The 115,343-nt window shown below is 45.2% G+C and carries 91 protein-coding genes, 2 pseudogenes and 1 riboswitch (2 of these 94 cut by a window edge); of the genes and pseudogenes, 34 read left to right on the top strand and 59 right to left on the bottom strand.

Annotated elements, in window-relative coordinates; genetic code table 11:
• The 3 genes in view from BACINT_RS23190 to BACINT_RS23180 are tightly spaced (at most 16 nt apart) and all read right to left on the bottom strand, a layout consistent with a single transcriptional unit that may run on beyond the window.
• Positions 1-453, bottom strand: partial view of an ABC transporter substrate-binding protein gene (locus tag BACINT_RS23190; protein ID WP_007667914.1) — the start only. 684 nt of this gene lie to the left of the window's left edge; 453 of the gene's 1,137 nt are visible here — the first part of the coding sequence; its start codon is at positions 451-453; its stop codon lies beyond the left edge, outside the window.
• Between the two features lie 4 nt (positions 454-457).
• Positions 458-1,528 carry a DUF5074 domain-containing protein gene (locus tag BACINT_RS23185; RefSeq protein WP_007667913.1) on the bottom strand — a complete coding sequence of 357 codons (1,071 nt, stop codon included), beginning with the start codon at positions 1,526-1,528 and terminating at the stop codon, positions 458-460.
• 16 nt (positions 1,529-1,544) lie between these two features.
• Positions 1,545-3,557, bottom strand: a complete 2,013-nt coding sequence (locus BACINT_RS23180) for a TonB-dependent receptor plug domain-containing protein (protein ID WP_007667912.1) — start codon at positions 3,555-3,557, stop codon at positions 1,545-1,547.
• 51 nt (positions 3,558-3,608) lie between these two features.
• A riboswitch (cobalamin riboswitch) is annotated at positions 3,609-3,811 on the bottom strand.
• A gap of 101 nt (positions 3,812-3,912) precedes the next feature.
• On the opposite strand from BACINT_RS23180, the pseudogene BACINT_RS23175 reads away from it, so the two are divergent.
• Positions 3,913-5,154, top strand: a pseudogene (locus tag BACINT_RS23175) (serpin family protein).
• A 96-nt stretch (positions 5,155-5,250) separates the two neighbouring features.
• On the opposite strand, the gene BACINT_RS23170 reads toward BACINT_RS23175, so the two are convergent.
• The 6 genes from BACINT_RS23170 to BACINT_RS23150 all read right to left on the bottom strand — a co-directional run bounded on the left by BACINT_RS23170 (position 5,251) and on the right by BACINT_RS23150 (position 14,573).
• A complete protein-coding gene (locus tag BACINT_RS23170; protein ID WP_007667909.1) occupies positions 5,251-6,456 on the bottom strand; it encodes a TolC family protein in 1,206 nt (401 codons plus the stop codon).
• 30 nt (positions 6,457-6,486) lie between these two features.
• The gene (locus tag BACINT_RS23165; RefSeq protein ID WP_007667907.1) at positions 6,487-9,591 is read right to left on the bottom strand and encodes an efflux RND transporter permease subunit; all 3,105 of its coding nucleotides are present in this window, start codon (positions 9,589-9,591) and stop codon (positions 6,487-6,489) included.
• 90 nt (positions 9,592-9,681) lie between these two features.
• Complete coding sequence (locus tag BACINT_RS23160; protein WP_007667905.1) at positions 9,682-10,923, bottom strand: efflux RND transporter periplasmic adaptor subunit; 1,242 nt, start codon at positions 10,921-10,923, stop codon at positions 9,682-9,684.
• Positions 10,924-10,997: 74 nt separating this feature from the next.
• A complete protein-coding gene (locus BACINT_RS23970) occupies positions 10,998-11,411 on the bottom strand; it encodes a DUF6769 family protein (protein ID WP_021967327.1) in 414 nt (137 codons plus the stop codon).
• Between the two features lie 61 nt (positions 11,412-11,472).
• Positions 11,473-12,861, bottom strand: coding sequence for an FAD-dependent oxidoreductase (locus tag BACINT_RS23155; RefSeq protein WP_007667902.1), 1,389 nt, complete (start codon positions 12,859-12,861; stop codon positions 11,473-11,475).
• A gap of 77 nt (positions 12,862-12,938) precedes the next feature.
• Complete coding sequence (locus BACINT_RS23150) at positions 12,939-14,573, bottom strand: ABC-F family ATP-binding cassette domain-containing protein (protein ID WP_007667901.1); 1,635 nt, start codon at positions 14,571-14,573, stop codon at positions 12,939-12,941.
• 161 nt (positions 14,574-14,734) lie between these two features.
• On the opposite strand from BACINT_RS23150, the gene BACINT_RS23145 reads away from it, so the two are divergent.
• The gene (locus tag BACINT_RS23145; RefSeq protein ID WP_007667900.1) at positions 14,735-15,136 is read left to right on the top strand and encodes a response regulator; all 402 of its coding nucleotides are present in this window, start codon (positions 14,735-14,737) and stop codon (positions 15,134-15,136) included.
• A gap of 160 nt (positions 15,137-15,296) precedes the next feature.
• On the opposite strand, the gene BACINT_RS23140 is transcribed toward BACINT_RS23145, so the two are convergent.
• A complete protein-coding gene (locus BACINT_RS23140; RefSeq protein ID WP_007667899.1) occupies positions 15,297-16,130 on the bottom strand; it encodes a hypothetical protein in 834 nt (277 codons plus the stop codon).
• A gap of 310 nt (positions 16,131-16,440) precedes the next feature.
• Between BACINT_RS23140 and BACINT_RS23135 the strand changes: the two genes are divergently transcribed.
• Positions 16,441-17,871 (top strand): CCA tRNA nucleotidyltransferase, encoded by a 1,431-nt coding sequence (locus tag BACINT_RS23135; protein ID WP_007667892.1) that lies wholly within the window; start codon positions 16,441-16,443, stop codon positions 17,869-17,871.
• Positions 17,872-17,954: 83 nt separating this feature from the next.
• Here BACINT_RS23135 and BACINT_RS23130 read toward each other — a convergent pair whose 3' ends face one another.
• On the bottom strand, positions 17,955-20,198 hold the full coding sequence (locus BACINT_RS23130) for an inorganic phosphate transporter (protein WP_007667889.1): 2,244 nt from the start codon (positions 20,196-20,198) through the stop codon (positions 17,955-17,957).
• A gap of 84 nt (positions 20,199-20,282) precedes the next feature.
• The gene (locus tag BACINT_RS23125; RefSeq protein ID WP_007667886.1) at positions 20,283-22,352 is read right to left on the bottom strand and encodes an RNA degradosome polyphosphate kinase; all 2,070 of its coding nucleotides are present in this window, start codon (positions 22,350-22,352) and stop codon (positions 20,283-20,285) included.
• Positions 22,353-22,409: 57 nt separating this feature from the next.
• Between BACINT_RS23125 and BACINT_RS23120 the strand changes: the two genes are divergently transcribed.
• The 3 genes from BACINT_RS23120 to rfbB all read left to right on the top strand — a co-directional run bounded on the left by BACINT_RS23120 (position 22,410) and on the right by rfbB (position 25,098).
• Complete coding sequence (locus tag BACINT_RS23120; protein ID WP_007667884.1) at positions 22,410-22,901, top strand: metallophosphoesterase family protein; 492 nt, start codon at positions 22,410-22,412, stop codon at positions 22,899-22,901.
• Positions 22,902-23,049: 148 nt separating this feature from the next.
• A complete protein-coding gene (gene rfbA / locus BACINT_RS23115; protein WP_007667881.1) occupies positions 23,050-23,922 on the top strand; it encodes a glucose-1-phosphate thymidylyltransferase RfbA in 873 nt (290 codons plus the stop codon).
• Positions 23,923-23,958: 36 nt separating this feature from the next.
• Complete coding sequence (gene rfbB, locus BACINT_RS23110) at positions 23,959-25,098, top strand: dTDP-glucose 4,6-dehydratase (RefSeq protein WP_007667877.1); 1,140 nt, start codon at positions 23,959-23,961, stop codon at positions 25,096-25,098.
• Positions 25,099-25,160: 62 nt separating this feature from the next.
• On the opposite strand, the gene menA is transcribed toward rfbB, so the two are convergent.
• Positions 25,161-26,072, bottom strand: coding sequence for a 1,4-dihydroxy-2-naphthoate octaprenyltransferase (menA, locus tag BACINT_RS23105; protein ID WP_007667874.1), 912 nt, complete (start codon positions 26,070-26,072; stop codon positions 25,161-25,163).
• A 107-nt stretch (positions 26,073-26,179) separates the two neighbouring features.
• Here menA and BACINT_RS23100 point away from each other — a divergent pair, with 107 nt between their 5' ends.
• The gene (locus BACINT_RS23100) at positions 26,180-27,088 is read left to right on the top strand and encodes a metallophosphoesterase (RefSeq protein WP_007667870.1); all 909 of its coding nucleotides are present in this window, start codon (positions 26,180-26,182) and stop codon (positions 27,086-27,088) included.
• A 28-nt stretch (positions 27,089-27,116) separates the two neighbouring features.
• Here BACINT_RS23100 and BACINT_RS23095 read toward each other — a convergent pair whose 3' ends face one another.
• Complete coding sequence (locus BACINT_RS23095; protein ID WP_007667868.1) at positions 27,117-30,086, bottom strand: PEP/pyruvate-binding domain-containing protein; 2,970 nt, start codon at positions 30,084-30,086, stop codon at positions 27,117-27,119.
• Between the two features lie 166 nt (positions 30,087-30,252).
• On the opposite strand from BACINT_RS23095, the gene BACINT_RS23090 reads away from it, so the two are divergent.
• From BACINT_RS23090 to BACINT_RS23070, 5 genes are all read left to right on the top strand, one after another.
• The gene (locus tag BACINT_RS23090; RefSeq protein ID WP_044155175.1) at positions 30,253-34,164 is read left to right on the top strand and encodes a hybrid sensor histidine kinase/response regulator transcription factor; all 3,912 of its coding nucleotides are present in this window, start codon (positions 30,253-30,255) and stop codon (positions 34,162-34,164) included.
• A gap of 129 nt (positions 34,165-34,293) precedes the next feature.
• Positions 34,294-35,235 (top strand): ROK family protein, encoded by a 942-nt coding sequence (locus tag BACINT_RS23085; RefSeq protein ID WP_007667866.1) that lies wholly within the window; start codon positions 34,294-34,296, stop codon positions 35,233-35,235.
• Positions 35,236-35,264: 29 nt separating this feature from the next.
• Positions 35,265-35,999, top strand: coding sequence for a 6-phosphogluconolactonase (locus BACINT_RS23080; RefSeq protein WP_007667864.1), 735 nt, complete (start codon positions 35,265-35,267; stop codon positions 35,997-35,999).
• A 20-nt stretch (positions 36,000-36,019) separates the two neighbouring features.
• Positions 36,020-37,279: an MFS transporter gene (locus tag BACINT_RS23075; RefSeq protein WP_044155444.1), complete on the top strand. Its 1,260-nt coding sequence runs from the start codon at positions 36,020-36,022 to the stop codon at positions 37,277-37,279.
• A 16-nt stretch (positions 37,280-37,295) separates the two neighbouring features.
• Positions 37,296-39,026 carry a glycosyl hydrolase family 18 protein gene (locus BACINT_RS23070; protein ID WP_044155443.1) on the top strand — a complete coding sequence of 577 codons (1,731 nt, stop codon included), beginning with the start codon at positions 37,296-37,298 and terminating at the stop codon, positions 39,024-39,026.
• Between the two features lie 449 nt (positions 39,027-39,475).
• On the opposite strand, the gene BACINT_RS23065 is transcribed toward BACINT_RS23070, so the two are convergent.
• The 9 genes from BACINT_RS23065 to BACINT_RS23025 all read right to left on the bottom strand — a co-directional run bounded on the left by BACINT_RS23065 (position 39,476) and on the right by BACINT_RS23025 (position 57,247).
• Entirely contained in the window at positions 39,476-40,480 is a 1,005-nt protein-coding gene (locus BACINT_RS23065) for an IPT/TIG domain-containing protein (RefSeq protein ID WP_007667856.1), read from the bottom strand.
• A 35-nt stretch (positions 40,481-40,515) separates the two neighbouring features.
• On the bottom strand, positions 40,516-42,210 hold the full coding sequence (locus tag BACINT_RS23060; protein WP_007667854.1) for a RagB/SusD family nutrient uptake outer membrane protein: 1,695 nt from the start codon (positions 42,208-42,210) through the stop codon (positions 40,516-40,518).
• Between the two features lie 14 nt (positions 42,211-42,224).
• Positions 42,225-45,002, bottom strand: coding sequence for a SusC/RagA family TonB-linked outer membrane protein (locus BACINT_RS23055; RefSeq protein WP_007667852.1), 2,778 nt, complete (start codon positions 45,000-45,002; stop codon positions 42,225-42,227).
• A gap of 34 nt (positions 45,003-45,036) precedes the next feature.
• Complete coding sequence (locus BACINT_RS23050) at positions 45,037-47,001, bottom strand: RagB/SusD family nutrient uptake outer membrane protein (RefSeq protein ID WP_007667850.1); 1,965 nt, start codon at positions 46,999-47,001, stop codon at positions 45,037-45,039.
• A gap of 11 nt (positions 47,002-47,012) precedes the next feature.
• Positions 47,013-50,144, bottom strand: coding sequence for a SusC/RagA family TonB-linked outer membrane protein (locus BACINT_RS23045; protein WP_232288784.1), 3,132 nt, complete (start codon positions 50,142-50,144; stop codon positions 47,013-47,015).
• Between the two features lie 516 nt (positions 50,145-50,660).
• On the bottom strand, positions 50,661-52,709 hold the full coding sequence (locus BACINT_RS23040; protein WP_007667848.1) for a hypothetical protein: 2,049 nt from the start codon (positions 52,707-52,709) through the stop codon (positions 50,661-50,663).
• An 18-nt stretch (positions 52,710-52,727) separates the two neighbouring features.
• On the bottom strand, positions 52,728-53,909 hold the full coding sequence (locus BACINT_RS23035) for a DUF5009 domain-containing protein (RefSeq protein ID WP_007667847.1): 1,182 nt from the start codon (positions 53,907-53,909) through the stop codon (positions 52,728-52,730).
• Positions 53,910-53,933: 24 nt separating this feature from the next.
• Positions 53,934-54,746 carry a ThuA domain-containing protein gene (locus BACINT_RS23030; protein ID WP_021968369.1) on the bottom strand — a complete coding sequence of 271 codons (813 nt, stop codon included), beginning with the start codon at positions 54,744-54,746 and terminating at the stop codon, positions 53,934-53,936.
• A 32-nt stretch (positions 54,747-54,778) separates the two neighbouring features.
• The gene (locus BACINT_RS23025) at positions 54,779-57,247 is read right to left on the bottom strand and encodes a glycoside hydrolase family 9 protein (RefSeq protein ID WP_007667842.1); all 2,469 of its coding nucleotides are present in this window, start codon (positions 57,245-57,247) and stop codon (positions 54,779-54,781) included.
• Between the two features lie 505 nt (positions 57,248-57,752).
• Between BACINT_RS23025 and BACINT_RS23020 the strand changes: the two genes are divergently transcribed.
• The 3 genes from BACINT_RS23020 (at position 57,753) to BACINT_RS23010 (ending at position 62,674) form a co-directional block, all read left to right on the top strand.
• Entirely contained in the window at positions 57,753-59,861 is a 2,109-nt protein-coding gene (locus tag BACINT_RS23020; protein WP_044155442.1) for a prolyl oligopeptidase family serine peptidase, read from the top strand.
• A 166-nt stretch (positions 59,862-60,027) separates the two neighbouring features.
• Positions 60,028-61,365, top strand: a complete 1,338-nt coding sequence (gene gdhA / locus BACINT_RS23015) for an NADP-specific glutamate dehydrogenase (RefSeq protein ID WP_007667837.1) — start codon at positions 60,028-60,030, stop codon at positions 61,363-61,365.
• 148 nt (positions 61,366-61,513) lie between these two features.
• The gene (locus BACINT_RS23010) at positions 61,514-62,674 is read left to right on the top strand and encodes a M24 family metallopeptidase (RefSeq protein ID WP_021968368.1); all 1,161 of its coding nucleotides are present in this window, start codon (positions 61,514-61,516) and stop codon (positions 62,672-62,674) included.
• Positions 62,675-62,755: 81 nt separating this feature from the next.
• On the opposite strand, the gene BACINT_RS23005 is transcribed toward BACINT_RS23010, so the two are convergent.
• The 3 genes from BACINT_RS23005 to ruvA form a co-directional block, all read right to left on the bottom strand.
• Positions 62,756-63,757: a DUF3843 family protein gene (locus BACINT_RS23005; protein WP_007667830.1), complete on the bottom strand. Its 1,002-nt coding sequence runs from the start codon at positions 63,755-63,757 to the stop codon at positions 62,756-62,758.
• Positions 63,758-63,826: 69 nt separating this feature from the next.
• Positions 63,827-71,281 carry a T9SS outer membrane translocon Sov/SprA gene (sov, locus tag BACINT_RS23000; RefSeq protein ID WP_007667826.1) on the bottom strand — a complete coding sequence of 2,485 codons (7,455 nt, stop codon included), beginning with the start codon at positions 71,279-71,281 and terminating at the stop codon, positions 63,827-63,829.
• Between the two features lie 157 nt (positions 71,282-71,438).
• On the bottom strand, positions 71,439-72,044 hold the full coding sequence (gene ruvA, locus BACINT_RS22995) for a Holliday junction branch migration protein RuvA (protein ID WP_007667825.1): 606 nt from the start codon (positions 72,042-72,044) through the stop codon (positions 71,439-71,441).
• Between the two features lie 251 nt (positions 72,045-72,295).
• On the opposite strand from ruvA, the gene BACINT_RS22990 reads away from it, so the two are divergent.
• Positions 72,296-73,195 carry a diaminopimelate dehydrogenase gene (locus BACINT_RS22990; protein ID WP_007214908.1) on the top strand — a complete coding sequence of 300 codons (900 nt, stop codon included), beginning with the start codon at positions 72,296-72,298 and terminating at the stop codon, positions 73,193-73,195.
• 78 nt (positions 73,196-73,273) lie between these two features.
• Here BACINT_RS22990 and rseP read toward each other — a convergent pair whose 3' ends face one another.
• The 7 genes from rseP to tsaB all read right to left on the bottom strand — a co-directional run bounded on the left by rseP (position 73,274) and on the right by tsaB (position 79,950).
• Positions 73,274-74,608, bottom strand: a complete 1,335-nt coding sequence (gene rseP, locus BACINT_RS22985; protein ID WP_007667824.1) for an RIP metalloprotease RseP — start codon at positions 74,606-74,608, stop codon at positions 73,274-73,276.
• Between the two features lie 68 nt (positions 74,609-74,676).
• Positions 74,677-75,828 carry a 1-deoxy-D-xylulose-5-phosphate reductoisomerase gene (locus BACINT_RS22980; RefSeq protein ID WP_007667823.1) on the bottom strand — a complete coding sequence of 384 codons (1,152 nt, stop codon included), beginning with the start codon at positions 75,826-75,828 and terminating at the stop codon, positions 74,677-74,679.
• Positions 75,829-75,839: 11 nt separating this feature from the next.
• Positions 75,840-76,700, bottom strand: a complete 861-nt coding sequence (locus BACINT_RS22975) for a M23 family metallopeptidase (protein ID WP_007667822.1) — start codon at positions 76,698-76,700, stop codon at positions 75,840-75,842.
• A 42-nt stretch (positions 76,701-76,742) separates the two neighbouring features.
• On the bottom strand, positions 76,743-77,279 hold the full coding sequence (rimM, locus tag BACINT_RS22970; RefSeq protein WP_007667821.1) for a ribosome maturation factor RimM: 537 nt from the start codon (positions 77,277-77,279) through the stop codon (positions 76,743-76,745).
• Positions 77,280-77,321: 42 nt separating this feature from the next.
• On the bottom strand, positions 77,322-78,626 hold the full coding sequence (gene murA, locus BACINT_RS22965; RefSeq protein ID WP_007667820.1) for a UDP-N-acetylglucosamine 1-carboxyvinyltransferase: 1,305 nt from the start codon (positions 78,624-78,626) through the stop codon (positions 77,322-77,324).
• Between the two features lie 7 nt (positions 78,627-78,633).
• On the bottom strand, positions 78,634-79,254 hold the full coding sequence (locus BACINT_RS22960; protein WP_007667819.1) for a DUF4290 domain-containing protein: 621 nt from the start codon (positions 79,252-79,254) through the stop codon (positions 78,634-78,636).
• Positions 79,255-79,257: 3 nt separating this feature from the next.
• On the bottom strand, positions 79,258-79,950 hold the full coding sequence (gene tsaB, locus BACINT_RS22955; RefSeq protein WP_044155173.1) for a tRNA (adenosine(37)-N6)-threonylcarbamoyltransferase complex dimerization subunit type 1 TsaB: 693 nt from the start codon (positions 79,948-79,950) through the stop codon (positions 79,258-79,260).
• A gap of 203 nt (positions 79,951-80,153) precedes the next feature.
• Here tsaB and BACINT_RS22950 point away from each other — a divergent pair, with 203 nt between their 5' ends.
• The 6 genes from BACINT_RS22950 to nadD all read left to right on the top strand — a co-directional run bounded on the left by BACINT_RS22950 (position 80,154) and on the right by nadD (position 83,963).
• On the top strand, positions 80,154-80,705 hold the full coding sequence (locus BACINT_RS22950; RefSeq protein WP_007667814.1) for a LemA family protein: 552 nt from the start codon (positions 80,154-80,156) through the stop codon (positions 80,703-80,705).
• Between the two features lie 11 nt (positions 80,706-80,716).
• On the top strand, positions 80,717-81,646 hold the full coding sequence (locus BACINT_RS22945; RefSeq protein WP_007667813.1) for a DUF3137 domain-containing protein: 930 nt from the start codon (positions 80,717-80,719) through the stop codon (positions 81,644-81,646).
• Positions 81,647-81,728: 82 nt separating this feature from the next.
• Complete coding sequence (locus BACINT_RS22940) at positions 81,729-82,607, top strand: YicC/YloC family endoribonuclease (protein ID WP_007667809.1); 879 nt, start codon at positions 81,729-81,731, stop codon at positions 82,605-82,607.
• Between the two features lie 13 nt (positions 82,608-82,620).
• Positions 82,621-83,184: a guanylate kinase gene (gene gmk / locus BACINT_RS22935; protein WP_007667807.1), complete on the top strand. Its 564-nt coding sequence runs from the start codon at positions 82,621-82,623 to the stop codon at positions 83,182-83,184.
• Positions 83,185-83,193: 9 nt separating this feature from the next.
• The gene (locus tag BACINT_RS22930) at positions 83,194-83,397 is read left to right on the top strand and encodes a hypothetical protein (RefSeq protein ID WP_021968362.1); all 204 of its coding nucleotides are present in this window, start codon (positions 83,194-83,196) and stop codon (positions 83,395-83,397) included.
• Positions 83,394-83,963 (top strand): nicotinate (nicotinamide) nucleotide adenylyltransferase, encoded by a 570-nt coding sequence (nadD, locus tag BACINT_RS22925; protein ID WP_021968361.1) that lies wholly within the window; start codon positions 83,394-83,396, stop codon positions 83,961-83,963. The genes BACINT_RS22930 and nadD overlap by 4 nt, the downstream gene beginning before the upstream one ends.
• Positions 83,964-83,975: 12 nt before the next feature.
• Here the strand turns inward: nadD and BACINT_RS22920 are convergent, their stop codons facing one another.
• The 4 genes from BACINT_RS22920 to BACINT_RS22905 form a co-directional block, all read right to left on the bottom strand.
• Positions 83,976-84,590: an HU family DNA-binding protein gene (locus tag BACINT_RS22920; protein ID WP_007667805.1), complete on the bottom strand. Its 615-nt coding sequence runs from the start codon at positions 84,588-84,590 to the stop codon at positions 83,976-83,978.
• A gap of 335 nt (positions 84,591-84,925) precedes the next feature.
• On the bottom strand, positions 84,926-85,114 hold the full coding sequence (locus tag BACINT_RS22915; protein ID WP_370807822.1) for a DUF3791 domain-containing protein: 189 nt from the start codon (positions 85,112-85,114) through the stop codon (positions 84,926-84,928).
• A 22-nt stretch (positions 85,115-85,136) separates the two neighbouring features.
• Complete coding sequence (locus BACINT_RS22910) at positions 85,137-85,628, bottom strand: DUF3990 domain-containing protein (protein ID WP_007667803.1); 492 nt, start codon at positions 85,626-85,628, stop codon at positions 85,137-85,139.
• A 16-nt stretch (positions 85,629-85,644) separates the two neighbouring features.
• On the bottom strand, positions 85,645-85,884 hold the full coding sequence (locus BACINT_RS22905) for a DUF3791 domain-containing protein (protein ID WP_007667800.1): 240 nt from the start codon (positions 85,882-85,884) through the stop codon (positions 85,645-85,647).
• Between the two features lie 314 nt (positions 85,885-86,198).
• Between BACINT_RS22905 and BACINT_RS22900 the strand changes: the two genes are divergently transcribed.
• Positions 86,199-87,404 (top strand): 6-bladed beta-propeller, encoded by a 1,206-nt coding sequence (locus BACINT_RS22900; RefSeq protein WP_007667798.1) that lies wholly within the window; start codon positions 86,199-86,201, stop codon positions 87,402-87,404.
• A 122-nt stretch (positions 87,405-87,526) separates the two neighbouring features.
• On the opposite strand, the gene BACINT_RS22895 is transcribed toward BACINT_RS22900, so the two are convergent.
• The 6 genes from BACINT_RS22895 to BACINT_RS22870 all read right to left on the bottom strand — a co-directional run bounded on the left by BACINT_RS22895 (position 87,527) and on the right by BACINT_RS22870 (position 95,741).
• On the bottom strand, positions 87,527-88,864 hold the full coding sequence (locus tag BACINT_RS22895) for an NADP-specific glutamate dehydrogenase (RefSeq protein WP_007667796.1): 1,338 nt from the start codon (positions 88,862-88,864) through the stop codon (positions 87,527-87,529).
• Positions 88,865-89,294: 430 nt separating this feature from the next.
• Complete coding sequence (locus BACINT_RS22890) at positions 89,295-91,583, bottom strand: NADP-dependent malic enzyme (RefSeq protein WP_007667792.1); 2,289 nt, start codon at positions 91,581-91,583, stop codon at positions 89,295-89,297.
• Between the two features lie 295 nt (positions 91,584-91,878).
• Positions 91,879-92,778 carry an OmpA/MotB family protein gene (locus BACINT_RS22885; protein ID WP_007667790.1) on the bottom strand — a complete coding sequence of 300 codons (900 nt, stop codon included), beginning with the start codon at positions 92,776-92,778 and terminating at the stop codon, positions 91,879-91,881.
• 89 nt (positions 92,779-92,867) lie between these two features.
• On the bottom strand, positions 92,868-94,967 hold the full coding sequence (locus BACINT_RS22880) for a tetratricopeptide repeat protein (RefSeq protein WP_007667788.1): 2,100 nt from the start codon (positions 94,965-94,967) through the stop codon (positions 92,868-92,870).
• 61 nt (positions 94,968-95,028) lie between these two features.
• Complete coding sequence (locus tag BACINT_RS22875; RefSeq protein WP_007667786.1) at positions 95,029-95,421, bottom strand: HEPN domain-containing protein; 393 nt, start codon at positions 95,419-95,421, stop codon at positions 95,029-95,031.
• Positions 95,418-95,741 (bottom strand): nucleotidyltransferase domain-containing protein, encoded by a 324-nt coding sequence (locus tag BACINT_RS22870; protein ID WP_021968358.1) that lies wholly within the window; start codon positions 95,739-95,741, stop codon positions 95,418-95,420. The genes BACINT_RS22875 and BACINT_RS22870 overlap by 4 nt, the downstream gene beginning before the upstream one ends.
• A 224-nt stretch (positions 95,742-95,965) precedes the next feature.
• Between BACINT_RS22870 and BACINT_RS22865 the strand changes: the two genes are divergently transcribed.
• The gene (locus BACINT_RS22865; RefSeq protein WP_007667781.1) at positions 95,966-96,259 is read left to right on the top strand and encodes a nucleotidyltransferase family protein; all 294 of its coding nucleotides are present in this window, start codon (positions 95,966-95,968) and stop codon (positions 96,257-96,259) included.
• A gap of 73 nt (positions 96,260-96,332) precedes the next feature.
• Here the strand turns inward: BACINT_RS22865 and BACINT_RS22860 are convergent, their stop codons facing one another.
• The 4 genes from BACINT_RS22860 to BACINT_RS22840 all read right to left on the bottom strand — a co-directional run bounded on the left by BACINT_RS22860 (position 96,333) and on the right by BACINT_RS22840 (position 98,239).
• A complete protein-coding gene (locus BACINT_RS22860) occupies positions 96,333-96,683 on the bottom strand; it encodes a type II toxin-antitoxin system RelE/ParE family toxin (protein ID WP_007667779.1) in 351 nt (116 codons plus the stop codon).
• Positions 96,677-96,871: a hypothetical protein gene (locus BACINT_RS22855; RefSeq protein ID WP_007667778.1), complete on the bottom strand. Its 195-nt coding sequence runs from the start codon at positions 96,869-96,871 to the stop codon at positions 96,677-96,679. The genes BACINT_RS22860 and BACINT_RS22855 overlap by 7 nt, the downstream gene beginning before the upstream one ends.
• A gap of 252 nt (positions 96,872-97,123) precedes the next feature.
• Positions 97,124-97,594 carry an HU family DNA-binding protein gene (locus tag BACINT_RS22845; RefSeq protein WP_007667775.1) on the bottom strand — a complete coding sequence of 157 codons (471 nt, stop codon included), beginning with the start codon at positions 97,592-97,594 and terminating at the stop codon, positions 97,124-97,126.
• A gap of 261 nt (positions 97,595-97,855) precedes the next feature.
• A complete protein-coding gene (locus tag BACINT_RS22840; protein ID WP_021968355.1) occupies positions 97,856-98,239 on the bottom strand; it encodes a hypothetical protein in 384 nt (127 codons plus the stop codon).
• A 1-nt stretch (position 98,240) separates the two neighbouring features.
• Here BACINT_RS22840 and BACINT_RS24290 point away from each other — a divergent pair, with 1 nt between their 5' ends.
• Positions 98,241-98,549, top strand: a complete 309-nt coding sequence (locus BACINT_RS24290) for a hypothetical protein (RefSeq protein ID WP_147400662.1) — start codon at positions 98,241-98,243, stop codon at positions 98,547-98,549.
• A gap of 21 nt (positions 98,550-98,570) precedes the next feature.
• Here the strand turns inward: BACINT_RS24290 and BACINT_RS22835 are convergent, their stop codons facing one another.
• The 5 genes from BACINT_RS22835 to BACINT_RS22815 form a co-directional block, all read right to left on the bottom strand.
• A complete protein-coding gene (locus BACINT_RS22835; RefSeq protein WP_007667761.1) occupies positions 98,571-99,557 on the bottom strand; it encodes a hypothetical protein in 987 nt (328 codons plus the stop codon).
• A gap of 45 nt (positions 99,558-99,602) precedes the next feature.
• Positions 99,603-99,767, bottom strand: coding sequence for a hypothetical protein (locus tag BACINT_RS22830; protein WP_370807823.1), 165 nt, complete (start codon positions 99,765-99,767; stop codon positions 99,603-99,605).
• A gap of 128 nt (positions 99,768-99,895) precedes the next feature.
• A complete protein-coding gene (locus tag BACINT_RS22825; RefSeq protein ID WP_007667756.1) occupies positions 99,896-100,477 on the bottom strand; it encodes a helix-turn-helix transcriptional regulator in 582 nt (193 codons plus the stop codon).
• Between the two features lie 274 nt (positions 100,478-100,751).
• Positions 100,752-102,350, bottom strand: coding sequence for an ATP-binding protein (locus BACINT_RS22820; RefSeq protein ID WP_007667753.1), 1,599 nt, complete (start codon positions 102,348-102,350; stop codon positions 100,752-100,754).
• Positions 102,351-102,482: 132 nt separating this feature from the next.
• The gene (locus BACINT_RS22815) at positions 102,483-103,763 is read right to left on the bottom strand and encodes an O-acetylhomoserine aminocarboxypropyltransferase/cysteine synthase family protein (protein ID WP_007667750.1); all 1,281 of its coding nucleotides are present in this window, start codon (positions 103,761-103,763) and stop codon (positions 102,483-102,485) included.
• 118 nt (positions 103,764-103,881) lie between these two features.
• Here BACINT_RS22815 and BACINT_RS22810 point away from each other — a divergent pair, with 118 nt between their 5' ends.
• Positions 103,882-104,922 carry an N-acetylmuramoyl-L-alanine amidase family protein gene (locus BACINT_RS22810; RefSeq protein ID WP_007667747.1) on the top strand — a complete coding sequence of 347 codons (1,041 nt, stop codon included), beginning with the start codon at positions 103,882-103,884 and terminating at the stop codon, positions 104,920-104,922.
• A gap of 9 nt (positions 104,923-104,931) precedes the next feature.
• Here BACINT_RS22810 and BACINT_RS22805 read toward each other — a convergent pair whose 3' ends face one another.
• A complete protein-coding gene (locus tag BACINT_RS22805) occupies positions 104,932-105,813 on the bottom strand; it encodes a DMT family transporter (RefSeq protein WP_007667742.1) in 882 nt (293 codons plus the stop codon).
• Between the two features lie 268 nt (positions 105,814-106,081).
• Between BACINT_RS22805 and BACINT_RS22800 the strand changes: the two genes are divergently transcribed.
• A complete protein-coding gene (locus BACINT_RS22800) occupies positions 106,082-106,936 on the top strand; it encodes a DUF6845 domain-containing protein (protein ID WP_021968351.1) in 855 nt (284 codons plus the stop codon).
• A 9-nt stretch (positions 106,937-106,945) separates the two neighbouring features.
• Here the strand turns inward: BACINT_RS22800 and BACINT_RS22795 are convergent, their stop codons facing one another.
• Positions 106,946-107,368: a DUF2867 domain-containing protein gene (locus BACINT_RS22795; protein ID WP_007667740.1), complete on the bottom strand. Its 423-nt coding sequence runs from the start codon at positions 107,366-107,368 to the stop codon at positions 106,946-106,948.
• Between the two features lie 135 nt (positions 107,369-107,503).
• Between BACINT_RS22795 and BACINT_RS22790 the strand changes: the two genes are divergently transcribed.
• A complete protein-coding gene (locus BACINT_RS22790; RefSeq protein ID WP_007667738.1) occupies positions 107,504-107,938 on the top strand; it encodes a GNAT family N-acetyltransferase in 435 nt (144 codons plus the stop codon).
• A 109-nt stretch (positions 107,939-108,047) separates the two neighbouring features.
• Here BACINT_RS22790 and BACINT_RS22785 read toward each other — a convergent pair whose 3' ends face one another.
• Positions 108,048-108,908 (bottom strand): AraC family transcriptional regulator, encoded by an 861-nt coding sequence (locus BACINT_RS22785; RefSeq protein ID WP_021968349.1) that lies wholly within the window; start codon positions 108,906-108,908, stop codon positions 108,048-108,050.
• Positions 108,909-109,094: 186 nt separating this feature from the next.
• Here BACINT_RS22785 and BACINT_RS22780 point away from each other — a divergent pair, with 186 nt between their 5' ends.
• Positions 109,095-109,799: a TIGR02757 family protein gene (locus tag BACINT_RS22780; RefSeq protein ID WP_007667735.1), complete on the top strand. Its 705-nt coding sequence runs from the start codon at positions 109,095-109,097 to the stop codon at positions 109,797-109,799.
• Between the two features lie 40 nt (positions 109,800-109,839).
• On the opposite strand, the gene BACINT_RS22775 is transcribed toward BACINT_RS22780, so the two are convergent.
• Entirely contained in the window at positions 109,840-110,919 is a 1,080-nt protein-coding gene (locus BACINT_RS22775) for a hypothetical protein (RefSeq protein WP_007667733.1), read from the bottom strand.
• A 165-nt stretch (positions 110,920-111,084) separates the two neighbouring features.
• Between BACINT_RS22775 and BACINT_RS22770 the strand changes: the two genes are divergently transcribed.
• From BACINT_RS22770 to BACINT_RS22755, 4 genes are all read left to right on the top strand, one after another.
• A complete protein-coding gene (locus BACINT_RS22770) occupies positions 111,085-112,593 on the top strand; it encodes a DUF1186 domain-containing protein (protein ID WP_007667730.1) in 1,509 nt (502 codons plus the stop codon).
• Positions 112,594-112,719: 126 nt separating this feature from the next.
• Complete coding sequence (locus BACINT_RS22765; protein WP_007667720.1) at positions 112,720-113,523, top strand: AraC family transcriptional regulator; 804 nt, start codon at positions 112,720-112,722, stop codon at positions 113,521-113,523.
• A 120-nt stretch (positions 113,524-113,643) separates the two neighbouring features.
• The gene (locus tag BACINT_RS22760) at positions 113,644-114,021 is read left to right on the top strand and encodes a VOC family protein (RefSeq protein ID WP_021968346.1); all 378 of its coding nucleotides are present in this window, start codon (positions 113,644-113,646) and stop codon (positions 114,019-114,021) included.
• A 57-nt stretch (positions 114,022-114,078) separates the two neighbouring features.
• Positions 114,079-114,354, top strand: coding sequence for a putative quinol monooxygenase (locus BACINT_RS22755; protein WP_007667714.1), 276 nt, complete (start codon positions 114,079-114,081; stop codon positions 114,352-114,354).
• Between the two features lie 85 nt (positions 114,355-114,439).
• Here the strand turns inward: BACINT_RS22755 and BACINT_RS24695 are convergent, their stop codons facing one another.
• The 3 genes and pseudogenes from BACINT_RS24695 to BACINT_RS22745 form a co-directional block, all read right to left on the bottom strand.
• The gene (locus BACINT_RS24695; protein WP_227073330.1) at positions 114,440-114,595 is read right to left on the bottom strand and encodes a hypothetical protein; all 156 of its coding nucleotides are present in this window, start codon (positions 114,593-114,595) and stop codon (positions 114,440-114,442) included.
• Positions 114,596-114,640: 45 nt separating this feature from the next.
• Positions 114,641-114,832 (bottom strand): annotated as a pseudogene (locus tag BACINT_RS24690) (DUF3795 domain-containing protein); the annotation flags it as partial.
• Entirely contained in the window at positions 114,832-115,200 is a 369-nt protein-coding gene (locus tag BACINT_RS22745; RefSeq protein ID WP_007667691.1) for an MmcQ/YjbR family DNA-binding protein, read from the bottom strand. The gene BACINT_RS22745 and the pseudogene BACINT_RS24690, both read right to left, overlap by 1 nt.
• An 87-nt stretch (positions 115,201-115,287) precedes the next feature.
• On the opposite strand from BACINT_RS22745, the gene BACINT_RS22740 reads away from it, so the two are divergent.
• Positions 115,288-115,343: the start of a hypothetical protein gene (locus tag BACINT_RS22740; protein WP_007667688.1), read on the top strand. The gene runs 124 nt beyond the window's last position; only the first 56 of its 180 coding nucleotides appear in the window; its start codon is at positions 115,288-115,290; its stop codon lies off the right edge, out of view.

The following is a 115,343-nucleotide window of genomic DNA, read 5'->3' as shown; positions in this document are numbered from 1 at the left end:
CTCAATATTGGGATTCATTCCATCACCTACATCGGCGATGGTTTCGTTTCGACATCCTTCCTCTATTTCCGGTAGTTTGATATACTTCAAGTCGCATACGCCACCAATGCTATTCAAATCACCAAAGTCTTTCAGTAAGCTGCAATGAACGGATGAGTAAATGACGGCTTTACTAAGTGGAGTGCGAACAAGGGTGCCTTGAGGCAGTTCATGGGGCAACGGCTGTTTTTTGTCTACTAATACATAGGTGTGTAGTATCTTTGCTGTATCCCAGGGATTGCGTAGCTGTGCAACGATGTAATCTTCGTAATCTATCAGAGAGAGATTAGCGGAGTAGTGCAGCGGGATGGTGTCTCCTTGTGCAGAGCCGGAAGCAGTGCTGTTCTTTCCGCTACAGGCGGAAAGAAGTAACACTGTCACCCAAAAGGTTAGAAAGAAAGAAATTTGTTTCATGCTGTTATTCAGTTACAAAACGCATATTAGTGGTATAGTATCCGGTTTCCAACTTCTTTTTAAGTACGCCGTCACTACCATAAACATATATGTCGTTGAGAGCAGAGAAGGGTTGATCGATGATAATTACATCTCCTGTAGCCGGGTCGACTACAATATTACCAGGATTGGAGAAATCGCTGTAGTTGGCAAACCGCGTAGTTTGCTTGGTATTCATGTCATATACAGAAATGCTTTTAGGAGCGGCATCTTCGTAATATTCTGCATAAATGAGATAGATCTTGTTGTTTTTTATTGCTATTTTGCTGGCTGGGCATATTTCCGTAACCTGATCTGTTTGCGGGTCGATGCATTGTAATGTCTGAACTGGATTTCCTCTGAAATCTCCACATGAAATGAAATATACTTTTCCGTCTTCTCCGGTTGTACAAACATCATAAGGATTGAGAAGTACTTCTATGTTTTTCGTTTTCTTGAAAGTAGCAATATCGACAACTGCCACGTATTTGCCGGTACCATCATTGTTATAATTTGACAGATTTACATAGAGTTTTCCATTTGCAGAAGTCAATGCTTCCGGATGATCTCCTATTTCTATCTTTCCGGTGATGGAGAGGTTCGTGGTGTCCAAGCGTGATACCGTGCCATCGTATGAGGTGAAATAAACATTTCCTCCGGTAGCTGTCATATATCGTGGTTGGATAGACTTCTCACTTTCGTCTTTTAAGTTCAACGTTTTTATACGAGCGAAATCTTTTCTGTCCACCACTTCAATCTTGGCTGAACTGGAACAAGTGATATATATTTTTGTACCATATATACACAAGTCCTGTGCATCACCGATACCTGCTCCGTTGGCAGCTGCAAACAAATCTGCACTAATTGTCTTCAGATCTCTGTCATACCATTGTATAGTACCATTATTCTCTCCCCAGTTTCCTGTATTAATAACATATGCTCCATTAACAGGTGCTATCGGTCCTTTCGGAATTGTCGGTTCGTCATCATCACTACATGCGGTAAATGCTCCTAATGCTATAACCAGCATGGCGGTTTTATACCAATACTTCTTCATAGTTTTTGTTTTTAGTTTATAATTTATAGTTGATTGTTACTTTGTAATTGCGTCCGGGCATCGGGTAGAAGCGGACTATTTCGTAGTTCTTATCACTCAAGTTCAAGGCATCCAGCTGTATGCGTAGTGACTGCTTCTTCCATTTAAAGGTATGCGAGAGTGATATACTGTGGTCAGTGTAAGATTTAATACGATTTTCCGGAATGTTCTGGGCAATTGAATAGCGTTCCGAAGCGTACATTATGTTATAAGTCAGGTTGACATACGGGTTCTCAAAAGTCAGACTTCCTGAACCTGAATGCTTCGGAGTATATATAATCTGATTCCGCCATATTTTAGAATTACGGTCAGTAATATCTTCCGCTTGCATGAAGTTGTAAGTTCCTGTGAGATATAACTTATAATGTTCTGCTAATTCTTTTTCAATTGCCAGGTTAATATCCGTACCAATGGTTTCGACTTTACCTAAATTCATCATCTTCCAGATAAACATAGTGGGTACTGCCACAATTTTATCTTTCACCCGATTATAATAAGCATCTACTGAAAGGCTTAGATAGTCGATAAATTCCAATGAAGTAGAACTCCACGTTGTACCTACATTGAATTGCCGGGTAACTTCAGGCTTTAAATTATGGTTGCCAATTACCAGATAATACAAATCATTGAATGTCGGTGTACGGAAGATATCTTTGTATGAAGCTCTGAAACGTAGACCAAAATCAAATGGTTTCCACGACAGACTGACAGCGGGGGAAAGGCGTTTACGGTCTGCAGCAGCTTTTCCTGTCCGTACATTCTCTGTAATATAAGTATTCAGCAGGGAAGCGGTAGCAGAAAATCGGTTGCTTTTATAGTGTGTGGCTATTGCTGTTAAATAGGTGAAACGTTCCGGATATTGATTGTTCTGTAAAGTCGTTGACAAATAGTTATAGGCGAAATCCTGTGCTAATGAGAAAGATAACCCTTTCACCGGTTCGTTCCATAGGGTAGCGGATAAGTAAGTCTCAGTCTGGCGGAAACGATTGTCTGTAATACCGGAAGATTCATTATTATAGTCCCGGTTCCAGCTGAAGTTAAATTTTCCACTTGCTTGTAGTTTCCATTTCTCAGAGAACCGATTCTCATACTTCAATTGGCCGAAGTAATTACGGTCATATAGTCTTTCGGCAGCATACGGATTGTCATAAATTACTCCGCCGGGTAACCCTCTTTCCGAATCAAAGAGATAAACTTTGGCTTTCAAATCCTGTTTCTCATTCAGAGTTACAAACAAATTTAATTCTGCCCGATAAGTCTCTATATCACTATTGTTTCGTTTGGAGTCAATCAGTTTGTTCCCATTCCACATTTTGAAAGGATAATTGCCGTCTGCTCGTAAATAATCAGCATGGGCAGAAAGACTGAAACGGTTACTTAATTTTTGAGCATAAAATAAAGAAGGATTAGCAAGCCCGTAAGAACCGGTTTTCATATTTGCAAGCAACCGTAAAGGTCTGTCACTAAAGTCCGGACGTGCGGTTTCGATACTTAAAGCACCGGCAGAGGCAAACATCTTTGCTGTCTGGTAAATATTATCACTCTGCCCAATGCTGAGTGCCAGTTCAGAAACATTGTCTAACGAAAAACGGGAGATATCTACCTGCCCTGACTGACAATCACTGACTGTCACTCCGTCATAGCTGACTGCTGTATGTTGCGCTCCCAAACTGCGTACAGAAACAGTCTTTAATCCACCAACTCCACCATAATCCTTAACGCTGACTCCCGAGAAATGGCGAACTGCATCGGCCACATCCGATACTCCCAAACGTTCCATATCAGTTTTCTTCATCTGTTGGAGCGGGGCGGTTGCTGAGAGAGCCGGTGGTACACGCCGACCTTTTATCCCCACTTCCGGAATTGCATGTACTTTTCCTGTAATGGAGTCTCCCACCTGTTGTGCTTGCAGGCTGGCGCAAAGCCAACATACAAAGCAAAACAAATAAAACCGTAGCCAGATGTACCGACATAGATTATCTTTTATCATATATAGAAAGCTATAAAAATAGATACACCTCATGCCCTTTCCTCGAAGGCATAAGAAATGATCGGTTTTGCAGGTCTTCTGACTTACTCCGGATTTACCGCCTTCCCACCATACGAATATTGGCAGTGGCACAGGTGATTGGCAAATCCTGCAATAGGAGATCACAGCAGCGGGACTGTTTGGGAGTCACACCCAATTCCCTTTTCATGGAGTATACCGAAAGGCATACTCCAACAAAACCGGGAGCAAAGATAAGAAAGATTTATGTTTAATTTGTAATGTGGTGCAGTATTTTATAAATTTATGCATTTATTCTAACAGAGTAACTTAATAGAAAACTAATACTATAATGCTTATGCTAAAGAAAACTATTGCTGCGCTAAGCCTACTCAGTATCCTTGCAGCTTGTCAGAATGATGAGAACCCTCCTCAACCGGAACCTAAACCACGTCAAGACATCAATCTCACCCGTGTGGAACAAGCTTTAATGGACAAAGGTACAGACTTTGCTTTCCGTTTCTTCGATCAGGTGTGCAGTACCGAAAAGGAAAAGCCGAATGTCTTTGTGTCTCCATTGAGTGCATCGCTTTGCTTATCAATGATTACTAACGGAGCTTCGGGCAATACGCTTACTGAAATGCAGAACGTATTGGGATTTCCTGCCGCTTCTTTCTCTCTTGATGATCTGAATAACTATAATCAAAAACTAACTTCAGCTTTATTGGATTTGGATAATACCACTCAATTAGGAATTGCCAATTCTATCTGGATAAAGGAAGGTTTTAAGGTTTACGACTCCTTTGTGGATGTGAATAAGAAAATGTACGATGCACAGGTGCAGGAGCTTGACTTTGCATCTCCCACAGCGAAAGATGTGATAAACCAATGGTGTGCCGAGCAGACGAATAATTGTATAAAAGAGGTTATACAGAGAATACCGGAAGATGCACGTATGTATTTGATTAATGCACTCTACTTCAAAGGTATCTGGAAGAGTCAATTCCAAAAATCGGATACTCGCCAGGAAAATTTTACTAATTCTGATGGTACTGAGCAGAAAGTGAATATGATGAATCAGACAGAAACGTTTAATTATGCTCAGAACTCAGCATTCTCCATCGCAGAATTGCCGTATGGTAACTAAGCTTTCAGTATGGTGCTCTTATTGCCTGCCGTGGATAAGACTTTGGATGAGAGTTTGTCCGAGTTGACTTATGAAAACTGGAAAGAGTGGAATGCAGCTTTGTCGGGCAGACAATTGCAGGTTAAACTTCCCCGTTTCAAAGTGGAGTATAACAAGATGCTCATAGAGGATATGGTTGCTATGGGGATGAAGGATGCCTTTGATGGTTATAAGGCTGATTTCTCTAAAATGTCGGCAGCCGAGTTATATATTGGTCTTTTGCAGCAATTTACTTATGTAAATGTAGATGAGGAAGGCACTGAAGCAGCAGCTGTTACAGTTGGTGGAATGTTTGAAACTTCCGTTGGACCATCTACTCCTATATCTTTCTATGTAGACCGTCCTTTTGCTTTTGTGATTAAGGAAAAGAGTACGGGAGCAATTCTCTTTATGGGGAAAATTACGAAACTGTGATTTGTTATGCTATTTATAAAGAAAGCGAAGAATCAACTCCTTCAATTGCCGGAGTTGGTTCTTCGCTTTCTTTATAAATATAATAAGAATATATTCTTATAGTTTACTCTTATATATCTGTGCCATTACCTTCTGATACTGATTTTCCAATTGAAGCAGATTCTGTTTACTTTGATAAATCACAGAAACTTCTACAAAATACTCTATCACGCTGATCTGTCCACCGGTAAGGGCTTGTTTCAGTAATGCAAGATCTTGTTGTGAACTGAATGCTTCCCTATATTCCTGTATGGAGGTTTGCAATGATTGCGCCTCACTATACAGTTTTGCTAAGGTCGCCTCAGCTTGAAAAGTAGCGTTCTCTTTCTGATAGTCGAGATTCAGAGATTGTGCTTTGGCTATCTTCACCTTATTGCGGTTTTCAAACAGTGGGAAAGAAAAGCCCACTACAACTCCATTGAACGGAGTACCGGACTCAGTATTACGGCGATATCCCAGTTCCAATTTTGGCAACCAGCCTTGCTTACTTGCAGAAATCTGTTTGCGGGCAGCAGCACTTTCACTGCTCAATGACAGCAAAGTCTGATCGGCTGCCAACACTTCCGAACGTAACTGTTCATAGTTGTTAGGAAGAAGCGGCAATGGATAATCATTGATGGAACGGAAACTGCTCAGTTCATTGTCTTGCAAAGACTGGTCTCCGTTGAGTGCAAGGAGAGATTTCCAGGCATTATCAAGCGCAGTCTGATTGGCGCGGAACTCTGTACGTACATTCAGTAATTCCAGATTGATTTTGTTTGTTTCCAATACATTGGCATCACCTGTTTCCAGACGTTTCTTGTAGTATGTGGAGAGTTCCTCAGCCTGTTTCATGCGTTCATCCAGAATCACTTGCTGATGCTGTAACATGATGATATCGAAACAAAGCTCCTTGGCTTGCAACAACAATTGTTGACGGAAAGCAGCAGACTGTGCATCAAGCGCACCGGTTTTGAGTCGATTTACTTTTCCGCGTGTAGCATATAAAGTAGGGAAATCAAAGCTTTGGGAAACAACAAGTTCACCTATCGTCTCGCTCTTATCTTCCGAACCCCACAAATGGGCATACGAGAGAGTGGGATCAGGCAAATTGTTTTCCGACTTGTTTTCCAATTTCTGTGAAGTGATAAGTTGCGCATTAGCCTGCAACTCCTTATTGTTCGCTTCAATGCGGTGCAGCACTTCGTCTATGCCAATCGATTGGGCACGCATCCCCGCATATAGGAAAAAAGTGATAAAACTAAATATAAGAATTCGTTTCATTATTTGATATTGTTAATAGTTATATGGATGTTAATTCGCCGGTTTCCGGTGCATCATCAGATAAACAATCGGAATGATGAAACCGTTCAGGAACGTGGAAGTTAAAAGACCTCCGAGAATAACCTTCGCCATCGGGCTTTGGATTTCATTACCCGGCAAATCACCTCCCAGTGCCAACGGAATAAGTGCAAGAGCAGAAGACAACGCGGTCATCAGAATTGGATTCAAACGGTCCATTGAACCGCGGATTACACTGTCATACACATTCAGTCCTTCTTCCCGTTGCAAGTGGTTGTAGTGGCTGATCAACAACATACCGTTTCGGGTAGCAATACCGAACAGTGAAATAAAACCGATAATAGCAGGAATACTCACTTCTCCCGTTGTCATCAACAAAGCAAATACACCACCGATCAATGCCAACGGCAGGTTGATAAGAATAATCGCACTTTCCTTCACACTGCGGAATTCATGATAAAGTAGTAAGAAGATCACTGCAATACTCATCAGCGATGTGAGTAATAAGGTGCGGCTTGCTGCCTGTTCGCTCTCAAACTGACCGCCGTATTCAAGGTGATATCCTTCCGGCAATTTGATGTCCTTGTCCACGCGAGCCTGAATATCATTCACCACACTGCGCAAGTCACGGTCGGCAACATTGGCAGAGATCACAATTTTACGTTTTACGTTCTCGCGGCTGATAGTATTCGGCCCCATTGCAGAACGCACTTCGGCGATGTAGTTCAACGGTATTTTCTTTCCGTCGCTGGTATCTATCATCAAGTTGCGTATCTTCTCCATTTCGTCGCGAAGATCATCACGTACACGTACAGTGAGGTCAAAACTTTTGCCCTTTTCGTAAACTTGTGATACGGTTTCTCCTGCAAGACAGACATTCACGAACTCAGAGAATTCCGGTAATGAGATACCAAACTTAGCCAACATTTCTCGCTTGGGCGAAATGATAAGCTGAGGACGTTCTATCTGTTGCTCCACATTCAAGTCGGCAATACCAGGAATATCTTGGATGGCACTTTTGATTTCATTACCCAAAGTAAACATACGGTTCAGGTCATCACCGAACAGTTTAATAGCAATGTTTGCTTTCGTACCGCTAAGCATAGCATCGATACGATGACTGATAGGTTGCCCGATTTCTATGTTCGCTCCTACGATGGTGCCCAATTTCTCGCGTACTTCAGCAACCATTTCGCTACGTGAACGATCTTTCAATTCGAACGGAGCCTCTATTTCGGAAACATTCACTCCAAGTGCATGTTCATCCAGTTCGGCACGTCCGGTCTTGCGGGCAACGGTTTGTATTTCAGGAATACTGAGTAGCAATTCCTCTGCACGATGCCCCATCTTGTCACTTTCTTCCAACGAGATACCCGGCAAAGAAGATATGTTGATCGTAAACGAACCTTCGTTGAAAGGTGGCAGGAACGAACGGCCCAATGTGAAGAAACATGCCAAGGCTACTACGAACAAACCAATAGTACTGCCCAATACGATCTTCTTATGTCCCAGTACGAAAGCCAGTGCAGCGCCATACCATTGTTTCATTTTACGTGCTACATACGAGTCACTGCTTTCTTTCTCTTCCTTCTTCTTGTCTTTTCCCAAAAGATAAGAGCAAAGTACCGGTGTAACCGTCAGTGCCACTACCGTAGAAGCAGCCAATGCTACAATGAACGCAATACCCAGAGGAACCAGCATGCGGCCTTCCATACCTGTGAGGAAGAATAAGGGCACGAAACTAACTACGATAATCAGCGTAGAGTTCAGGATAGGCATACGTACTTCTTTCGATGCGTTGAATACCACTTCCAATATGGAAAGTCGTTCTTCCACAGGTTTCAACTTGTTTTCGTGGAGTCGTTTATATACGTTTTCCACGTCCACAATGGCATCATCCACTAACGAACCGATAGCGATGGCAAGACCACCGAGACTCATTGTGTTGATTGTGAATCCCATATAATGCAGCGTCACCAGTGAAGTAATCAATGAAAGTGGTAGTGTAACCAATGAGATCACTGTTGTACGTACATTTGCAAGGAACAGGAATAGTACAATCACCACGAAGATACCTCCTTCGAACAAGGACTTCTGTACGTTTCCGATGGAGCTTTCGATAAAGCGACTTTGTCGGAAAATGTCTGTGCTGACCTTTACATCCGGTGGCAGATTTTTCTGTAAATCTTCTAAAGATGCTTCCAATTTATCCGTTAATTCCAGCGTGCTGGTGGCCGGTTGTTTGGTTACAGTCAACAATACGGCAGCTTTACCCCGTTCAGATGCTGTACCCAGTTTGGGTAATTTTGCTCCAATGTGTACGTCTGCAATGTCTTCCAACAGAATAGGAGCACTGCCCGAAGCGGTTCCACCACGTACCACGGCACGTGCCAGTTGATCTACCCGATCGGTAGAAAGTACTCCACGTACAATGTATTCATTGCCATATTCATATAGCACACCACCGTTTGCATTCAGATTCATTTCACGGGTTACGGTCATAATTTCATTCAGCGTAACGCCGTAATGCCGCATCCGTTCCGGATCTAATTGTATCTGATATTCCTTTATATCACCACCCAGTACTGCTACCTGTGCCACACCGCCTGTAGAGAGTAAGCGCGGACGGATGGTCCAGTCAGCTATTGTACGCAGGTCAAGCATAGAGGTAGAGTCGGCAGTCAGACCGATAATCAGCATCTCGCCCAGAATGGATGATTGTGGACCCAGTGTCGGTTTACCTACCCCGGTAGGTAAGCTTTCGCTTACAACAGCCAGCTTCTCGCTGACAATTTGCCGGGCCAGATAAATATCCGTATCCCAATCGAATTCTACCCATACTACTGAGAATCCATTGGTAGATGAAGAACGTACGCGGCGCACACCTGTTGCACCGTTCACTGCTGTTTCAACAGGAAATGTGACGAGTTGTTCCACTTCTTCTGCCGCCATACCGTTTGCCTCAGTCATGATGACAACCGTAGGTGCATTGAGATCTGGAAATACGTCCACTTCCGTGTGCATGGCGGTGTAAGTTCCGCCTATCAGTAACAACACCGAGGCCACAAGCACCAGGATGCGGTTATGAAGTGAGAAATGTATAATCTTGTTTAACATGTTGATTAAAGTGTTAGAGTGTTAATGTGATAATGTGATAGGGTGAAGTTGCTTTATCACTCTATAACTTCATCACTTACCACTGTTTTTTTAGTGTTCGTGACTGTGTGCCGGTATTGCATTTGTAGCGCTTGCCAGTTTCACTTGATAAGCTCCTTCGGTTACCACGCGGTCTCCTGCTTTTACACCTGAGAGAATCTGTACGCTTTCACCGTTATCGGCTCCAAGAGTCACGAGTTGTTTCTTATATCCTTCTTCATCCAGTTGCAGGTAGACAAAGAAACTGCCTTGTTCTTCAGTCAATGCTGAATGGGGTAGGGATATTACATTTTCTATAGGGGAAGACAATAAGAAGATTTCTACAAAGGAACCGGGGATGATATCACCTTTGTTGTCAAACTCAAAGGTTACAGGTACATAATATCCACCGTCTCCACCCGAGGCTTTGCCATAAGAGAGAAGACGTCCGTCTAAGTCTTTCAATGCGTATACCTTATTATTATAAGGAGTACAGAAGTTAGCAGAACCAATAGTACGAAGATATTGGTAATATTTCTCTGAAACGTCAGCACGCAAGAATAATTTGCGGTTTTGCGTAATGCTGACTAACGGTTGTCCCACCGCTACGTAATCGCCTTCTTTCACTAACAGGCTTTTTACATACCCACTGATGGGGGAAACCACGGCTTGCCCGCTTGCCGAACTGTTTTTGGCTACGGCTTCGTAGCTGATACGTGCATTCTCATACGCTTGTTCAGCCTGAGCGAAATCCTTTTCAGAAACAATCTTATTTCCTACGAGGGCTTTCATACGCTCGTATTCTTTCTTGGAAACTTCATAGGCGATGCGCGCCCGTTCTACCGGATCACCATCCGCCATATTTTTAGAAGACAATATAACCAGCGGTGCTCCTTTACTGACACTCATGCCTTCAATAATCTTTCCGCGGAAAGATACCACGCCTGCTACGGTTGCTACAGCAACACTCTCATCTCCCTGTGCTGCCATTACCTGGCCGCTGGTTTTTATAACTTGATGGAAAATTCCCGGTTCTACAACATTGGATTTTACTCCGGCAGCCTGCGCCTTTGCGGGGGGCAGAATGATTTCGTCGCTATGTCCGGCTGCTGCTACTTCACCGTGGTCATGTCCATCGTGGTCGTGGTCGTCACCTTCGTGATTGTGGTCTTCGCTCTCATGATCATGCTCGCAACCTTCGTGCTCATGCTTTTCTGTTTCATGATTATGACCTTCGTGTCCGTCGCCGGATTTACTATTGCAGGAACCCAATAGGAATAGACCCATGACTCCCATAAAAAGAATTTTTTTCATGATGATATTTTTATGTTCTTACTTTTATCAGTGTGCAAAATTAGAGATAAAAGCCTGCAATAAAGTTGCAGACTTTACGATAAAGTAAGAACACACGGAGGTGCGCGAAGTCCTGTGGCACGTGTAAGATACGTGCCATGAAGTGATTCCTGGTATATGCAGTCCTGTCTTTGCCCGCTTTCTTCGGGTAGGACTAATAATCGGAGGAGTGGTTCGGAAAACAATGTAATAACCAGCGGAAAGTCCGGATGTGCCCATCCATTGTCCGAGCTGGGAGTTTGCTGGAAGAAGTGAGTCGTTACACATCCCGTATCGCAACAGCAATGTTCGTTATCCGAGTTGTGTTGTTGTCCGCAACAATCGGGAGCTATATCATTCTTCATGCATATCAACCCGTTGTTGTGGTGGTGATGAGGAATAACCGGCACTACCAGCATGACCATGCTGATGAACATTAGGAAAAATGTTATATACCGTTTCTTCTGCATCTTAATTTTTTAATTGCGGACAAAGATAGAGGTTAACGGCTTAATTACCAAATGTTAGTTATTAAAAAGCCTTGAATAATCCATTTAAACCTTCACTCATACTGGGATGGGTGAATATAAAGCTACGTAAAGCTGAAGATTTCTGTCCGGTCTTTATGGCAAACGCTACCAGATTAATAAGTTCCGGTGCATTCACACAAAAGAGGGAACAGCCCAGAATTTTCTCTGTATCCGTATTTACGATAGCTTTCAACATGCCATCCATATTCTGCAAAGTACGCGCACGCGGAATAGCTGAGGCTGGCAAACGTGATATCTTGATAGGATAACCTCGTTTCACAGCATCTTCCTCTGTCAGACCGATATGTGCCATCGGAGGATCTGTGAAGATGGCGTAAGGCACAGGATTGCGGTCGTCGATAGATCGTTCCTTATTACCGAATAAATGATTCAGGATAATGCGGGAGTCATCGATGGAAAGGTAATCATACATTTCTCCGCCTCTCACATCCCCCAAAGCCCAGATATGTGGTACAGTAGTGCGTAATTGTTCATTTACAATTATTGCTCCCTGTGCGTTGACTTGTACTCTGGCTTTTTCCAGATGCAGATCATCTATCATCGGTTTACGGCCTGTTGCAATGAGCAGGGCATCTCCTTCCAGAAAATAAGGTGTATCGTCCGAGGCATCCGTATAGGCAGCTGTGATACCGTCTGCTGTATCATGCAATGACTGCACGCGGGCATTCAGGCGTATCTCTATATTTTTCCTTTTTAAACTTTCCTGCATGTATTCGGCAATCTCCCGGTCTGCTTTCGGCAGGAAACGTTTACCGGCTTCCAGAATAGTGACCTTACTGCCGAATCCGGCATACATGGTTGCGAATTCCAGTCCGATGGCACCACTGCCTATGATTAGTAAATGTTGGGGAAGAACATCTGCATGGAGTAATGTTTCACTGGTATATACATATTTATTATCTCTTAATCCGTCTATATCCGGCAGGATAGGTATAGAACCGGTATTGATAAATATTTCTTTTCCTTCCAGTTCGAAAGATTTTTCATCTTTTCCGGATGCAAGAGTTACTTTCACCGTATCTTCGCATACAAAAGAAGCGGTTCCGTCATACAATGTGATATTAGGGTTGCCTGTCAGACTCTCGACATTCTTTTCCCGTAGGTACATGACCAACTTGTCTTTGCGTTTCAGGGCAAGAGAATATAACTTGGACTGTTTTTCATAATCATTCTGGTAGATACGCTCAGCAAATTCAGCTTCGTGTATCATGGTTTTGGTAGGGATGCATCCTACGTTTATACAAGTCCCACCGTACATTTCAGGGGAACGTTCTATAACCGCCACTTTCCAGTTGCGGTTGGCTAATTCGGCTGCCAGTAATTTTCCACCTTTGCCAAATCCTATTATTATTGCGTCATATCGTTTCATTATTCTCGTAGTTAAAGGTTTATGGAAATAAAACACTATGACGCAAGAAAAGTTGCTGAAGCCCTGTTAAGGAACGTTTACCTTTCCAGTTCGCGGAGCGACTCCATTTTCTTCTTTTCCAGGAATTCGTAGATACCGCTCAGGTGTTCTTTCACTTGTTTATTACCGAATTCATAGACCTTGGTAACCAGCCCGTCCAAGAAGTCACGGTCGTGGCTTACAACAATCAGTGTACCATCAAAATCCAGCAGAGCTTGCTTCAGGATATCTTTAGTTTTCATGTCCAGGTGGTTTGTCGGCTCATCCAGAATCAGCAGGTTCACCGGTTCCAGCAGCAACTTAATCATAGCAAGCCGGGTGCGTTCTCCACCGGAAAGCACTTTCACCTTTTTCATGGATTGTTCAGGGCCGCCAAACATAAAAGCACCCAGTAAGTCGCGTATCTTGTTACGTATTTCACCTTTTGCCACATCGTCAATCGTTTGGAATACCGTAAGGTTCTCATCCAACATAGACGCTTGGTTCTGTGCGAAATAGCCGATCTGTACATTGTGCCCTAGTGTCAGTGTACCGTCGTGCTCAATCTCTTTCATGATACACTTCACCAGCGTAGACTTACCCTCACCGTTTTTACCGACAAAGGCTAATTTGTCTCCTCGTTCCACAGTCAGCGTAGCATTCTTGAATACTACATGGTCACCATAGGTTTTGCCCACGTTTTCCATGATTACAGGATAGTTACCTGAGCGTGGTGATGGCGGGAACTTCAGCCGCAATGCCGAAGTATCTTCCTCATCCACTTCCAGGATTTCCAGTTTCTCCAGCATCTTTACGCGGCTTTGCACTTGCAGAGTTTTGGAATAAGTGCCTTTGAAGCGTTCGATGAAGTCTTTGGTTTCGGCTATGAACTTCTGTTGTTCGTCATACGCCTTTTGCTGTTGTTCGCGACGTTCTTTGCGGAGTTCCAGATATTTGGAGTAATTTACTTTATAGTCATAAATCCGTCCCATTGTCACTTCAATAGTACGGGTAGTGATGTTATCCACAAATTTACGGTCGTGGCTGATGACGATGACAGCCTTACCATTATTGATGAGGAAATCTTCCAGCCACTGGATACTTTCAATATCGAGGTGATTGGTAGGCTCATCCAGCAACAACACATCTGGTTTCTGTAGCAGCAACTTGGCAAGTTCGATGCGCATACGCCATCCACCGCTGAAGTCACTGGTCTGACGGTCAAAGTCTTCGCGTGTGAAGCCGAGTCCTAACAAAGCTTTTTCCACATCTTCCTCATAGTTGGTGGAGTCGATGGAGTAAAATTTCTCACTCAGGGCAGAGACTGTTTCGATCAGTTCCATATAACTGTCACTTTCGTAATCGGTGCGAGTTTCCAACTCCTTGTTGAGGCGTTCTATTTCTGCTTCCATCTCATGCAGATGTGAGAAGGCTTGTGCTGTTTCCTGAAATACAGTTCGTCCGTCTTCCGTCATCAGGTGCTGCGGCAGATAAGCGATTACACTGTCTTTGGGTGCTGAAATTTTACCCCGGGTAGGTTGGCGTACTCCTGCCAGAATTTTCAGTAAGGTACTTTTCCCCGCTCCGTTCTTTCCCATCAGGGCGATGCGGTCTTTTTCATTAATAACGAAGGAGATATCACTGAATAAGGTGGTGCCGCCAAATTCTACGGCCAGTCCGTCTATTGAAATCATACTCTATTTTTAAATTGAGGCGCAAAGATAGTGCAAATTGAGCGTAGAACTTTCATGCTTGCATGAAAAAGTTATGCCGAGATGCAGCTTATCTTCTCTAAAGATAGTACATTTATATTATTTTTTATATCTTTGCCTCATTAAACAAAAATACATTGGTCATGGAAACAGGGAATTTGTCAGAAGATTACCGTCCGCTGATACTGGTAGCGGAAGACGATGATAGCAACTTTAAATTGATAAAAGCTATTATTGGCAAGAAATGCGAGATATTGTGGGCAAAGAACGGTGAAGAGATGGTTGGTCTGTTCAAAGAGAACCGTGGAAAGACAGCTGCTATCCTTATGGATATCAAAATGCCTATCATGAATGGTCTGGAAGCGACAAAGATCATTCGCGAAGAAGAAAAGGAACTTCCTATCATTATGCAGACTGCCTATGCTTTTACGGCTGACCGTGAAAATGCAATGGCTGCCGGTGCTTCGGAAGTATTGGTGAAACCCATTACGTTGAGTGCATTGCGTACTTGCCTGAGCAAGTTCCTGCCGCAATTACAGTGGTAACAGAATTTTCATAGCATAAATTATACTATAATGAGCGCGGGATGACTTCATAATGTAGTTGTCCCGCGCTCCTTATTTTATGCCTTCACCTTGTGCGATAAATATGTTTCAGCCAATATTCAAATTAATCACTATTGTTACTTTGTTATCGTCTACGTGTTTATTTTCCTTGTTCTGTTTCTTCTCTTTCCTGCATCTTTCGTTTCACGAATTCTATCTTCAAGTTCGCCTCTTCCATCTCTTTTTTTATCTGAGTGATGGATGAAAGTATCTGTGCCAGTTCATAAACCCCTGCCAATGCCTGGCGGTCTATCGGAGACATAGTAGTGGAGTAGGAGCGTTCGCCTTGATAGTTCACTTTGATATTCTTGTCCTTATTCAAGTAAAGGAATCCTATTACATTACCATCTTCTCCCATTTTGAAGTCTGCCTTTTCTATTTTTTCTCCCAAATCGGTGGTTTCATAACCATCTTTGGAAGCAGGTGTCTCAGCAAAACTGCCATCAGGGGCGACCACTTTTACGCCTACATGGTGAATATTGCTGGGACCGCAATAAATGGAAGTCATGCTCATTTGCCCGGTTTCATTCACTTGGAAACGTAGATAGGAACGATGCAGATTCTTCTCTATAACTTGTGAAGGGTGCAAATAGTTACCTATTTGTTGATATTCGGCATCTTTTTCGAGTGTGAATCTACCCTTCAGGGCATCCAGTTCTCCTTGTTTTTGTTGAAGCAGGCTATCCAGGTAAACAAGTGTTTTTTCTTGCTCCTTCAGTTCCACTTGTTGCATCAATCCGATGCCCTCCCGGCGGGTTTCAAAAGCTTTGGGATATAGTATTTTAATGCTATCTATCTGCATCTTTGCTTCGCTAAAGTCTCCCCGTTCGAAGGCTGCGCGGGCTGTTTGCAGTTTCTCACCTGCTTTCTTCTCTACATTTTCACAAGATAAGAGCGTGCAGCAGAGGCACGCAAGAAGCGTCACTTTCTTCATAATTACTGTTGTTCTGTTAGTGAGGACAAAATTAGAAATAATATCCGTATCTTTGCACTCTGAAAATAGATAAATAGTATTTTAGTTTTCCGGAGATATCGGAAATTTAGAACAATCTGATATCCGGGCCGTACCAACTCCGTATCAAGCCCGTACCAACTCCATACCAAGTCCAAGTGTATAGACATGGAGTAACTACGGAGATGATAGGGATCAGATAAGAATGGAGAGAGGAGAGGCCGGGAATATAGACCAAAAACAGTGCTACTTTCTCCAATGAAAACTAAATAATTATTTTAAAAAGTATAGTATGATAGAATTGACGGCAGAAGAACTGAAACAGCATTTCAGCGACGATATATTCAAACGGATATCCGAGACAGCAGATGAATTGGGATTGGAATGTTATGTAGTCGGCGGATATGTGCGCGATATTTTCCTGCAACGCCCTTCTAAGGATATTGATGTTGTAGTAGTAGGTAGTGGTATAGAGATGGCCGAAGCGCTGGGTAAACGCTTGGGACGTGGAGCACACGTAGCCCTGTTTAAGAATTTTGGTACCGCACAAGTAAAATACCGTGGTATAGAAGTGGAGTTTGTTGGTGCACGTAAGGAGTCTTATCAGCGCGACTCCCGTAAGCCCATCGTTGAAGACGGTACATTGGAAGACGATCAGAATCGGCGGGATTTTACTATCAATGCATTGGCTGTCTGCCTGAATCAGAGCCGGTTCGGAGAATTGGTAGACCCTTTCGGTGGTATAGAAGATCTGAAAGAAAAAACAATCCGTACTCCTCTTGACCCGGATATTACATTTAGTGACGACCCATTGCGCATGATGCGGTGCATCCGTTTTGCCACTCAGCTGAACTTTTATATTGATGATACTACATTTGAGTCTTTGTGCCGCAACTGTGGGCGTATATCCATTATCTCCAAGGAGCGTATTGCCGATGAACTTAATAAGATAATACTTTCTCCGATTCCCTCTAAAGGGTTTATAGATTTGGACCGTTCCGGTTTGTTGTCCCTGATTTTTCCGGAACTGGCTGCCCTTCAAGGTGTGGAAACACGTAATGGGCGGGCACATAAGGACAATTTCTATCACACATTGGAAGTACTCGATAACATCAGTCGTAAAACGGATAATCTTTGGTTACGGTGGGCTGCACTGCTGCATGATATAGCTAAACCCGCCACTAAACGTTGGGAGCCTCGTGCAGGTTGGACTTTCCATAATCATAATTTCATTGGTGAGAAGATGGTTCCTGATATTTTCCGGAAGATGAAGCTGCCGATGAATGAGAAGATGAAGTATGTACAGAAGTTGGTGAGTCTGCATATGCGCCCTATTGTGATAGCGGATGATGTGGTAACCGATTCTGCTGTCCGCCGTCTTCTTTTTGAAGCCGGAGATGATATTGATGATTTGATGACATTGTGTGAAGCTGATATCACTTCTAAAAATATGGAGCGTAAGCAGCGATTTCTGAATAACTTCCAGTTAGTACGCCAGAAGTTGAAAGACCTCGAAGAGCGTGACCGAGTCCGCAATTTCCAACCGCCTGTCAGTGGAGAAGAGATTATGGAAACTTTCAATCTGGAACCCTGCCGGGAAGTGGGAGCTTTGAAAAGCGCCATTAAAGATGCCATTCTAGATGGGGTGATTCCCAATGAATACGAAGCAGCGCGTGCTTTTATGATGGAACGGGCGGCAAAAATGGGATTGAAACGTCCTTGATTCTTTGGAGAGTAAAAATAAGATGAGCCCTGCAATATTTGTGTTGCAGGGCTCATTTCGTTATGTCTGAAACTGATATTTAATTATTCTGTCAATTGGAACTTACGGCTCACCTTCATCAGGTTAATAGTGTAAGTAACAACATTTTGTGCTTCCTGTATCATTGTCAGGTATACCATGCTGACTTTGATACTGCCGGACTGAGTCTGAATGCGTTGTAATTCTTCCCGTTTCAGGTGCGACAGTTGTCCGTTCAGATCATTCGCTTTCCGGAGTTCATTTTCAAAATCCTCATAATCATTGTTCTCCATCTTATGACGGCAAACCTGTAGTAAGTAAACGATATCTTCCGTTACATCAGAGAATTCACCTTTCTGGATGGTATCCAATGGCTTGAAATTATTGTCGATGTGCTCTAGGCAGGGTTCGCAGAGGCGTCCGATACTGTAAACCAGTTCGCTGGCAAAATCATTGCCCTGGTAATAGTAAAGGCCTTTTTCCAATACAGTATTGTTGTCTAAGCGACACATGGCAAGAGTACCTGTACGTTTCATCTGTTTAATGAGTTGTTTCTCGAATTTTACCGATCCCATGGCACGACGCAGACCGCGCAGGTTCTCATGCAAGAAAGCAGTAACCGTACGTTCGAAGTTCTCTTCTGTGAACTCCAATACCTTAACCAGTTCTTCGCGGGTATGCTTACGCAGCAAATCCAGAATTTCTGTATTGTTATTACTTTGCATCAGCTGTTTGAGGGTCTCATTACCCTTTTCTTTAGCTTTGCGTTTCTTGTACATTACCTGGCTGCGGATCAGTGTGAATATCGCCAGGCCGATCAGTGCTATGATAGCAAACGTGCCTCCGAAATGGATAACCATGGCCACAAAGAAACAGATGGTAAATGCCGCACCGGCAGTGATGAACCAGCCACCGATTACACTGAGTACGCCTGTTATACGGAATACGGCAGAGTCACGTCCCCAGGCCCGGTCGGCAAGTGAGGTACCCATGGCAACCATGAACGTTACGTAAGTGGTGGAAAGAGGAAGTTTCAATGAAGTACCTAAAGCAATGAGCAGACCGGCCAGTACCAGATTTACCGAAGCGCGAACCAGGTCGAAAGCTGCACCATCGGCAATGATGGCCTCGTCTTTACGGAAGCGGGTATCGAGCCAGCGTTTCGTGCCTTCGGGCATTACTTTGGATATTCCGTTGGATAATGTCATACTGAAGCGTACCAGTGTACGGGCGATAGGGGTGCTTCCGAAGTTTTCTTCTCCTTCATCCTGACGGGCAAGGTCGACGGAAGTTTTGATTACATTATGCGCTTTTTTAGAAGTACAAAGGGCATATACCATGATGACACCTGCTCCAAAGAGGAAATACCACGGTGTCTTGGCCGGGCCGAGGAGTGAAGTCATCAGGAAGCCGTCCGGCGAACTGCCTGCTCCGTTGGTTGTAAAGTCTATGAAAGAGGAATAACCAGCTAAGGGTACACCTATAAAGTTTACGAGGTCATTGCCGGCAAAGGCGAGTGCCAGTGCGAAAGTACCCAGCAGCACCACTACTTTGAATACATTTACTTTGAGCCAGTGCAACACCTGCATGAGTATCGTAAAGAAAATGAAACAGCTACCGATCAGCATTGCCGTGTTATCCTGTATCCACTGTTTGTTGTCAGCAGTCATGAATGAACTGTCTTTCAACCCCTTTATCAGCATAAAGTAGATGATGGATGTAACAGCAATACCTCCGAAGATACCAATGCTGTATTTCATCCTCTTCTTGTAGTTGAAAGTGAATATTACACGTGCCAGCCATTGTACCAGCATACCGAAGAAGAAAGCAATGGCGACGGAGACGAAGATGGCCATAATGACGGATAGGGCTTTGTCTGTATTGATAAGATCGCCGAGCCCCAGTGTGTCGCTGTTGTTTACTTTGATGAGTGCCAGGGCAAATGTACCTCCGAGTAGCTCGAATACCATAGACACGGTAGTGGAAGTAGGCATACCCATTGTGTTGAAGACATCCAGCAAGACTACGTCCGTTAGCATCACGGCAAGCAGGATGCACATGATTTCGGCAAAATAAAAGTGCTGTGGCTGATAGATACCGTGCCGTGCAATATCCATCATGCCGTTGGACAATGCTGCGCCGATGAATACGCCTATACCGGCGATAAACAACACGGTTTTGAAAGATGCAGCTTTTGCACCGACTGACGATTGGAGAAAATTGACTGCATCATTACTGACGCCCACGATGAGGTCGAACACCGCGAGGACGAACAGGAAGATGACAATGCATAGATAAATAGTTTCCATAATGATGTATTTTATTTCTGGCTGCAAAGGAACGGAAACCGTGTTGCAGCGAGGTGTCATACATATTACAGAAATGTTACAAAACTATTCAATTCTCTCTTTCAAGTATTCATAAAAGGTATACTGCGAACGTACTTTTTCTTTCAGCGGATGGGCCGATTTCCAGCAGTTATGCAAATTTTCATCCACGAAACAGGCCTTACGCTTGTCTGAAAGCTGGATGGAGAGCATGTCTATCAGTTCTTGCTTGGCATCGGGGTCCAGTATAGGGGTCACGGCTTCAATGCGGCGGTAAAGATTACGCCGCATCCAGTCCGGTGAACCGAGGAAGAGCTTCGGATTGCCACCATTACCGAAGTACCATATACGGGCATGTTCCAGAAATGTATCCACAATACGTGTTACACGAATGTTACGACTGTATTTCTGTCCCGGTATCAGGCAACAAATGCCGCGTATGATCAGGTCTATTTCCACACCGGCCTGTGAGGCTTCATACAGACGGTCTATCATGGTGGGGTCCTGCAGCGCATTCATTTTAAGGATGATCCGGCCTTTCTTACCCTTCCTTGCCAGTTTCATTTCATGATCGATGAGGCGGTTTAGTTCCGGTATCAGGTTGAAGCGTGCCACCAGTAACCGGTGGAATACAGGATTCTCTTTTCCCCGTAAGGTGCGGAACAGATTGTGAAGGTCATTGACGATGATGGGATTGCAGGTGAAGAGTCCGCTGTCGGCATACAGTGTGGCGGTCTTTTCATTGAAATTCCCGGTGCTGATATATGCATAGCTGGTCAGTTTCTTATCCTCTTTGTCACGGCGCAGGACGAGGGCAACTTTGGCATGTACTTTTAATTTGGGTATACTATATATAATATTGATACCCGATGCTTTCATCATTTCGGCGGTGGCAAGGTTATTCTCTTCATCGAAGCGGGCTTTCAGTTCCACGAAGACCGTGACTTTCTTTCCATTTTGGGCGGCAGCTATCAGGGTGTTGATAACAGCGGAGTTTTCCGCCACCCGGTATTGGGTTACCATGATTTCGCGTACGGTAGGTTCGTGCACCGCCTCGTACAGGAAGTGAGTGAAGTGCTCGAAAGAGTGGTAAGGGTAATGCAATAACAGATCCTTCTTCTCCACATATTGAAAAATGGACTCCCGTTCGTTGAGGCATGTCAGCTTCATCGGTTGCGGTTTCCGGATGGGATGGATATTCGGATTCGGATTGGGCAGATGTCGTAAGTCTTCCAGATTCAGGTGCTTATCCCCCGGAACCAGTTCACGGCGGTCGATATGGAAAGCATCTATTAGGTAGTCGAGGAAGTCCTGCGGCATGGCACGGTCGTACACAAAACGGCAGACATCTCCTATCTTGCGCTTTTTCACCTTGGTCTTCACCTGTTCTATGATTTCGGAAGTATTGGCGGCATCGTCTATCAGTATATCCGCATCGCGCGAAATCTTGATACAATAACTGCTGTCCACATCATAACCGGGAAAGATCACATCCAGATTGGCCTTGATGATATCTTCGATGAACATCAGGTAATAGTTGTTCCCCACTTTGGGTAGTTCGATGAAACGGGGTACTTTGCTGTAAGGTTGCTTCATCACGAAGTACTGCGTACGTCCGGGAGCACCGGGCGGCAATCCTTTCAGGTGAAGGCGGACGGCCAGATACAGGCGGTTGTCTCGCAGGAAGGAGATAACCTTATCTTTGGAAACAGGTACGGGCTGCAGGAAAGGGAAGATTTCTTCCCGGAAAAAACGTCGTACAAAGTCACGATGAAACGGTTCTACGTTGCGGCTCTGATAAAAGATGATATGGTTTTTCTTCAGGGCAGGAAGTATTTTCTGTTCATAGATGCGGATACGGTCCTCCATCTGGCGGTTTACTTCAAGATTGATTGCGTCTACCAGTTCGATGGTCGATTGTACTGTTTCCTCGTCACTTTGTGCGGCACCGGTAGCTATTGCCTTATGGTCGGCAACGCGTATTTTATAGAATTCTTCCAGGTTGGAAGAATAAATGGATATAAAGTTAATGCGTTCGTATAGTGGAAGAGTATCATCTTCCGCTTCCAGCAGGACACGGTAGTTGAATGACAGCCAACTGATGTCCCGTTTAAAATATTGATATTGGTTTTCCATGGTTTCATCAAGATTTGCCCAAATATAGTTACCTTTGCACAGATAAACAAAAGAAAGATGACAAAAGTTGGTTTATTATCCGATACACACGGCTATTGGGATGAAAAGTATCTGCAATATTTCGAGACGTGTGACGAAATCTGGCATGCCGGTGACATCGGTTCGCTGGAGGTGGCCCGGAAGCTGGAGGCATTCCGTCCTTTCCGTGCCGTGTATGGTAACATCGACGGGCAAGACATCCGTCAGGTCTATCCGCAAATCAACCGTTTCACGGTCGATGGTGCCGAGGTATTGATAAAGCATATTGGCGGTTATCCCGGCAATTATGATCCTTCCATACGGGGCAGTATCTTGGTGCGTCCGCCTAAGCTTTTCATCAGCGGACACTCCCATATACTAAAGGTAAAGTATGACAAAACGCTCGATATGCTGCACATCAATCCCGGTGCTGCAGGTATCTCCGGATTCCATAAAGTACGTACCATGGTGCGCTTTATTGTGGACAACGGAGTGTTCAAGGACCTTGAAGTGATAGAGCTCGCAGGGTGAGAAAGCTCCTAAAAATAATTTAAATTATTTTGTACTGCATTCCGTTTGCATTATCTTTGTAGCCTGAATAGATCACCGAGAGCCGTGGGGCGTTGTCCTCCTTCTTATTTTATTCTATATTTGTATCAACCGAAAAAAGAACTGAAATATGAAAGGAATTATTCTTGCCGGTGGTAGCGCCACCCGTCTTTACCCCTTATCTAAGGCTATTTCCAAGCAGATTATGCCGGTTTATGACAAGCCAATGATTTATTATCCGCTTTCCACGCTTATGTTGGCGGGGATACGCGAAGTGCTGATTATCTCCACTCCACGTGACTTGCCCATGTTTCGCGAATTGCTGGGTACGGGTGAAGAGCTTGGAATGTCCTTTGCTTATAAGATACAAGAGCAGCCTAACGGACTGGCTCAGGCTTTCGTGTTGGGGGCCGAGTTTCTGAACGGTGAGCCGGGATGTCTCATTCTGGGTGATAACATGTTCTACGGACAGGGCTTTTCTGCCATGCTGAAACGTGCTGCCTCCATTGAAAAAGGTGCATGCATCTTCGGTTATTATGTGAAGGACCCTCGTGCTTATGGTGTGGTGGAATTTGATGCCGACGGAAAAGCGATTTCCCTTGAAGAGAAACCTGCACAGCCCAAGAGCAACTATGCAGTGCCCGGTCTGTATTTCTACGACTCTACCGTTACTGCCAAGGCTGCCGCTCTGAAACCTTCCGCCCGTGGCGAATATGAAATTACGGATTTGAATCGTCTGTATCTGGACGAGGGCACGTTGAAAGTCGAAATCTTCGGTCGTGGTTTTGCATGGCTCGATACCGGAAACTGTGACAGCCTGCTGGAAGCAAGCAACTTTGTGGCTACCATACAGAACCGTCAGGGCTTCCGCGTCAGCTGCATCGAAGAGATAGCCTGGCGTAAGGGTTGGATAGATGCCGACCAGCTTTACCGTCTTGGTGAGCAACTTGGCAAAACAGAATATGGCACTTACCTAATGGAACTTGCCAATTCCCACCGCTAATAACTTTTAATATTCAATTTTTAATTTATAATTTAAATGAAGACTTATCTTGTAACCGGTGCTGCCGGATTTATCGGCGCGAACTATATCAAGTATATCCTGGCAAAGCATGATGACGTGCAGCTTGTGATACTTGATGCTTTAACCTATGCCGGAAACCTTGGAACCATCGCTAAAGACATTGATGACGAACGCTGTTTCTTTGTAAAAGGTGACATCTGCGACCGGATACTTGCCGACGAACTGTTTGCCAAATTTAAATTCGACTATGTGGTGAACTTTGCTGCCGAGAGTCACGTAGACCGTAGCATTGAGAATCCGCAGCTCTTCCTCGTTACTAATATTCTGGGTACGCAGAACCTGCTGGATGCAGCTCGCCGTGCCTGGGTGACGGGTAAGGATGAGAATGGCTATCCTACCTGGCGCAAGGGTGTGCGTTACCATCAGGTGTCTACGGACGAGGTGTACGGTTCGTTGGGTGCCGACGGCTACTTCACGGAGCAAACCCCGCTTTGTCCGCATAGCCCGTACAGTGCTTCCAAGACCAGTGCCGACATGGTGGTTATGGCTTACCATGATACCTATAAAATGCCGGTGACCATTACCCGTTGTTCCAATAACTACGGCCCGTATCACTTCCCCGAAAAGTTGATTCCGCTTATCATCAAGAATATTCTGGAAGGAAAGAAACTTCCTGTCTACGGTGACGGCAGCAATGTGCGCGACTGGCTCTATGTAGAAGACCATTGCAAAGCTATCGACCTGGTGGTTCGCGAAGGTGTGGAAGGTGAAGTGTACAACGTAGGTGGCCATAACGAAAAGACCAACCTTGAAATTGTGAAGCTGACCATTGCCACTATCCACCGCCTGATGACGGAGAAACCCGAATATCGCGAAGTCCTGAAGAAGAAGACGAAAGACGAAGATGGTCAGATTGACATCAGCTGGATTAATGAAGACCTGATTACTTTCGTGAAGGATCGTCTCGGTCATGACCAACGTTATGCCATCGACCCGGCAAAGATTACCGCTGCTCTGGGCTGGTATCCCGAAACGAAGTTCGAAGACGGTATCGTGAAGACCATTGAGTGGTATCTGAATAACCAGGCGTGGGTGGAAGAAGTAACCAGCGGCGACTACCAGCACTATTACGAGAAGATGTACGGCAAAAGGTAATAATTTATCTCATGAGACGACCTTAAATAGTCTCATGAGATGAATCCGAATGCCTGCTGCGTTTATGCAGCCAGTGCTACGGCCAGCAGTATGCCCAGGAATAGCATGTTGCGTGAAGTTTCGCCCAGGATACGGTTCAGCCCTTTGCCGCTGCGGATGTTCACCATCTTGCGCCACGTCAGGGCGTGCATGCAGAGGTAGACGCAGGGGGCCCAGATAAACTCGATCAGCGTCAGTCGGCCGGTATTTACAAACCAGAGGCAGAGCAGCGTGGCGGCAATACCCAGCCCTAAATACATATTTTCACCGAACTTCCGGCCATAGCGCACTACCAGTGTACACTTGCCACTCACGGCATCTTGCTCGCGGTCGCGGTAGTTGTTCACCATCAGCAGGGTGTCTATGGCCAGACCGCTGACGAGCGACAGTACCAACACGTCCATATTCAGCGTGTAGGCCTGTACGTAGTAGGTGCCGCAGACGGGCACGAAGCCGAAGAAGACCAGCACCAGCACATCGCCCCAGCCCAGATAGGAGAGCAGCGTGGTGTAGAGAAAGGCAAACAGGATACATACTACTCCCAGCACCACCAGTTCCCAGCCTCCGTGGGGCAGTTGTCCCCAGACGATGAAGAGCAGTGCCAGTCCTGCCAGGCACGACAGCAGCAATGCGCAGCCGATGCCAAGTTTCATGGCTCCCGGAGTAATCCAGCCTTCGGCGCAAGCACGTGGCGGACCCAGACGATCTTTACGGTCGGTGCCTTTCTGAAAGTCGAAAAGGTCATTGATGAAATTTGCGGCAATTTGCATGCCGCAGGCGAAGAGGGCGCACAGCAGGGCGGGCGGGGTCTTGAACTCCCCATCGCTGAAAGCCAGGGCACTACCCAGCAGTACGGGGATGATGGCTCCCGTCAAGGTCTTGGGACGGGCGGCGAGAAACCAGGCATAAGGTGAATTCAGTTTAATCTCTTTCATATTTCCGTTTTTAGTTTAGGGTGAATGCTTGTTTACCGATTCTTGCAACAAAGATACTGAAAATGCCTATCTTTGTGTCTGTGTAATGAAGAAAATACTGCTTGTATATGATGAAGAAATTCCTCTATGTGATTCTTGGAGTACTGTTTCTCTCTTCTTGTAGATCGAACCTGTACGTACTTCCTTCTCTGCCGCCGGAGACTTCGGTAGCGGACAGTATCCGACTCGTCGATACAGAAATAACCTCTTCAAAGGCAGGTTCCGGCTACCGGGGCATCAGCCGGGTACGGACGTACAAGTTCAGTCACCCCGATGTGCCTGCTGCTTTCGACGGTTTTCGCATTGCCTTTATTTCTGATTTGCACTACAAAAGTCTTTTCAAGGAGAAAGGTCTGGAGAACCTGGTCCGCTTGCTCAATGACCAGCGGGCAGACGTGCTGCTGGTGGGTGGCGACTTGCATGAGGGATGTGAGTATGTGGCACCTGTCGTCTCCGCCCTGGCGGCGGTGAAAGTGCCGATGGGCACCTACGTGGTGCTGGGCAACAACGATTATGAGGCCTGTTATGCCGACATTGTGCGCCAATTGGAGGCACACAACATTCATTTGCTGGAGCACCGCGTGGATACACTGAAGCGGGACGGGGCGGAGATTCTGATAGCCGGCGTGCGCAATCCTTTTGATCTGCAGAAGAATGGTGTATCTCCTACGCTCGCCCTTTCACCTGATGATTTCGTGATTCTGCTGATGCATACGCCCGACTATGCCGAGGATGTTGCCATAACGAATACCGACCTTGTCCTCGCCGGACATACACACGGTGGGCAGGTGACGCTGTTCGGGCTTTATGCTCCCATTCTTCCTTCGCACTACGGACAGCGGTTTCGTGGCGGATTGAAGCGCAATTCCCAAGGAATACCGATGATCATTACCAATGGTCTGGGGACTTCCAATAAGAATATCCGCATGTTTGCCCCCAGCGAGGTGGTGGTGATAGAACTGAACGTTCATCACTAATCATATCCTCTTTGAATGAGAACAGAAATTATTCTTCGGGCATCAGTACTACTCCCAGCTTCTTCTTGCCATCCATCTTTACTGTTACAGGTTGTTCGAAATGAACGTGCCGCAGGTATTTTGTCTCGTGTACGGCAGGTTGGGCATTCAGGAATTCTTGGTTGTATACACCGTCGTTCATAAATGCATTGATGGTGAAATACCCTACGCCGAAAGATGTCAGGTTCTGGAAGAAATGGGTTCCCTGACTGGGGTCTACACGGTAATTCGTCAGTCCGGCTTCCACAATGACGCGGGCGGCGCTGATGTGTGGCCACTTCACGGGGATGCCGAGCCAAGTGTCACTACTTCCCCAGCGTCCGGGACCGACGAGGACATAGTTTCGCCCTTCGTCCAGGAATTGCTGGTTCAGCTTCTCCATCTCCCAGGCAATTTCCTGATTGTGCGATGCAATATAGTCCTCCGTCTTCACGTAGACGACGTCATAGATATCATTCATAATGCCATGACCCAGCGAGTTGTTGGAGCGGAGCAAGGTTTTCTCATCCGGTATGGCGGTGAGGTCTTCATCCAGCATTTCTTTGGTGTCTACGATAGGACGTATCTGCAGCAGGTAGAAAGTACCCGATTTATCCTGTTCGCGGCTCATGGTGGCGGCAAACTCTATCTCGACGGGGCGGCGCATTTCCTGCTCACCGTACTTCAATACCAGTTGTAGGATACGTGCCAACGGGAAAACATCATGTTGCAGGATGTTGGCGAAAGTGATTACCTTGCGCCCACCGGGATAAAGACCATCGCGGATAATCTGGTCGTAAGGGTCGTAGGTGGAGGCTATGTAATTCAGTGCTCCATCCTTTTCCGCCTCTTTCACGTGCAGTTTCAGCAGGTTGAAGCCATCGTCCATAGAGAAATCGTGTCCGGCATTACGCAGGTCGAGGGCATAGAAGCGGGTTTGCGTCTCTTTCAGGGCTATCTCCATTTCGCTGGTTTGCAGAATCTGATGCGGATGATAGGGAGAGAAACGGAGCGTCATGCCACCGTCTACGATGTACTTGCCAAGACCGAGGGCGAGATTTACTGTACCTTCTTCGGCCTTTTCATCACCGATGGGGTAATAGTTGAGCGAACGTGCCACGCCGGACATACTGGGGTAATAACGGTCGCCATATTGGTTGCCGACTACCTCTTGCAGGATGACAGCCATCTTCTCCTGATCGATGACATTACTTGTGGCCTGCATATACGCCTTGCTGTCGCGGAAATAGACCGAAGCATATACGCCTTTGATGGCGTCGGACAGCATACGGAGCATTTCGTATTTATCATCCAGATAAGGAATCATATAAGTATTATAGATTCCGGCGAAGGGCTGATAGTGCGAATCCTCCAGCAAGGAAGACGAGCGGATGGCAAGCGGTGACTTCACTACATCGAAGAAGGTGAAAAAGTCTTCCACTAACCGGTCGGGTAGTTTGGCTTTCAGGAAGTAGCGCAGGATTAAGTCGTCATCAGCATCGGAGAGGGCTACCTGATACAGGTTGTTTGTCTCCATGAACTCGTCGAAGACATCGGTACAGAGTACCACTGTCTTAGGGATGGCAACGCGGGCATTATCGAACTCTTCAAATTCGGGATGATGCTTCACCATGTTGTCAATAAAAGCCAATCCACGACCTTTGCCTCCCAATGAACCATCGCCGATACGGGCAAAATTGGAGTAACGGTCGAAGCGGTCACGCTTGAACACAGCTACCACACCTTGGTTCTTCATCTTACGGTATTTTACGATGGCTTCGAAGATGATCTTGCGGTGAGCATCCACGTCCTGCAGGCTGTTCCAAGTGATAGGTTTCAGGAACTCTGCCACCGGGAACATGGCGCGTGAGTAGAGCCAGCGACTGACGTGGTTGCGGCTGATATGATAGAGGAACGACTCCGCAGGTACTGCAAAGAGGATATTCTGCAATTCTTTCAGATTTTTTACGCGGGCTATCTCTTCCAGCGTATCAGGATTGCGGAAAATGAAATCGCCGAAACCGAAGTTGTCCGATACGATGCGGCGCAGATCCACATCCATCTTCTTGGAATTCTTGTCGATGAAAGCGGCACCGTATTTGGATGCATACAGTGCATTTTCCGATTCGGACGACTGGATGATGAGCGGCACGAACGGATCTTCCTTACGGATGGCTGCGCACAGCTTGATACCTGCCAGTCCGTCCTTTTCGCCACGTTCCACGCGTGGAAAGCGGACATCGGTAATCACTCCTAATATATTATTCTTGTATTTCTCGTAGATACCGATCGCTTCTTCGTATGTACGCGCCAGCACGATCTTCGGACGTCCACGCATACGCAGTGTCCGCTGGTGGGCATTCAATGCTTCGGTACTGAATTCCTGGCTTTGTTTCAGCACGAATTTATAAAGATTGGGCAAGATGGACGAGTAGAACCGGATACCGTCTTCCACTACCAGAATCACTTGTACACCGACTTCGTTTACATCGTGCTCTAGGTTCATCTTGTCCTCTATCAGTTTGATGATAGACACCAGCAAGTCGGTATTTCCCAACCAACAGAAGATATATTCGAAGGGGCTCAGGTCTTCATTGGCAATACGCTTGGTGATGCCGTGACTGAAAGGAGTCAGTATCACCATGGGGATATGTTCGTACAAGCCCTTGATGTGGCGTGCTACATCGAAACTGTCATTATCTCCCGTACCCGGCATGCAGATGATGAGATCGAACGGTACGGTGGAAAGTTGTGCCAACGCTTCTTCACAGGTGGATACCTGGGTAAACCGTGGAGGATAACGCAGGGAGAGCGATGTGTATTCATTAAATATTTTTTCATCTATACGCCCGTCGTCTTCCAGCATAAAAGCATCATAGGGGTTGGCTATCAGAAGGATATTGAAAATGCGGCGCGTCATCAGGTTGGCGAACTGCGTATCTTTAAAATAAAGCTGGTTTAATTTAAGCTTGCTGAGCATGGCTTATCACGAATTATTGGTTTGAAAGGCAAAAATCGTGCTTTTTCCTGTGAAATGCAAGGGAAACAGAGGGATTCTTTTGATAGAAAACAAACCTATTTGGATAGTTTATCAACCAATCTTAATATATTTGTCTGTATTATTGCAATTGCTAAAAGTGAGTATTATGAAAGACATCTTTATTATGATAAAGCGTACATTTATTTTGTTGCTATTTATTTCGTTATATACCAGCTTGTTTGCAGGTTCTTTCCGACACTTGAATGTAAGGGAAGGTTTGAGCAGCAGACAGGTTTATCAGATATGTAAGGATTCAACGGGATTTATCTGGGCTTATACCCATATGGGAGTGGACCGTTATGACGGGAACGAGATAAGGCACTATAAGCTAAATGAGACGATAGACTCCAAGGATCATATATTGTCGTTCACGGTGATGGAGATAGATAAGGAGGGAAATCTCTGGATTGCCCTGCGGAATGGCAGAATATACAGGTATGACAAATTGAAGGATTGCTTTGAACTACAGGTGGATTTGTCGCAGTCCATATCCTTTCCGGTCTTGAATGGTATAGAGTTTGAAGAGAATGGGGGATTGTGGCTATCTACATCCACAGGAGTGTATTATTGGAGCAGAACCGATAAAGTTTTGTCTCCGGCAGGCCTGATCGGCGAATGGACCAATTGCATTATTAAATCAGCGGAGAACACCTTTTTCGTAGGAACCAATACGGAAGTCTATAAAATGGAGAAATCGAGAACGACCTGCCAATTATCGAAAGAGAAGGTGGATATTCCTGTGGAGGCTCGTATAGAGGCTTTATTCCTCTACGGTACTAAATTATATGTGGGAACCTTTTCTAACAGTGCTTTTGTTATTGATTTGGTTACGAAACAGGTAAAATCTCTCAATTCCTTTATTCCGGGTATACCTGTCCGGGTTTTTGCCCATGATGGAGACCACTCTATTTTGATAGGAGCAGACGGTGCGGGTGTCTTTAGGATCGATGCTGCTAATGAAACATTGACGGAGCATTATATAACGGATGAAGATGATGAAAGAAGTCTGACTGGTAATACCGTTTCGGACATCTGCGTAGATGAATATGGAGGTATCTGGGTAAGCACCTGTACGAATGGTATCAGCTATCTGGATCCTAATGTACCCGATGTACGTTGGATCAAGCACGAACGGAATAATCCTTCTTCATTGGCATCCGATCATGTAAATGTAATGCTACAAGACTCAGAAGGTGATTATTGGTATGGTACCAATGACGGAATCAGTGTGTACCGGGTGAAATCAAAGCAATGGATGCACTTTCTGAATGGGAAAGGTTTTGCTTATTCGTCTGTAGTGTTGGCTCTCTGTGAAGATAATGAGGGAAATGTATGGGCAGGTGGTTATGGAATCGGATTATATCGTATTCAAAAAAAATCAGGTGAAGTCCGGAAAATGCCGAGACAGAATAAACAGGCTGATAGTGGCATCTCTACCGACTATATTTATGCTATTTACTCAGAGGGTGATTATATCTGGTTCGGAGGTATTGAAGGTCATTTCACGCGGTATAACAGGCGTACCGATGTTTATACCTATTATCCGATTGATTGTGTAGGGGATATAAAGTATGGTGACAAGAATACATTGCTGATAGCCGGCTGTGACGGTTTGGGTTTCTTCGACAAATCTACGGGGGAAATTAAGTGGCAGCAGAAGTTTGGTGATATTACTTTGCATTATCCTGTCCGTTGCCTGCTGCGTTCATCCTCCGGTGACATCTGGTTGCTTACAGACGGAGAAGGGTTGATTCGTTTTAATCCGGAGAATGACCGTTCCCGTATTTATACAACTGCGGATGGGCTTGTCTCCAACTCTATTAATAGTGTGGCCGAAGATAGTAACGGACATATTTGGTTCAGTACGGAGAAGGAGTTATATTGTCTGGATCTGGTTGAAGATATGGTTATCAATGGCAATGATCTTTTAAATATCGGCTGGGGATATTATAATTCGAATGCTTCCTTGAAGACAAAAGACGGACATCTGGCATTTGGTACAGCGGAAGGAGCTCTTTTCTTTACACCCTCTTTTGACTTTTCTAAAAGTGCACCGGTCGAATTGATATTCACAGACTTTAAATTACCTTATGAGTCGGTAAAAGCAGGAGCAGCCGGTTCGCCATTAACGGCGGGTATCAATGATACCAAGTCTCTGAAACTGAAATACAATCAGAATTCTTTCTCTATCTCTTTTTCGGCTATCAATTTTGTTTCTCCACATAAAATCAGGTATGAATACAGGCTGAAAGGCCATGAGCGGCAGTGGCATCACAGGGATGTGGCTCAAAGTGTGGGCTATATGGATCTTCCTCCCGGAAAATATACTTTTGAATTGCGTGCATTCGATAAATATACCCAGCAACAGGTTGGCGAACGTTCGGTAGAAATATCTATCGATCATCCGCTTTGGGCATCCTGGTGGGCCATAGCGATCTATCTGATTTTGCTTGTGATATTAGGTTGTTTTTTCTTCCAGTTCAGACGGCAAAGGGTGCGGGAGAATAAAATCAGGGAACGGATTCATTCGTTTATAGGAATTGCCCATGATATACGCACTCCGGTAACGTTGATAAAAGCTCCGCTGAGTGAACTTGAAGAACGGGGTGACTTGCCTGAGGAGAGTAAGAAGAAATTGGCAATTGCAGTGAAGAATGCAGAGAAGCTTTTTTCGATGATTACTCAGTTGCTGGAATTGCAAAAGGTGGAGGCACACCCGGAACATCTTGAAGTGGCATTATATAATGTAAAGGCGTACATGGAAGATAAGTTGTCTGCTTTCCGTATGGCTGCAGTCAAAAAGGAGATAGAACTTTATCTGGAGGTAGAACCGGAGATGTCTGAGGTATGGCTGGACAAGAGCAAGATGGATCATATAATGGATAATCTGCTTTCTAATGCTTTGAAGTATACAGAGAAAGGTTCCATAGGTATTGTAGTGAGACAGACTAAAAACAAATGGATTGTTGAAGTAAGGGATACAGGAGTCGGTATTCCTGCAGAAGAACAGAAGAATATCTTTAATGAGTATTATCGTGCCAAGAATGTGGTAGACTCTCAGGAACAGGGCATCGGCATTGGTCTGATGATTACTTCCCGCATTATCAAGCAACATCATGGTAAGATAGAATTCAGTAGTATAGAGAATAAAGGGACTACGTTCACTGTTACATTTCCCAAGAAACTGCGATCGGGTATGGTGGTTGTGGCGAAGGAGGATTTACCAGAAGTAACGTCTCCCGATGTTTCATCTCAGGAGGAGGATGACCAGACGGATAAAAATATTCTGTTGCTGGCCGAGGATGATAAAGATATGCGTGAGTATCTGACGGACAGTTTGTCTTCCGAATATAAGGTAATCAGTGTACCCGATGGAGGAAAGGCATTGGATATGGCGAGGGAAATCAATCCGGATATTATTATTTCAGATATCATAATGCCTGTAATCCAAGGGGATGAGTTGTGTCGGATCTTGAAATCTTCTGTTGAGACCAGTCATATTCCTGTCATTCTGTTGACCGCCCTTTGTGAGAGGGAGAATATCATATTAGGATTGGAATCCGGGGCGAATGATTATATCATTAAACCCTTTGACTTGTCCGTATTGAAAGTAAGGCTTCGTAATATACTCCAGAATAGGCAGCATCTCAGGGATACTGTGCTCTCCTCGGATATACCTGTCAACGAAATAGATTACAGCAGCCAATTGGATAAAGAGTTTCTGGATAGTGCCATGGCAGCCATCGATGAGAATATGACTAATCCGGAATTCTCAATTAATGACTTCTGCCGTGCGTTAGGCATGAGTCGTACATCTGTTTATAATAAGATAAAAACTTTGACAGGGCAAGGGCCGAATGATTTTATCCGTATTGTCCGGTTGAATAAGTCGAAAGAGCTTTTGCTTTCGCAGAAATACTCAGTCGGAGAAGTGGCATGCATGGTTGGTTTTTCAGACCCTAAATATTTCAGTACGTGCTTTAAAAAGCAGTTTGGCACAAGTCCCAGTAAATTTTAGAGTATAAAAACTGTATTTAAACCTAAGTGGATAAGTAGCGAACCTTTTTTGTTAAAGAATCAACTTTCGTTTCCTTGATTGTGCGTAATATTGTGGTCAATAGTAACCTTCTAAAAATGCAGATAAAAAATGGAAACGTATTTAGGCCTGGATTTGGGCGGAACTAAATTATTGATTGGCGAAATTGATAGTCGCGGCAATATCTTGAGGTACAAAAAATATGACTCCGGATATTTTAACCAACAAGCAGCGTTGGATATTATCAAACTATCACTGGATGATTATATCAAAACCGTAGGATGGTATGATAAGAAACCTTTGGCCATGGGAGTGGGATTGATCGGACGGGTAGATCCTAATCAGGGTATCTGGTTGCAAATAGATCCCAGCAGGACGCAACCTATTGCTTTGGCTAAGGAATTAGCGGATATTTATGGCATTCCCTGCCATATAGACAATGATGTGAAAAGTGCCACACGTGCCGAACGTGTGTGGGGCTTCGGGCAAATTTCCAAAAACTTCATCTATTTGAATATAGGAACGGGTATTGCAGTCGGCACGGTTGTGAACGGCAGGCAGATACGTGGTAGCCATTTTAATGCCGGTGAAGTGGGACATGTGCGGGTAGGAGTCAATGTAGGAATCAAATGTACTTGTGGAAGGGTGGATTGTGTGGAGGCTATAGCTTCCGGTATTGGTTTCGACCGTTGTGCAAGAATACTTCAGAAAGATTATACCACGGATTTACACATTCCTGCCGACAAAGGGGAACGGATACCTGTCAGTGAGATTTTTGCATTGAGTCGTAAAGGTGATCCTTTATGTGTGAAACTGGTGGAGAATGCTTCCGAAGCATTAGCGAATCTTGTAATGAACCTGGTGCGGGTGACAGATCCGGAGACAATCGTCTTAGGTGGTGGTGTAGTGGCAGACGGATATATTCATGCGAAGATAATGGAATTGTTGAATCCGACCACTATGCGTTTTGTAAGCAATGGTGTTGTTATCACAAAGTTGAATCCGGAATTCATAGGTTTACTGGGTGCAGGTGCTGTGGCCATGAATATGTAAATAGTGATTAGTGATAAGAAAGTGGAGTCATGAAAATAACTATAGCAAAGAGCGAAAAAGAATTTGATTGCATCGCTGCATGGCAGATTATAGGTGAAATTCTAAATAAACCGGAAGCTGTTATCGGGCTTTCGACAGGACGTACGACCGGAAATCTGCACCGGATGGTTGGAGAAATATATTCCTGTTATCCTTTCAATACCTCTGCGGTCACGTTTTTCGGATTGGATGAAGTGGTGAACGTGCCGCGTGAATATGCCGGGGCATGTTATACGATGCTGAAAACGGAAATTATAGATGCATTGGGCATAAAAGATGAAAATTTCCTGATGTTGCCAACAGTTTCAGATGATTTTGGAAAAGCTTGCAGGGCATTTCAAGAAGAAATTGCCAAGCGTGGAGGTATTGACTTACTGATTCTGGGTTTGGGAGAGAACGGACATTTAGGTTTCAATCAACCTCACTCCCCTTTGGGAGGAGATGCGTGGGTTACGAAGATGAATCCGGAATTGGAAGAACGCATTCGTAGAGAAACCCACACCCCGCCGGAGAAGGAACTGGGAGGGGTAACTCTGGGGATAAAAAATATCATGCAGGCACGCCGGATTGTACTGGTGGCCAAAGGCAGTAACAAAGCTGAGGCCGTGAAACAAATGCTGGAAGGACCTGTCACATCTGATGTTCCAGCCTCTGTCCTTCAGTTACATCCGGATTGTGAGTTTCTGCTGGATGTTGCTTCTGCAGCTAAGTTATCTGAAAAATAATCATTTGCTAATACTACATGATGACACACCAAGAAAAACAAATCAATTACATGGGACCGTTTCTTACAATGGTCTTCCTGTTCCTTATTGTAGGCTTCCTGACAACTGCCAATACTCAGTTTCAGGGGCCGTTGAAGGAAACTTTTCTTATGAAAGTAGGTAATCTGAAGAATACATTTGCAACTCTGATTACTTTCTCGTGGTTCCTTGCTTACCCTATTTGTGGGAGTATAGGTTCATCCTGGATTAGCAAGTATGGCTATAAAGGAACCTTGATCCGTGGACTTTGGGTGATGATTATCGGTCTGGGACTCTTTTTTGCTTCATCTTATTTTACCGTTCAATTTCCTGATGTTAATATCAGAATGGGAGAGAGTATTATTCCCATAGGATTCTTTATATTTCTATTAGGATCATTTGTTGTGGGTGCTTCGGCCACGATTTTGCAGGTCGTTATTAATCCTTATCTTACCGCTTGCCGTGTGAAAGGGACACAAGCCATTCAACGTTTGGCTATTGGGGGGACAGCAAACTCTGTGGGTACTACGATTGCCCCTTATTTCGTGACCGGTGTTGTGTTTGGTGGCTTGGCTATGGAAGATATTCAAATCAGCCAGTTGATGATGCCTTTCTTTGCATTGATGGTAACTATAGCTGTGGTTGTTTTCTTATTGATGAGGCTATCTTTGCCGGATATACAGGGTACACGGGTAGAGAAAGGGGAGAAGTTGGAGAAAAGTGTATGGTCATTCCGTCACTTGACATTGGGAGTTTGCGCTATCTTTTGTTATGTGGGTGTCGAGGTTTGCATTGGTGCGAATATCAATTTATATGCCATTGAACGGAATTGTCCTTCACCTGCCTTATTGGCCACACTCTATTGGGGTGGTATGCTGATCGGACGACTGGTAGGAAGTTCGTTGAGCAGAGTTTCCCCTCGTGTGCAACTGACCGTAACTACCATATCGGCAGGTGTGTTGGCTTTGCTGGCTATCATCTTTAATAATCCCTGGTTACTGACAGCAGTCGGACTTTTCCATTCCATCATGTGGGGGGCTATCTTCACATTGTCCGTGGCTCATTTGGGTAAATATACTTCGGTAGCTTCCGGGGTATTCATGATAGGGGTAGTGGGAGGTGCCATCCTGCCTTTGTTGCAAGGTGTCTTCGCTGACTTGCTGGAAAGTTGGAGATGGTCTTGGTTTATTGTAATTTTGGGAGAAGTATTTATGCTGTATTATGCATTGATAGGTTCTCGTGTTTGTCAAACAGCTGATTAATTATTATAATAATATTATGAAAAGAATGAAATTAATGATTCTGACTGCATTGGCGGTATTGTTGTCGTGCAGTAGTAAAGCAGGAGAGTTGCGTATGGCTTCTTCGGATACAAAAGTTATTGTAGCTTATGTGACTTCCTGGAGTAGTATCATGCCGGATCCGCAATATATGACGCATATTAACTATGCATTCGGGCATGTCAGTGAAACCTTCAACGGAGTTGGTATTGATAATGAGAACCGTCTTCGTGGGATTGTTGCACTGAAGGCGCAGAAACCAGAACTGAAAATAATGCTTTCTATCGGTGGATGGGGAAGCGGTCGGTTCAGTGAAATGGCTGCCAATGATAAGTATCGCTTGGCTTTTGCAAAGGATTGCAAGCGTGTAGTGAAAGAGTTCGATCTTGATGGTATTGATATAGACTGGGAATACCCTACCAGTGCAGCAGCCAATATTTCTGCTTCACCGGATGATACAAAGAACTTCACATTACTGATGAGGGATATACGGAAAGAGATAGGGAAGAAGAAGTTACTGACTCTTGCTACGGTAGCTTCTGCAGAGTATATAGATTTTAAGGCGATTCTTCCCTATATTGATTTTGTCAATATCATGTCCTATGATATGGGGAATGCTCCCAAACATCATGCAGCTTTGTATCGTTCGGAGAACAGTGGCTGGATGACTGTTGATGCTGCTGTTGAGACTCACCTCAAAGCCGGTGTGCCTGCTTCTAAGTTAGTGATGGGCATGCCTTTCTATGGCCGTGGTGGCGATGGATATCCTAACTTTCAGGATTTCAATAAGGTAGGCCATACCAGAGAGTATCGTGAATGCTGGGATGAGGTAGCCAAGGTTCCCTATTTGGCCAATAAAGCAGGAAAGCTTGTCTTCGGTTATGAAAATCCCCGTTCGTTGGCCATAAAATGCCAGTATATCCTGAAGCAGAAACTGCTGGGCGGCATGTATTGGGACTATGACGGTGACAACGAGCAAGGCGATTTGCGTCGTACGGTCTACGAGGGATTGATAGAACAGAAACCTTTCTATGACAGGACTTACCGTGTACTGGTACTTACCGAAAGCCAAGGCCAGCATAAACCTTTCTCGGATGCGGCAGTGAAGTGGCTGGTGGATGAGAGCAAGGTACAGAATCTGCAGATACAGATATTGAACAACACCCGTCTCCTGGCTCAGAAGGAAGTGTTGGAGGGTACGGATTTAGTCATTCAGTTGGACTTCCCGCCTTATACCTGGCCGAAGGAAGCAGAGCAGAACTTCATCAACTACATTAACGAAGGTCGTGGCGGTTGGATTGGTTTCCATCATGCTACTTTGCTGGGAGACTTTGACGGTTACCCTCTGTGGCAATGGTTCTCCGATTTCATGGGCGGCATTCGCTTCCAGAACTATATCGCTCCGCTTGCTGATGGCACAGTGATTGTGGAAGACAAGGAACATCCGGTAATGAAAGGCGTCGACGCTTCTTTTGTGGTTCAGGATGACGAGTGGTATACGTACGACAAGTCTCCCCGTCCCAATGTTCGCGTTTTGGCACATGTGGACGAGTCCACTTATACACCCGCTTCCGCTGTCAAGATGGGCGACCATCCGGTAGTGTGGGTGAACGAAGGCAAGGCTGCCCGGAATGTTTATTTCCAGATGGGGCATAGTCCGAAGCTCTTCCAGTCGGACGACTTCACGATGATGCTTAGCAATGCTATCCGCTGGACTTTGAAGAAATAAATTCTACCTGTAATTTATGCATGTTTTTGCATATACTCATACATTCATTCTCTGTATCTCCCTGTTCATAGACATTATAGCGGTGGTGAAAGCAAATTAAAGAAGGGTATAGGCAATTTTTGCCTACACCCTTTTTTAATGGGACATTCATTTGATTATCTTACTGTTAATGCCGAATATCTACATAAACCTACTCTCTCAAAACCTGCTTGTTTTCCCGCTTCTTCTCTTTATTTTGATACGAAATGTATCGAATTGCACCTGTTTTGCTTGTAGTATTCCTTTTCGCCTGCAGTCTCCGTAGACTATGACTGTTTGTTGCTCCAAAGCCTTCAGGCGAAGAAACAGTAAAACACAAGTAAATGCCAAAAAGTCTGCCGAAGAACTTTAGCTCTCCGGCAGACTTGAAATGTTTACAGATATCAGGCTATGACTTCTTTGTATAGAGTTTAATCTGTCTTAATCTGAATCTTGGTGATTGTTATGTCGCCGCCAATGATGAGAGCGGTTTCAGTACCATTCATTGTTGCCGCCATACCTTCCGAGATTTTGAATTCCAGGAAGTCCTCACCAGCGGCAAGAACGATGTTGTTACCGCTTTCACCGCCATCGCGGATGAAAGGAGCACCCCACCAACCATCGCACAGACAAAAAGTCTGAGGAGCATCATGGTGAGTGAACGTGAACTTAATAGTTTGGCCGGCTTCTGGCGTTATTGCCGAGAGGTCAAGCTCAGATGCAGGGAGATACCACCACCAGCCAGTAGTGTATTCACCTTCCCAGATTGAAGCATATCCTTCACCTCCTTCGCTGCCACCTGCAACCTCGTCAGACAGCGTTACCTCTGGCAAAGTATATTTCTTGCCGCTGCAGTCTTCGAGGGTAACTTGGGCAGGTCCGGCTTTTATACCCATTGGCGAATAGATGTAAAGAGAACCGGTAGCTTTGCGCTTAAAGTTACTTGCATCTACAACAATGTCCTTGCCGTCTTCACCGGGGAAATAAGCCTTGGTGATAAATTCGAGGTCGTTGCCGTACACCTCCACACATTCGTTGATTTTTATTTCCTTGTCAAGAGGAGCCACGCGCAAAGGCTCGGGCTTGCCGACAGTCAGCGTCATGACTGACTCTGCCGATTCGCCGTTGGCTTCTATTGTTACTGTTCCCCCCTCTGCAGAAATGCCGGCAGGAGTTATCACAGAGATATAGCCGTTGCCTATTTTGATAATGTTGTTCACAGAGACATTGCCAGGGAACACAACGGAAATGGTCTTCTCAAGACCCGTACCAGTGATGGTGACAACCTGTCCTTCCATAACTTTTGTAGGCAGGACAGCATTCACCATTAGCACATCGTTGGCATTCGCCACATCACTATCGCTGCACGAGGTCAGTGTCATGTTCGACAGCAAAGCGAATCCTAAGATCAGAAGATATATAATATGTTTTTTCATAAATCTTATTCGTTTGAAATTTCATTGAATCAGTTTTACCAATTGGGGTTCTGCTTCAGATTGCCGTTCTTCTGAATTTCAGACTGCGGAATCGGGTACAGGTTGTACTTCTCGTTCCACTGGCGAGTCTTAGTAACTCGATTGAGAATCAAGTTGCCGTTTCCATTCAGTTTGAAGTCTGCCACATCAACATTCTTGAAGAACTCGGCCCCCTTCTTCCAGCGACGTACATCCCAGAAGCGCTGACCTTCGAAAGCAAGCTCTACCATACGCTCACGCATGTAGCGCTCTTCGAAACCATTGTTTCCTTGGAATTCAGGCATCATGATGTCAGGACGGTTACGAAGCACATTGATAGCCTCGTTGGCTGACATGCCAAAATCGCCCTGTTCGTCAGCATTGCCGTAGTAGTTGTACATAGCCTCTGCATAATTGAGGTAAACCTCGGCCAGACGCATCACAATCCAGTTGTGGCGTGTTGTAGTCTGGTTGTTGGCTGTGGTGACACAGTTGCCGTCCACAAACTTCTTCAAGTAGTAGCCCGTGGGAGTTGCGCCGTACTTAGGAGCACCGTTGAAGCCGCTCTGATACGTCTCAATAGCAATCTGCTGAGTTGTGTTAGATGGCCAGAGATCGCCGTTCTTCACTACAGTGAGTTCGAAACGTGGGTCAAGACCATCGTATGGATTCTCAGTAGTCACATCAACATCTCCAGGATGTTTCTCCTTGAATGTCTTGCCATCGGCCTGATATTCGTATGCGTCCACCAGTGCCTGTGTAGGGCAGTTGCCGGAGTTTCCGTTCTCCACACCCACAGGATAATTGTACTGCTCGAAGGTGTTGCTTGCCTGGGTGCCAAGAACGAAGATAAATTCAGAATTGGTGAATGTGTCGTGCCCCCATAGTTTGGCATACTCGCTGAGTTTGTAGCCCCAGCGCTGTGCATTATCGATGATGACCTTGCTGGCAGCAGCGGCCTCTTTCCAAAGCTCCTTGTTGTTGTCTGTATTAAACAAGGGTGAAGCCTGATAAAGAAGTACGCGTGCCTTCAGTGCAAGAGCAGCACCACGGGTGGCACGACCAATTTCCTGACCAGGAATGTCATTATATGACACGGGCAGATATTCAGCCACGGCATCCAATTCGTTGATGATGAACTTGAACACATCCTTGGCTGGAGTGCGTTCCACGCTGTTGGCCTGCTCATTGGTGAGGGTTGTGGTCACCAAAGGCACATCGCCGTAGGCACGTACCAACTCGAAGTAGAAATAGGTACGGAGGAAACGCAACTCGTAAGGGAATATCTCAAACTGCTGCACCATGGTCTGGTAGTCGGGATCATATTTATAATCCGACAAGTCTATCTTGTGGATGCGCTCAAGGTACATGTGTACCTGAGTGATGGCACGGTATGACCTATCCCATGTGGTTGAAAAAGGATTCGAAGGAGTCCAACCACCGTTGAAATACTTGTGAATGGGTGAGAAGGAAAGTGCAAACTCAGACTCGTCTGTAGCACTGGCTATCAGGGCGCCATTACCGTAGGAATCGTCCTTGAATTCACTTGGCATTTGTGCGTAGACATCGTATACAAGAGCCTTGACACCATTGAGGGGACTGTTGTAGGTCCAGTCCTCGTCACGATTCGAAGCTTCGTTGTAATCTAGGTCGGCACAGCCTACAAAGACTACTGCCGCCATACCTAAAAGAGCATATGTTATCTTGTTCATAAATGTATCTTTTATTAGAAAGTTAATGTGACACCTATATTGACACCCTTGAACATGGGATATGCTGTCGAAAGTACCTCAGCATCCATAGCGTCGATATTGTCGAAGGAAAGAAGGTTCTCGCCCTGAATAAATACCTTGGCTGCGGTAAGAGAGAGTTTCGAGAGCACCGTTGCAGGCACTTTATAGTAAACCTCGATGTTGCGCATCTTCAAGAAGTGAACAGGCTTGTACCATACGTTGCTTTTCTGGCTGTTGTTGCTGTTGTTCAGAGTTGTCAGACGCGGGTAGAGAGCATTGTTGCCAGCCACATCCCAGCAGTTGTTGTAGTAATCCACTGAAAGGTTGCCGTTATCGGCCATGCCACCCCATATTGCTGACGGAAGATACTTCATGTAGTTGCCAGTGCCTTGGAACCATGCGTTTAGACCGAAGCCTTTATATTCTACACCGACATTGAAGGCGTAGTTGAGCTCAGGGATATCAGTAGCACCATTGAGACTGGTAACATCGAACTCATTGATTACCTGGTCACCGTTGAGGTCTTGGTATTTGATGTCACCAGGGCTTACGGTAGAGTATTCCTGACGATAGCTGGAGTTGATGTCGGTCTGATCTTTGAAAAAGCCTGCCGACTTGAGTCCCCATGCCTCGTTTACACGGTGGCCTACAGGGTCGCTCAGCGGATAGGTCGGTGTGCCGATATACTTGCTCACCTCATTGCGTGCCCACGACAAGTTGGCACCCAAGTTGAGATTGAGGTCGGAAGTGATTTTCTTCACATACTTGGCACTTACCTCAAAACCGTAACTCTTAACTTCGCCAACATCGTTGTATGACGACTGTATACCAACCACCGATGAATTCTCATTGCTTGCAGAGAGCATGATGTGGCTGCGAAGCTGGTAGAAAGCATCAACTGAGATGTCAAGAGCATTTGCCAGACGAAGGTCAGTACCAAGGTTGAAGCTCGTAGATGTCTCTTGCGAGAAATTGGTAGTTGGGAAGGAGCCAAGCGATGCTCCCCATGTAGCACCGTAGTTGTTACCAATAATCACATAACCGTGCGAAACATCCCATGTGGGAAGCCACATGCCATAGGTAGGCATATAGTCGGTATGCTGGATGCCAGCCGATGCACGCAACTTACCGTAGTTGAGCAGAGCATCGTTGTTGTCAGCGTAAATCCAGCCGAGCGACAGTGTGGGTGAGAATGCCCACTTTGAAGGATAGGTACGGCAGGAGCCGTTACCTGCAAGCACAAGGTCGGCAACGTAGCGGTTCTGAAAATCGTAGTGGAAGACTCCCATGATGTTCTGACGATAGAAGGTGTTTCCACGTCCATCAGTGCTCACACCACTATTGTCGTACACAACGGTAGCATTGAAGTGGTCGTTGTCGAAGAACGAACGTTTGTAATTGATACCTACACTGGCCTTTGCTTTCCACCACTGACCGGCATTCCAGGTGCTGAAGGTGAGGTTGGTCTCCTTGTTACCGAATGGGTTCAGAGCTACGTTGTTCTTGTCACCAATGGTACCGGTGTAACGCTCGTAGCCATACTGGTGTGCCTTGTGCGAATTTTCCGCATAAATCGACGAATTGGCATAGCCGGCACTGACAAATACGTTCAGACCATTGAGCAGGAAGTCGAGTTTTTGAGACAGCTTGGCATCTACCCACAGCTGACGTTGATGGGTCTTGTAGAAACCGGACTCCTGAATCTTGGCAATGGGGTTGGCATCACCGTATGCCTCGTTACCACCCCAGATACCTGTTGAGGTCTTGTAGGGGAAAGCGCTTGCCGGCAGTTGGTAGATAGCAGCTGTAGCATCGTCAGCACCGATGTCGGAGGGCCGCTTGGTCTCCTGGAACATACCGAAGAGGTTCACCGACATGAGAGTTGTGTTGGTGATGTTGAAGTCGAGGTTGGTACGGATATTGGCCTTCGACTGGCGCAACTGCGTATTGTAGTCCGGCAGCTTGGTGTCCTTGAAAGCACCGCGCACATCGGTATAATCGATATGGGTGTAGTATTTCACCTTGTTCGTACCTCCGTACACCGAAACGTATGCATGGTCTTCCTCGGCAGTGTTCTTGAAAGTAAGGTCGCGCCAGTTCACGTTAGGATAGAAGTACGGGTCGGAACCGTCTTTGAAGAGGTTAAGCTCCTGCTCGGTGTATGCGGCAGAGAGTCCGTCGTTGTGACGGGCACGATTGAACGCATTAGCATATCCGTAACCATCTACCATGTCTGCGAATTCAGGGTCGAACTGGAACTTATGACTGTAGTTCACCTTGACGTGTGTCTTGCCTTCAACGCCACGCTTTGTCTTCACAAGTATAGCACCATTGATACCCTCATGGCCAAGAAGTGCCGTAGCGGCAGCATCTTTGAGGATGGTAACGCTCTCCACTTCCTCTACACTGAGGCGGTCGATGGGACGCTCGTAGCCATCGACGAGGATGAGGATACTTTTATCGCTAAGCGTGTGATAGCCACGAATATTAAACGAGGCACCCTTATTTTCGTCGCCCGAGAAGCCGCCTTGCGATAGAGCTGTTAGACCTGGCAGACGTCCATAGAGAGCCTGGGCAAGGTTAGTTGCCGAGGTCTGCTGCAATTCTTCACCTGTGATTGTGGTTGCAGAAGCGGTGCTGAGGAAATTACTTATTTCCACGCCGTAACCCAAATCATAGGCATTTGCATTCTTATCGTCGAGTTTTACCTGCGCATTTGCTGTGAGAGAGACAACAGCAGTCGCAAGCATCAACATTCTATTTATATTCATATTTTATAAGTCTTATTGATTTTTAAAATCTGGATTACCAACCTGGGTTCTGGTTCAGACCATAGCCCTTGTTGATCTCATCACGTGAAATAGGCGCGAGATACCATTTGTCGGTCCACTTGCTCGTCTGGTTGCCGGTATCCCACCATACACGGGTATTGTTGGTACAAGGTATCTTCTCATAGATACAGTTCGGCCAAGGTTCACCGGGTTCGAGGCTCGTGTCGCCATTGTAGTCGGCAGGATTCATCTTGTTGCCGTTGGCATCCTTGCGCCATACACGCAGTTGGTGTACCTGTTTCTTGAATATGTCGGATCTCTTGTAGCGGATGAGGTCATACCAGCGGGAGTCTTCATAACCGAACTCACAGGCACGTTCCTTAAGGAGTTGATCGATAAAGTTGTCTTTGTTGGTGGTTAGGTTGAGCTCTGGATTCATAATCTCTACCTTACCAAGACCTACGCGTGCGCGTACCTTATTCATTTCGTCGCAGGCTTTCTGCAGATTGCCTGTCTGTGCGAGTGCCTCAGCGTAGCAAAGGTGAATGTCAGCCATACGCAGATAAGCAAAGTTGGTCGGATAGTATGCTGCATAGCCGTTGTCGCGGAGATACTTGAACAGTTTCATACGGGTAGACCATGGATTGTCGGTAACAGCAGGATTGAAGGTCTGGTCAACATTGCCACCTTGCCACATCTCGGTGCTAGAAAGCCCCTGATATTGCTCGGCAAGATTGTTGCGATTCACCACCATTGTCTCGTAGAGACGTGGGTCGCGGTTGGCAAAGATGTCTACGTTGTTGGTGTTATCGGTATTGAATACGTCGTCGTAAGGGAAGTTACGACCATTTGCCATACCAAACATTTCCATATATTCGAGGGTGAAGAGAGCCATACCGAACTCATCCATACCTTGTACGTTCCAGTCACCATTCCAAGCGTCTGTACCCGGACCAGCATGAACTTCAATCACCTTCTCGCTGTTGCCACGGAACCAGTAGGCGGCACGGAAAGCGTTGCAATAGTCTTGCTCACTGTTACCGGTGGGCTGTACAAGGGCGAAATAGTTGCCGTTGGCGCTATTGGCTTGGAAGAAATCCTCACAAGCTTTCAGCGCTTTCTGCCAAAGTTCGGATTTGTAGCCGCCAGCCCATATTTGGTTGAGGTCCTGATTCTCCTCGTTGCGAGTGAATTCAAGATAAGGTTTGTCACTGTTAAACAGAGGCGAAGCCACGAAGTTCCACAGCCTTACACGCAGACCATAGGCTGAGCCTTTGGTCAGACGTCCGGAGTTGGTGGCCTGATCCTGCACAAAGAAAGGAAGACCCGGTTCGTTGATGGCGCCCTGGATAAGCTCGTCGATGAACACTGCTGTCTCGATTACGCTCATGCGCTTGCCATCTACAACATCAGTAGCCACGAATGAGCGGTCGACTTTTGGAAGACCTCCGAAGTTGCGGAAAGCATCAAGATAGCGCGATGCCATGATGACGTACACCTCACCACGGAGCTGGCTCTTCTCTGATTCGCTCAAGTCGGGAACGCGATCGATGTTCTCGATGAAAATCCAACCCTCACGGATGGTACGCCAGATGCCTGCACGACCATTGCCGTCACCGTTGGCGATGAAGGGGAACTTGACAAGACCGCCGTTATCCTGGTCGGTCTCGGTAAGGTCACCACCGTAGTACTTTCCGAGATTGTGCCATCCGCAGTACGACTGGCAAATATCGGTAAGGGCATCGGGGTGAGAATACCATACTGCACCTGTATAGGTGAAAGGGTTATGCATGGCACCGTACATGTGCCAGAGGAAACGCTTTGCATTCTCTCCCTTGGCAAAGATGGAGTCTACGGTTACGTCGACACCTGGCTGCTTGTCGAGGAAGTCATTTCCGATGTTGATATCATCGACACAGGAACTCAGCGATCCCATCCCTATCATGGCACCAGCTACACATATAATAGTAGCAGTTTTTATTTTTTCTATAAGATTCATTGTCTTGAATGTTAGAAGTTTAAGTTGATACCGAAGTTGTAAACACGAGTCATAGGATAACGTGTGCTGCCAAAGCCGGCTTGTGCCTCCGGGTCATTGGCCTTGAAGCTTGTGAAAGTAAGAAGGTTATAGCCATTGGCATAAACACGGATGTTGTTGATGGGCACACCGGGTATGCGGAACGAATAACCAATCTCCAGGTTCTTCAGACGGATATACGATGCATCGACCATCCATGGGTCTGAAAGTGAACCGTTATGCTCGCGTGCCGATTTCTCAAGAGAGATACGTGGCAGGCTGGCACTGGGGTTATTCTCGGTCCAAGAATTGTCATAGACCCATTTGTTGAGCATTGACTGGTTACCAGTACCGAAGGCTGGAGTATAGAAAGAACTGAGCTGGCGGTTGACGTGGGTGGCACCTACCCAAGTCATGGAGAAGTCGAGACCTTTCCAGTTGAGCGTTGCGTTTATGCTACCAGTATACTCAGGAATATCGCTGTAGCCGATAGCATGTACATCGTTAGCATCCACCTTACCATCACCTGTGAGGTCAACGAATACGCTGTCACCAGGACGCAATGTAATCTGCTGGTCTGGCATGTCAACACCGTAAACTTCCTTGTAGCGCTGTTCGGTTTCACCAGGAACATAGAACTCAAAGAAGTCGTAGCCGAAAGGCTGACCTACAGGATGACCAGTGTGATACATGTGTGGGAATTCCTTCTTCACTTCTGCCATTTCCACAACCTTGTTGCGTGCGAAAGCTAATGTAGGAGCTATCGAGTAGTTCACTTTACCTATCTGGTCGGTACAGCGTAGGGTAATTTCATAACCATGGTTCTTGACACGGCCGAAGTTGACGGAGTTGGGTTTGAGAGCGGAAATACCTGCGATGCTTGTTTCGTTGGAAATAAGGATGTTCTTGCGGTCTTCCCAGAAGAAGTCTACACCGAGATTCAAGCGACCTCCAAAGAAGTGTACATCGGCACCATAATTCTGCTTGGTGGCTGTTTCCCAAGTGACATCGGGGTTACCGTTGCTGGATTCGCGTGCGCCGGGCATGAACACACCGTTGTTGGTACCGAAGTTACCTGTACGGTCGTTGGTCCACCATGCACCACCGTTGTTGTTGTAGAACTGCCATGTGCCAGGCAGATAGAGGAAACGCCCGACACCCTGGTCATTACCTACCTTACCGATAGAACCGCGAAGTTTGAAATAGGAAACAACATTACGGATAGGCTCCCAGAATTTTTCAGAAGAGATTATCCAGCCGAGAGAAGCAGAAGGGAAAAAGCCAAAGCGCTTACCTTTTGCGAAGTTCTCTGAGCCGTTATAGCCCATGTTGAGGTCTACCATATACTTAGTCTGGTAGTCGTAGGTGATACGGCCTACCATACCTACATAACCACGAGGGATAGAATTGTAGACACCGCCGGGATAGTAGTTTTTAGATTCATTATAAAGAACGAGCGCACCGAAATTGTGGTCACCGAACTTGCGGGTATAGTTGAGACTCGCCTCTGCATACCAGTTTCTACCACCCCATTTGGACTCCTCATAGCCAAGAGGCCATGAGTCACCCTGACGGACATAAACAATCTTTGGAGAACCGTTTTCTTCGTATTCACCCTTAGCAATGGTGGCCTTGTAGCTGATACCACCGCCGGTAGTACGTGCTTTCTGCTGTGTATAGTCAGAGTTGTAAGAACCCTTGATACGGAAATCAAGCCCCTTGGTGATAAAGTCGAGCTTGAGCTTGTACTGAAGGTCGAGGTTTACAACACTCTGACGCTGAGTAGTATAACCCTGCTCGTAGATAAGGCCGAGACCATCGGAGCCAACTGCGCCAACGAGATTAGGGTCGGAAATAATACGACGTCCCTCACTATCAAGACCGTAGCCTGACATTGGCGTACCATTGTTGAGAAGACCCTCAACACCAAAAACACCTGACTGACCGTTATACTCACCATTACCGATAGAGTTGCGTCTGCCAATGCGTCCACCGATGCCGATAGAAAGCGTACTCAGCTTAGAGAAATCTACATCGAGGTTGGCACGGAAGTTGTAACGGCGGTATTTGAAGTTTGCGTCATCACCTTGGTCGAAGGTTTTGAAAAGACCGTCCTGATTGAGCATACCGACAGAAACGAAATAGCGGGCACGTTCAGTACCACCCGACACATTAATATTATATTGTTCCTGCCATGCGTGGTCGTTCATCAAGTACTTGAACCAGTTGGTGCTTGGATAAACGGTGGGCATATCCATGTCCTTCCAATGCTGTATAGCTTCCTTCGAGAACTTCCATCCGTCTTCGGCTACTCCTTCCACTTCCTGAGCATGATTGTAAGCTGTTGCATACTCGTAGGAGTTTGCCGGTTCAAGGAATTTAGAAATCTGCTGAAGACCTACTGAAGTTGTCAGTGTGATGGTAGGCTTGCCCATCTCGCCGCGACGAGTTGTAACGAGAATAACGCCGTTGGCACCACGCACACCAAAGACAGCCGTAGCAGAAGCATCCTTAAGAATAGAAATGTCCTGCACCTCGTTCGGGTCTATTTGGCTGAACTCACGCTCGACACCATCGACAAGCACGAGAGGTTCGGCGCTGTTGAACGAACCGACACCACGGATGCGGATGACAGGGTCGTCGGCACCGGGAACGCCGGTGTACTGCACCGACTGGAGACCTGGGAGCTTACCCGAAAGGGTGTTACCAAGCGATGCGGCTGGCGATTTGAGAAGTTCCTTACCACCCACGTTGGAGACAGAACCCGTCAGCGTCACCTTACGTTGCTGGCCGTAGCCAATGACAACCACTTCATCAAGCATTTCATCATCCGATTCCAAAACAACATTAAGAGAAGTCGATGTTGCCTTTGCTTCTTTCGACTTGTAGCCGACATGCGAAAACACCAAGGTTGAACCCTTGGGAACTCCCGACAAAACATAGTTGCCACTGCTATCTGTTATCGTGCCTTTCGACTTGTCTATAGTCTGCACGGTAGCCCCGATAAGTGGCTCGTTCTGCTCGTCAGTAACACAACCTTGCACTTTAAAAAGATTTTGTGCGAAGGACACTCCCGGTAGCAACAAAGCCAACAAAAGGAGATGTAATCTGCATAACTTTCCCATAGCATTAAAATTAAATAAAATCATTAAGTGTTAAAATCATTAGTGTTAGAATTTTCACAAATGTATGGAGATTTCTTTCCAGTAGTGGGTGAAAAAATGACATTTGAGGTTTAAAAAAACACTTATATTTGCATTTTAATGTCGCATAGGTTTAAAAGCTATCAAGGAAATTCCAAAATACATCATTTTCCCAAAAACATACCGCCTAACCTATATAATTCAGAGTCACGCCTCTTTCATTTCAAGGAGTTAGAGCCAACTTGTTGGCTGATAATTCCTTCTAACTCCCGACAATGAATGGTGCAGGTTAAACAAGCTTTATAGGCAATAGAAGAGGATTTTACAAAAAAAGAGACTATCTAACTTTAGTTGTTAGACAGCCTCATTTTTCTACCTGAAAACATCATTCCTTTTAAAGCATCTACTGATATGTATATATAGTTGTCAGTTAGATTTGACAAAAAGTTTATTGGCTATGACAACAATGCGAGTGAGAGAGGAATCTTTGCTGTTCTGTTATCGTTTTCCTATGAATTCATCTATATATGCCCTGTAATCGTGGTGCGTCTTATAGGTACTTTTTCCTATGCCATTCAATATATAGTTGAAACCTTTGGCGCCTCCTCCCGAAAGGGTGTTGTTGCACATGTGATACATTCTTATACCGGTTTTATCGGGTACTTCTATTGAATTCTCAATCATTATTTCGTTATGTAGTACATCATAAATGCCGAAGGCAAAAGCTTCATGAGTATTCACGTTATCAGCTGCTTTATATGCGGCATATCCGGCGCGTGTGCCGTTTTCGCTCATATAGTATTCCTGTGAGGGAGCATCATAGGGCGTTTCGCATTGATAAAAGTAAGTTCGTCCATGTTCTCCTGTCCAGTAAGTCTGATATTCCTGGAAGTGCTCGTTGAATAAGCCGTAAATGGTGACATGGTCGCCGTTTACTACCAGACCGTTTCGGGTGGTATTGATTTCCCAGCCTACACTGCCACGAACACCATGATCTGCCCTCCATATCCAGAAATGGTCGCCAATCACGTCATTGCTGTTTAGTTCAACTGCACGGTCTACGTACACCTTTGCCGGACGGAATCCGCCAATCCGGAAAAACAGGTCGGTGAGCAGAATCGGATTTTGTGTATGTCTTTGAGCTGTTTTCTCCGTACCAACCTGAATCAGGGTATTGGAAGTGTAATGCGCATCAAACATTAGAGAGGCAATCGTTACCCCGTCTACATCTTCTACCAGAATTGCCGTATCGGAATTCTTTTCTCCCGGAATCAGAGTCGCCCATCCGATTCCCAGTATAATGGTGTTGGGGCGGGTGACATGGAGTGGTTCTGAAAGCTCGTACATGCCGGGAGTTATAAGCAGATGTTTGCCTGCTACGAGTTGTTTATTCATGTATTCGGCTGAGACACCCGGTTTCACTACATAAAATTCATTTAGTAAATCCAGAATTTCACCTTCGCCCATGTCAGTGCGGCTGTAGGAGACTCCTTTGTGTTCGTGTTTCAGTGCCGGACGGAATACTTTGTATCTTCCGTCGTCGCCGATAAATAAGAATGGCTTTTCGCGTATGATTGGGGTGGTGGGGATAAAAGTTACATTACCTCCCTTGTCCCAATTGTTCTGATAGGCTTTGATATCTACCTCTGTACCTAATTCAACACCCTGAAAACAATAATTGTATTTGATTTCTTCGAATTCTCCTCGTCCTTTGTTCAAAAAGGAATTTCGGGTATACCATTGTTGTTGGTTTTTAGAACCGGCAGCAGCATCGAAGTAACAATCTGCAGTAAAACCACCGCTTACCCATCCGTTTTCCCATTGGTTGCGTACGACACGTTGTGAGTAAATACGTCGGATCGGTGCAGCCTGAGATACAGCCCATTTGAAAGTTTCCTCTTCATCATAGGTTTCCGGTCCGATCACAGAAAGATTCTCTGCAGAACGCCAGAAAGTACACGTTCCGTTGCCATTGCTTAAGTGGGGAGGGGTGTGTATATTAGAAACTTCCACATCAAACGGTGTTTTTCCTAATCCTGCCAGATGTACATAGAATGGGACTTTCAGCAGTCCGGCTTCCTTATAATCACCGGCTTTGAATAAGAGGGCATAGCGGTTGGGACTGAACTCCTTGCCGAACATTTGTTCATGAATGGCATTAATCTCATTCCCTACGTCCACTTTACGGTCCGTATCACTATATATGTATACATAGTCGCCGAATACTTCGGTATCCATAGCCATTGAGGCCAAGAGGTTACCTTTCTTGTCTGTTATCTGATAATAATAATCATGGGGATTCCCTTTGACTTTTTTATCAATAAATGTTGTTGAAGACGTGCTACCAATCGTCTGGTATTCGCTGAATCTTCCGGTAGATCGTTTTATGGTATATGTTCCGGCAGAAGTTTGTGATGCGATTTTTGTACTAAAGTCCAGGATGATGTTTCCGTTTCGAACTTCTATACCCTTCGCATTTGCTTGCATACCAGCAAACAGAGCGCAGCATGCAAGGAGTATAATTCCGGGGAGTTTGTTTCTTTTCATATTCTGTAATTGTTCGGATTATATTTTCAGTTTTATTTTAACCTTAGCCAGTAGTCCGGCAATTATAACAATGATGAGAGAGTATACGAGTGATTTTAGTAGTCCGGGGATACCGCTGTATAGCGCATGTGGATAGTACCATTCCAGTAATTGCTGTATGGAATACCACAGATAAGGTATTACATAACAGGTGAGTGTGGCCGTTCCCGCAGGTTTGATGATATTGAACCAGGAAGCTTTTCCTTTCACATCCGTCAACCAGTAGAATATTCCAAATAGTGGGAAGAACATAGCTAGGCAATAGAACAACCAGGTAGGAGTGGCCTGTATTTTAGAGATAATCCAATGGGGATGAGAGAATAATCCTAATACGAACATCACTATGCCGAGGCCAAAAAGGATATACAAGAATTTATCCGGATGCTTCCGGTCGGCATACTTCAACATAATCAGGGAAGTGATGATGCCGGACATACCGAATGCATGCAATGTCCAATCGCTGGGAATAAAAGAGAGTAACACAATCCGGCTGCCGTATCCCCAGGGAATTAAATCGGAGTGACTTACAACAGCAAGTAGTATGATGACTATCCAGACAATTGTATTTTTGCAAAGACTCTCCCGGGTAAACAGATAAATGACAGCACATACGGCATAGGTCCAGCCGATCAGTCCTAAGATGCCCCACCAACCTTGTTGAAATGGAGAGCCATGTACATCTTTATATATAACGAGGAATGCTAATAGAATAATGCCAAGGATTTTCATCCCTTTGAACACATATTTCCCAGGACCTTCGGTGTGAGGGTATACATTCCATATCAGGAAAAAAACAATGACCATCAGTATGGAGAACCATTGATAAGATATACTGCCTACATCGCTGCAATTGAGCATAAATAAGCCCATTGCTATCAGGGCAACTGTACGTTCAGATATATGAGAGATGATTTGTAAAGCTGTATCTCCTTTTTTAACTCTATTTTGAATGGCAAAAGGTATAGACATCCCCATACAGAACAGGAATGCGGGAAATATCGTATCAGAGAATCCCATCATATCTTCGTTCATTTCGGCATGCATCAGCCAGTGCGGGACATTCTTCAAACCGGGAATGTCATTGACAAAAAGCATGAAGAACATGGTAAGGGCGCGGAATACATCCACAGCCGCTACCCGTTGTAATGTTGAGCTTTTCATTCAGTATTGGGTATTTGCTGACTTTTATTTCTTGAACGGGTCTCCCTTCTTATCAGTGCTGACTACCCAACGGAAGGCGTTTACAAACAAAAGGTTTTGTGTGGCATCAATGAATTCTTCGTCGCCATGACCCATGTTCAGATAGATCATTCTGTACTTGGTGTTGGTCCATACGATGGGGAAATCACCGAAATTAACCACGTCCTTTATGCCCAATGGATAGTTTTTAGGGGAAATGGAAAGAAGTACTTCTACGTTTTTATTGGTTCTCGGACTGGGATTCCATTGATACCACTCACTTGACGGAGCCACAAAAGAAATGGGTAAATTTCTGGTGACGGGGTGTTCTTCATTGTCAACTTCAACCAGTACAGGTTGAGGGGGCCAGTTATTGCAATAGAAAACCCCGCCACCCAGAAAATCTACAAACCAAGGCCAATTTGTGTGCTTGTCGTTATAGGCGGCTACATGGAAGCCTACCCAGCCGCCTCCGTTTTCCATGTATTTTTCAAAAGCATCGCGTTCGGCTTTTGTATTGGGATAGCCATCGAGCATAACCACTACGCTATATTCTTTCAGCTGTTCGTAACTATATTGAGACAGATCCATGGTAATATCCAGTACAAAACCGTCACCGTAATTCAGTTTTTTGAAGAACTCTACTGCCTGCAAGGAGAATTGATAGTGTGCCTCTTCTGCATGTTGAGTATAGTAAACCAGTGCCTTGAAGCGGGGACCATTGGCATAATTAGCCGGATACCCTTGGGGAGTCTGAGCATTTACCGCAAATGTACAGATAGCAAACAATAGAATAAGATAGAATTTTATACTTCTCATAGCATTCATAATTTATATAGTTAATAACTTTTTTATTCGTATTCAGCAATCAGTGATAGCCATTTTCCTGCCGATGTGACCCATACCTCTTTATAACATGCGTTGTTGGTCTGCGGCCAGTAAGGAATATCACCATTGCCCAATGTACGGATGCCGACAGGCATTTCGCCGGTCATCTCTCCGGAGGAGAAACTGTTCATCTGCGGATAGTTGTATCCTTCGCCATATATCAGGGATTGACCGAATGGATTCTTCCCGACTGTCCAGTAGAGCTGTTCCCGACCGATACCGAGCAATTCTTCATCTTTAAGGAAATTGCCGCAAATGGCAGCGGACTTTCCGGTAGAGAGGTGTATAGCTGTATTGCCGTTGAAAATGCTGAACCATACCGGGAAACGTTTCAGGTAATGCTCCTTGTCGAGCTTGACTCCCCGTTTCACTTGCTCTGTGTACAGATCTTGTGCATTGGATGGTGGAAAGAGGTGAAGGGCGTAAAAGCTCGTAGAATCTTTATACTCTTCTGCATGGTATACTCCACTCGGGATCATTCCGTAAGGCTGGGTATATTTCATTAAACTTTTCAGATAATTACCGTAGAGTTGTATGGAATTTGCCCATTTCTGATAATCAGGATGCTGTTGTTGTGTTTCACAAAGTAACGTCATGGCTTGCATGTAAACCTGTTCACGCGATTGATGGATATAGTGCACAATGGATTTCCGTGATGGATTCCGATAGAAAAAACCACGGGTCTTATCTTTATCTTTTAAAGGTTCCGTACGCTGACAGTCGAGCACATACCGGATGGCTTCTGCGGCTGTCTCTGCATAACAAGATTTTCCAGTCAGTTTGTAGAGCATGCTGGCAGACCAGGATATAGTTGCCATATATTGGCTCTCGGAGGTATTGTAACTATGTTCATACATCTGCTTGAATGAGTCGAAACCATCTTTCCGGAATTTTTCTATGGCAAAAGAAAAGTCTTCTTCCGCTATTTTCCGCAAATGTTCTTGCAACATCGGGTCCCGGTCTATGGTCATTGCGGCATATGCTTCGTATCCTGCATACAGGAAGTTGTCGAATGCCATATTCTGAACACGTACAGAATGGATGTCATCCTTTGTATTCAGTATACCATCCTGCCAGATGAGCAATCCCATGCTGCTGGCACGATATCCGTCCCCATAGCGATTTTTCAGAATAAATTCAATTCCCCATTCCGCTTCTTCCAGTAAGCGGGCAGCCAATGGAGTATTTTGGGTTTTGAACCGATTGTATGCTTCCAGCAGGGCAAAGGTCACGTCTCCGGTTTGTAACGTCTGTTGTGATAAGTCGCCTGCATCATGCCATCCCCCTGAATAAGAAATACTTTTCCCATCATGTTTGGAAAATAAATCCGTGTGGCAAGCCGCGTGTTTACCGGGAACGGGATGCCCGCAGCGTTGGCAGAATAAGAAATTTAATACTCTCCAAAGAGAATTATCCCATAGCTTTTCGTCTATCCGGAATGTTGGAGTCAGGATTTTACCTACTTTCAGTTGGTAATCTCCCGGTTGATTGAAGGCAGTGAAGTCAATAACTCCGAATTCTCCGATGGTGGTTTGTTTTCGTTGCAATGCCCCCTCATATGTCACCTCTTTAGTAGCAGAGTTTATCAGTTGGAATACGGTCTGCTGATTACATAATAAACTATGAACGAGAGCGGTTTTCTGGCTGTTGGTTGTATAACCCGTTGTAGAATAGATGATGGCATCTTCTGTTGGAGTCCATCCGCTTACTTTTCCGGGGGCTTTGATTTGCTGTAATTGGATATTGTCAATGTAATAAATGGCAGAATCACCTGTGGTCCGGTCTTTCCCTTTTAGAGCTGTGTCGAAACGAATAGACATTACTTTATCCCGTTGATATTCGTCTATATCAAGAAAACAGTGATTCCATGTTTTATTGACCAGATTGATGAGGTGGGAGCCACTGGGATGATTGTATCCTTCCTTGGTTGTGGAATTAACGTTTGTGAAGGTCAGATTCATGTTGACTACACGTGCGCCGTCACAATCCGGATAGATGGAAAAAACGATTCTGTTATATTTCTCCCAATTTTGCCCATTGACATGATAGGTGATACCGCTATTTCCATAAGTTGCATAGTCCGGGTCGGAAGGAGAACCGACTGCTCTTTTTCCTGTATCGGTTGGAAAAGTCAGACGAATACTACCTTTGCCGGATACGGATTTCTCATTAGAGAAAGCCATACTGCCAGTTCCGGAATGGGTCCATCCGTTTGTACTGTCTGTTTCTGTAAACGGTTGACTGGATAATACCTCTTTTTTCAACGCATTTTCTTCGAAAGAACGGGAGGTGTCCAAAGGTAGCGGGGCATGAATGAATCCGGTTTCATAAATTTGCTTTTCCAGTAAGGCGTCTCCAGTCAGAGAATTTTGACTGAATAGGGAAACATGACTTATGAGTAACAGGAATAATATGAATGATTTCTTTCTCATGATTTAGTTAACCTTTGGTTTCTGATGCAAGATTAGCGATTATTTGGCAAAAGGAGGTTTGATAATAGCCATAAAACCTTTAAAAACCATCAAAATGCAAAGAAATGATAGAATATCTACTTTAGTTGATGATATTTAAACTCCTTTGGAAAGTAAAAAGACAAACTTTCCTTTGGGGATTGTGACCAGCACTTCTACGTATGTACTACCAGGCTTAGACTAACCTGATACCTACCTTCTCCTTGTTCTATAATTAGGAGTAGGTAAGGAGTATGTAAGGAGTAAGTGTTGTGAGAATTACAAATAAAAGTTCTCATTTGTAAAGACAAACAAATAATTAAAAAAAGAATGAAGCTGACAGGAAATGCTATTTGAAGTATAATAATGGGAAAAATCCTTGTTTTCTATTGGTTGTTTTTGTAATTTTAACGCCTAAACTAAATAAAATATTTTTTGCAATCATTTTAAGAAAGAGAGAACAATCATACTCTTATATATGTATAATATGAAAAAAGTAACTTTATTCGCAACCGGTATCATCATGATGTCATGTGCACAACAACAGAAGCTTACGTATCCTGAAACCGCGAAGGTGGATACTGTAGATGTCTATTTTGGAACAGAAGTACCCGACCCGTATCGTTGGTTGGAGAATGACACTTCCGCTGCAACTGCTGCATGGGTGGAAGCTCAGAACAAAGTAACAAACGGCTATTTGTCTAAGATACCTTTCCGTGATGCTCTGCTGAAGCGACTGACGGATGTGGCTAATTATGAAAAGATTGGTACACCATTCAAGAAACACGGCAAGTATTACTTCTATAAGAATGACGGTTTGCAGAACCAGAGCGTACTGTATGTACAGGATAGCTTGGACGGTGAACCACGTGTATTCCTCGATCCTAACAAACTCTCGGACGATGGTACAGTAGCCTTATCGGGTATCTCTTTCTCGAATAATGGAAAATATACAGCATATACCATATCACGCAGCGGATCGGATTGGCGTGAAATCTATGTGATGGATACGGAAACCGGTAAACTGCTGGATGATCACATCGAATGGGCGAAGTTTACAGGGGCTGCCTGGCAAGGAGACGGGTTCTATTACAGCGCTTATGACGCCCCGGTGAAAGGAAAGGAATTTTCTAACGTAAACGAGAATCATAAGATTTATTATCATAAGATGGGTACGCCGCAGTCGCAGGATCAGCTGGTTTATCAGAATCCGGCACATCCCAAGCGTTTTTATACTGCCAGTGTAAATGAGGATGAGACTGTCCTGTTCCTGTATGAGAGCGGTGACGGGCGCGGAAATGCTTTGTATATGAAAGATCTGCGTAAACCGAATGCTCCGTTTGTGACAATGGCTACGGATATGGATTATAACTATGCTCCGATGGAAGTGATAGGAGATAAGATTTATATGTTTACGAACTACGATGCACCTAAGTACCGTCTTATGATAGCAGATATCAATAAGCCTGCCCTGAAAGATTGGACCGAACTGGTTCCGGAGAGTGAGAATGTACTTTCGAATGCTGGAGTGATAGGTGGAAAACTGTTCCTGACCTATGATAAGGATGCAGCCAACCATGCTTATGTATATGGGATGGATGGTAAGGAAATACTGGAAATAGAATTGCCTTCACTTGGCTCTGTAGGTTTCACGGGAGATAAGGATGATAAAGAATGTTTCTTCGGATTTACTTCATTTACTATTCCCGGTGCTACTTATAAATATGATATGGATGCGAATACCTACGAGCTTTTCCGTGCTCCGAAGGTCGATTTCAATTCTGACGAGTTTGTGACGGAACAAGTGTTTTATCCCAGCAAAGACGGAACAAAGATACCGATGTTCCTGACTTATAAGAAAGATCTTAAGAAGGACGGCAAGAATCCCGTATTCCTTTATGGTTACGGTGGCTTCAATATCAGCCTTAATCCGGGGTTCTCTACATCACGTATTCCGTTCCTGGAAAATGGAGGTATCTATGCACAGGTTAACCTGCGTGGGGGTGGCGAGTATGGTGAAGACTGGCACATAGCAGGTACCAAGATGCAGAAGCAAAATGTATTTGATGATTTTATTTCGGCTGCCGAATATCTTATCGATAATAAATATACTAATAAAGATAAGATTGCCATAGTAGGCGGTTCCAATGGTGGTTTGCTGGTAGGAGCCTGTATGACACAACGTCCCGACCTGTTCCGTGTAGCTATTCCGCAGGTAGGAGTAATGGATATGTTGCGTTATCATAAGTTCACTATCGGCTGGAACTGGGCAAGCGATTACGGCACAAGTGCAGATAGTAAGGAAATGTTCGAGTACCTGAAAGGATACTCTCCACTGCACAATCTGAAACCCGGTACCAAGTATCCTGCAACGATGGTAACTACAGCCGATCATGATGACCGTGTGGTTCCTGCCCACTCATTCAAATTTGCAGCTACCCTGCAAGAATGTAATGACGGAACGAATCCTACGCTTATCCGTATCGATAGCAAAGCAGGACATGGTGCAGGTAAGCCCATGAGTAAGGTGCTTGAGGAACAGGCGGACATTTACGGCTTTATCATGTACAATCTGGGAATGAACCCTAAGTTTTAAATTATAATTCATAATTAATCTGACGTTTTATCATTATTTAATCAAAATATTGCTGGAAAATATAGGTAAATTCAAAAGTTTACCTATATTTGCAGTGTTATTCGCTGACATTTTGTTTGAATAACCTTAAAATCACGAAAGGATAAACCTTTTAAAACGTAATATTATGAATATCGAACGAATTATGTCCTCTTTAGAGGCAAAGCATCCCGGCGAGTCTGAATATCTTCAAGCCGTAAAGGAAGTACTTCTTTCCATCGAAGATATCTATAACCAGCATCCAGAGTTCGAGAAAGCTAAAATCATAGAACGCTTGGTTGAACCCGACCGTATCTTTACGTTCCGTGTTACTTGGGTGGACGACAAAGGTGATGTACAAACCAACCTTGGCTATCGTGTGCAATTCAACAATGCCATTGGCCCGTACAAAGGCGGCATTCGTTTCCATGCATCTGTAAATCTTTCTATCTTGAAGTTCTTAGGATTTGAACAGACGTTTAAGAATGCACTGACCACTCTGCCTATGGGTGGTGGTAAAGGTGGTTCCGACTTCTCTCCACGTGGCAAGAGCGATGGTGAAATTATGAGATTCTGCCAGGCTTTCATGTTGGAATTGTGGCGTCATCTTGGTCCGGATATGGATGTGCCGGCCGGTGATATCGGGGTAGGTGGCCGTGAAGTAGGCTATATGTTCGGTATGTATAAGAAGTTGACGCGTGAGTTTACCGGTACATTTACCGGAAAAGGTTTGGAATTCGGTGGTTCTCTGATTCGTCCTGAAGCTACAGGTTTCGGCGGATTGTACTTCGTGAACCAGATGTTAGAAACTAAAGGCATTGATATCAAAGGTAAGACCGTCGCTATTTCCGGTTTCGGAAATGTGGCTTGGGGTGCTGCTACCAAAGCAACCGAATTGGGTGCAAAAGTAGTTACTATTTCCGGACCGGACGGGTATATTTATGATCCGAATGGTATCAGTGGCGACAAGATAGATTATATGCTTGAACTCCGTGCATCGGGTAATGATATTGTGGCTCCGTATGCAGACGAATTCCCCGGTTCTACATTTATTGCCGGTAAACGTCCTTGGGAAGTGAAAGCTGATATTGCACTGCCTTGTGCTACGCAAAATGAACTGAATGGTGATGATGCCCGTCAGTTGATTGAAAATAAAGTGATGTGTGTAGGAGAAATCTCAAATATGGGCTGTACGCCGGAAGCAATCGATTTGTTCATTGAACATAAGATTATGTATGCTCCGGGTAAAGCTGTCAATGCCGGTGGTGTTGCTACTTCCGGATTGGAAATGTCACAGAACGCTATGCATCTCAGTTGGAGTGCTGCCGAAGTGGACGAGAAACTGCACGCAATTATGCACGGCATTCATGCACAATGCGTAAAATATGGGACAGAACCTGACGGTTACATCAACTACGTGAAGGGAGCTAATATTGCAGGCTTCATGAAGGTGGCTCACGCTATGATGGGTCAGGGAATTATTTAAAGGAAAACTTTGTTTAGTTGTATTTGTATTTGTGGTTTGTGCTGCCCCTGCCTGTGAAGGCGTAGGGCAGTACTTTTTTTCATTCTTCATTCTTCATTCTTCATTTTTTAGTCTACCTTTGCATCTCAAAATTATAAATAACAAAGAGATGTTACAACCTGAATTGAAACTGAGACGCGATAAAATACGCGTCTTGATGGCTCAACAAGAGATTGATGCCGCTCTTATCACTTGCAATGTAAATTTAATCTATACGTATGGACGTGTTGTCAGTGGTTATCTTTATTTACCTCTGAATGCCCCGGCACGTTTGTTTATCAAACGCCCTAATAATATTGAGGGGGAACATATTTATCCTATCCGTAAGCCGGAGCAGTTGACTGATTTGTTGAAAGAGTGCGGGTTACCTTTGCCCACAAAGTTAATGTTGGAGGGAGATGAATTGTCGTATACTGAATATACCCGTCTGGCAGCTTGCTTTCCGGAAACGACGGTTGTGAATGGTACACCTATTATTCGTAAGGCACGCAGTATAAAGACGGATATTGAGATTGAGATGTTCCGCCGGTCGGGTGCTGCTCACGCGAAAGCATACGAGCGGATTCCTTCTGTTTATCAACCGGAAATGACAGATCGCCAGTTGTCTATTGAGATAGAACGTCTGATGCGCTTGGAAGGTTGCCTGGGTATTTTCCGGACTTTTGGACAGAGTATGGAGATATTTATGGGAAGTCTGTTGGCTGGTGATAATGCTACTGCTCCTACACCTTATGATTTTGCTTTAGGAGGTGAAGGACTTGATCCGTCTATACCTATCGGTGCGAATGGTGCAATGTTGCAACCCGGACAGAGTCTCATGGTGGATATGGGTGGAAACTTCAATGGATATATGGGTGATATGAGCCGTGTGTTCTCTATTGGCAAGTTGCCGGAGAGAGCTTATGCTGCCCATCAAACTTGTCTGGAAATACAGGAAGCTGTAACAGAAAAGGCAAAACCAGGGGCTGTGTGCGAAGATCTTTATAATACAGCTATCGATATGGTTACTAAAGCCGGGTTTTCTGATTACTTTATGGGAGCCGGACAGAAAGCGAAATTTATAGGTCATGGTATTGGTCTGGAAATTAATGAAGCCCCTGTACTTGCTCCGCGTATGAAACAGGAGTTAGAACCGGGCATGGTATTTGCGCTCGAACCGAAAATCGTATTGCCGGGTATTGGTCCGTTGGGCATCGAAAATTCTTGGGCAGTAACAGCGGACGGGGTAGAGAAGTTGACGCTGTGTAAGGAAGAGATTATAGAAATGTAGGATAATTATGAATTATGAATTATGAATGGGCTGCGCAATCATGCCGCATGGCAATTCATAATTCATAACTCATAATTACTCTCATTCTCCTTCGTAATATTCACACAAGAAGTACCGCGCAATGAAGTCCCAGTTATCATGCAATACTTCTTTTCCACCGGGGAAAGGGAGTTGCAGATCAGGGAACAACCCTTTAGCCATACCATATTTTACAAGATCAAAGGGACAAGCTCCCGGATAAGTGAATAATTTGAATCCTCTATCAGCAGCATTTGCTGCATTGTATGTTGGATTATGCGGATCGCAGAAACAATAGGAAACATTCGGGGCAATCAACATACCTTTGGCGTTGGCATAGATTACGAAGTTCCTTTCATTTTTTAATTCGGGTAGCAGGCTTTCATTTTTATTTTCCCATTTCAGTTCTTCTATAAAGAATTTACATAGCTCGTCATATACGGAGAAGTACAATAGTGGTTCTCCTTTACTGTATGCCAGACAATTTTCTACATCTTTCTTGAGTTGCATTCCCGGTTTAATTTCGGGTAATGGCACTTGAGGCATTTCTAATAAATCCAATCCCATCACCCAAATAGGAGAAGAAGGTTCATCGCAAATAGGTGCTTCTTCGAATGAAGCATCCATTAGATCATACGCTTCTTGGCTGAGTGCCAATAAATTGGGGTTATGAGGGTTTTGGACGATAACTTCGTCTTCTTCAAAAATAGCATATCGGGAGAAGAGTGTCCATTGTACAAATGACAAGTCCTCTACGTTGATCTCATCAGGAGTATATGCATCCGTCAGCGTATAGAAGGGCAGATAAGATTTATACAGTCCATAGTATGCATCTGAAAACTCTTTCCAGCCACCTGATTGGGCTATGCAGTCTTGGAAGTAGAGAGCTAATGAAATGGCGGCATCTACTCTTTCCGTTTCAGATTTTTTACAGTATAATGGAGATTGATCGATCAAAAGAAGTAGTTGACTGGCGAAGTGCAAATACCAGGTGTCGGTCGGAACTTGTTTACTGCGTTCGTTAGCTGCTAACCAACGCTTCATGTAAATTCTTGATTGTTTCATGTTGTTTTACTTTATATTGGACAAAGATAGGGCTTTCCCTCGAACTTGTGCCCCTACCGTCGGATATATTTACCGAGTCAGTGAGAATTTCATACTGAAACCGAAGTCGGCACTGACAACCGGGTACGAACTGGAAGATATCAGTGGGGTATTTTGCTGGCGATCGTAGTAGAGACGTAAAGTCAGAAGACGACTTAGGGTATAGTCTGCAGAACAAGATATTTTAAGGGCTTTGTTCCCATTGGTAGCCTGGGCAAATCCTTGTTGGATATCACGGCAAAGGGCCGACTGGTTACGGAATGATATATCGGCGCGAAGAGCAAGATCATGGCTGACACGATTTTTACTGTCCTTTACATTGCGGCGGCTGAATAAGTTGAAGTTTACAATCTTGTATCCCAAACCGATTACAAAGTCACGTGAGGCTGTTTCTACCAGTTGGCATGCACTCATACTAAGATTCAGAATACGACTGGTTTTATATTCTACTTTGGCGGTAAGTCCATTTTTGAGAGTAGCATCCATACCAATGAGGGGAGAGAATTGCTCGTTGATGGATACCATGCTGATATCGAAACGGGATGAAGGAATGGGATTTCCCGTTTGTACATCTTCTACAAAACCAAGATCGCCCATATAGCTCATGAAACTTTGGAAAGTATTGTAGCTGCCGACACTATATGTACTCCGGTAAGCGTGATTCAGATTGACGCTGCGGAAATTCTTTTTGAACCAGGCTATCTTGGTGAGTCCAGTATAGGTAATGCGCCAGTTCGGCATCATGGAGAATAGGCTGGGGAAGAAGTCGAGGACCGAGTTCCGGGCATTCCTTCCGGTATAGGCGGCAAGGAAAGCAGGTATCATTACGTCTGGTGAATGTTTGCTGATAGTACCGTTGGCTGGATCGAATGTCTTACCGGCAAAGGTGCTGCCTTGTGGGTATTGTGCGCCAATGAACTGAGTTTCCACACGATCCCGGATAACATCGAGGTTGCGACGGAAGCGTTCGAAAGTACCGGAACGGTAGCCATCTCCGGCACTGTGTCGTTCGAAAGAACTTCCGATAGAAATGATGCTCATAGAGAAATTGCCACTGCGGGTATCCGGCATGCCTGCGAACATATATTGCATTTCGCGACTGCGGTTACGGGTACGATTTGCAGTGAGGTCTATTTTGAGATCACGTATCGGTTCCAGAGAAATACGTAGTTGTAAGTCTTCCAGTGCATTACTGCTGGCCGGACTGACAATGGAGTCGTTACAAACAAGCCAATCGTTTTGTAGGGCACGGTCAATGTAGCCATCTCCGGTAAGACCAAAAGCAAAGTCTATTCCCGGAGCAAGGAAGCCACCATGTTTTTTTTGTCCGAACATGTCACCGACTTCAGGACGGAAGCCGGGAAGGGTCATGGCATATGTATTCTTGTACGTAAAGCTGAAATTGCGCAGGCTCATAGCGAAGCGGGCGGTATGTTGCCCGAATTTATACCACCAGCCATCTTCCGGATTGGGTCCGGGAATGATCGTAAGTTTAATGCGTGCCGTATCTTTTGTATCGATACGGAGAGAATTGGCACTTAGGACTTTATAATTTACAGGATAACGACGCCCGTCGACTGTAAGTGCACTGACTTTGGGACGACGGGAGTTCATATTGTGCTGTATCGTGAGGGTGGTATCTGTACGTAGTTGTATTTCTTTATCGTAGCGACGTGGCTTCTGTTCTTTGGGGGATGTCGGTTTACGATACGAGGCAGAGAAGCGACGGTTTACTTGTTTCAGATAGGGGATCTTGTTATATAACGCTTCAAGGTTGAAACGGGAATTTACATCGATGCTTCGTTGGTTGCTGACAGTATTTCCCATTTCTATGCCTTCGGATAAGGACACGCCACGATCCCAATTATAGGAAGAAGTAAAGCGGAGATCTGCACTGATCCAGTCAGTGGCGGGGAATTTATCAAATGGGAGTTTATAGGTAGCATTGAATGTCTGCTGGAAGTCGATGGGGCGGCCGAGTGAGAGCAGGCTACGGCGGACAGTATCCTTCCAGGCTGTGTATTCGTCAGGATAAAGGTCTTTATTCACTACGCCGTAGGGTTCTACAATTTCAGCGTGGGTAGCAGAGGTGAAATTGAAGCGTAGATTTTTCGTCAGGTCCCAGCGTAGGGCAAAGTCACGGTTCCAGAGAAATTCTTTGGCTACAGAGATTGGAATACTTTCGATACTGATATCTCCATTGCCCACAGATGCTCCGGAGGTCAATGCTTCCAGGTCACGAAGTTGCAGTTCGTAGTAATGGCGCGTCATATCGGTATTGAATGATATACTTTGAGGTAGCCAGTTCAGGTTGAATTCCTTAATAAAACGCATCCAGGGAGACTTGTTCTCCATGCTTTTGAAAGGTTCCCATGGACGGTATATGGGAGCGTAGTTATAAGTCATAGCAGCACGCCAGTCTGTTTCATTTTCATAGGCGGTAGTACTGCCTTGATTATGACGTAGGGAACGGGAGTAGCTGAAAGTAAAGTTTCCCGGATCGTATGGCATGGGATTCTTACTGGTGATACCCAGCCGTGCATTGCTGAGGCTGAAATTACGGTAAGTAGTAATTTCGCGGGCTATATTCATCAGTGAGTCGCGTTCCCAATCGGTAGTGCAGGCATCAAGCGCATCATCCAGCAACATATCTTTGTCCAGCGGATTATACTTGGGCGTAGTGGCTTCTTTGGAGTAGGAGAAATAAATGGGTGCAGTCAGTTTGGCTTTCTTGGGAAAGAAGCGTCCAAGGTCGAATGTAGTAGTGAAGCTGTATTGATAGTAGTCATCCAGACGGCGTTCACTGACACTTTGTTCCAATCCGCCGAAACCGGCTGTTTCCATGTGTCCGGCCAGATTGATGCTACCTATATCAGAGAGTTGCACATTGAGATTGCCCTGTGCAGCCCAACCTCCTTCTTCATTGAATTCGGTGAGACGCAGTTCGTTTACCCAGACTTCTGCCGACTTGACAGTACGAGAATTATTGCGAACTCCGATCATTAAGGTCTTTACTTCTGCCAACGAAGGATTACCAATTACACTTATTTTGTTAGCAGGCTTATCCGGATCGTATTCAGAATAGACTTTGGCATAGGTTACACCACTATTTGAAATATTCTTCAGGCGATTGCGTGCTTTTTTTGCATTGGTCAGCACACTGAGGTCGATATCCAGATTATTTGACTTAGGCCAGACGGCAAGGCAACCGGCAGCAGTGCTTCCATTATACTCTCCGTGGGGAGTGAGTGTGAGTGGAATTTCGTATTCATAATAATTGCTACGATAGTCTGAACCGAGGCGGATAAATACGGAGAGCTCACCGTCTTGTGGGTCAGTACTGAGATCGGGTAAGGCTTCGGCATGGGCAAACATTTGCAGGCGTTTGTACTGCCTCATGTCCATACCGGTATTTTTGTAGACGGCACGGGCATCACCGGGAGCCAACTTTTCCAGCTTCAAGCTCATGGCTTGTTCATTCTGTTGACGGAGTTGCGGTTGTCCGGGATCGATGACGCGGGAAATTCCAGGAGGCATCACATAGTTTACCGGGGTGCGATCACCGTTTTCTTCGATGTTGACGGCAGATACATCCAATGTAGCGGAACTGGTGGTAGAAGCACCTTGCTGTGTGTTGTTCAAGGCATCGGTATAGGTACGCCATTCACCACGTACTAATTCGAGTGTGGCGAAACGTAGTACAACGGGTTTCTCAAATCCGGTCAGGAACATACGCATGAAGCGGATGGATTTAAAATCTTTAATGCTTCCCACTGCCTCGCCACTGCGTACAGGTACTTTGAACTGATACCAGGTCACTTCTTCTGTTTGTCCGTTGCGCAGGCGGACGCTGACTGTTCTTTTGTCGGTGATATAGTTCTGCCCTACTTTCAGATCGGTGGGAGCAAGGCGGACACGATATTGGAAATATTTCTCAGTCTCGTTCAGTGTATTGTCCTGATTGATATCTTCTACATCGGGTACGGTTTTTGAGGATATGTCATATCGCTCCGGAGAGTCTTCACTGGCTGTGGAGTTGCCTTCGGTATTGTTGTAGTATTTATAACGCTCCAGGATACTACGTTCCTCCCGGTCGTAATCGCTACCCCGGAAATAGTGATAAGTATCACCGGCCGGGTCATTGTAGAACTTCTGGTAAGCTTCGGCATTAACGATGCCTTGTACTCGTTCCAGATATTTCTGATACGTGGAGAAAGTACGTTCGTCTTCTGTGGAGAGTCCGTTCAGACCGACATCCTGGCGGCGGCGTGCACCGGAAGTATTATCGAAGGCATACACTACGCTACGGTCCCTGGGGACACGTCCCCAGACGGTTTCTTCGGTTTTTGTCATATCTCCATCAATGGGCAGACCATTTTCAAAGAATTTCTTGCCGTCTTTCAATATATCTTCGGATACTTCTCCGAGATTGATATAAAGGTCACCTCCGCGGGCGGTAGAAGTCGTATTTTTAATAAGTGTACCATCTTCTGTATAGATGAAAGGATCGAGTAGCCAGAATGAAACATACTCGATATTTGCAGCTTCAAAGTCACTTGTATCCAATTTGCGCATCATACCTCCCCAGCGTTTCTCCGGATTACGTAGAGTACCATCCGAATTCATATCCGTATCGAGATTATAGGGTCCCCGTTCCTGCGGGTAATATGCCAGGTTCAGTACATTCATAGAGGCTGACTCCTGATAAGGGGTTTCCTTATTAGGAAAAAGTTCTTGTTCATATACTTCGCGTACGTAGTGGTTACTAAGTTGGTTGAGATCATTTTTGATGTGTGTCGGTGTCAGCGAAGAATTGCGTCGGGTAAAAAGTCCGTCAATATGATACCATGCCAGTAATGCCCGGTTTTTTCCATAGTTTATATCATTACTGAGTGATGCTTCGGGAAAGAGGGCAGAGGCGGAAGGGCTGTAGGGAGTGCTTGCCAGCATCCAGTATGAGGGCTGGCGGAGGTCGATACCACTTTGCGTGCTTTCAAAGTCATCGATGTACGAAGCGTTTTGTTGCAGTCCTTTGGCATGTCCCGGAATGAGGTGGGCGAATTCCACACCCAGATTGATACTACTGGGGACGGTGGCATTGACAAAAGGTAACTTATCTATCATATTTGTCAGCCATTGACTCTCTTTCTTCCATGAGGCGTTTACCCCCCATAAAGTGTTGGAGAGGGGTTCGTCGCCCATTGCAACTTTGCTCGTCAGCGGTTTTTCGCTGAGGTGCATGATGCTTCCTCCGAAAGAGAAGTTTTGCGAGAAATCATAAGTGAAGTTTAGCCCCATCATCGTTTTGCGCTGCATGCTGTAAAGTGTGTTGCTTTCCAGATTTACACTGATGGCTGTGCCGGCATCTATGATGCTTTGGTTGAGGATGGTAACTATTCCCAATGTGTAATCTACTGTGTAGTCGGAATTTTCCACCAGCGTCATACCACCAGCTGTTACACGTACCGACCCTTGTGGAACATTCATGGCTCCCAATCGTATTTCATTTGCATTGGAGGCACGGTATTCTCCCGTCAATCGGTATTTATTCTTCTCCGCAGTTTGCCTGGCAACAGTACGGGTAGAGTCATAGAGTTCCTGAAATACGTATTTATCTGCCAGTGCGTCATTGCCGATTGCTTTTCGCAAATGACTGCCGAAAGGTTCTACAACTGGAAAATAAATACGTCCGTCTGCAGCAGTTACAGTATAGCCTTCTACAAAGTCGAAGAAACCGTCTGCACCAGTTTGGTTCTGGCTATTGAGGCGGTCGAGGTTCATGACGCGTAATAGAGGCATTTTGGCAATCTTGCCTTCGGGAATATAACGTAGATACACACCTGTCGTATCACTTTGGTAGGTGATATTCAACTGGAACTTCTCCTTCTGAACAGAGTAGGCATTGAGACTATAGACATTTTTCATCATCAGATCCCAGCAAGCGGCATCGGGAGAGTTAGCCGTATTCTTCAATAGTTTAACAAATAAACTTTGCCCTGTCTCTTTGATATCAGAAGAAAATTCACCTACCTGATAACTCCGTCCCCCCAGTGTGTATTCAAAAGCGACTGCTAACACTTCATCCGGTTGCAGAGTTTGTTTTAGTGAAATATAGCCTAACTTACTGTTCAAAGTATATTCCGAAGAAGTGAGAAGTCGGGCACTTTCAATCTTCTCATAATCCATACCTCCCTCTACACCGGGAATATTGTTCATGGTGTTGCTTACCTGGCTGATGTCGCGGGCAGCGGCATAGGTACTGGTCATCTGCGCATAAAGGGTATTGGCATTGTTGGTGGGTGCATTGACATTGGAAGTCGGGTTGGATGGGTTTCCTGTTCCCTGCCAAGCTGTGTTGTTACCAATATGAAAGGCTTCCCCGAGGTCAGTTAATGCTACAATATTGCGGGGGGTATCATAGTTGTTTCGTTTATTGGTTACCCATACTTCAATTCGGTTAATTGTAACTCCCGAAAGGATGTTTGGAAGTTGGGTCAGGTTTTTGTCATAAGTATCCCGGAAATAATGGGCTAGAAAAAAGTGACGATTTTCTTCGTAATTATCTGCGGAGAAGTCGAACGTAGTGGTTTGTGCACCACCGCGACTTGTCACTGTTTTGGCTTCACTCTCTTGCTGGCTGATAACAGCTTGTAGCTTTAGCTTGCCAAATTGCAGGTCTGTACGAATACCGAACAGTGCGGATGCTCCGCGTATCAGTGAGTTATTGGTGGACATGCTCACATTACCGGCTTCAATCAGTTTGATGATCTCATCTTCTTTTCCCTCATATTTCAGTTTCAGTCGTTTGGTGTCAAAATCAAAGGTAGCATCGGTGTTGTAGTTCATGTTCATATTCACCTTGTCACCTACTTTTCCATTGACGTTGATATTGATTTTCTCGTCAAAGTCAAAACCGAGTGTTTTGCGTTGACTTTCCGGAAGTGAGGGGTTCTTCACATTTTTGTACGTCATGCCGAAGCTGAGTTCTGCATTACCTTGTGTACGTATCTGTACCCCACCGGGACCAAACAATTTCTCTGCCGGACCAAGGTTGAACTTCATATCCATAAAGTCGAAAGCCTCTTTTCCTTTGCCGATTTGTTCTCCGTTCTTTTGGCGGTAATAAGATTGCATGGATTGTTTCAATGTCCAGTCCAGATATTCTTCGGGAGTTAGTACCATCGGTACATCGATTTCGGTATTCCCTAATTTTGTGCGTATGTAGTACCTGTCTGTTTTTGCATCATATTCTGCTTCGGTTCGTAGGTTCATGGGTGATTGCATGTCGGCAGGGTGGGGAGAAAGGTCTTTTAGTGTACCCGGCACGGTCTTGCGAACGGAATATCGCGGAGCTATTGTATCCTGTACATTTTCCGCTTTTTGTGTATTCTCCCCATTTACATTCTGTCCCATAACGACAAAGCTGCTAGGCATGAGCCATAGCAGCAATAACCAAATGATATGTCGTATACGAGGAGACTTCATGTGTGTTTAATTGAATAAGTTACGAGCTACAAGCTACGGGTAACAAGTTACTGAACTATACCCGTGGACGAATAATTATTCGTTCGGCTATCACGCTGAAAAGCTCTTGTCGCTCGTTGCTCGTAGCTTGTCACTTAATTTAGCGCATAGTGCTAAATTAGAGTCTTTTTAGCGCCAACTTAATAACCTGCTCCACCGGTGCATCCGGCTCATCTTTCAATATTGCCAAAACTACCTTTTGTGATGGTGCCTGTGCAAATCCCAACATTGTCAATGCTGCAATAGCCTCTTCCTGCACCTGTGCATTAGCAGCAGATAGCATTCCGCCGAGACTTCCTATCGTACTTCCTGCGCTTGCAGTACCTGTCTTGATTTTATCTTTCAAATCCACAATCACCCGTTGGGCTGTTTTTAATCCGATACCTTTCACTGTCTTCAGTAAATTGGCATTTTCAGTACTGATAACATTCACCAGTTCTGCCGGTGAAAGTGCCGAAAGTATCATTCGTGCAGTATTACCGCCAATGCCCGAAACGGAAATCAACAACAAGAATAATTCACGCTCTTGTTTATCTGCAAAGCCGTAGAGGACATATGCATCCTCACGTATAGCCTCGTAGATATATAGTTTGCACTCTTTTTTGCCTTGGATGGCAGCATACGTATTTAATGAAATATTAACGGCATATCCCAATCCGTTACAGTCGATAACTGCGGTTGCCGGGCTGAGCTCGGCAAGTCCGCCTCTAATGTATTCTATCATAATACTTACTATAACGCGCGCGAGCGAGGAATATTGTGTTTCTTCATTACAGACTCAGAAGAGTTTCGGGGAACTTTTTCCTTTGGAAATTGTTTTAGAGGGATAAGTCATTGAAGGTACATAAGTTTGAAAGAAGTCTTAATAAAGAAAAAACTCTGTGGAACACTGAATCGTTTTGTGGTTAAATTGAATGAAAATGATTACTTTTGTGCCGATAAAATAGAAAACTGATAAACAAATTCAATAAAAGAATGAAAAAAGTAAGAGCAGCCATTGTTGGCTATGGCAATATCGGGCAATACGTGCTCGAAGCGTTGCAAGCGGCTCCCGACTTTGAAATTGCCGGTGTAGTACGCCGAGCCGGAGCTGAAAACCGTCCCGCAGAACTGAGTGAATACCCTGTTGTAAAGAATATCAAGGAATTGGAAGGCGTTGATGTTGCAATTCTTTGTACACCAACCCGCAGTGTAGAGACTTATGCCAAAGAAATCCTTGCACTTGGCATCAATACGGTTGACAGCTTCGATATTCATACCGGTATTGTAGATTTGCGTCGCACACTGTCTGCTTCTGCAAAAGAGCATAATGCAGTTTCTATTATTTCTGCAGGTTGGGATCCGGGAAGCGACTCTATCGTACGTACTCTGTTGGAAGCGATTGCTCCGAAAGGAATTACTTATACAAACTTTGGTCCTGGAATGAGTATGGGACATACAGTAGCTGTAAAAGCTATTGATGGTGTAAAGGCTGCTCTTTCCATGACTATTCCTACCGGAACAGGTATTCACCGCCGTATGGTTTATATCGAATTGAAAGACGGTTATGAGTTTGATAAAGTATCTGCTGCCATCAAGGCAGATCCATATTTTGTGAATGATGAGACACATGTGAAATTAGTTCCCAGCGTAGATGCTTTGCTTGACATGGGACATGGTGTAAACCTCACTCGTAAAGGAGTTTCCGGTAAAACTCAGAATCAATTGTTTGAGTTCAATATGCGCATTAATAACCCTGCACTTACTGCTCAGGTATTGGTTTGTGTAGCTCGCGCTTCCATGCGTCAACAACCAGGTTGTTACACTATGGTAGAGGTTCCGGTTATTGATCTTTTGCCGGGAGATCGTGAAGAGTGGATCGGACATTTAGTGTAAGAAAATACGATTATATAGAAAAGGATGGCCAAGGTAATATTGGTCATCCTTTTTTATTGGGGTAAATCTAAAGTTCTCTTAGAACAGGAACCGCAGAATATCATTAAAGTTTGCCCAAAGCAGCAATCCGAATAACAGGAACATACCCACCATTTGCGCACGTTCCATAAACTTATCACTTGGTTTGCGACGAGCTACAATCTCATAGATAAGGAATAGTACATGTCCGCCATCCAGTGCCGGAATAGGCAGAATATTCATGAAGGCGAGGATAATAGAAAGGAATGCTGTCATGTACCAGAACTGATGCCAATCCCATGTAGCAGGAAAGATGCTTCCGATAGTTCCGAAGCCACCCAATTGCTTGGCACCTTCTTTAGAGAAGAGATATTTCATCTGTCCTACATAGCCTTTCAGCGTTTGTACTCCCAATGCTGCACCAGCGGGGAAAGAGGCCAGAAAACTATATTCTTTCTTTACAACCGGCAGTAACTGATTGGTTGCCGTACGTACCACTGCACCTATCTCATAGATTGAATCTGTAGCAAAAGTTATGGTATCTATCACTCCGGCACGTGCATAAGTCAATGTGATATAATGAGAAGCAGAATCCGCTTTCTGACGGCGTAACATCTCTTCTTTGAAATCGAAATAAGCAATGTTCTTTCCGTCCAATTGCATAATACTGTCACCCGCTTGCAGGCCGGCAAGGGCAGCAGGACGGTTGGCACAAATACTATCAATAACATATGGATAGCGGAATGAGGCAAAACGTACACTGTCAGCCAGCAGACGCTCCATGAAATTCTCAGGAATATAAACGGATACCTCTTGCCCATCACGGCGTACTGTTACTTGGCGGGCATCGACAACGCTTGTCAGCATGTCACCACCGTAACGTTCAAAGGGTACACCATCAGCAGATATCAGTACGTCACCGTCACGGAAACCGATAGCTTTTGCCGTTTCGTTGAATTCCATACCCAGCGGGGCCTTTTGTACCGGTACGTATTCATCTCCCCAAGTAAAAAGTATCATAGAATAGATGAATAATGCCAATATGAAATTGAACAATACACCACCTATCATGATTAACAACCGTTGCCATGCCGGTTTGGCCCGGAACTCCCACGGTTGCATTGGCTGTTTCATCTGTTCGGTATCCATAGACTCATCTATCATACCTGCTATCTTTACATAACCACCTAACGGCAGCCAACCAATACCATATTCCGTATCACTATTTTTCGGCTTGAACTTGAACAGGGTAAACCAAGGGTCGAAGAACAAACAAAACTTTTCTACCCGTGTCTTGAAAAGACGGGCGAAGAGGAAGTGCCCTCCCTCATGAACGATAACGAGCAACGAAAGGCTCATAACGAGTTGCAGGGCACGAATCAAAAATGTTTCCATCTAATAATTTTTCTATTTTACTATTTACAATTTACTATATTAAATGCGGCTTATCATTGATACCGCTATCACTTTATAAGTTCTTGTGCAATACGGCGTGTCATCGCATCCGTAGCTACATAGTCTTCATATTCCGGTTTTGCCACAAATGATACGATAGACATTGCTTTCTCTATCACATCACTCATGCCGAGGAATGAAATCTCATCCCGCAGGAAAGCGGCAACTACCACTTCATTAGCTGCATTCACGATACAAGGCATATTTCCGCCTTTATGCAAAGCTTCGTAAGCCAAAGCCAGATTACGGAAACGGGTAGTATCCGGTTGTTCGAATGTCAGGTTTGTGCACATCTTGAAATCTAACCGGGGAAATGAAGCCTTCAGGCGGTGCGGATAAGAGAATGCATACTGAATAGGCAGACGCATATCCGGCATACCCAATTGTGCTTTTACTGCACCGTCTTCAAACTGCACCATCGAATGTATAATAGATTGCGGATGTACTACCACTTCAATCTGATCTGGACGAACACCGAATAACCATTTTGCTTCTATCACCTCGAACCCTTTGTTCATCATTGAAGCGGAATCAATTGTGATCTTCGCTCCCATATCCCAATTAGGGTGTTTCAAGGCTTGGGCTTTGGTTACCGTAGCCAGTTGTTCCATTGTGCAATTGCGGAACGGGCCACCGGATGCCGTAAGGATCACCTTCTCTATCGGATTGCCGAGTTCCCCCGCTAAACATTGGAAAACGGCTGAATGTTCGGAATCTACCGGTAATATAGGTGTACCGGATAGGCGTGCCATATCGTTAATCAGCTCACCTGCCACAACAAGCGTCTCCTTGTTGGCAAGAGCGATGGGTTTACGGGCACGAATAGCATTCATGGTTGGTTTCAGTCCGGCATAACCTACCATCGCAGTCAGTACGATGTCAATTTCCGAGTCTTCCACAATTTGGCAGATAGCATCCGTTCCTGCATATACTTTGATAGGCAGATCGGCGAGGGCTTCTTTCAGTTGGGCATATTTCGTTTCGTTGGCTATAACTACCGCTTCAGGCTTGAATTTCCGAGCTTGGGCAATGAGTTCTTCTACACGGTTGTTGGCGGTCAGCACATACGCTTCGTACTGGTCGGATTGTTCTTCAATCACCTGTAATGCCTGCGTACCTATGGAGCCGGTAGAACCGAGTATAGCAATTTGTTTTTTCATTTATCTATCACTTAAAATACAATATATTGTTCCGGATTCACCGCCCGTCCTTTGTGCCATAACTCAAAGTGCAGGTGAGGACCGGTTGTCAGTTGTCCGCTGTTTCCTACCAAAGCAATAGCCTCTCCGGCCTGTACAGTGTCTCCTTCACGTTTCAATAAGGAACTGCAATGCTTATATACGGATATAAAGTCTTGATTATGTTGTACTTCTATCACATACCCTGTTTCGGCCGTATAAGTACTCAAGATAACTGTACCATCCAGCGTAGCAAGTACGCTCTCTCCGGGATTGGCGGCGATATCCGTACCGTAATGTTTTCTGTCAGCATCAAATTTTTCTGTAATCATCCCTCGCGTGGGACGATAAAATATCAATCCTTCTATGTCCGGGCGGGCTGTAATGCTTGTCAGGTTATACTTTTCTGTCTCTTCATATTGTTTCCGGAACTCCGCTTCCCGCTGTGTGCGTTCCATCAACGAGTCTTCGCGTACGGTAGTCAGTGAGTCCATATTGTGTACAGTATCTACCCGTATGGTTCCACTGAAAATATCCTGTATATTCATGATATACAAATTCTGGCGATCTACCAACTGTTGAAGTGAATCTACTCGTAAAGCATTCTCTACCACCTGGGCACGGATTTCACTGTTCATGTATCCCGGCAAGTAGTTGCGCAACGGAGTGAAAGCAATGATAACTGAGGCAACCAGAAACAAAACAGTCAACACAGAAAGTAATACCGAGATGCCGTTTAACTTGGATACACGGAGACCGACTACTTCTTCGAGTGTATTCTCGTTGATGATAGTCAGCTTATATTTGAATTTGATATTACTCCAGAATGCTTTATGTCGTTTCTTTTTCACCATACGCGTTTATCACTTTATCGCCCTATCGCTTTATCACTCATATTACACTTCCTCTGTTTCATCCAAAGCCAGCAATCCTTTGGGTAAATCCATTGTGATTACTTTGTGCTTTTGGTCAATGTTCAGGATGAATTCTTCTTGTGCAGGAATCAGTAATTCTTCTCCCTGATGATCAACTACAAACAAGGTATTGATGGTTGCAGTATCCACCTCTGTCACTTCTCCTAAGTCTCCGTAGTTAACTTCTTCTACGCGGAAACCTACAAAGAAATCCCAGGTCAGTTCTCCCGGTCCGGCATCTTCGGCATGTTTGGCAGGAAAGTAAACTTCCACGTTGGTGAACATCCGTGCACGTTCCGCCGTATCTACTCCTTCCAGTTTTACCAATGCGGTGGAGTCGGAGCGGAAACGGTATTCTTCCAGGAAGAAAGGTACGAAAATACCATCCAACAGGCAGATTAGGTATTCAGCTTCCACCCGGTCAAAAATGTCATCGGTGAATGTGAATGACAACTCACCGTGAATGCCGTGCGGTTTGTTAAATACTCCTATCTTATATACATCTTCTCTTTTTATCATCTTATCATCCTACCATTCTTAATCATCTTCCACCATCCTATATCATATTCTCGTAATTCTTGCTCCGATAGCATTCAGGCGTCTTTCAATATCCTGATACCCCCGGTCGATTTGTTCAATGTTGTGGATACGACTGCTTCCTTCCGCACTCATGGCGGCAATCAGCAATGCAATACCGGCACGAATATCAGGTGAAGTCATATTCCCGCCTCGCAGACGCATGGCATGGTTATGACCAATGACAACGGCACGGTGAGGATCACAAAGAATAATCTGTGCTCCCATATCTATCAGTTTGTCCACGAAGAACAGGCGGCTCTCGAACATTTTTTGATGAATGAGCACGCTGCCTTTTGCCTGAGTGGCAACTACGAGCATTACACTTAGCAAGTCCGGCGTCAGTCCCGGCCAGGGAGCATCGGCAATAGTCATGATGGAACCATCTATGAACGACTCTATCTGATACGTTTCCTGTGCAGGAACATAGATATCGTCTCCCCGTTGTTCCAGTTTGATGCCCAGACGGCGGAAACTTTCAGGGATGATGCCCAGGTTTTCATAAGAAACATTCTTGATGGTGAGCTCACTTTGCGTCATGGCTGCCATACCGATAAAACTGCCGACTTCGATCATATCGGGAAGTATCGTATGTTCGGTGCCGTGCAGTTCGTTCACTCCTTCAATGGTCAGTAGATTGGAGGCAATACCTTGTATCTTGGCGCCCATGCGGTTCAGCATCTTGCAAAGTTGTTGCAGATACGGTTCACAGGCAGCATTATAAATGGTGGTTGTTCCTCTGGCCAGTACCGCTGCCATCACAATGTTGGCAGTTCCGGTTACCGAAGCTTCGTCCAACAACATATAGGTGCCTTTCAGTTCGCAAGCTGAAATCTCGTATGCTTCGCGTTCTGTATTGTACGAGAAATCTGCACCCAGATTCTGTATGCCGATAAAGTGAGTATCTAGGCGTCTGCGTCCTATCTTGTCACCACCCGGTTTTGAAATCATCGCTTTATGGAAGCGTGCTACCATTGGGCCGATTAACATAACCGAACCTCGCAGACTGGAACACTTCTTCAGGAATTCATCGCTTTCCAGATAACTCAAATCCAGCTTTTCTGCTTTGAAACTATACGTATCAAGCCCTTTTCTGGATACCGTAACGCCCATGTCACGCATCAACTGAATAAGATTATTGACGTCCAATATATCCGGAATGTTATGTACAGTCACCTCTTCGGCTGTCAGCAGCGTGGCGCAGATAATTTGCAATACCTCGTTTTTTGCGCCTTGCGGATGAATTTCGCCGGATAATCTGTGTCCTCCTTCAATTACGAATGATGCCATAAATCTATTAGTACTTTCTCTTATTATTCCGGTTATCTCTCCGGTTGTTCTGATTGTTCATTTTCGGACGGTAGTTCTGATTAATACGTTCAGCCATCAGTTTGATGATGTCATCCGTCATCTGCAATTTGCCACCCGAATATTCGTTAAGATCTTCTGCAATCTTACGGTCGTCTACCGTATCCTTGTTCCAGGTCATGAAGTCTTTCTTCATGTGGTTGCAGATCAGGGCAATCAGATTCTGCTTTTCATCTCCTTCGGGGAAGTCAATTGCTTTCTTTATCAATACTTCCAGTGTACGGCCGTAGTGGCGGTAACGGATTTTTGTACTGGGATAGGGGATCACTTCCGGACGGGTATTCAGATTATCTTTGCGGATAATTTCATACGGGTAATCAATATCCAGTTTGAAGTCGGACATGATAGCCAGATGATCCCATAGTTTATGTTTAAAATCGGGTACATCACGTAGATGCGGGAACATATTACCCATAATGTTGATAATGGTGTTTGCGCAACGTTGGCGTTCGGCGCGATCTTCGATTGTTAACGCGTGGTCAACCATGTTTTGGATGCTGCGTCCGTATTCCGGCAAAGGCATCCGCTTTTGTTGAGTGTTATATTGCATATATTATAAAAGTTTTTTCGGTTGGGAAGCTACGAACTCTTTCAGGTAGAATGGTTCAAAATAAGCTACATCCTTAAAGTCGTTTTCGGCTATTGCTTTTTCGGCAAGTGGAAACATCATCTTTGCCAATGGATGAATATCATCAATGAAGTGCGCATTGGGATGAGTTATTTTTTCTTTGCACTTGGCTGCTCCGTCTCCAAAGAAATAAACGGGATGTTGATTCAGAAATTCCGTATAAGAGTTTTCGTCTACAATGTCAGCGGCTATGTCGCGCACAGGTTTCAGGGCACGGTCGTAGATGGCAGCATATACTTCCATGCGGCGTGCATCAATCATCGGGCATAACAGTGCGTCTTCAGGCAATTCATCATGATAAAGCAATACCGGCACGCATTGTACTTTCAATGTCGGAAGACCGATCAGCGGAATATTACGTCCGTAACAAACTCCTTTCGCCATAGATACGCCGATACGTAGTCCGGTGTAGGAACCCGGTCCGCAACTCACCGCCACTGCATCAATCGGCATGGCATGACTGTCGGCAAACGACAGAGCTTCGTCTATAAATACTCCCAGCAGAGCGGCATGAGACGGGCCGTTCAGGTCTTCTTTGTTAAATACATTTTGTCCATCTTCACTCACTGCAACGGAGCATGCCGAGGTGGACGTTTCAATATGTAAGATACACGACATAGTCTTTTGTTAGTTTAATTGTGGCAAATTTACAGGTTTATTTTCAGATACACAAGCGAATCCAAAAAGGGTTCGGTATCTTTCTTACGGCTTTATTGGGAGGTTTTTAGATTATTTCTATCTTTGCTGTCTGATTTTAGGGATAAACGCTGAATTCGTTAACATAAAATAACCGGCACAAGGAGGTCGTTGTATCTGTAATTATGATCGTAGCTATTATTATTGTACTTTTTATTTTGGTGCTGATTTCGATGTACAACTCACTGGTGAGAAAGAGAAATCAGATAGAAAATGCTTTTTCCACTATCGATGTCATGTTGAAACGCCGCTTCGATTTGATACCCAATCTGGTTGCAACTGTTCAGCAATATGCCAAGCATGAAGCCGATACATTTGCTGCAATAACGGAAATGCGCAATAAGACTTACACTTCTCTTAATGACAGCGAAAAGGCGGAATTTGACAAAATGTTTTCTAAAGTGCGTACTCAATTCTTTGCAGTGGCGGAGAACTATCCCGAACTAAAAGCTTCTGAAAATTTCCTGCAATTGCAGCGTTCGCTCAATGAAACGGAAGAACAGTTGGCTGCTGCCCGCCGCACTTACAATGCTTCTGTAACCGATTACAATAATGCCGTCCAGACTTTCCCTACAAATCTGTTGGCAGGTATGTTTGGCTTTACAAGAAAAGCGGTGCTGACAATTCCGGAAGCAGAACGTGCAACTCCGGATGTAAAGAACTTGTTCAATTCATAAAATAGCCGGCAATGGATTATGTAGATTTTGACTCTCTGGCGCAGAAACTGGCCCCCACATTGCAAGTTCTGGAAAATAAACGTAAGGAACTCCTGAGGAAAGGGCGTTCAGAGGGTTTGATTTATGCTGCTATTTTTCTGGTAGTAGGAGTGATAGCTTTGTTAATACTTAAATTGGAAGGGATCTTTGGTCCGATAGTTATTGTTGTTATTTCTGTTATCATTTTTATTACTTGTATCAATAATAAATCGAAAATATTCTCCTCTTTCTATAAAGAAGAAGTGGTAGATGAAATAATCCATGCCTTTTGTCCGAATGCGACCTACTCTCCGAATGACGGAGTGAGTGAGGATCTTTTTAGAAATAGCGGACTGTTTACTTCTCCCGACCGTTATCATGCCGAAGATCTGATAGAAGGATGTCTGGATAAAACCAGCTTTATCTGTTCCGAAGTACATGCTGAAGAGCGCAGAGCTCGTTCTACTAAGAATGGAGTGCAGTATTATTGGGAAGATATTTTCAAAGGATTTCTTTTCATTGCTGACTTTCATAAGGAATTTCAGGGAGAAACGACCGTTTTGCGGGACAGCTTTTTCAAGATTAAGATGGGAGCTTCGAGAGTGAAAATGGAAAGTCCCGATTTTGAAAAAGTCTTTGATGTCTTTTCCACGAACCAGATTGAGGCCCGCTATCTGATTACCCCTTCCATGATGGAAAGAATGTTGAAGTTGGACAGCAATTTCAAGAAAGGAGTTACCATCAGTTTCCGGAATTCTACGATTCTGGTCGCCATTCCGGATTCAAAGAACCGGTTTGAAGCGGATGTGTGGAGTTCTTTGAACGATATGAGCATCCTTAAATCGGACTTTGCAGTGCTCCAATCCTTACTGGAAATTGTAGATGAACTGAACTTGAACACACGTATTTGGAGTAAAGAGTAAGCGATAAACACGTCACTTATTTCTTGAATAATTTTCACTAATGAAAATATTCATGTAATTTTGCGGAAAACTAAAGAATCTTATGATACAATCCATGACCGGATACGGTAAAGCGACCGCTGAACTGTCCGATAAGAAAATCAATGTAGAAATCAAATCGCTCAATAGTAAAGCGATGGATCTGTCAACCCGCATCGCTCCCCTCTACCGGGAAAAAGAAATAGAAATCCGTAACGAAATTGCTAAGGCACTGGAACGTGGTAAAGTGGATTTCAGTCTGTGGATTGATAAAAAAGATGCCTGTGAACTTATTACTCCCATTAACCAGGATGTGGTAGTGGCGTATTACGAACGCATTCGTACCATCTCCGAAACTACCGGTATCCCTGCACCCGAAGACTGGTTCTCTACTTTGCTCCGCATGCCGGACGTGATGACCAAGAACGATATTCAGGAACTAAGCGAGGAAGAATGGAAAGCTGTTCATGCCACTGTACTTCAGGCTATCCAAAATCTGGTTGAATTCCGTATACAGGAAGGCGCGGCTTTAGAGAAGAAGTTCCGCGAAAAGATTTCCAATATTGCCAAGTTGCTGACTTCTGTTGATCCGTACGAAAAAGAGCGTGTAGAGAAAATCAAAGAACGCATCACGGATGCTTTGGAAAAGACCATCAGCGTGGACTATGACAAGAACCGTCTGGAGCAGGAACTCATCTATTACATTGAGAAACTGGATATCAACGAAGAAAAACAACGCCTGAGCAACCACTTGAAATACTTCATTAATACTATGGAGGATGGAAGCGGACAAGGTAAGAAGTTGGGTTTCATTGCCCAGGAAATGGGACGTGAAATCAATACGTTGGGAAGCAAGTCCAATCATGCTGAGATGCAGAAGATTGTAGTGCAGATGAAGGATGAGCTGGAACAAATCAAAGAACAGGTATTGAACGTGATGTAATTACTATTTCAATATGGCTAAACTTATTATCTTCTCAGCCCCTTCAGGGTCAGGGAAATCAACCATTATCAACTATTTGTTGGAGCAGAACCTGAATCTGGCTTTTTCTTGTTCTGCTACCAGTCGTCCGCCACGCGGAACAGAACAGCATGGAGTGGAGTACTTCTTTCTTTCTCCCGAAGAATTCCGTACTCGCATTGCCAATGATGAGTTTCTGGAATATGAAGAAGTGTACAAGGACCGTTACTACGGTACATTGAAGTCTCAGGTAGAAGCTCAGTTGGCTGCCGGACAAAATGTGGTTTTTGATGTGGACGTTGTAGGTGGCTGCAATATAAAAAAGTTTTATGGCGACCGTGCTCTGTCGGTATTCATTCAGCCTCCTTCGGTAGAGGAACTTCGTAAACGTCTGGTAGGACGTGGAACGGATGCTCCCGAAGTGATAGAAGCCCGCGTTGCCAAGGCGGAATATGAACTGACGTTTGCCCCTAAGTTCGATAAAGTCATTGTAAATGATGATTTGGAGAAGGCAAAGGCGGAAGCTTTGCAGGTTATTACAGAGTTTTTGTCTGAATAATTGGTTCCTATGTATACCCCGAAACCTGTTTCTCCCAAGCAGAACAAAGCATTGTTGATTCTCAACATTCTCTTGGCACTAGTTTCTCTTGTGTCTGGATTGATCGCTTTGTATTACCTGCAATGGACAATCATTATTGGTATGTCTGTGGTGCTGCTTTCAAGTTGCATCAATGTTTATACTTGCTGGAAACGTATGAAAACAATAGAATGAAAACAGGTATCTTCAGCGGCTCCTTCAATCCGGTACATATCGGACATCTTGCCCTTGCCAATTATCTTTGCGAGTATGAAGGGCTGGATGAAGTATGGTTTCTCGTAACCCCTCATAATCCGTTGAAGGAAGAAGATGAATTGATGGATGATGCCTTCCGTTTGAAGTTGGTTCAACTTGCCATTGAGGGGTATCCCAAGTTTAAGGCTTCTGATATTGAGTTTAATCTGTCCCGTCCGTCCTATACCATCCATACGCTGGATAAACTGAAAGAAACCTATCCCGACCGGGAATTTTATTTGATTATCGGTTCGGATAACTGGGTGCTATTTCCCTGTTGGTATCAGTCGGAGCGTATTCTTGTTGAAAACCATATTCTTGTGTATCCCCGTCCCGGTTATCCGGTTTCTTCCGATTCCCTTCCGGAGAATGTGAAAGTAGTTTCTTCGCCTACTTTCGAAATTAGTTCTACCTTTATTCGCCGAGCGATGGAGGAAGGGAAAGATGTTCGTTACTTCCTCCATCCGGCGGTTTACGAGGCATTGCTTTCTGCGTTTTCCCGCTGAAAGGAGTATGGCTTATTCTTGATTCCTCTTTATATAAACTACTGAACGTCCTCCGCCCCGTTTGCGAATAATGCCTTCTGCCAAATATTCTTGTAAGTCACAACTGGCACGGCGGTCCGTTATATTCGTCAGGCGGGAGTATTCGGTGCGTGTGATGCAGACATTTACTTCCAGGAATTTCAGCATCATCTCTTTTCTTTTTTCCGGGGCTACTGCCGGTTTCTTTGTCGTCATCTTCTTGTCCAGCCTTTCCAAATGCATTTGATACCTAACGTACTTTTTGAAGGTTTTGCTTGGGCGGAACTTCACGGTTTCAAACCGTACGGACTCGGCACGAATATCTTTCTTGTTCATGGCGGTCCGCGTGCATTTCAGCGTAGTGCTGAAGTAACCCAGTTCGTCCAATTCCACATTGTAGCCGTCGGCAAGCCAGTCGCCCAGTGCATTGCTGATGGCTTGCATGATGCCCACTATCATGGCGTGCGGCATGTGCTGCTCTTTCACCATTCGTTCCTGAAATTCTTTTGCCGTAATGGTGCCTTTAGAGCGCACACGTGCGTGCAACGGTTTTTTCTTTCCTTCGCCACTGGGATCCGGTGTTTCGTAGAGGTCATAGTAAGTACTCATAATATATGTTTTAAGAGGTTTATACTTCCGTAGAAACAAACTGGCACCGGAACTGCAAGAAACTAATGTCGGATGTGCTACGAACTAATATTTTTCATACTAAAAAATATTCGTACTACAAATATAGTAGTTTCTTACAATAATTGTTCTATTCCCTTACAATAATTATAGAATTTTCTTACAACAGTTGATGTATGAATAGTTTTTAGTTAATAAGAAATTAGTTCCTTGCGTTGCGGGGATTAGTTCTTAGTAGGTTTGATATTAGTTTTATGGCAGTGGCGGGAGCCGGCAGGACAATCTCGTTATAATAGGCTTGTCGTATATAGAGAGTATCAATTGTTGCGGATTTCCATAATGATTTCATCTACAATATAGGCATCACTGAAAGTATAGAGTTCGGTTTCAGGGTCATGCAGGCGGTTGCAAACCGTTGATGTATAGAAAACATCTAAAGCACGCAATGGAGAAATCTCCAGCTTCTCGGAAAGTCGCATTACGATTCTTCCGATTTTGTTCCACATAAGAAGGTCACTCAACATATATTTAGGGGTTTAATTGTTCAATGGAAACAAAATGTAGGCATTCGTCTATTAGTAATTGGCTTAACAGACAAAATTGGTTGTTAGGCTGGTGTTGCGCTAATTGCCCTAATGCCATCTCTACAGTCATCATGCCGTTTATATAGGCTTCTACTGTATCAATGACGCGATCGTTTGCCACGCCGCCTTCCACAATGTCGTATGTTGCCCATGGCTTTTCGCCTTTGCGGCTTTTTACAATAAACTCAAGCCATTGTTGGTCGTATTTCTTAAATTTTAGATAGCGGTATTCCTTTTCTATGCGTTCTATATCAAGCTCGTAAATATTGAGTATAGGGGATTCTTGTAGTTGTCTGCCTATGCGAAAGGCCCATCTTTCCGCTTGCTCTCTTATGTTGGTGATATAAAAACCTTGGCCGAAATCAAGATTCTCTCGTCCGGCTTTAGCAATTGGATAATCCACTTTAGTAATGGAGCCGTGATAAACAGTGAGCATATATTTTTCTTTTGAATTAGTGATTTATTCCAGCTTTCTTTTCCCAAATATCCAATGTTTTCAGGATATCTTCTGTTACATATACCCGGCTTTGGGTGTGAAGTACATCATAAAACTCCCAAATATAGTTTTCAATCAGATTGATGCGCTTCATGCGCAAATACATTTCTGATGCCGGACATCCAATAGCACGGGCAGCTGACTCGATGCATGAGGATGCAAATATCGTTTTTAATTCTTCTTCTGTTACTGGCATAATATATTAAAGAATAAAGCTATTGTTGCAAAAATAGGGATTATCTTTGGAAAGGCATGCAAAAGGCAGGCTAAAATTCACTTCATATATTTGCGAATTCTCCTAATTAATTTGTTCCTTTGTAGAAAGGAGTTTGAAAGAATATGCAAATGGAGCATTCTATAGATATAATAAGGTGAAGCACATCATGTAAAGAACCAATTAATACCTGTGTATTATGAAATACATTCCTTTGTTATTAATCTGTGCACTAATAAGTTGTACACCCGGTAAGAAACAACAAACTTCGACTACCGAAACCCAATGGTGTTGCTGTGATTAATTTGTCCGAAAATGTATCGGATGCTTCTTCACTGCCGTTGAGCGATGCCGTTGCTAAAGTAGAGTTTGTGTGTTTGGAGGCAACCAATGAGGCGCTGACAGCAGGCATTCATCTGGTGCAAGTAACAGATCATGATATTTGGATAGCGCATTATAAAGATAATCGTATTCTACGTTTTTCCCGTTCGGGAAAGTTCTTAAACATGGTGGGCAATATAGGGCAAGGACCTGGTGAGTACGTCACTCTGGGTGAATTCCTCATTGACGAAAATCATAAAGAAGTCTATATTGTAGGTGGAGGCATTCTGGTGTATGATTTTGAAGGGAACTTTAAGAGAAACGTTATAGGGTATAATCACTATAATAAATTTGCAGCAGCTTATACGCAACATGTACTGTTCGAAAACAACTTTTTTATTGCACAAAACATAGCATTGTACAGACCGGTACCCAAAGACTCTTTATGGTCTTTTGCACTGGTAGACAGTTGCTTTCATTTAAAAAAGATGTTCAAGAATCCGGTTCATAAGGGTAGAGAAGAAGGTATCATTAAGAATTGCGCTCAGATGAATTATTTTGCTAATTATTGGAAAGAGGATCTGACCAATATAGATACTTATGGTAGCCAATTAACCCTTAAATATCCCGATACTGATACTATCTATCGATATGACGTCGCTCATGAAAGTTTGAGTCCTCAATATTCTATCTTTACAAAAGAAGAAAAAGGAGATTACGAGCAGACTCATTTATGGTTTAGAGAAAGAAAAGCCTTCGATTACTTCTCTATCAGCTCTTATTATCCAAGCAAAGATTATGTCTATTTGGTGGGGAGCAAAGGGGATAAGGTACTGACTTATTGCTACAACAAACAAGATGGAACAGTGAGGGAGCAAAAGCGACAAGGCAAAATTAAAGAACGCCAAGTGCCCTGGTTCAACATACCTTTACGGGGTATAGAACGTCCTTTTGTTTTGGATAATGACTTGTTGGGAGGTGAATTTACAGTTGATTATCGTTCTGCCGGTAAGTATTGGATAGATGTGTTGGAACCTTTTAGTGAAGATAACTGGATTGATATAGGTCGGATAAAAGCCACCAAGGCAAAGGATGAAGCTAAAAAGAAAGAACTTGTTGAGGCTCTGGAAAATGTTGGCGAGGAAAGTAATCCGATAGTATTGATTGCGACATTGAAGTAGTAAAAAAAACGGATTTAAGGATGAAGTCTAAGCTGATGAAGAAAATGACGATGAGTTATAAAGAAAATCCCCTTCACACCGAGTGCAAAGGGGATTCCCAATATATAACAACTATAGCTTTCTTACACGATACCTTGTGCCATCATAGCTTTTGCCACCTTCATGAATCCGGCAACGTTAGCACCCTTCACATAGTTCACATAACCGTCAGCTTCTGTGCCATACTGTACGCAGGCTTCGTGAATGTTCTTCATGATGCTCTTCAGTTTCTCGTCTACCTCTTCAGAACTCCAGCTCAGTTTGATAGAGTTCTGAGTCATTTCAAGACCGGATACTGATACACCACCTGCATTGGCAGCCTTACCCGGGGCATACAGAATTTTGGCATCCTGGAATACTTTGATAGCTTCTGGAGTAGAAGGCATGTTAGCACCTTCGGAAACAGCCATACAGCCGTTTGCTACTAACTGGCGAGCGTGGTCACCGTTCAGTTCGTTCTGAGTTGCAGAAGGCAGAGCGATGTCAGCTTTTTCACCCCAAGGTTTAGCTCCTTCTACATACTTCACACCCGGATATTGCTCTGCATATTCGCGAATACGTCCACGGTAGAGATTCTTCAATTCCATGATGTAGTCCAGTTTCTCGCGGTCGATACCTGCCGGGTCGTAAACATAACCGTCAGAGTCGGACATTGTCAGAACTTTACCACCCAGTTCGAGAACTTTTTCAGCGGTATATTGAGCTACGTTACCGGAACCTGAGATCAGGCAGGTTTTACCTTTCAGGTCAGTACCCTTAGTTTTCAGCATTTCCATCAGGAAGTAGATGTTACCGTAACCTGTAGCCTCAGGACGAATCAGTGAACCACCGAATTCGCGACCTTTACCTGTGAATGTACCGGTAAATTCACGAGTCAGCTTCTTGTACATACCGAACATGAAACCTACTTCACGACCGCCTACACCGATGTCACCGGCAGGAACGTCAGTCTCAGGACCAATATGGCGCCACAGTTCCAGCATGAATGCTTGTACGAAACGCATTACTTCAGCATTAGACTTGCCACGCGGAGAGAAGTCGGAACCACCTTTACCACCACCCATAGGCAGAGTAGTCAGAGAGTTTTTGAAGGTTTGTTCGAACGCGAGGAACTTCAGGATTGAGAGGTTCACAGATGCGTGGAAACGGATACCACCTTTGTACGGACCGATAGCGTTGTTGTGTTGAACGCGATAACCCATGTTTGTCTGGATGTTACCTTTATCGTCCATCCAAGTCACGCGGAACTGGTAAACACGATCGGGGATGCAAAGACGCTCAATCAGATTGACTTTGTCAAACTCCGGGTGTTTGTTGTACTCTTCTTCAATTGTAGAAAGTACTTCTTCCACTGCCTGATGATACTCTGGTTCGTTGGGGAACCGTCTCTTCAAATCTTCTAATACCTTAGCTGCGTTCATAATCTATTTCTTTTATTGGTTATTTTTCAGTTGACGAGAGTTCAGTTGACAAGTTGACGAGGGGGTCAGTTGATAAGGCATTTGCGCTACCGCAGGGAATTTCTTGTAACTTGTTTCCTCGTATCTTGTTTCCCTTTTTCTCTGTTGCGGTTGCAAAAGTACACATAAAAATGAGACAAACAAACAATTTATAAAGAAAATGCGGTAGAAAACAACATTTTTATTGTTTTCTACCGCAAAAAGGAATAAAAAGACATTATTTATCCTCTCTTTAATGATTTTATTACCGGAATGAACACTAACGCTGCCGAAATGATAAGCGTCATAATGACTGGTCCATCAATTCGTTCGACAGTAGTCAGAACTATGTAGCAAAGTGCTGCCCAAAGCAGCACAATGCAAACACTTTGTGATTTCGATAACGGACGTCTCATTTACCTGCTTTCTTTTTGTCCACGATAGCATCGATAACGGCTACTGCGGTGATATTTACGATGTCGCGCACGGAACTTTCGAAGTCGGTGAAGTGGATAGGCTTGTTCAGTCCCATTTGTATCGGGCCGATTAGCTCCATTTCCGTATTCATAGCTTGCAACAGTTTGTATGCGGAGTTGGCAGAGCTCAGGTTCGGGAATACGAGGGTGTTCACATCCTTGCCTTTCAAGCGGGTGAAAGGATATTTGGCGTCGCGCATCTTGCGGTCCATGGCGAAGTTCACCTGCATCTCACCGTCGATGGCGAGGTCGGGATAGTTCTGCTGCATGTACTCTACGGCTTCGTGTACGCTTACCGGACTGCCTTCGGTGTCGGCGCCGAAGTTGGAGTAGCTCAGCATGGCCATTACCGGGGTATGGTTGAAGAAACGTACGGTGTGCTCTGACAGTTTGGCAATGTCAATCAATGTTTCGGCATTGGGGTGACGGTTGATTAGCGTGTCGGCAAGGAAATACGTACCTTTCTTGGAGTTCAGGATGTGCATCGTACCGAAATGCTTGTATTGCGGTTGTATGCCGATAACTTCCTTGGCTACCTTGATGGTGTTGCTATACTTTGTATAAAGACCGGTGATGAATGCATCCGCATCGCCTGTTTCCACCATCATCATACCGAAGTAGTTGCGTTCGAACATCTTGTCGTTGGCTTCCTCGTAGGTGGCACCCTGGCGGGCACGTTTTTCAGAAAGGATGCGGGCATAACGTTCGCGGCGTGCTGCCTCGTTCGGATGGCGCAGGTTTACGATTTCGATACCTTCCAGGCTGAGGTCGAGTTCCTTTGCCAGTTTCTCGATAGTCTCGTCGTTACCTAAAACGATGGGATGGCAGATGCCTTCGGCTTTGGCTTCTACGGCTGCTTTCAGCATATTGGGGTGGGAACCTTCGGCAAATACCACGCGTTGCGGATTGCGACGGGCAGTGTCGTAAAGCTGGCGGGTGAGTTTGCTTTCGTAACCCATGAGTTCGCGGAGTTGTACGCAGTAAGCATCCCAGTCTTCGATGTTCTTACGGGCTACACCGCTTTCCATGGCAGCCTTGGCTACAGCGCAGGAAACTTCGGTGATAAGGCGCGGGTCAACCGGTTTCGGGATGAAGTATTCGGGACCGAAACTAAAGTTGTTAACATGATAAGCCTCGTTCACAACATCGGGCACGGGTTGTTTTGCCAGGTTGGCAATGGCATGTACGGCGGCAATTTTCATTTCCTCGTTGATGGCTTTTGCCTGAGTATCGAGCGCGCCACGGAAGATATAGGGGAAACCGATTACGTTATTAATCTGATTCGGATAGTCTGAACGTCCGGTTGCCATCAATACATCGGGGCGGGCTGACATGGCATCTTCGTAGGAGATTTCCGGTGTAGGGTTAGCCAGTGCGAAAACGATAGGAGACGGGGCCATGCTGCGCACCATGTCCTGTGACAGTACATTACCTTTGGATAATCCCAGGAATACGTCGGCCCCTTTGATAGCTTCTTCGAGGGTATGGATGTCAGTACGGTCGGTGGCGAAATAACGCTTCTGTTCGTTGAGGTCGGTACGTGTCTTGCTGATAACGCCTTTGCTATCCACCATCACGATATTTTCCAGGCGGGCACCCAGTGAAACGTACAGCTTCGTACAGGATACAGCCGATGCGCCGGCACCGTTCACAACGATTTTCACATCTTCAATCTTCTTGCCTGCTACTTGCAAAGCGTTCACAAGTCCGGCACTGGAGATGATGGCCGTACCGTGTTGGTCGTCGTGCATCACGGGGATGTCGAGTTCTTCCTTCAGGCGGCGTTCTATTTCGAAACATTCGGGAGCTTTGATGTCTTCCAAATTGATGCCACCGAAAGTAGGGGCGATGGCTTTGACTGCCTGGATAAATTTCTCAGGGTCTTTCTCGTTCACTTCGATGTCGAACACGTCGATACCGGCGTAAATCTTGAAAAGTAATCCTTTACCTTCCATTACGGGTTTGCCGCTCAACGCGCCTATATCGCCCAGACCGAGCACTGCGGTACCGTTGGAAATTACAGCTACCAGATTACCCTTCGCTGTATATTTGTATGCGTCCTGCGGGTTCTTTTCTATTTCAAGACATGGCTCCGCCACACCGGGGGAGTATGCAAGTGAAAGGTCGGTTTGGGTACTGTAGGGCTTGGTAGGCACTACTTCTATCTTACCTGGTTTGCCTTGTGAGTGATACAGCAAGGCAGCTTCTTTGGTTATCTTAGCCATGGTAGTTGATTATGAGTTGTTAGTTAAAAGTTATAATTTGGGCGCAAAGGTAGGAATAAATGTGATAAAATGTAAGTGCGTGTGCGATAAAAACTATTAAATTGTACTTATTCAGGGCTTATAGAAGGGAAAAAACAAATAGACTGCCTCTGAATAGCAACTTGCCGTTATTTTGCTCCGGATGACAGAGTGATAGGCTTCTTCCTATTCAGAGACAGTCTGAGGTTTGTTTTGGAATTATATTTTTTCCCTATGTTTCTGCTTGTAGGTTAGGTAATTGCAGGCAGTCTTTACTTTATTCGGCTTTTTCTTCTCCTTCCGCTTCCGGCGCCTTGTCTATCAGCTCCAGGAACTGGTCGAGCTTCGGAGTGATGATAATTTGCGTACGGCGGTTGCGTTGCTTGCCCAGTTCGGTGTCATTATCCGTGAGAGGATTATATTCTCCACGGCCGGCGGCGGAAAGACGTTTGGGGTCGACGCCGTATTGATTTTGCAAGGCTTGCACTACGGATGAGGCACGCAGGGCGCTCAGGTCCCAGTTGTTGCGGATGTTGGGGCGGGAGATGGGCACATTGTCCGTGTTACCCTCTACCAATACTTCGTAATCCTTGTAATCGGTGATAATCTTGGCAATCTTGCTCAACGTTTCGCCGGCGCGTTCGTTGATTTCGTAACTGCCGCTCTTGTATAGCATATTGTCTGCCAAGGAGATGTAAACCACGCCTTTCAAGACCTTTACATCCACCTCTTTTAGCTCTTCGCGGCTCAGGGAGCGGGTGAGGTTGTTGGTCAGCACTACGTTCAGAGAGTCCGATTTGCTCTTGGTGTCCACCAGTTGCTTGATGTAGCGGTTGGAGGCATTAATCTCATCCACCAGTTTGGAGATGTTGATGTTGCCTTGGGAGTTCTGCTGGAGGCTCTTGTCGAGAGAACCTTGCAGAGTGGCGTAGCTGTTGCGCAGCTCCTGGTTGTTTTTCCGGGCTTCGTTGAGGCGGTCTTCCAGGCTTTTGGACTGTGTGCGATACTCGGCGAGCTGGATTTGCGCATCCTGATAGGACTTATCGAGGGCAGTCTTCTCGTCCTTCAACTTGTTATAATCTGTTTGAAGATTCACTAATTCTTTCTTGCTCACGCATCCCGTCAGGAGCAGAGTCCCGGCTAACAGGAAGGATGCAGCTAATTTTGTACGTTTCATAAATCTTTCTATTATAATGTTTATAAGTAATATAACGCTAACAGTTTCCAAATGGTTGAACTGTTGCAAAGATAGTGAATACTATGCAATTATTCCTTGGAAGACATCACTTTTCTGATTTCAGTGTCTGCATCGGCTCCTTCCGGCAATCCCAGTTTTATGCGTATCCGGTATCGTGTTTTCGAGACACTGGATTTGCTGATACCCAAGGTGCGTGCCATTTCGAAGTTGTCCAGTTGCAGCATGGCGAGCATGCAGAAGAGTTCGTCGCTGTAGGTCAGGTCGGGGCAACGGCTCCGCAGACGGTTCAGTGCTGTGGGATAAACGGCGGAGAAGTTTTGGCGGAAGCGTTCGGCGTCTTCTTTGCTGAAAAGGCTTTGTTGCAGGCTCTCCATGATGCTGTCGAGGTTGCAGGTATTTTCGTGTGTGGCCTGGATGTCGGAGAGTTGGCGGACCAGGTCGAGATTGCGGTCGTTGAGTTGCTGGCGGTCGCGGATGAGGCTGTGCAGTTGCGCTTCCTGTTCGCGCAGCAGGGTGGCGGCGGCTTCCTGCCGGATGCGGATGGCACGATGCCTCATCACTACCCAGATGATGATGCCGGCAGCCAGCAGCAGGCAGAGTGTGCCAACGAGGAGGGTGGTGCGCAGGCGACTGTCCTTCAGTGCTACTTCGGCGGTGAGGGCGCGGTTCTCCTGCTCTTTCTTTTCGGTTTCGAAGCGGATGTTGGCGGCGGCAAGCTGGCGTATCTTCGCGTCGCTGGCTATGGAGTCGGAAAGGGCTTGATAGCGGGGCAGGAAGTCGGCAAGGAGGGCGAAACGTCCGGTATGGCGGTAGCACTCGGTGAGCAGACGGGCGGCCTGGTGGGCCATGAGGCGTTCGGAAATGTTCTCCGATTCCGTCACGGCACTTTCCAGCAGGGGGATAGCACGGGAGTATTGTCCGGCTTGGGCGCAGGCGCTTCCGTAATAGTAAAGGTAGAAGGCTTGGCGATGGGCGGGTATTTGTCCTTCGAGGGTGGTGAAAATGCGCAGGCCTGCTTCCAGTGAGTCGGGCTGCAAAGTGAGCAGATGGGCGCGTTCGAGGGCGGCTTGCAGCTTATAGTAATCGTTGCCTGTACGGTTGAAGCAGCTGTCGGCTTGTTGCAGGGCGACGAGGGCATCGGCGGAACGGTTCATTTCGGCAAGGACGGCGGCTTTGTTGATGTAGGAGCGTCCGCGCAGGTTGTTCAGTATCTCGAAGTCTTTGGGGGCGTCGGTCACGATGGCGCAGTAGCGCAGGGCTTCGTCGTAAAGGCCGAGGCGGCGGTAGGCTTCGGTCAGGTTTTCGGCGGCGATATATTGCCCTTGTTCGTCGGGTTTGTCGGAGGGAGTGGAGGCAATGGCTTGGCGGCAGAGGGCGATGCTCTGTTCATATTTACCCTGGTGCAGGTAGATGTCGGCAAGGCGGGCTATGGCATGGGGATAGAGGCCACCGCGGAAACCGGTGTGGCGGGCAATGTCGATAACCCGCAGGAAGGCTTGCTCGGCACGGGTACTTGCGCTGTCCACGCCCATGTAGGTGATGCCGGCGGCGGCACTCCAGTAGCTGTCGTTCTCGGGACATTCGAGGCGTCCGGTGGCTTGTGCGCGGGCAAGGAGGCCGGAAGGGAGGGGGGCGGCGATACTGTCTTCTGTCCGGGCGAGCTTCATGGCTTGGTCGAGGCATTGCAGGGCTTCGGCGTGGCGGTCGAGGGGCATCAGCATCTGGGCTTTGGCGGTGAGGAGGCCTCGCAGGCAGTAGCGTTCCAGAAAGGGGAGGTGCAGGCGTTGGAGGCTGTCGAGGTGGCGGTAGCCGCCTTCAAAGTCTATTAGCAGGTTGTAGCTTACCATCAGGTAGCGCAAGGCACGGTTGCAGAGCAGGCGGCCTTCGGCGGTGCTGAGGGTGTCGGAGTGCTGCGGGGCGTCGGGATTGAGGCTGGCGGGCAGCAGGAAGATGGAGTCGAGATAGGGGATGGTTTCACGCTCCCGCCTTTGGTCGTAGAGGGGCTCTGTGGCGGCGAGGAAACGCAGGCTGTCGGCGTGGTAGCGGGAAGAACGGAGAGGGGCGGCTGCATTTCCGGTAATGGTTTCACTTCCGTTGCCGGTATGGCAGGCGATGAGGCACAATGGTAGTAACAGTAGCAGCAGTATCGGTTGTGGTATTTTATGCATGGTGGTTGTTTTCAGGTTTATACCGTAATTTGCTGACAAAGTTATATAACCAGATTGTTTCTCATATCAGTTCCTTTATCTTTTCGACAAGTTCTCTTGCTGGGGCACGCATTGCGCTGATTTCTTCTTCAGATATGGAATATAAGCAGTTATAGTCCCCTTTCTGCCTCAGTTGTTCGATGCGTGACAGAAAACTTCCCAGGTGTGAACTGATTATTCCGGTTTTTATAAAGTTCAACCCGAAACAGCCGATCAGCCCGTCATGTGTCCGGCACGTCAATCCATGCTTAATCAGTAATGCTTGTACAGCATGGAAACATGCATAATAGTAACGGTTTGAAGCTATGTCCCAGTATTTTAGAACATACATTTCATCTGCTTGTTGCAGAAAAGTCCGTGCTTTTTCCATCTGCAATGTCACAAGGGCATTGCGTTCTTCTTCACTTAAACTCATACCAGTATAATTCCTTCTTGTTCAATGTTTTTATAAAACGGAGTGATGTGGCTTGCGGTCCACTCCTTCAGGGTGTACATGATGGGGTTGATGCGTTCACCCAAGTCCCAGCCTAGCGTGGTGAGCGGATAGCTTACAGTGTCGTAATCGGCAGTTTCGAGTTTCTCCTTGTCGAGTACGATAAGTATGTCCCAGTCCGAGTCCGGGCGTGCGTCGCCGCGTGCTTGCGATCCGAACAGCACGGCACGTCCGCCGGAAGGCAGGTGTTGAGCCAGCGACTGGCGGATGCTTTCGAGTACTTTATTGGCGTTGCGTTTCATAATGTCTCTTTTTAGGATACTTTTTTCGTGAAACAAAGATAAAGAAAAAAGTGTTACCCCCTGCACATAAACTCTTAAAAATGACCGATTATTCACGTGCCATAATAACAGATGCTGGGGTAAGCTTCGTAAAAATGAGTGCATAGCGGTATATTTTCGGCGGTATGTCTTCTCTTTCTTGAGGAAATCGCTAACTTTGTACCTGTCACTAAAAGAAGTAAGATATGGAAACCACCCAGGAGATCGTCGACCGTCTGCGGGCTTATAAGGAAAAGTTTGCCGACAAGTATGGCATCGAACAGTTGGGGCTGTTCGGTAGCGTGGCGCGGGGGGAACAGGACGAGAAGAGCGATATTGATGTGTTTATTACGATGAGCCGTCCCAGTTTCTTTACCCGTATGAATATAAAAGAGGAGCTACAGAAGCTTTTTCATCGGAAAGTAGATTTGATAACCTTGCACGAAAACATGTTTCGCAGTTTTCGCCAAAACCTTGAACGTGATGCGATATACATCTGAAATGAGTGTGTAGGAGCGAATGGAGTTCCTCACGATGAAAGCGAAACAGGCTGTGGAGCGGGGGTATTTTCTCTTAGTTTTCCGCATCTTCCATATCTTTTAAAATCTCTTTAATGAACTCATCTGAAACATTTTCCATTTCATTCTTATCATAAATAAAGAGAAAGAAGACAATCCCTTCTTGTTGGTATAGACTGAGGATGAGGCGAGCACCGCCACTTTTTCCCCGCCCTTTTGCTGAAATAGCCATACGCATTTTACGGACGGTTGCAAAAAGAGGAACGCCGACCTCCGACGGAGATTCCTGAATTTCGTCCATAACCTTCAACAAATCTTGTTTCAACGTACGATATTTTTTCAATAGTCGTTTGAAGGCGATCTTAAAATCGTCCGAGAACTGGAACTTTACAGCTTCTCTTACCATTTTTCTATTTCCTTTTCAGCCTCCTCACGACTCAGTTCAGGATATTTATCACGTTCGCTCAGGCCGCGGCGGATAGCTTTGGCCACTTTGAAGCTTTCTTCCCATTGCATCATTCTCTTGAAGAAACTTTTACTTATTTCCACCGTGACATGGTCTTGACCTTCACTGATGATTTTGTAATTTCTCATAATTTTTCTCCTTTGTAATAAAATGTTCTATACCCATATTCCTCTTAGAGGTTTGGTATGCCAAAGGTACGAAAAAAAGGTGTACTCTAACGAAATATCCCCTTAAAATCAGTTCGTTTCTAAATAGAACAACAGCAAATAGCTGTCCGCCTGTCTGCTGCTGTTCCTCTCTCTGCATCGGGGGAGGGCGTAGGGGCGCATGAGTGCCGTGTTCGACTCCCGCCCGGTTATCGCAACGGAGTTCGGTTTCGGTTATCCCAACGGATTTTCCTCTATTCCTCCGTCTCCGCCGCTGCTGCCGCCACTGCCTGTGCCGTCCAACTGGCTGATGGAGTTGATATTTGCCCACGTCACGTTTTCGCCGATGAGGCCGCGGGTGATGGTGGTACCTTGCCGATGCGACTCGGGCACGAAACGTACGCGGGTGCCGGAGATTTGGTTGGCGTTCACCTTTTCGGCCGTGTCCACGCCTTTGCCTGTGGAGATGCAGGTGTAGTAGAAGGTTCCCAGACCCTCCACGTGTACCGTGCGACCGGTGTTCATACATGTCCCCAGCACAAGGCCGAGGGCTTCGAGGGTAGCTTTGGTGTCGGCGCTGCTCACGGTGGAGATGAGCGCTATCTGCTTGCAAAGCTCGTCCATTTCGATGGGTTTGCCCACGCTCACGGCTTGGGGATGCCACTTCTTGGACAACTTTTTGTAAATAGGTTTGAAAAATGCCATATTCTATGGTTTTTTAAGTGAAACATCTGCCTGAGCCTTGTGCAGAGGGCTTGTGGAGCGGTTTTTAAGGGGTGCTGACACTTGTGCTAAGTGTCAGCGATGCTTGTGCTAAGTGTCATGGACACCTGTGCTAAGTGTCGGGGATACTTGTGCTAAGTGTCAGCGAGGTGAAGCCGTATTCCGCTAAGTCTGCATTTGTTGTCAGGATTTATCTTAATATTCGTCAATCAAGGGGGACGTATCAGAAGTGCTTTTCTTCGGTTACTTCACCCAGGCCACTACGTTGAGGCAGAAGTCGCTGAAGTTAGCATCCGTATAGTCTTCGGCACACACGGTGTAGGAGATGCCTTTCAGACGTCCGTCGCTGCCGTATATCTGGGTGGCGCTGACCACGGTCTGGAGTTCTTCGGGATAGGAGTTCTCAATACTCACCTTCAGTTGGTTGCCGGCGCAGGTGTCCGAGCCTTCGCCCAGGAACTTGTAGGCGTAGTGACCTGTGCCTTCGTCGGCTTTGTTGAGGGTGAAATATCGATGACCCGTTTCGTCCGTCATGCTGATGGTGATTGCGCGGCTGGCGCGTGTGAAAGCGCTCCATGACAAGGCATAGCCTTTTTCTGCTCCTGATAGTATAATTTCTCTTTTCATAATGAATTTGTTTTTATCTGTGTTTCCCTCTCTCTTCCTCTTCGCAGCTTTCCCGACAGGGAAGAATGGCAAAAAAACGAGAGTGAGGGTGAGGCAGCGTGCCGCTGACTGTGTTCCCCGGCGGCTTGGGAAGTCTTTTCTGTGTGATGCCTCTCCTGCGATGTCTTCCTCCTTTCCTGATGCAGGCGGATTAGGGTGTTCCGTCCTTTTTTTGTGGGTGAGGCTGCCATCCGGGCAGGGACGTATGACCCAGGATGGCAGTCTGTATTTCCTTCTTTCTGCACGCCGCATTTCGGGGGGGCGGGTTTAGTTGGGGATTGCCGATTAATTTTTAGTTGTTTTCCTTCGTAAGGGTGGCTTCGATGGTATTCAATGTGCCACGGGTCATAACAAAGTCTTCGGACAGTGTAATCTTTGTAGAAAATGTACCATCTGCGCAGGTGGCGGTTATAGTAATCTCATTATTCTTATATATAGGATTTGAAAAGACCATCATAAATGCTAGGATAGCATTTTCGGAAGTAACAGTTACTCCATTATCGCCGCTTCCATATTTTAGAATACAGCTGTTAGCAAGATTAGCAATTTGTACCTTTTTCAATGCAGGATTAACTGTGATTGATTGGGCTAAAGAGTTTGCTGAACAGGCTACTTTCACTTCTTTCACCGTATGTCGGCCGTAGGGAAGTGTCAGACGGAGGAGTAATATTGCGTTGACGTGCGTGAAGTTGAAAGATTTAGTGGCGGCATTGGCATTTACTGTTGCGCACATCAAATCGTAGTCTGCTAAATGGGCGGTAGTGAAGTTGGCGGTTTGCCGTTGCCCTGTCATGCTGAAGCTGTAGGTTTTACTACTAACTCCACTGGTGGTTGTAACGGATATCTTGTCCGAGGCGTTGTTTCCGCAATATACTGCATACAGTTGCTTATTCATATCGAGATTGCTGTTCTCGTTTTTGAATGTTCCTGTTGCTTTTCCAGCTTCTCCTTCCAGCGTGAATTCTTCAAAACCGGCAGCGGTGAGGGTGTTGCCTTCTTTTAAGTTTTCGGAGTTGATGACATAAATCTTGTCTCCTGCTTTCCAAGTTACTTCCACCGTGTTGTTAAACATATCGTAGCCGTAGTCGGTTCGGGTCTGTGCATCCGTTCCGTCCGGGGTGCCTGTTCCTTGGTAGGTGGCGGTTATGGTAACGGGGCGTCCGGTCGGGGGAACGTCGTTGTTCTGCAGGGGTTCGTTGTCGCTGGTGCAGGCTGTGGCGGCGGTGAGCATCAGGGCTGCCATCGCTGCGTGATATACCTTATTATATATGCGTTTCATTGTTTGGTTTCCTTTCTTTTCTTTAAGGGTGATTACTTGGTTTTACTATTGCTCCACGGTGAGGATGTCGTTTATCAGGTCTTCCAGGTCGCTGCTCGATGCGGAGTTGTAGCCTCGGCGGGTACTGCTTTGTCGGATAGTGGAGCCGGACGTGAAGTCACTCAGGTTTCCGCTGCCTGCTATTACGCCTTCCAGGTCCATCTTAATCACTTCCATTTGCGGCGGCGTGTAGGTCATCTTATTGCCGGCCGGGGCATGTGTGGCCGGGGCTTGGCACTGTTTCATTTGTTCTGTACTCATAATCAATTGTTTTTTAAGGGTTAATAAAAATGTTGTCATTATCTGATTTTTGTTTCTTTGTCTTCGGCGGAGTGTTCTCCAAGGAACATCATGTGTCCGGGCGGCAGTTTGTCCAGCGGTTCGCCCAGTAGCTGGAGCCATCGTGTCAGGTCTTCGTCGGCGGGTAGGCCTTTCAGTTTCTGGCGCAGGCGTTGCTTGGTCTTTATCACGCTGTTGGGCGTGATGCCCATGCTTTGGGCTATCTGTTTGTTTCGCAAACCCAGCTTGATGAGGAAACAGGTGTGCTCTTCGCTGTCGGAAAGGCGGCCGTCGGTGTGTGCTGTCAGTTGCTTCAGGAAGTCGGGGTAGTAGGTCATCATGAAGCCCACCAGCATCTGGTGGCTTTGACTCTTCACGGCGGGCGGGCTGTAGAGGATGTTTCGCTGGGCGTGCATCTGTGCCATGGGGCATTCTGCCTCGTGGCGGTGCAACTGCTGTTCTACGCGCAGCTTTATCAGGGTGTCTATGCGTCGGCGCATTCGGGGCCATCGGTGTGTTTGCAACCATTGCTGTGCCATGATGGCAAGGGCACATCCGCCCATAAAGGCGGCCATGGTGAGTAGTGCGGTGTTTATATCCATTGTCAATATTCTTGTTTGTCAGTACATGCTTTGCCAATCAGCAAAACTTACGAGTTCAAGATAGGGCTTATCTGTGTAACCACCGCACTTTGTCTATGGACAGTTTGATGGACAGGTAGTGTAATTTTGCCGTGACAAGGCAACTGAACGGCATGGTTTATGAAAAATAGCGGAAGTAGGAGGGCACGAAACAAAAAAGGCGAAAGACTTTTCGGTCTTTCGCCTGAGTGGGGGATAAATGAGTAAATGTAAATATGTGTTGATGAAGGTGGGGCTATAGCTTGTTAATCTCTTCTGTTGCTTGCTCTATTAACCATTCGCCAAGGTTTCGCTTCTCTTTGTCGAAGGACACGCCCACTTTGATAAGTCGGCGTTCGTCGGCGGTATAAGGAATGAGGTAACCTTTTTCATCAATCTGCCGTAGGGCTGCTTCGGCACTGCCGTCCAGCTTGAATTCGAATACATAAATGTACTCCGGAGTCTTGACCACTGCATCGGCACGCCCGCAAGCACTGCGCACTTCGCTTTCGGTGAATTGTCCCATCAACTTGAAGACGAGGTAGAAGACAATCTGGTAGTTGTTCTCTTTTTCGCGATTCAGTTCGTAAGGGAAATCTGCAAAGAAGGCGCGTAGACGGGTGAGGAAGGAGTCGGTGTCACCCGTCTCCAGTTCGTGGATGAACTTTCCGATGTAGAAATTGGTGTCGTTCTGTGATACCGGTGTATAGAAAGGTGTGGCAAAATTGAGGAAGCCATACTTAACCTCTTCATTAGGAAAGCCGAGGGTGTACATATTGAACCTTTCATCGTACTTCTTTATCGTCAGATACCCACTTTGGTAAACCATTGGAACGGGATTATTCACATCGGCTCGGTCGTCGCTGAGCGAAAGTGCCCCTACTTGTATGCCGTCCATCTCGCGCAGGTCAAAGTTGGTCTTTTTCAGCATATTCACTAAGAAGGTGGGGGTGCCGCTACCGAACCAGTAGCTACCGAAGGCACGTTTCATCAGCGCATTGAGCACGCTGAAGGGATTGTACATTGGGGTGAATTCTTCATCATCGGTGAAGCGGTAGCCGTCGTAAAGACGGGTCATCTTTTCCAGTAGGGCTTCGTGTGAGAGTTTCTGTTTCAGTGCCATTGCTTCCAGTTCGGGGACAAAAGTAGTCTCAATTTCTGGCAATGTCATGCCGCAAAGGGTGTTGTAGTCGAGGTCGAAACTGATGTCGCTCAGTTGGTTGAGGTTGCTGAAGATGCCCATCTGCGCAAACTTGGTCACTCCGGTGATGAGGACGAATTGCAGCCAGGGGTCGGCATCTTTCAATACGGTATAGAAGGCGGTCAGCGTTTCGCGGAAATCGTCTTGCAGTTTGGAGTTGTCGAAGGAGCGGAGTAGTGGCTTGTCGTATTCGTCGATAAGCACTACGACACGGCGACCAGTCTGTTCGTAGGCTTGCTTGATGACGGTCATGAAGCGGCCGGAATATGTGATACCTTTGCCGCCGGTCTGATATAATTGTTCCCACGCTTGGAGCTGACGTTCAAGCATATCTGCCAACCGTTCTTTACTATCGTACTTCTCGGCATTCAGGCTGAGATGCAGCACGGGATATTCATACCAATTCTTTTCCAGTTGTTCCATAGCCAATCCCCGGAAAAGCTCTCGCTTACCCTTGAAGTAGGCTTCGATAGTGGAGAGCAACAAGCTCTTTCCAAAGCGGCGTGGGCGACTCAGGAAACAGGGCACACCTGCTTGGATGAGTTTGTAAATGAGTGCCGTCTTGTCTACATAGACAAAACCTTCACTACGTAGTTTTTCAAAGCTTTGTATTCCGACGGGAAGTCTGCGCGGGGTGAAATTATCTGTATTCATAACCACTGGATTTGATGAACTGTTTGCAAAGATAACAATTATCCCCGTACTCCGGTTGGGGAGTCGGGGATATTATTCTTTGGATTTCTCTTTGTCAGATACAGTTTTTTTATCTGATCGGCAGCACAGTACTTATGCGTTCAGCGCCTGTTCAATATCTGCAATGATATCATCCGCATTCTCGATACCAACCGAGAAACGGATCAGGTCGGGACGTACACCGGCTTCCATCAATTGTTCGTCCGAAAGCTGACGGTGCGTATGGCTGGCGGGGTGCAGCACGCAGGTGCGGGCATCGGCTACGTGGGTGACGATAGCTGCCAGTTTCAGTGAGTCCATAAATTTGATGGCTACTTCGCGACCTCCTTTCAAGCCGAAGGTGACAACACCGCACGAACCGTTCGGCATATACTTTTGTGCCAGTTCGTGATATTTGTCTCCGGGAAGGCCACAGTAATTAACCCATGCCACCTTATCGTTTTTGGAAAGATATTCGGCAACTGCCTGTGCATTCTTGCAATGTTGCGGCATACGCAGGTGGAGCGTTTCAAGACCGATATTCAGCAGGAATGCATTCTGCGGAGACTGAATGCTGCCAAGGTCACGCATCAACTGTGCGGTAGCTTTGGTGATATAAGCCATTTTGCCGAAAGCTTTTGTATAAGTCAGGCCGTGATAAGATTCGTCGGGCGTACACAATCCGGGGAATTTGTCGGCATAGGCATCCCAGTTGAAGTTTCCGCTATCCACGATGGCACCGCCTACGCTGGTGGCATGGCCGTCCATATATTTGGTGGTGGAATGTACCACGATATCAGCGCCCCATTCGAACGGGCGGCAGTTAATAGGAGTCGGGAAGGTATTGTCTACAATCAAAGGCACGCCGTGGCTGTGGGCGATGCGGGCGAACTTTTCGATATCGAGCACTTCCAGCGTCGGGTTGGAGATGGTCTCACCAAACAGTGCCTTGGTGTTCGGGCGGAAAGCGGCTGAGATTTCTTCTTCCGGTGCATCCGGGTTGACGAAAGTAACTTCGATGCCCAACTTCTTCATTGTCACACCGAAGAGATTGAAGGTTCCACCGTAGATGGTGGATGAACAGACGAAGTGGTCGCCTGCCTGACAGATATTAAAAATAGCGTAGAAGTTGGCAGATTGTCCGCTGGATGTCAGCATGGCGGCCACACCACCTTCGAGGGCCGCTATCTTGGCGGCAACGGCGTCATTCGTAGGGTTTTGCAGGCGGGTGTAGAAGTAGCCGTTCTCTTCAAGGTCGAAAAGGCGTGCCATTTGCTCGCTGGTTTCATACTTGAAGGTTGTACTTTGGTAGATGGGGAGCACGCGGGGTTCACCCTTCTTTGGAGTCCATCCGGCTTGTACGCAGAGTGTCTCCGGTTTTAATTGTTTTGCCATAATGCTATCTATTTTTATAGTTTCTTATCAATTAACGCATTTATGGGCGCAAAAGTAGGGAAAATAATTGTATTTTTGTCCGCAACAGTTGAAGTATGTTTGCTAAAAGCAGGTAATTATGGTTCGGATATTATTTTTGTTGTTTATATCTTCTTTCCTGTTTCTCACCCCTTTCCACGCTTCGGCGCAGGAGGAAAGGGCTGCACCGAGGTCTGGTGAAGGCATTTCGGCCTTCTTGCAACGCAATAAGCGTCCCGGTAAAGCCTACTATCTGGAGTTCCTTGAACTGAATAAAAAGCAGTTACGCGGAAAACAGGAATTGCGCTTAGGGGTGAAGTACCTGCTTCCGCCATTGAAATCCAAAACTGAAACTGCTGCAAATTCATCTACTTCTTCTGCCTCTGCTGCCGGTTCCGGCAAAACAATTCATGAACCTCTTTTCGGAAAAGAACTGGCTAAAGTCCGGGTGACCGGTAACCGTTTGAAGGGTGCCTGCTTCTATGTGGTCAGCGGACATGGAGGACCTGACCCCGGTGCTATCGGTAAGATAGGGAACGTTGAACTCCATGAAGATGAATATGCTTATGATGTCGCCCTGCGTCTTGCCCGTAATCTGATGGAAGAGGGAGCAAAGGTTTATATCATTATTCAGGATGCCAAAGACGGCATTCGTGACGACCGCTACCTTAATAATAGTAAGCGCGAAACCTGTATGGGAGACGCTATCCCTCTGAACCAAGTGGCTCGCCTTCGCCAGCGTTGCATCAAAATCAATGAACTTTATAGAAAAGACCGCAAGAACTATACCTATTGCCGTTCCATCTTCCTGCATGTGGATAGCCGCAGCAAGCGACATCAGACGGATGTGTTCTTTTATCATGCCCCCAACAGTGCCAACAGCAAGCGTCTGGCAACTACGATGAAGAATACTTTTGAGTCTAAGTATGATAAACATCAGCCTAATCGCGGCTTTACGGGCACGGTAGGCCCGCGCAACCTGTATGTGTTGGCTAATTCTACTCCTGCCGGGGTTTTTGTAGAACTGGGAAATATTCAGAATACCTTCGACCAACGCCGTTTCGTTATCAGTTCCAATCGCCAGGCTTTGGCGAAGTGGATGATGGAAGGCTTTATCACCGATTATAAAAAGAGTAAGTAATCACTCTTATCAGCTTGTTTTCTTCTCGTGCATAATGACGACAGTGACCGCCATCAATATCAGCAATATGCCCAGACCAGTGCCCGGAGTGAAACTTTCTTTGAAGACCAGACATCCGATAGCTACCGCCGTAAGAGGTTCTAAGGCTCCGAAGATGGAGGTCAGTGTAGGGCCGATGTACTTGATGGCTTTCACGAGCGTGATATTTGAAATGGCTGTTGCCGGTAGTGCCAGTCCGAGGATATTCAGCCATGTTTGTCCGCCTGTTGCCAACTGAATACCGCCTGTCAGACTTCCCCCTATAATAAAGAATAAAGCGCCCAGCCCCATGACGTAGCAAGTCAGTGCGGTAGATGGGATATGAATGGCACGGCTCTTACGTACTCCGACGATATATCCGCCGTAAAAGAATACGGATAGCGTGGCGGCAATCAGCCCTGTTGTTGTATTTCCACCTTTAAAGTCTATCTCTCCCGATGATAACAATGCCGCACCCGCCAGCGAAACCAGTACGGCAAACAGAATGGAGAATGATTTCTTTTCCCGGAAGAAGAATATCATGGCGAGGGCAACGGCCAGCGGATACATGAAGTGAATGGTAGATGCCACTCCGCTGGCGATGTGTTGGTAAGCTATGACGAGGCTTAGTGAAGTTGCTGCCCGGAGCAGGCTCAATATAAATACAGTTCCCCAATCTTTCCGGCTGATACGGAAAGTTTCTCTTAATAGTACACCGAATATTCCCAGGGTGAGTGAAGCGATTCCCCAACGGTAAGCAAGCACTTCGAAAGAGGAAAAGCCTGAAGCCAATAAGGATATGGTGAAAAAAGGGGCTAATCCGAATGTGGAGGAAGAAGCTGCCGCGTATATATAACCTTTTATGTTGCTCATGGTTCCGATTCAAATTTTCATACAGGATTCTGAAATCCGCTGCAAAAGTACAAAATACAAAGGTGAAAAAATCCATAATCGAGAGCAAAATCGCTTTTATATTGTTATAAGCTCAACGTCGGCTGTGTTCTTAGTTTATAAGGAGAGCGGAGACGGCTTGACGAGGGAGGTTGTCATGCCCTCTTTAGAAACGGAGTTTCAAGGTCTATCCCCCTTGTCAACTAATAAGTTGAGTGTTTACGAAACTGAAATTAAAATGAAAAATTCTATGAGAAAGAAATTGTTAGTCTTGGGCGCATTTGTAAGCGTTGTTATGTTGGTGTCCTGTACGGGCAGTAAGAAGGAGGCGGTGACTTATACCCCCGAAGAGATTGCAGATGCAGGGCAAGTGGTGAAATATTATGATACTTCATTGGCTCTGTTGAAGAATTTGGTGAAAGAGAGAGACGTAAATGCGGTTCTGGGGTATATGGAACAGCAGGCTAAGGTACAGATGTTTTCGCATATCATGTCTCCTGTCATTTCTAAGAAAGATTCTGCGGCGGTGATACAGCCGGGTGACTACTTTGGCGACGATGTACGGCAGAACCTGATACAGAATTATACCGAACTTTTCCAGTCAAGGGGGCAGTTCTATGCTAATTTTAATAAATACCTGTCTCTGCTGAAAGAGAAGAAGACGGAAGGAATAGCAGATTTGCTGAATGATAACTATGAACTGGGTGTGGAGATGTCCGAATGCAAGCAGAACATATTTGATATTCTGAGTCCTATCGTTGCGCAAGCCCAGCAAGTCTTGCTGGCGGAGAATCCGGTGAAAGAGCAGATTATTGCAATGAAAAAGATGAGCCTGACAATGCAGAGTATTATCAATCTCTATGCCCGCAAGCATGTGGAAGACAAAGCCCGTCTGGACCTGAAGATTATGGAACTGAGACTGCAACTGGACACAGCCGAGAAACTGCCTGCCGTGAAAGGGCATGAGGAACAGACAGAGAAATTTAAGGATTTCTTGTCGAAAGCCGAAGAGTTCATGAAGATAGTGCAGGATATCCGCCAGAAGAACTCATATACTGAGGAAGACTTTGATGAAATCAGTAGCTACGGATTGAGTATCATATAATTATACCTATTATATAAACTCTTTCACCACCCGCGGCACAATCATCTTGTGGAAAGGTTTGATAAAGAAGAAGTAAACTTTTCCTAACGCATTGTGATACTGAACCACTGTCGTCACGTCTATCAGGTTATTGCCTATCTTGGCAATGGAAACATAAAACAACAGATGCTTGTCGTCCTTCCTCATGATGGCTTCGTTCTCTGTATCTTCTATTATATAATCTTCCGATGTCAGGATGTCTCCGCCTTCGATACCAAAAGGCTTCACCAGGATATTTCTGACTTTGTAAAGGAAACTAAGCCATGCCGGAGAGTGATTGAATATTTTCTCGATTAGTTCCTTAGGAACAATCTGTTCCGCAGGTTTGCTGGCCTTGATAACGAATGTATCATGATAATCTGCCGGAAGGAATTTATCGATAAGCTTTTCCATAATCAGAATAGAGGGGATTAGTTAAGATGCACTTATTTCTGCAAATGTAGTGTTTCCGGGCGAAATAATCGGGATATTTGGGCAATCAATACATAAATTCAATATCTTTGTGATTTACCGTAATATTAGATTCCTATGACAATTATCCGAAGATTAGAACTGCCTGAATATGAGAATGCCGCAACACTTTCATTGCAAGTGTATCTTCAGTGTGGCAAAGACGATTTTGACGAACAGGGGCTGGAAAGTTTCAAAAGCTTTGTCAATGATAAAGCAGTGGTGAACGGGCTGGTCATTTATGGCGCGTTCGATGAAGATAATCTGGTGGGAGTGCTGGCTACGAAGAACCACGGAGAACATATTTCTCTCTTCTTTATCAAGGAAGAATATCACCGGAAAGGCATAGGACGGAAACTTTTTGACGCCCTTATTGCAGATAATCCCGTACCCGGAATGACGGTGAATTCATCTTCGTATGCTGTTCCTTTCTACAGAAGTCTGGGCTTTAAAGAAGTGAAGGAACCGCAAGTGACGAATGGGTTGAGATATGTACCGATGAAAAGAGAATAAGAAAACTGATTTTATTACCATTTATTTCCGTCATCCTGAGCTTGTCGAAGGATCTCCTCTTTTGCGCTTATGAAGGGGATCCCCCGACTACACTCAGTCTGGCGGACGCTTATTCCACCGGAATATAAATCTCCGTCAACAAATCCTCAGGTTTCGTCTCGCACGGATCATTCAAATAACGTTCTGCGCTCGATTCATCTCTCAACGTACATTCCATTTCAGGGATAAACTTACCGTAAATCGTGTCGTATACGCTTTGCAGATGTTCATAAGAGCCTTTATAGGTAAACACTGCATAGCGTCCGGCTGGCAATTGCTTGAAGCCGATATCACCTTTCGGAGTTACGGCGATAGGCATCACCATACAGACGTCAGTGCGCAATTTATCGGCAGGCGTCACCTTCGGATCATCGTGATAGATGCAGTACGGAGACATATCGCCCATCGGTAGCTTTTCCTCCTTGATGAACTGGAACAAACGCATCCATGTGCCACCGTAATCATTCAGTTTATAATCTCCGAACAAGCGGATATAGATCACATTTCTGGCGGGCACTTCTCTTATTTCTTTCTTTAACTCTAAATCGGGTCTGATAATTGCTGGTTTCATAATTACAAAGTTTTTATTGTTACGATACTCATTAGGTGAAATTCCGTAGAACTGTTTGAATACTTTCGACAGCGATGACGGTGAGGAATACCCGATGCGATAAGCAATGTCCGCTATCGGCAAATCCGAATAGCGCAACAGGCGGGCGGCAGCTTCAGTTCGTGTCCGGACTATGAACGTCCCGATGGGCTCACCCAGAAATGCTTTCATGATGCGGTGGAAGTAGAACGGAGAGAAATGAGAAATCTTGGCCAACGATTTCAAATCTATCTCTTCTCCAAGATGGAGATTGATGTAGTCCACCACTGCATTTACACACTTCTGATACTCTTCACGCGTTGTCTTCTTGCTATGTTCCATTGGTTCTTTATTGAATTTCACGATGCAAAAATAAGGGGAAATAGAATAGGGGACTTGTCCAAAGTTGCTATAAATCCAATATCTTTAGAATTAAGATAAGCGGCATCTCAGCATAACTTTTTCATGCAAGCATGAAAGTTCTGCATTCGATTTGCATTATCTTTGCATCCTCCTGATCTTAAAGAAATGACCAAAGATATAAAAAAGAAACTACAAGAGTGGGCTGCGACCTATCATTGTGCCGATTTTATTCAGAATGACCCGGTACAGTTTCCCCATCGCTATACGCTGAAGCAGGATATAGAAATCAGCGGACTGCTGACCGCCATCATGAGTTTTGGCAACCGCAGGCAGATTCTGAGGAAAGCAGAAGAATTGCATACGTGCATGGGGGCGTCTCCTTATCAATATGTTCTTTCGCGTCGGTGGGAGAAGGATTTCCCTGTGGAAGAGCGGCGTAGTTTTTACCGGATGCTTTCGTATGCGGACTTCCATTCTTATTTTGAACGCCTGCATACGGCTTATTCGGGTTATGACAGTCTGGAAGATGCATTGCTGGTATATCCGGGAAAACCGATGGAGAAGCTTTGCCGGTTTCTGGAAGTTTCGTCCAAAAGTCCGCAGAAGAAACTGAATATGTTCTTGCGCTGGATGATACGGAGAGGACCGGAAGTTGATTTCGGTATTTGGGACAGTTTTGATTGCCGGGAATTGATTATTCCTTTGGATACACACGTCTGCCGTGTAGCCCGCTTGCTGGAACTGACCGAGACGGAAACCTTTTCTTTGAAGAACGCACAAAGGATAACTGCCGCATTGGCGGAAGTATTTCCGGATGATCCCTGTTTCGGAGACTTCGCTTTGTTCGGGTATGGGGTGAATAATAAATAGTGGCGGGTGGTTGTCACTATAAGGTGTTCAGAGCGGGCTTCTACCATACCATCTCTTCGAAGTGTTTTTTTGAGACTTTTAATAATGCATCGCAATCATTGCCATTGAACTCCTCTGTATAGTAGATACTGCTCAAAATATTTGATAGGATATACTGGGAATATATATAAGATATGAACATCAAGGAACTACTGGGGAGTACGTTGTCGTCACCGACCTCTTTGGGCATTTTTCTCCATAAGTAGCTAAAGATAGAGCTACCTTCGAGAAAGGAGTTTATATATTCTTTATCATAGGAAATAATGCTTTTTGAATGATCGCGGTAATCTTTTTGTTGCTTGTTAATGAAGCTGATAACGAACTCTTTTAATTCATTTTTATAAGTTTCCATATCAAAGTTAGGATAGGCCTTGCATAGATACAACAACACGTTTATTTTATCTATCATGCTGTTTATATTGTGTTCAGCGAAATTATCAATCTCTTCCTCCGTCAACTGAGGATAAGAGTTCTCAATTACTGTTGGGATGTTCTCATCCGTTTTTTTTGCCTTTTCCCAGTGATTAATATCGTTCGTCCAGCCTTCGATTAAGTTTTTCCATTCCGACCAGTTCTTAGCTCTTTTCGTTCGTACCTGCATTTCATTTTCTAAGTCTTTCAGTATCTGTTGGACAGACCAACCATTATCTTCTAAAGCTTTCACATAATCTTCCAGTAGTATGGTGCCCTTTTCATCATCCCAGTAGGTAAATCTGTTTCGGGCAATTCCCCTGATATATAATATTTTCTTTCTGACGGGTGTCATTCCCATTACTGCAATAAAGTTCGGCATTTTGTCGAGGAATATTTCAACGCTTTCCTTTATGATTCCGTTTTTGTCGAAATTTACATTTTTAGTAAATGCTTCATCGATGCCATCTAAGAGTTGATGAACTGGGAACTTGTCGATAAGATTTTTTACACCACTTTCTCCTGTATCGCTGAGTGAGTAAGGAGTAATTTTGAGATTAATATATTCGATTATTAATGTCGTTACTTCGTTGAGATATTCAATTCGCTCTTTGTGGTCTTCAATAAGATCCTCTATTTGCTTTTTAAGTTCGCTGCTTGTTTTACACATGATTATATAATAGTGTCGTTTATTTTTCCAAACAATTTGTTTGAGCTTGCAAAGTTAGCTGTTTCAAGGCATTAAAACATATATTATTTGATGAAAAATCAGTAAATCTATGATATTAGAATTATCTTTGTTTCGTGTTGTAAAACTACTAATGAACGGAAGAATATGGCAAAGAAAAAAAAGGTGCCTCAACAGCAGGCTTTATCACCGGAACGATACATTAAGGAAAAGGCGCGTCTGCTTCCGATAGTTGAGTGTTGGATAACGGATGGTTGGGACAAGTGTGGTCTCGGGACGGCAATTGTAGCACGACAGCATAAAAACGGTAATTATACATTGGGCATTTATATGTTCGATACTTTCTGTTGTGGATTGACCGATTCTTTATATCACTTCAATGTGCCGGAATATGAATATAGAGAGATGTTAGAGGAAGGTTGTGCTACCTTGGAAATGAATCCGATCAGTTATGAGGAATTGCATAATCTGATTTACGGCGCTGTGGCTTTTGCTGAAGAAGCCGGACTCGGTCCGCATTCTTCTTTTAAGTTGACGCAGTATATTCTGGAGGAAGATACGGATGAGATACCTCTGATAGAGTATGAATTCGGGAAAGATGGCAAACACTTTCTGGTGGCAACGAGCCGCTTTCAAGTCAACACGTTGCTTCCGGTGATGAAGAAGAATCTGGGAGATGATTTTTCATATGTGCTAAAAAAAGAAGATGAAGAGGAGGAAGATGAATATGATGAATATGAAGAATACGATGAAGACTCCTTGGATAGTGATGCTGTCAACACTATGCTGGAAGCACTTGGCCGGATGCAAACAATGGTGGAAGAACAGCAACGGATACCTGTCACTTCTTATTCTTATGCCCATCCTGCTTATCCCGCAGTATTGGAGGTTCAGAATGCACAACTGATTACGCTATTTTATGATAGTGACAGTTGTTTGCTTGCTGATGCAACAATCCGTGATATATTGTCACTGCCTCGCGAATCTCTGATTCGTGATATAGAGCAAATGGCACTGTTTGAAGTCGGTTGCACCTGTGAAGAAATATCGGAAGAGCGTCGTGAGGAGCGTTCTCCTGATATTCTGATGCATGCATCCTTCTTCTTGGCAGAACTGGGGGCGGAAGATAGTTTGTACGTAATACTTGAAATGCTGAGACAAAGAGAGGAATTTTATGATTATTATTTCGGAGATACAGGTGCCGAGGTTTTTATTGCCACTCTTTATTTGTTGGGACAGAATCGTCTGCTGCAACTGATGGAATATATGAAGGAACCGGGACTGTACACCTTTGCCCGTTGCTACGTGCCCACGGCAGTGGCACTTATAGCCCGTTTGCAGCCCGAACGCAGGAAGGAAGTTATTGAATGGTTCCGTCAGGTTCTCCTCTTTTATACAGAAAATCTTGCTGGCAATATCTATTGCGATGGTACTTTGGTGGGAATGTTGGTTAGTGATTTGCTGGATATCAAGGCTAAGGAACTATTACCGGAGATAAAAGCCATGTATGATACCGGTCTGGTAGATCCTTACTGCTGCGGCAACTATGCGGCGGTAGAAGAAGAATTCTTTTCAAACGAGTTTATATCAGGAGATAAATATTCATTGGATATTTATGAACGCTATAAGGAATACCATAAGAGATGGGGAGACTGATAGGCTGCGGTTAAAAAGAGTGCCGCAAACGGATAGATTCTCTCAAACAATGTCCCATTTTTACTATTCCCTCCAACCCCCTTTGCCTACCTTTGCCGCAATAATCAAATCCCGTATATTTGCACTATGCAAACTTTCCGTATCGTAAAACCAGCTCCTGCATTGTCTCCCTATATCCGTTACTACTGGATATTGCGGGATGATGCCGCTTTGCCGGTATTGGAACGTACCTTGCCCGTCGGCTGTGTGCAACTGGTATTTCATAAAGGCAAACGCTTGATGTGCCTACAAGAGTCGCGGTTGCAACCGCAATCCTTTATTAGCGGCCAGTCTTTCGGTTTCTCCGACGTCGTGTCGACAGGAGTTATAGAAATGATAACGGTTGTCTTTCAGCCCTATGCGGCAAAAGTCTTTCTGCAAATTCCCCTGCATCTTTTCAACGGGCAGAATGTTTCTACGGATGAAGTGGAAGACAGGGAGCTTTCCGATTTATCCTACCGGATAACAGATACTCCGGATAACGACCAGTGCATCTGGCTGATTGAACAATTCTTTTTCCGTCGCCTGGCCTCCGGTTCCGAATATAACCTGAAACGGTTATCGACTGTTCTGGACGAAATCAATCTTCATCCGCAGGTAAACACCTTGCAACTTTCCGATGTGGCTTGTCTCAGCACCAAGCAGTTCGGCCGTGTCTTTACCGATTATATCGGTACCACCCCCAAAGATTTTCTTCGCATCGTGCGTATGCAGCGCGCCTTATACGTCCTGCAACAGAATCCTGGTTCACCTTTCGCGCAAGTGGCCTATGAATGTGGCTTCTCCGACCAGTCGCACATGATTAAAGAGTTTAAACTCTTCTCCGGTTACACCCCTGCGGAATACTTGTCTGTATGCGCTCCCGTTTCCGATTATTTTTCCACTCTCTAAAGACACTTTTTTTCTTCTCTCTAAAGATGTCCGTTTTCTTCTATGGAGGTTTCTCGTCTTGCCCTACTTTTGTCCTGTCTTTGCAAAGGCATAGTAATAACCCTTAAAAAAGAAACCAAAATGAAAAAGTTGATTGCATTTTTTGAGATTCCGGCTACAGACTTCCGTCGGGCTGTAGATTTTTATGAAACCGTGCTGAACATGAAACTTCCGGTCTTTGAGTGTGAACAGGAGAAGATGGCATGCTTCACCGAAGACGGTGAGACTGTAGGAGCCATCTCACAATCTTTTGACCTCCTGCCCGATTTTCAGCCTTCTGAGAAAGGTGTACTTATCCATTTCAATACGGATAACATAGCAACTACCCTTGAACGTGTGTTGCAGAAGGGCGGGAAAGTGCTCATTCCCTGCACGAAGATAGAAGCCGATGGCAAAGGTTATTTTGCAGTATTTGCCGATTCGGAAGGCAACCGCATCGGTATTTATGCAGACAAGTGAATCAGAGTTCCGACTTTTCTGTTTACATTTGCAGCGTACTTTTAAAATTCTACAAATATGATTAGACTGAATGTTTTTATTCAAGTAAGCGAAAGTAACCGTGCTGCGGTGTTGGAAGCTGCAAAAGAGTTGGTAGCATCTTCTTTGAAAGACAAAGGCTGCATTGCCTATGATGTTTTTGAAAGCGCTACCCGTAATGATGTCCTGATGATTTGCGAAACATGGCAGGATGCAGAATCGTTATCTGCCCATGAGAAAGCGGAACATTTCGTGACGTTGGTTCCCAAAATACAGGGATTGGCTTCCATGAAGCTCGAAAAGTTTGATTTCTGATATCAACAGAGGATATGCTCCACAAGGGGGATATCCTCTGAACTTTTTGCCACAGGTGTGTCAAGATAACGGAGAAGATAGAAGGCTATTTCTTCTTTTCCTGTTTGCAATAGATGCAATAATCATAATGTACGGTTCTTAGTTTGCCGCAATCCGGACAAGTATATTTCTCGTTTTGGCTGACAATGAATGCTTCTTCTCCTTTCTGCCTGATGTAATCGAGGTTTTCAAGAATATTCATCTTATATCTTAGCTGGTACTGTTTGTCTAAATATTTCAGTTGCTTGCAGGGGTATTCCATGCATTCAAAACAGTAATTTGTTTTCTTATCACAGTTGGATATAGCGCAGTTCAGACAACTTTTACGAATTACCCCAATTTTACTTCTGCAACCGGGGCACTTCTTTTTTACGTCCTGAAAGGCGTGGCATAACGTGCAATTGATACCACAAGGAGCAATTGTAGTTATGGACCCCATTATTTTAATGTGGTATAATATTCTTCCTGCTTCTTCTTAGGCAGTTTCTTTACCACCTCTTCTATGGAATGATTGATTAATTCCTTTATAAGACTGTCCGGCACATCACTCTCTAGGTAGATGGTAATCCAGTATTTCTTATCGGAGTAGGGGCCGAATGAAATACCGTTATACTGCTCCATCAGTTCTGCCGATCTGGCGGTATCGCATTTCGTATCCGCCCAGAAACGTCCCCCTTTAGGATTCAATGGGGCAAAAGTAAACATCTTATCCATGATTTTATAGACAAGTGTATGCTCGTCAAAGGGAAAACTCTCTGTTACCCCTTTGATACTTAAACAATATTCCCGATATTCTTCAATATTCATGATTTTACTCTTTTTTCATCTTATTCCGTCTCAAAGATACGATTTCTTTGCATACTTTTGTGAAAGTAACAATAAAAGCATAGAGCTATGGAGACAATAAACATTTTATCAGAAAATGAAAATTATACCGCAGTCAATATAGG

The sequence above is a fragment of the Bacteroides intestinalis DSM 17393 genome (assembly GCF_000172175.1).
Classification (GTDB): domain Bacteria; phylum Bacteroidota; class Bacteroidia; order Bacteroidales; family Bacteroidaceae; genus Bacteroides; species Bacteroides intestinalis.
This window is presented reverse-complemented; position numbering and strand designations above follow the sequence as displayed.

Coding starts and splice junctions, on each gene's coding strand:
- BACINT_RS23045 (WP_232288784.1), bottom strand. CDS start 50,144: ATGGGAAAGTTATGCAGATTACATCTCCTTTTGTTGGCTTTGTTGCTA.
- BACINT_RS22835 (WP_007667761.1), bottom strand. CDS start 99,557: ATGAAACGCATATATAATAAGGTATATCACGCAGCGATGGCAGCCCTG.
- BACINT_RS22800 (WP_021968351.1), top strand. CDS start 106,082: ATGAGAAAGAAATTGTTAGTCTTGGGCGCATTTGTAAGCGTTGTTATG.
- BACINT_RS23185 (WP_007667913.1), bottom strand. CDS start 1,528: ATGAAGAAGTATTGGTATAAAACCGCCATGCTGGTTATAGCATTAGGA.
- BACINT_RS23145 (WP_007667900.1), top strand. CDS start 14,735: ATGGAAACAGGGAATTTGTCAGAAGATTACCGTCCGCTGATACTGGTA.
- BACINT_RS23170 (WP_007667909.1), bottom strand. CDS start 6,456: ATGAAACGAATTCTTATATTTAGTTTTATCACTTTTTTCCTATATGCG.
- BACINT_RS22875 (WP_007667786.1), bottom strand. CDS start 95,421: ATGAGTTTAAGTGAAGAAGAACGCAATGCCCTTGTGACATTGCAGATG.
- BACINT_RS22820 (WP_007667753.1), bottom strand. CDS start 102,350: ATGAATACAGATAATTTCACCCCGCGCAGACTTCCCGTCGGAATACAA.
- rseP (WP_007667824.1), bottom strand. CDS start 74,608: ATGGAAACATTTTTGATTCGTGCCCTGCAACTCGTTATGAGCCTTTCG.
- BACINT_RS22870 (WP_021968358.1), bottom strand. CDS start 95,741: ATGAAACGCAACGCCAATAAAGTACTCGAAAGCATCCGCCAGTCGCTG.
- BACINT_RS22880 (WP_007667788.1), bottom strand. CDS start 94,967: ATGCATAAAATACCACAACCGATACTGCTGCTACTGTTACTACCATTG.
- BACINT_RS22885 (WP_007667790.1), bottom strand. CDS start 92,778: ATGAAACGTACAAAATTAGCTGCATCCTTCCTGTTAGCCGGGACTCTG.
- BACINT_RS22845 (WP_007667775.1), bottom strand. CDS start 97,594: ATGGCATTTTTCAAACCTATTTACAAAAAGTTGTCCAAGAAGTGGCAT.
- BACINT_RS23035 (WP_007667847.1), bottom strand. CDS start 53,909: ATGAAAAGCTCAACATTACAACGGGTAGCGGCTGTGGATGTATTCCGC.
- BACINT_RS22860 (WP_007667779.1), bottom strand. CDS start 96,683: ATGGTAAGAGAAGCTGTAAAGTTCCAGTTCTCGGACGATTTTAAGATC.
- BACINT_RS22990 (WP_007214908.1), top strand. CDS start 72,296: ATGAAAAAAGTAAGAGCAGCCATTGTTGGCTATGGCAATATCGGGCAA.
- BACINT_RS22930 (WP_021968362.1), top strand. CDS start 83,194: ATGTATACCCCGAAACCTGTTTCTCCCAAGCAGAACAAAGCATTGTTG.
- BACINT_RS22960 (WP_007667819.1), bottom strand. CDS start 79,254: ATGCAATATAACACTCAACAAAAGCGGATGCCTTTGCCGGAATACGGA.
- BACINT_RS22770 (WP_007667730.1), top strand. CDS start 111,085: ATGGCAAAGAAAAAAAAGGTGCCTCAACAGCAGGCTTTATCACCGGAA.
- BACINT_RS23020 (WP_044155442.1), top strand. CDS start 57,753: ATGAAAAAAGTAACTTTATTCGCAACCGGTATCATCATGATGTCATGT.
- tsaB (WP_044155173.1), bottom strand. CDS start 79,950: ATGTCGTGTATCTTACATATTGAAACGTCCACCTCGGCATGCTCCGTT.
- BACINT_RS23120 (WP_007667884.1), top strand. CDS start 22,410: ATGACAAAAGTTGGTTTATTATCCGATACACACGGCTATTGGGATGAA.
- BACINT_RS23140 (WP_007667899.1), bottom strand. CDS start 16,130: ATGAAGAAAGTGACGCTTCTTGCGTGCCTCTGCTGCACGCTCTTATCT.
- BACINT_RS22895 (WP_007667796.1), bottom strand. CDS start 88,864: ATGAACGCAGCTAAGGTATTAGAAGATTTGAAGAGACGGTTCCCCAAC.
- BACINT_RS23060 (WP_007667854.1), bottom strand. CDS start 42,210: ATGAACAAGATAACATATGCTCTTTTAGGTATGGCGGCAGTAGTCTTT.
- BACINT_RS23095 (WP_007667868.1), bottom strand. CDS start 30,086: ATGCTCAGCAAGCTTAAATTAAACCAGCTTTATTTTAAAGATACGCAG.
- BACINT_RS22980 (WP_007667823.1), bottom strand. CDS start 75,828: ATGAAAAAACAAATTGCTATACTCGGTTCTACCGGCTCCATAGGTACG.
- BACINT_RS23100 (WP_007667870.1), top strand. CDS start 26,180: ATGATGAAGAAATTCCTCTATGTGATTCTTGGAGTACTGTTTCTCTCT.
- BACINT_RS23970 (WP_021967327.1), bottom strand. CDS start 11,411: ATGCAGAAGAAACGGTATATAACATTTTTCCTAATGTTCATCAGCATG.
- BACINT_RS23085 (WP_007667866.1), top strand. CDS start 34,294: ATGGAAACGTATTTAGGCCTGGATTTGGGCGGAACTAAATTATTGATT.
- BACINT_RS22790 (WP_007667738.1), top strand. CDS start 107,504: ATGACAATTATCCGAAGATTAGAACTGCCTGAATATGAGAATGCCGCA.
- BACINT_RS22920 (WP_007667805.1), bottom strand. CDS start 84,590: ATGAGTACTTACTATGACCTCTACGAAACACCGGATCCCAGTGGCGAA.
- BACINT_RS23025 (WP_007667842.1), bottom strand. CDS start 57,247: ATGAGAAAGAAATCATTCATATTATTCCTGTTACTCATAAGTCATGTT.
- BACINT_RS24290 (WP_147400662.1), top strand. CDS start 98,241: ATGAATTTGTTTTTATCTGTGTTTCCCTCTCTCTTCCTCTTCGCAGCT.
- BACINT_RS23090 (WP_044155175.1), top strand. CDS start 30,253: ATGAAAGACATCTTTATTATGATAAAGCGTACATTTATTTTGTTGCTA.
- BACINT_RS23130 (WP_007667889.1), bottom strand. CDS start 20,198: ATGGAAACTATTTATCTATGCATTGTCATCTTCCTGTTCGTCCTCGCG.
- BACINT_RS22945 (WP_007667813.1), top strand. CDS start 80,717: ATGGATTATGTAGATTTTGACTCTCTGGCGCAGAAACTGGCCCCCACA.
- BACINT_RS23080 (WP_007667864.1), top strand. CDS start 35,265: ATGAAAATAACTATAGCAAAGAGCGAAAAAGAATTTGATTGCATCGCT.
- murA (WP_007667820.1), bottom strand. CDS start 78,626: ATGGCATCATTCGTAATTGAAGGAGGACACAGATTATCCGGCGAAATT.
- BACINT_RS23180 (WP_007667912.1), bottom strand. CDS start 3,557: ATGATAAAAGATAATCTATGTCGGTACATCTGGCTACGGTTTTATTTG.
- BACINT_RS23050 (WP_007667850.1), bottom strand. CDS start 47,001: ATGAATCTTATAGAAAAAATAAAAACTGCTACTATTATATGTGTAGCT.
- BACINT_RS23150 (WP_007667901.1), bottom strand. CDS start 14,573: ATGATTTCAATAGACGGACTGGCCGTAGAATTTGGCGGCACCACCTTA.
- BACINT_RS23005 (WP_007667830.1), bottom strand. CDS start 63,757: ATGAAACAATCAAGAATTTACATGAAGCGTTGGTTAGCAGCTAACGAA.
- BACINT_RS23165 (WP_007667907.1), bottom strand. CDS start 9,591: ATGTTAAACAAGATTATACATTTCTCACTTCATAACCGCATCCTGGTG.
- BACINT_RS23125 (WP_007667886.1), bottom strand. CDS start 22,352: ATGGAAAACCAATATCAATATTTTAAACGGGACATCAGTTGGCTGTCA.
- BACINT_RS22940 (WP_007667809.1), top strand. CDS start 81,729: ATGATACAATCCATGACCGGATACGGTAAAGCGACCGCTGAACTGTCC.
- BACINT_RS22950 (WP_007667814.1), top strand. CDS start 80,154: ATGATCGTAGCTATTATTATTGTACTTTTTATTTTGGTGCTGATTTCG.
- BACINT_RS22825 (WP_007667756.1), bottom strand. CDS start 100,477: ATGGATATAAACACCGCACTACTCACCATGGCCGCCTTTATGGGCGGA.
- ruvA (WP_007667825.1), bottom strand. CDS start 72,044: ATGATAGAATACATTAGAGGCGGACTTGCCGAGCTCAGCCCGGCAACC.
- BACINT_RS22865 (WP_007667781.1), top strand. CDS start 95,966: ATGGAAACCACCCAGGAGATCGTCGACCGTCTGCGGGCTTATAAGGAA.
- BACINT_RS24695 (WP_227073330.1), bottom strand. CDS start 114,595: ATGAATATTCTTGAAAACCTCGATTACATCAGGCAGAAAGGAGAAGAA.
- BACINT_RS22785 (WP_021968349.1), bottom strand. CDS start 108,908: ATGGAACATAGCAAGAAGACAACGCGTGAAGAGTATCAGAAGTGTGTA.
- nadD (WP_021968361.1), top strand. CDS start 83,394: ATGAAAACAGGTATCTTCAGCGGCTCCTTCAATCCGGTACATATCGGA.
- BACINT_RS22975 (WP_007667822.1), bottom strand. CDS start 76,700: ATGGTGAAAAAGAAACGACATAAAGCATTCTGGAGTAATATCAAATTC.
- BACINT_RS22755 (WP_007667714.1), top strand. CDS start 114,079: ATGATTAGACTGAATGTTTTTATTCAAGTAAGCGAAAGTAACCGTGCT.
- BACINT_RS23030 (WP_021968369.1), bottom strand. CDS start 54,746: ATGAGAAGTATAAAATTCTATCTTATTCTATTGTTTGCTATCTGTACA.
- BACINT_RS23135 (WP_007667892.1), top strand. CDS start 16,441: ATGATAGAATTGACGGCAGAAGAACTGAAACAGCATTTCAGCGACGAT.
- BACINT_RS23065 (WP_007667856.1), bottom strand. CDS start 40,480: ATGAAAAAACATATTATATATCTTCTGATCTTAGGATTCGCTTTGCTG.
- BACINT_RS22855 (WP_007667778.1), bottom strand. CDS start 96,871: ATGAGAAATTACAAAATCATCAGTGAAGGTCAAGACCATGTCACGGTG.
- BACINT_RS22765 (WP_007667720.1), top strand. CDS start 112,720: ATGCAAACTTTCCGTATCGTAAAACCAGCTCCTGCATTGTCTCCCTAT.
- BACINT_RS22905 (WP_007667800.1), bottom strand. CDS start 85,884: ATGCCAGTAACAGAAGAAGAATTAAAAACGATATTTGCATCCTCATGC.
- BACINT_RS22810 (WP_007667747.1), top strand. CDS start 103,882: ATGGTTCGGATATTATTTTTGTTGTTTATATCTTCTTTCCTGTTTCTC.
- BACINT_RS23040 (WP_007667848.1), bottom strand. CDS start 52,709: ATGAAAAGAAACAAACTCCCCGGAATTATACTCCTTGCATGCTGCGCT.
- BACINT_RS22890 (WP_007667792.1), bottom strand. CDS start 91,583: ATGGCTAAGATAACCAAAGAAGCTGCCTTGCTGTATCACTCACAAGGC.
- BACINT_RS23075 (WP_044155444.1), top strand. CDS start 36,020: ATGACACACCAAGAAAAACAAATCAATTACATGGGACCGTTTCTTACA.
- BACINT_RS23055 (WP_007667852.1), bottom strand. CDS start 45,002: ATGAATATAAATAGAATGTTGATGCTTGCGACTGCTGTTGTCTCTCTC.
- BACINT_RS22815 (WP_007667750.1), bottom strand. CDS start 103,763: ATGGCAAAACAATTAAAACCGGAGACACTCTGCGTACAAGCCGGATGG.
- BACINT_RS22795 (WP_007667740.1), bottom strand. CDS start 107,368: ATGGAAAAGCTTATCGATAAATTCCTTCCGGCAGATTATCATGATACA.
- menA (WP_007667874.1), bottom strand. CDS start 26,072: ATGAAAGAGATTAAACTGAATTCACCTTATGCCTGGTTTCTCGCCGCC.
- BACINT_RS22775 (WP_007667733.1), bottom strand. CDS start 110,919: ATGTGTAAAACAAGCAGCGAACTTAAAAAGCAAATAGAGGATCTTATT.
- BACINT_RS22780 (WP_007667735.1), top strand. CDS start 109,095: ATGACCAAAGATATAAAAAAGAAACTACAAGAGTGGGCTGCGACCTAT.
- BACINT_RS22910 (WP_007667803.1), bottom strand. CDS start 85,628: ATGCTCACTGTTTATCACGGCTCCATTACTAAAGTGGATTATCCAATT.
- BACINT_RS23010 (WP_021968368.1), top strand. CDS start 61,514: ATGTTACAACCTGAATTGAAACTGAGACGCGATAAAATACGCGTCTTG.
- BACINT_RS23155 (WP_007667902.1), bottom strand. CDS start 12,861: ATGAAACGATATGACGCAATAATAATAGGATTTGGCAAAGGTGGAAAA.
- BACINT_RS22840 (WP_021968355.1), bottom strand. CDS start 98,239: ATGAAAAGAGAAATTATACTATCAGGAGCAGAAAAAGGCTATGCCTTG.
- gdhA (WP_007667837.1), top strand. CDS start 60,028: ATGAATATCGAACGAATTATGTCCTCTTTAGAGGCAAAGCATCCCGGC.
- BACINT_RS22805 (WP_007667742.1), bottom strand. CDS start 105,813: ATGAGCAACATAAAAGGTTATATATACGCGGCAGCTTCTTCCTCCACA.
- rimM (WP_007667821.1), bottom strand. CDS start 77,279: ATGATAAAAAGAGAAGATGTATATAAGATAGGAGTATTTAACAAACCG.
- rfbB (WP_007667877.1), top strand. CDS start 23,959: ATGAAGACTTATCTTGTAACCGGTGCTGCCGGATTTATCGGCGCGAAC.
- gmk (WP_007667807.1), top strand. CDS start 82,621: ATGGCTAAACTTATTATCTTCTCAGCCCCTTCAGGGTCAGGGAAATCA.
- BACINT_RS22745 (WP_007667691.1), bottom strand. CDS start 115,200: ATGAATATTGAAGAATATCGGGAATATTGTTTAAGTATCAAAGGGGTA.
- BACINT_RS22915 (WP_370807822.1), bottom strand. CDS start 85,114: ATGTGGAACAAAATCGGAAGAATCGTAATGCGACTTTCCGAGAAGCTG.
- BACINT_RS22760 (WP_021968346.1), top strand. CDS start 113,644: ATGAAAAAGTTGATTGCATTTTTTGAGATTCCGGCTACAGACTTCCGT.
- BACINT_RS23160 (WP_007667905.1), bottom strand. CDS start 10,923: ATGAAAAAAATTCTTTTTATGGGAGTCATGGGTCTATTCCTATTGGGT.
- sov (WP_007667826.1), bottom strand. CDS start 71,281: ATGAAGTCTCCTCGTATACGACATATCATTTGGTTATTGCTGCTATGG.
- BACINT_RS23070 (WP_044155443.1), top strand. CDS start 37,296: ATGAAAAGAATGAAATTAATGATTCTGACTGCATTGGCGGTATTGTTG.
- rfbA (WP_007667881.1), top strand. CDS start 23,050: ATGAAAGGAATTATTCTTGCCGGTGGTAGCGCCACCCGTCTTTACCCC.